Origin of the sequence: Actinoplanes philippinensis (assembly GCF_900113015.1) — a bacterium.
GTDB lineage: Bacteria > Actinomycetota > Actinomycetes > Mycobacteriales > Micromonosporaceae > Actinoplanes > Actinoplanes philippinensis.
The window spans coordinates 1-90,164 of record NZ_FONV01000024.1 but is presented as its reverse complement, the minus strand read 5'-3'; the positions used below and the strand labels follow the sequence as shown (position 1 = coordinate 90,164).

The 90,164-nt window shown below is 71.7% G+C and carries 86 protein-coding genes; 44 read left to right on the top strand and 42 right to left on the bottom strand.

All coding sequences use genetic code 11. The features are described 5' to 3' along the window. Positions 1-1,363: 1,363 nt before the first annotated feature. On the bottom strand, positions 1,364-2,125 hold the full coding sequence (locus BM290_RS42465; RefSeq protein ID WP_239144022.1) for an enoyl-CoA hydratase/isomerase family protein: 762 nt from the start codon (positions 2,123-2,125) through the stop codon (positions 1,364-1,366). A 113-nt stretch (positions 2,126-2,238) separates the two neighbouring features. Here BM290_RS42465 and BM290_RS42460 point away from each other — a divergent pair, with 113 nt between their 5' ends. After that, on the top strand, positions 2,239-4,287 hold the full coding sequence (locus BM290_RS42460; protein ID WP_093621656.1) for a GMC family oxidoreductase N-terminal domain-containing protein: 2,049 nt from the start codon (positions 2,239-2,241) through the stop codon (positions 4,285-4,287). Here BM290_RS42460 and BM290_RS49365 read toward each other — a convergent pair. From BM290_RS49365 to BM290_RS42445, 3 genes are read right to left on the bottom strand one after another with little or no spacing between them, the layout of a single operon-like run. Continuing rightward, positions 4,280-4,996, bottom strand: a complete 717-nt coding sequence (locus BM290_RS49365; protein ID WP_203779764.1) for an OmpA family protein — start codon at positions 4,994-4,996, stop codon at positions 4,280-4,282. The genes BM290_RS42460 and BM290_RS49365 overlap by 8 nt on opposite strands. Continuing rightward, positions 4,993-5,742, bottom strand: coding sequence for a helix-hairpin-helix domain-containing protein (locus tag BM290_RS49360; protein WP_203779766.1), 750 nt, complete (start codon positions 5,740-5,742; stop codon positions 4,993-4,995). The genes BM290_RS49365 and BM290_RS49360 overlap by 4 nt, the downstream gene beginning before the upstream one ends. Before the next feature lie 48 nt (positions 5,743-5,790). Further along, positions 5,791-6,486 (bottom strand): GAP family protein, encoded by a 696-nt coding sequence (locus tag BM290_RS42445; protein WP_093621666.1) that lies wholly within the window; start codon positions 6,484-6,486, stop codon positions 5,791-5,793. A 110-nt stretch (positions 6,487-6,596) separates the two neighbouring features. Here BM290_RS42445 and BM290_RS42440 point away from each other — a divergent pair, with 110 nt between their 5' ends. Both BM290_RS42440 and BM290_RS42435 read left to right on the top strand, forming a co-directional pair. Beyond that, positions 6,597-7,736, top strand: coding sequence for a sensor histidine kinase (locus BM290_RS42440; protein WP_093621654.1), 1,140 nt, complete (start codon positions 6,597-6,599; stop codon positions 7,734-7,736). Positions 7,737-7,776: 40 nt separating this feature from the next. Then, entirely contained in the window at positions 7,777-8,418 is a 642-nt protein-coding gene (locus tag BM290_RS42435) for a response regulator (RefSeq protein ID WP_093621653.1), read from the top strand. 230 nt (positions 8,419-8,648) lie between these two features. Here the strand turns inward: BM290_RS42435 and BM290_RS42430 are convergent, their stop codons facing one another. Next, positions 8,649-9,308, bottom strand: coding sequence for a pentapeptide repeat-containing protein (locus tag BM290_RS42430; protein ID WP_093621652.1), 660 nt, complete (start codon positions 9,306-9,308; stop codon positions 8,649-8,651). 23 nt (positions 9,309-9,331) lie between these two features. On the opposite strand from BM290_RS42430, the gene BM290_RS42425 reads away from it, so the two are divergent. Together BM290_RS42425 and purU are read left to right on the top strand one after the other, a co-directional pair. Next, positions 9,332-9,646, top strand: a complete 315-nt coding sequence (locus tag BM290_RS42425; protein ID WP_093621651.1) for a MazG-like family protein — start codon at positions 9,332-9,334, stop codon at positions 9,644-9,646. 778 nt (positions 9,647-10,424) lie between these two features. Further along, on the top strand, positions 10,425-11,330 hold the full coding sequence (purU, locus tag BM290_RS42420) for a formyltetrahydrofolate deformylase (RefSeq protein ID WP_093621650.1): 906 nt from the start codon (positions 10,425-10,427) through the stop codon (positions 11,328-11,330). 41 nt (positions 11,331-11,371) lie between these two features. On the opposite strand, the gene BM290_RS48855 is transcribed toward purU, so the two are convergent. The 4 genes from BM290_RS48855 to BM290_RS50445 all read right to left on the bottom strand — a co-directional run bounded on the left by BM290_RS48855 (position 11,372) and on the right by BM290_RS50445 (position 16,528). Continuing rightward, a complete protein-coding gene (locus BM290_RS48855; RefSeq protein ID WP_177320130.1) occupies positions 11,372-12,319 on the bottom strand; it encodes an Hsp70 family protein in 948 nt (315 codons plus the stop codon). A gap of 85 nt (positions 12,320-12,404) precedes the next feature. Next, positions 12,405-13,484, bottom strand: coding sequence for a MalY/PatB family protein (locus BM290_RS42405; protein WP_093621647.1), 1,080 nt, complete (start codon positions 13,482-13,484; stop codon positions 12,405-12,407). A 9-nt stretch (positions 13,485-13,493) separates the two neighbouring features. Continuing rightward, a complete protein-coding gene (locus tag BM290_RS49355) occupies positions 13,494-15,821 on the bottom strand; it encodes a WD40 repeat domain-containing protein (RefSeq protein ID WP_239144023.1) in 2,328 nt (775 codons plus the stop codon). Next, positions 15,806-16,528 (bottom strand): serine/threonine-protein kinase, encoded by a 723-nt coding sequence (locus BM290_RS50445; RefSeq protein ID WP_239144024.1) that lies wholly within the window; start codon positions 16,526-16,528, stop codon positions 15,806-15,808. Before BM290_RS50445 ends, BM290_RS49355 begins: the two co-directional genes overlap by 16 nt. Before the next feature lie 119 nt (positions 16,529-16,647). Between BM290_RS50445 and BM290_RS42395 the strand changes: the two genes are divergently transcribed. Beyond that, positions 16,648-17,127, top strand: a complete 480-nt coding sequence (locus BM290_RS42395) for an NUDIX domain-containing protein (protein WP_093621646.1) — start codon at positions 16,648-16,650, stop codon at positions 17,125-17,127. Positions 17,128-17,156: 29 nt separating this feature from the next. On the opposite strand, the gene BM290_RS42390 is transcribed toward BM290_RS42395, so the two are convergent. Beyond that, complete coding sequence (locus BM290_RS42390) at positions 17,157-18,335, bottom strand: hypothetical protein (protein WP_143134143.1); 1,179 nt, start codon at positions 18,333-18,335, stop codon at positions 17,157-17,159. A 52-nt stretch (positions 18,336-18,387) separates the two neighbouring features. Beyond that, on the bottom strand, positions 18,388-19,059 hold the full coding sequence (locus tag BM290_RS42385; protein ID WP_093621644.1) for a DNA alkylation repair protein: 672 nt from the start codon (positions 19,057-19,059) through the stop codon (positions 18,388-18,390). Positions 19,060-19,381: 322 nt separating this feature from the next. Here BM290_RS42385 and BM290_RS47825 point away from each other — a divergent pair, with 322 nt between their 5' ends. Next, on the top strand, positions 19,382-19,627 hold the full coding sequence (locus tag BM290_RS47825) for a hypothetical protein (protein ID WP_143134142.1): 246 nt from the start codon (positions 19,382-19,384) through the stop codon (positions 19,625-19,627). Here BM290_RS47825 and BM290_RS42380 read toward each other — a convergent pair. Continuing rightward, complete coding sequence (locus tag BM290_RS42380) at positions 19,603-20,778, bottom strand: MFS transporter (protein ID WP_203779768.1); 1,176 nt, start codon at positions 20,776-20,778, stop codon at positions 19,603-19,605. The two genes, BM290_RS47825 and BM290_RS42380, sit on opposite strands and share 25 nt — an antisense overlap. Positions 20,779-20,860: 82 nt before the next feature. On the opposite strand from BM290_RS42380, the gene BM290_RS42375 reads away from it, so the two are divergent. From BM290_RS42375 to BM290_RS42340, 7 genes are all read left to right on the top strand, one after another. Continuing rightward, positions 20,861-21,763, top strand: a complete 903-nt coding sequence (locus BM290_RS42375; RefSeq protein WP_093621643.1) for a LysR family transcriptional regulator — start codon at positions 20,861-20,863, stop codon at positions 21,761-21,763. A gap of 99 nt (positions 21,764-21,862) precedes the next feature. After that, on the top strand, positions 21,863-22,879 hold the full coding sequence (locus tag BM290_RS42370; RefSeq protein ID WP_093621642.1) for a serine hydrolase: 1,017 nt from the start codon (positions 21,863-21,865) through the stop codon (positions 22,877-22,879). Between the two features lie 285 nt (positions 22,880-23,164). Next, positions 23,165-23,506, top strand: coding sequence for a hypothetical protein (locus tag BM290_RS42365; RefSeq protein ID WP_143134141.1), 342 nt, complete (start codon positions 23,165-23,167; stop codon positions 23,504-23,506). Between the two features lie 335 nt (positions 23,507-23,841). Beyond that, positions 23,842-24,543 (top strand): hypothetical protein, encoded by a 702-nt coding sequence (locus BM290_RS42355; RefSeq protein WP_093621639.1) that lies wholly within the window; start codon positions 23,842-23,844, stop codon positions 24,541-24,543. Positions 24,544-24,563: 20 nt separating this feature from the next. After that, a complete protein-coding gene (locus BM290_RS42350; RefSeq protein ID WP_143134140.1) occupies positions 24,564-25,229 on the top strand; it encodes a hypothetical protein in 666 nt (221 codons plus the stop codon). A 515-nt stretch (positions 25,230-25,744) separates the two neighbouring features. After that, positions 25,745-27,019 carry a radical SAM protein gene (locus BM290_RS42345; RefSeq protein ID WP_239144025.1) on the top strand — a complete coding sequence of 425 codons (1,275 nt, stop codon included), beginning with the start codon at positions 25,745-25,747 and terminating at the stop codon, positions 27,017-27,019. Then, on the top strand, positions 27,016-28,320 hold the full coding sequence (locus BM290_RS42340; RefSeq protein WP_093621636.1) for a M20/M25/M40 family metallo-hydrolase: 1,305 nt from the start codon (positions 27,016-27,018) through the stop codon (positions 28,318-28,320). Before BM290_RS42345 ends, BM290_RS42340 begins: the two co-directional genes overlap by 4 nt. Here BM290_RS42340 and BM290_RS42335 read toward each other — a convergent pair. Further along, positions 28,295-28,903: a helix-turn-helix domain-containing protein gene (locus BM290_RS42335; RefSeq protein WP_093621635.1), complete on the bottom strand. Its 609-nt coding sequence runs from the start codon at positions 28,901-28,903 to the stop codon at positions 28,295-28,297. The genes BM290_RS42340 and BM290_RS42335 overlap by 26 nt on opposite strands. Positions 28,904-28,979: 76 nt before the next feature. Here BM290_RS42335 and BM290_RS42330 point away from each other — a divergent pair, with 76 nt between their 5' ends. The 3 genes from BM290_RS42330 to BM290_RS42320 are packed head-to-tail and all read left to right on the top strand — an operon-like array spanning position 28,980 to position 31,022. Beyond that, positions 28,980-29,924, top strand: coding sequence for an NAD(P)/FAD-dependent oxidoreductase (locus tag BM290_RS42330; protein ID WP_093621634.1), 945 nt, complete (start codon positions 28,980-28,982; stop codon positions 29,922-29,924). Positions 29,925-29,929: 5 nt separating this feature from the next. Next, positions 29,930-30,142 (top strand): putative antibiotic biosynthesis monooxygenase, encoded by a 213-nt coding sequence (locus tag BM290_RS42325; RefSeq protein WP_093621633.1) that lies wholly within the window; start codon positions 29,930-29,932, stop codon positions 30,140-30,142. A gap of 10 nt (positions 30,143-30,152) precedes the next feature. Further along, a complete protein-coding gene (locus BM290_RS42320; RefSeq protein ID WP_093621632.1) occupies positions 30,153-31,022 on the top strand; it encodes a hypothetical protein in 870 nt (289 codons plus the stop codon). Here BM290_RS42320 and BM290_RS42315 read toward each other — a convergent pair. After that, entirely contained in the window at positions 31,010-31,609 is a 600-nt protein-coding gene (locus BM290_RS42315; protein ID WP_239144026.1) for a hypothetical protein, read from the bottom strand. The genes BM290_RS42320 and BM290_RS42315 overlap by 13 nt on opposite strands. 24 nt (positions 31,610-31,633) lie before the next feature. Between BM290_RS42315 and BM290_RS42310 the strand changes: the two genes are divergently transcribed. From BM290_RS42310 to BM290_RS42295, 4 genes are all read left to right on the top strand, one after another. Further along, positions 31,634-32,269, top strand: a complete 636-nt coding sequence (locus tag BM290_RS42310; protein ID WP_093621630.1) for a DUF998 domain-containing protein — start codon at positions 31,634-31,636, stop codon at positions 32,267-32,269. A 59-nt stretch (positions 32,270-32,328) separates the two neighbouring features. Then, complete coding sequence (locus BM290_RS42305) at positions 32,329-33,987, top strand: S8 family serine peptidase (protein WP_093621629.1); 1,659 nt, start codon at positions 32,329-32,331, stop codon at positions 33,985-33,987. 363 nt (positions 33,988-34,350) lie between these two features. Then, positions 34,351-36,108 (top strand): serine/threonine-protein kinase, encoded by a 1,758-nt coding sequence (locus BM290_RS50440; protein WP_093621664.1) that lies wholly within the window; start codon positions 34,351-34,353, stop codon positions 36,106-36,108. A gap of 84 nt (positions 36,109-36,192) precedes the next feature. Then, positions 36,193-37,443 (top strand): alpha/beta hydrolase, encoded by a 1,251-nt coding sequence (locus tag BM290_RS42295; protein ID WP_239144027.1) that lies wholly within the window; start codon positions 36,193-36,195, stop codon positions 37,441-37,443. Here the strand turns inward: BM290_RS42295 and BM290_RS42290 are convergent. After that, positions 37,424-38,092 (bottom strand): HAD family hydrolase, encoded by a 669-nt coding sequence (locus BM290_RS42290; protein WP_093621627.1) that lies wholly within the window; start codon positions 38,090-38,092, stop codon positions 37,424-37,426. The two genes, BM290_RS42295 and BM290_RS42290, sit on opposite strands and share 20 nt — an antisense overlap. Positions 38,093-38,096: 4 nt before the next feature. After that, positions 38,097-38,498, bottom strand: coding sequence for a PH domain-containing protein (locus BM290_RS42285; protein WP_239144028.1), 402 nt, complete (start codon positions 38,496-38,498; stop codon positions 38,097-38,099). A 45-nt stretch (positions 38,499-38,543) separates the two neighbouring features. On the opposite strand from BM290_RS42285, the gene BM290_RS42280 reads away from it, so the two are divergent. Continuing rightward, positions 38,544-38,999: a MarR family winged helix-turn-helix transcriptional regulator gene (locus BM290_RS42280; RefSeq protein ID WP_093621626.1), complete on the top strand. Its 456-nt coding sequence runs from the start codon at positions 38,544-38,546 to the stop codon at positions 38,997-38,999. A 55-nt stretch (positions 39,000-39,054) separates the two neighbouring features. Further along, the gene (locus BM290_RS42275; RefSeq protein WP_093621662.1) at positions 39,055-39,825 is read left to right on the top strand and encodes an ArsR/SmtB family transcription factor; all 771 of its coding nucleotides are present in this window, start codon (positions 39,055-39,057) and stop codon (positions 39,823-39,825) included. Positions 39,826-40,068: 243 nt separating this feature from the next. On the opposite strand, the gene lipB is transcribed toward BM290_RS42275, so the two are convergent. Both lipB and BM290_RS42265 read right to left on the bottom strand, forming a co-directional pair. After that, a complete protein-coding gene (gene lipB, locus BM290_RS42270) occupies positions 40,069-40,719 on the bottom strand; it encodes a lipoyl(octanoyl) transferase LipB (protein WP_203779770.1) in 651 nt (216 codons plus the stop codon). An 18-nt stretch (positions 40,720-40,737) separates the two neighbouring features. Continuing rightward, entirely contained in the window at positions 40,738-41,607 is an 870-nt protein-coding gene (locus BM290_RS42265) for an AraC family transcriptional regulator (RefSeq protein ID WP_093621661.1), read from the bottom strand. Between the two features lie 93 nt (positions 41,608-41,700). Between BM290_RS42265 and BM290_RS42260 the strand changes: the two genes are divergently transcribed. Continuing rightward, complete coding sequence (locus BM290_RS42260; protein ID WP_239144029.1) at positions 41,701-42,327, top strand: class I SAM-dependent methyltransferase; 627 nt, start codon at positions 41,701-41,703, stop codon at positions 42,325-42,327. Between the two features lie 81 nt (positions 42,328-42,408). Further along, positions 42,409-43,569, top strand: a complete 1,161-nt coding sequence (locus BM290_RS42255; RefSeq protein ID WP_093621624.1) for an MFS transporter — start codon at positions 42,409-42,411, stop codon at positions 43,567-43,569. A gap of 328 nt (positions 43,570-43,897) precedes the next feature. On the opposite strand, the gene BM290_RS42250 is transcribed toward BM290_RS42255, so the two are convergent. The 3 genes from BM290_RS42250 to BM290_RS42240 form a co-directional block, all read right to left on the bottom strand. Next, the gene (locus BM290_RS42250) at positions 43,898-44,557 is read right to left on the bottom strand and encodes an HAD family hydrolase (protein WP_203779772.1); all 660 of its coding nucleotides are present in this window, start codon (positions 44,555-44,557) and stop codon (positions 43,898-43,900) included. A gap of 265 nt (positions 44,558-44,822) precedes the next feature. Beyond that, positions 44,823-45,890 carry a YncE family protein gene (locus BM290_RS42245; protein WP_143134139.1) on the bottom strand — a complete coding sequence of 356 codons (1,068 nt, stop codon included), beginning with the start codon at positions 45,888-45,890 and terminating at the stop codon, positions 44,823-44,825. A 95-nt stretch (positions 45,891-45,985) separates the two neighbouring features. Then, entirely contained in the window at positions 45,986-46,882 is an 897-nt protein-coding gene (locus BM290_RS42240; RefSeq protein ID WP_093621622.1) for a hypothetical protein, read from the bottom strand. Between the two features lie 18 nt (positions 46,883-46,900). On the opposite strand from BM290_RS42240, the gene BM290_RS42235 reads away from it, so the two are divergent. The 4 genes from BM290_RS42235 to BM290_RS42220 are packed head-to-tail and all read left to right on the top strand — an operon-like array spanning position 46,901 to position 51,695. Next, positions 46,901-47,869 (top strand): NAD-dependent epimerase/dehydratase family protein, encoded by a 969-nt coding sequence (locus tag BM290_RS42235; RefSeq protein ID WP_143134138.1) that lies wholly within the window; start codon positions 46,901-46,903, stop codon positions 47,867-47,869. After that, positions 47,866-50,019: an ATP-binding protein gene (locus tag BM290_RS42230; RefSeq protein ID WP_093621621.1), complete on the top strand. Its 2,154-nt coding sequence runs from the start codon at positions 47,866-47,868 to the stop codon at positions 50,017-50,019. Before BM290_RS42235 ends, BM290_RS42230 begins: the two co-directional genes overlap by 4 nt. A 57-nt stretch (positions 50,020-50,076) precedes the next feature. Further along, on the top strand, positions 50,077-50,865 hold the full coding sequence (locus BM290_RS42225) for an alpha/beta fold hydrolase (protein WP_093621620.1): 789 nt from the start codon (positions 50,077-50,079) through the stop codon (positions 50,863-50,865). Further along, positions 50,862-51,695, top strand: a complete 834-nt coding sequence (locus BM290_RS42220; protein ID WP_093621619.1) for an alpha/beta fold hydrolase — start codon at positions 50,862-50,864, stop codon at positions 51,693-51,695. The genes BM290_RS42225 and BM290_RS42220 overlap by 4 nt, the downstream gene beginning before the upstream one ends. Before the next feature lie 181 nt (positions 51,696-51,876). On the opposite strand, the gene BM290_RS42215 is transcribed toward BM290_RS42220, so the two are convergent. The 5 genes from BM290_RS42215 to BM290_RS42195 form a co-directional block, all read right to left on the bottom strand. After that, a complete protein-coding gene (locus BM290_RS42215; RefSeq protein ID WP_093621618.1) occupies positions 51,877-52,596 on the bottom strand; it encodes a phosphotransferase in 720 nt (239 codons plus the stop codon). Positions 52,597-52,811: 215 nt separating this feature from the next. Next, the gene (locus BM290_RS42210) at positions 52,812-53,402 is read right to left on the bottom strand and encodes a hypothetical protein (RefSeq protein ID WP_093621617.1); all 591 of its coding nucleotides are present in this window, start codon (positions 53,400-53,402) and stop codon (positions 52,812-52,814) included. Between the two features lie 96 nt (positions 53,403-53,498). Next, on the bottom strand, positions 53,499-54,665 hold the full coding sequence (locus BM290_RS42205) for an RtcB family protein (RefSeq protein ID WP_093621616.1): 1,167 nt from the start codon (positions 54,663-54,665) through the stop codon (positions 53,499-53,501). Then, positions 54,619-55,146, bottom strand: coding sequence for a GNAT family N-acetyltransferase (locus tag BM290_RS42200; protein ID WP_093621615.1), 528 nt, complete (start codon positions 55,144-55,146; stop codon positions 54,619-54,621). The genes BM290_RS42205 and BM290_RS42200 overlap by 47 nt, the downstream gene beginning before the upstream one ends. A 29-nt stretch (positions 55,147-55,175) precedes the next feature. Further along, on the bottom strand, positions 55,176-56,588 hold the full coding sequence (locus BM290_RS42195) for an RICIN domain-containing protein (protein WP_093621614.1): 1,413 nt from the start codon (positions 56,586-56,588) through the stop codon (positions 55,176-55,178). A gap of 122 nt (positions 56,589-56,710) precedes the next feature. Here BM290_RS42195 and BM290_RS42190 point away from each other — a divergent pair, with 122 nt between their 5' ends. After that, on the top strand, positions 56,711-57,712 hold the full coding sequence (locus BM290_RS42190) for a substrate-binding domain-containing protein (protein WP_239144030.1): 1,002 nt from the start codon (positions 56,711-56,713) through the stop codon (positions 57,710-57,712). Here BM290_RS42190 and BM290_RS42185 read toward each other — a convergent pair. From BM290_RS42185 to BM290_RS42175, 3 genes are read right to left on the bottom strand one after another with little or no spacing between them, the layout of a single operon-like run. Then, positions 57,686-58,180 carry a VOC family protein gene (locus BM290_RS42185; protein ID WP_093621612.1) on the bottom strand — a complete coding sequence of 165 codons (495 nt, stop codon included), beginning with the start codon at positions 58,178-58,180 and terminating at the stop codon, positions 57,686-57,688. The genes BM290_RS42190 and BM290_RS42185 overlap by 27 nt on opposite strands. Before the next feature lie 25 nt (positions 58,181-58,205). Then, positions 58,206-59,321 carry a substrate-binding domain-containing protein gene (locus tag BM290_RS42180; protein WP_093621611.1) on the bottom strand — a complete coding sequence of 372 codons (1,116 nt, stop codon included), beginning with the start codon at positions 59,319-59,321 and terminating at the stop codon, positions 58,206-58,208. After that, on the bottom strand, positions 59,318-61,054 hold the full coding sequence (locus BM290_RS42175; protein ID WP_143134137.1) for a heparinase II/III domain-containing protein: 1,737 nt from the start codon (positions 61,052-61,054) through the stop codon (positions 59,318-59,320). Before BM290_RS42175 ends, BM290_RS42180 begins: the two co-directional genes overlap by 4 nt. A gap of 241 nt (positions 61,055-61,295) precedes the next feature. Between BM290_RS42175 and BM290_RS42170 the strand changes: the two genes are divergently transcribed. The 9 genes from BM290_RS42170 (at position 61,296) to BM290_RS42130 (ending at position 70,414) form a co-directional block, all read left to right on the top strand. Then, positions 61,296-63,125: a DUF2264 domain-containing protein gene (locus BM290_RS42170; RefSeq protein ID WP_093621609.1), complete on the top strand. Its 1,830-nt coding sequence runs from the start codon at positions 61,296-61,298 to the stop codon at positions 63,123-63,125. A 15-nt stretch (positions 63,126-63,140) separates the two neighbouring features. Further along, the gene (locus BM290_RS42165; RefSeq protein ID WP_093621608.1) at positions 63,141-64,427 is read left to right on the top strand and encodes an ABC transporter substrate-binding protein; all 1,287 of its coding nucleotides are present in this window, start codon (positions 63,141-63,143) and stop codon (positions 64,425-64,427) included. Positions 64,428-64,483: 56 nt separating this feature from the next. Continuing rightward, the gene (locus tag BM290_RS42160) at positions 64,484-65,374 is read left to right on the top strand and encodes a carbohydrate ABC transporter permease (protein ID WP_093621607.1); all 891 of its coding nucleotides are present in this window, start codon (positions 64,484-64,486) and stop codon (positions 65,372-65,374) included. Next, positions 65,374-66,255: a carbohydrate ABC transporter permease gene (locus tag BM290_RS42155; RefSeq protein ID WP_093621606.1), complete on the top strand. Its 882-nt coding sequence runs from the start codon at positions 65,374-65,376 to the stop codon at positions 66,253-66,255. Before BM290_RS42160 ends, BM290_RS42155 begins: the two co-directional genes overlap by 1 nt. Further along, positions 66,252-66,881: a YesL family protein gene (locus BM290_RS42150; RefSeq protein WP_093621605.1), complete on the top strand. Its 630-nt coding sequence runs from the start codon at positions 66,252-66,254 to the stop codon at positions 66,879-66,881. The genes BM290_RS42155 and BM290_RS42150 overlap by 4 nt, the downstream gene beginning before the upstream one ends. Further along, the gene (locus BM290_RS42145; RefSeq protein WP_093621604.1) at positions 66,878-68,017 is read left to right on the top strand and encodes a glycoside hydrolase family 88 protein; all 1,140 of its coding nucleotides are present in this window, start codon (positions 66,878-66,880) and stop codon (positions 68,015-68,017) included. Before BM290_RS42150 ends, BM290_RS42145 begins: the two co-directional genes overlap by 4 nt. Before the next feature lie 12 nt (positions 68,018-68,029). After that, on the top strand, positions 68,030-68,854 hold the full coding sequence (gene iolB / locus BM290_RS42140; protein WP_093621603.1) for a 5-deoxy-glucuronate isomerase: 825 nt from the start codon (positions 68,030-68,032) through the stop codon (positions 68,852-68,854). Positions 68,855-68,984: 130 nt separating this feature from the next. Beyond that, positions 68,985-69,671 carry an SDR family oxidoreductase gene (locus BM290_RS42135; protein WP_093621657.1) on the top strand — a complete coding sequence of 229 codons (687 nt, stop codon included), beginning with the start codon at positions 68,985-68,987 and terminating at the stop codon, positions 69,669-69,671. A gap of 110 nt (positions 69,672-69,781) precedes the next feature. Further along, positions 69,782-70,414, top strand: coding sequence for an NADPH-dependent F420 reductase (locus BM290_RS42130; protein WP_093621602.1), 633 nt, complete (start codon positions 69,782-69,784; stop codon positions 70,412-70,414). Between the two features lie 101 nt (positions 70,415-70,515). Here the strand turns inward: BM290_RS42130 and BM290_RS42125 are convergent, their stop codons facing one another. The 4 genes from BM290_RS42125 to BM290_RS42110 all read right to left on the bottom strand — a co-directional run bounded on the left by BM290_RS42125 (position 70,516) and on the right by BM290_RS42110 (position 74,710). Further along, the gene (locus BM290_RS42125) at positions 70,516-71,094 is read right to left on the bottom strand and encodes a barstar family protein (protein WP_093621601.1); all 579 of its coding nucleotides are present in this window, start codon (positions 71,092-71,094) and stop codon (positions 70,516-70,518) included. 261 nt (positions 71,095-71,355) lie between these two features. Further along, positions 71,356-73,782 (bottom strand): MMPL family transporter, encoded by a 2,427-nt coding sequence (locus BM290_RS42120; RefSeq protein ID WP_093621600.1) that lies wholly within the window; start codon positions 73,780-73,782, stop codon positions 71,356-71,358. Positions 73,783-73,801: 19 nt separating this feature from the next. Next, positions 73,802-74,401, bottom strand: coding sequence for a TetR/AcrR family transcriptional regulator (locus BM290_RS42115; RefSeq protein ID WP_093621599.1), 600 nt, complete (start codon positions 74,399-74,401; stop codon positions 73,802-73,804). 87 nt (positions 74,402-74,488) lie between these two features. Further along, entirely contained in the window at positions 74,489-74,710 is a 222-nt protein-coding gene (locus BM290_RS42110) for a hypothetical protein (RefSeq protein ID WP_093621598.1), read from the bottom strand. Positions 74,711-74,793: 83 nt separating this feature from the next. Here BM290_RS42110 and BM290_RS42105 point away from each other — a divergent pair, with 83 nt between their 5' ends. Next, positions 74,794-75,543 carry a PhzF family phenazine biosynthesis protein gene (locus tag BM290_RS42105; protein WP_093621597.1) on the top strand — a complete coding sequence of 250 codons (750 nt, stop codon included), beginning with the start codon at positions 74,794-74,796 and terminating at the stop codon, positions 75,541-75,543. Here the strand turns inward: BM290_RS42105 and BM290_RS42100 are convergent. Beyond that, positions 75,530-76,696, bottom strand: a complete 1,167-nt coding sequence (locus tag BM290_RS42100) for a trans-sulfuration enzyme family protein (RefSeq protein ID WP_093621596.1) — start codon at positions 76,694-76,696, stop codon at positions 75,530-75,532. The genes BM290_RS42105 and BM290_RS42100 overlap by 14 nt on opposite strands. Positions 76,697-76,821: 125 nt before the next feature. On the opposite strand from BM290_RS42100, the gene BM290_RS42095 reads away from it, so the two are divergent. After that, entirely contained in the window at positions 76,822-77,145 is a 324-nt protein-coding gene (locus BM290_RS42095; RefSeq protein WP_093621595.1) for a PadR family transcriptional regulator, read from the top strand. After that, entirely contained in the window at positions 77,142-78,026 is an 885-nt protein-coding gene (locus tag BM290_RS42090) for a hypothetical protein (RefSeq protein ID WP_093621594.1), read from the top strand. Before BM290_RS42095 ends, BM290_RS42090 begins: the two co-directional genes overlap by 4 nt. Before the next feature lie 116 nt (positions 78,027-78,142). Here the strand turns inward: BM290_RS42090 and BM290_RS42085 are convergent, their stop codons facing one another. Continuing rightward, positions 78,143-80,332: a serine/threonine-protein kinase gene (locus tag BM290_RS42085; RefSeq protein WP_177320129.1), complete on the bottom strand. Its 2,190-nt coding sequence runs from the start codon at positions 80,330-80,332 to the stop codon at positions 78,143-78,145. Positions 80,333-80,590: 258 nt separating this feature from the next. Here BM290_RS42085 and BM290_RS42080 point away from each other — a divergent pair, with 258 nt between their 5' ends. Both BM290_RS42080 and BM290_RS42075 read left to right on the top strand, forming a co-directional pair. Continuing rightward, the gene (locus tag BM290_RS42080; RefSeq protein WP_177320128.1) at positions 80,591-81,301 is read left to right on the top strand and encodes a substrate-binding periplasmic protein; all 711 of its coding nucleotides are present in this window, start codon (positions 80,591-80,593) and stop codon (positions 81,299-81,301) included. Beyond that, positions 81,298-82,296, top strand: coding sequence for a cation diffusion facilitator family transporter (locus BM290_RS42075; protein ID WP_093621591.1), 999 nt, complete (start codon positions 81,298-81,300; stop codon positions 82,294-82,296). Before BM290_RS42080 ends, BM290_RS42075 begins: the two co-directional genes overlap by 4 nt. A 25-nt stretch (positions 82,297-82,321) precedes the next feature. On the opposite strand, the gene BM290_RS42070 is transcribed toward BM290_RS42075, so the two are convergent. The 7 genes from BM290_RS42070 to BM290_RS42045 all read right to left on the bottom strand — a co-directional run. Continuing rightward, a complete protein-coding gene (locus BM290_RS42070) occupies positions 82,322-85,030 on the bottom strand; it encodes an exo-rhamnogalacturonan lyase family protein (protein WP_093621590.1) in 2,709 nt (902 codons plus the stop codon). A gap of 5 nt (positions 85,031-85,035) precedes the next feature. Continuing rightward, complete coding sequence (locus tag BM290_RS42065) at positions 85,036-85,872, bottom strand: carbohydrate ABC transporter permease (protein WP_093621589.1); 837 nt, start codon at positions 85,870-85,872, stop codon at positions 85,036-85,038. Beyond that, on the bottom strand, positions 85,869-86,765 hold the full coding sequence (locus BM290_RS42060; RefSeq protein WP_093621588.1) for a carbohydrate ABC transporter permease: 897 nt from the start codon (positions 86,763-86,765) through the stop codon (positions 85,869-85,871). Before BM290_RS42060 ends, BM290_RS42065 begins: the two co-directional genes overlap by 4 nt. Further along, positions 86,762-88,036 carry an ABC transporter substrate-binding protein gene (locus tag BM290_RS42055; protein ID WP_177320127.1) on the bottom strand — a complete coding sequence of 425 codons (1,275 nt, stop codon included), beginning with the start codon at positions 88,034-88,036 and terminating at the stop codon, positions 86,762-86,764. Before BM290_RS42055 ends, BM290_RS42060 begins: the two co-directional genes overlap by 4 nt. Before the next feature lie 251 nt (positions 88,037-88,287). Further along, a complete protein-coding gene (locus tag BM290_RS48850) occupies positions 88,288-88,443 on the bottom strand; it encodes a hypothetical protein (RefSeq protein WP_177320126.1) in 156 nt (51 codons plus the stop codon). Next, entirely contained in the window at positions 88,428-89,339 is a 912-nt protein-coding gene (locus tag BM290_RS42050) for a trypsin-like serine peptidase (RefSeq protein WP_093621586.1), read from the bottom strand. Before BM290_RS42050 ends, BM290_RS48850 begins: the two co-directional genes overlap by 16 nt. Positions 89,340-89,609: 270 nt before the next feature. After that, positions 89,610-90,164 (bottom strand): cbb3-type cytochrome c oxidase subunit I (locus tag BM290_RS42045; RefSeq protein ID WP_177320125.1); only part of this gene is annotated, 555 nt, incomplete at its 5' end.

The following is a 90,164-nucleotide window of genomic DNA, read 5'->3' as shown; positions in this document are numbered from 1 at the left end:
TGAGGACTTCACCCGCTCCATCCGCCTCCATATAGGCCGATCACTCGACACCATCCCAGCTCAGAGCCTCCGCCTGCGAGAACGCAATGGCCCTGCCTTCCGGCCTTCCGGCCTTCCTCGCCGTTCCGATCCGTGCATCCTCTGTCGTGCGTCGTCGGACTGCTCAGTGTGCACAATTTCGCTTTCGTCAATATCCAACAGGACAAGGTTAAGGGTCCTTGCCGAGTGGGCGGGAAAGCTTGCCAAGAACTGTCGGGGAAGTCCTGAGGATGAAGTTTGGCATGATCGAGTTCTTACACTTCTGTCGCCGAGTCGGGAAGAATTTTGTGCATGGGACAGGGGTCGTTGTTCAGTAGGTTGGAAGTAGCGTCAATGCGTGATCGGACCCGGTCTCGGAAGTACTCGCCGGAGGCTGAGGAGTTTCGTCGCGAGCATGAGAGGCATCGCGCTTGGGGGCTGCAGCGACGCCATTCCGAGAAGCTTCGACGACTGCGTCAACGAGAGTCCGATCTTGCGACGGCGTCGTCCGGATCAACAACGCAGGTGAAGCCCGCGGCGGCCGCACCCGCTACAAAGGCGGTCGCACCCGCTACAAAGACGGTCGCACCCGCTACAAAGACGGCCGCACCCGCTACAAAGACGGCCGCACCCGCTACGAAGGCGGTCGCTGCAGGGAGTGCGATGCAGCGAGTGGCCACCGAAGATCTGACGTCCGCTGCAATCGCACCGGGCACTGCTCTGATACCGGCATCGTCGCAGGTCAACCGTTCTGTCTCATCGCCAATGGTTCCCGCTCCGGAGTCCTCGGCGGTCGAGGCATCGGCCCCGGGGCGTCGGTGGCCGCAACTGGCGGCCTCACGTGTGCTGTCGTCCGGTGTGGCGCGGCCATCGGCGAATCTTCAGTCCGGGCCTGGGGTTCGACTTGGTGGATCGGCGCCGGGTGTGGCTTTCTTGAATGAGGGTGGTCGCTGCAGGGTGGTGGGCACGGTTTCACTCGATGCTATTGGCATGGTTCGTGTTTTCCGTGGTCACCGGGCGATGGTTGCCGTCAGTTCATCAATTGCTTTTTCGGCTCGGGGTCACCCTTCCTTTTCTGCTGTTCTACGCGAGCGGCTTCGGATTATATTCGAGGTCGTCGGTGCGCGGGTTGGTCGGCGATGCTGTCTTCTCGTGGTGGGGGCTTTCGGTTACTTTTTATTCCGGGCGTGCGGGGGTTTGGGTGAGCCGGTTTCTGTCGGTCGGAGAGGCTTTCGAGGTCGGAATCTGCGCTTTTGGCTGTCGCGTGGCCGCCGGAATCCTTCGACATCACGGTGCCTGGTTCGGCCGGCTGGCTCGGTCGTTCCTGGTGGGGGTGGATGTGTGGTCACCGGCCGCGGAAGACTGGGGGGCGGCGTTCGAGGCTGGCGGCTATGCCCTCGGCGCTGTCTGCTGTTGACCAGTGGATCTTCTGCTCGGCCAACTCATGGGCCAAGGCCTCTCGGACCCGGGATGCCAAGCCCGCCCTTAGCGTGGCCCGGATCGAGCGGACCGCGAGCGGGGCCGATGCCGCTATCTCGGCGGCCAGGGCGAAAGCCGTCTCCCGTAGCGCCTCCGGAGTGGCCAGGCGATCGGCGAGGCGCAGGCGCAGGGCCTCCTCGCCGCCTACTCGACGGCCGGTCAGCAGCATGTCGGCCGCGGCCTGCCGGCCGATGATCTCCGGGAGCGTGACGCTGATGCCGAAACCCTGGTGGAAGCCGAGGCGGGCGAAGTTCGCCACGAAACGGGTGGACGGCTCGGCCACGCGGAAGTCGGCGGCGCAGGCCAGCCCGAGGCCGCCGCCGACGGCGGTGCCCTGGACGGCGGCGATCATCGGGGTACGCACGTCGAACAGTTCCGCCGCACGCCGGTAGAGGCGTTCCGCCGCTGCCACGTGATCGCGCGCGAAATCGCCGCCGCCGAAGTCTGCGCCAGCGCAGAAGTGGCGGCCCTCGGAAGCGAGCACGATCACCCGGCAGGCCGGGTCGTCGTCGATGCTTTTCGCGGCGTCGACGATCTGACCGATGAGCGTCTCGTCGAAGTGATTGGCCGGCGGGCGCCGCATCTCGAGCAGCGCCACACCATCGGAAACCGAGACCGAGAGATCCACGCCCTCATCGTCGCACGTGCCCGGAACTGCATGATCAGCAGGAAGAGGCCTCCCGCGGAGTGTGAATCTGGATTTACATTGTGGGCACTTCTCCACCGAAGCGGGAGGCCCGAGTGTTCACTTCGGAACAGATCAACGTGCTGCGACTGCTCTGCGACACCGTGGTTCCCTCGATCGACCGGCCCGGCGACGAGGACGGGTTCTGGGCCCGCACCGCGACTGATGTCGGTGTTGACCAGGGAGTCCTCGCTCTCATATCGGGTCTGCCGGCCGAGCGTCAGCAGGCGCTCGGCGGACTTTTCGACGCGCTCGCCGCCAACGGGTTCGGCAGCGCGCCGCAGGCCGCACGGGAGCAGTTGCTGGCGGCGATTCCCGAGACCGGGCCGCTGATCAGCATGATCCTGCTGATGACGTATGGCCTGACCGGCCCGGACGGGCGCAACCCCAACTGGGACCGGCTCGGCTATCCGGGCCCCGCACCTGCCACGGCGCCAGGTGGCCGTACCGTATCGGCTTTGAAAATCACCGCAAACCGGGACGGGACCGCCGGCGGCGAGGAGATCGGATCCGCCGACGGAGTCGCAAACCGTGACGGGATCGCCGACGGCGACGCAAATCGGGACGGGATCGCCGGCGGCGAGGGGAGCGGATCCGCCGGGGGCGCCGGACGCGGGAGTGCGGACCTGGACGCCGACGCCGTGGTGATCGGATCCGGCGCCGGTGGTGGGTTGATCGCCGGGCGGCTCGCTGCCGCCGGACTGCGCGTCGTCGTCCTGGAGGCCGGCCGGTTGCGGACCGAGGCCGACTTCCACCAACTGGAGCTCGCCGCCTACCAGGCGTCCTACTGGCGGGGCGGGCCGGCGCCGACCGGTGACGGCAACGTCACGCTGGTCGCGGGCGCCGGAGTCGGCGGCGGCACCGTGATCAACTGGACGAACTGCCTGAAGACGCGGGATGCGGTACGCCGCCAGTGGGCCGGCGAGCACGGCCTCACCGACGTGGCGACCGGCAGTTTCGACAGGCATCTGGATGCCGTCTGGCGGGAGCTGTCGGTCACCGACCGGTGTTCGGAGTTCAATCGGATCCACGAGGCGATGGCTCGGGGCGCGGAGAAGCTGGGCTGGTCGTTCGCCACGATCTTCCGCAACTGGGACGAGAAACGGCACGACGCGAGGGTCGCCGGGCATCTCGGGTTCGGGGATCCGTCCGGGGCGAAACAGTCGACGCTCAAGGTTTACCTCGAACCGGCGGTCCTCGACCACGGCGCACGGCTGATCGACGGCTGCCATGTCGAGCGGATCCTGGTGGAGGGCGGGCGTGCCGCCGGGGTGGTCGGGCGCCGGGCCACCGGAATCGTCACGGTCCGTGCGCCGATCGTCGTCGTCGCGGCCGGGGCGCTCGAATCGCCCGGAGTGCTGCTGCGCTCGGGGATCGGCGGCCCGGCGGTCGGGCGATACCTGCGGCTGCACCCGTGCACGGTCACGATGGGTGACTACGGCGAGGACATGCGCGGCTGGTGGGGGCCGCCGCAGGCCGGGCTGGTCAACGAGTTCGCCGAGGTCGACGACGGCTACGGGTTCCTGATGGAGAGCGTGCAGTACGCCACCGGGCTCGGTGCGTCGTCGGTGCCGTTCACGACGCCCGCCGAGCACAAGGAGGCGATGGCCGGTTACCGCAACAACGGCTCGTTCATCGGGCTCATCCGCGACCACGGGCACGGCCGGGTCACCCTCGACCCGTCCGGGAACACCGTCGCCTGGTACGACCTCACCGACGACCGTGACACCCGCAACACGCACCGGGCCCTCGAAGCGCAGATCCACCTGCATCGGGCCGCCGGGGCGCGGCGCATCCAGGTGTTCGCGCGCGGGCTCGGGGCGTGGACCGACGGCGACGACCTGGAGGCTTACCTCGAACGGGTCAAACGGGTGCCGCTGCGGGCCGGGGGCATGACGCTCTTCTCCGCGCACCAGATGGGCAGCTGCCGGATGGGCGCCGACCCGGCCACCAGCGTCGCCGACCCGCGCGGGGAACTCCACGACACCCCCGGCGTGTGGATCGGCGACGCGTCCGCGTTCCCGACGCCGTCCGGCACCAACCCGATGATCACGATCATGGCGCTGGCGTCCCGGACGGCCGAGAACATCATCGCCGTCAGATGACGGACAACTCCACCCGGCGGTTGGCGGCCCGGTGCCCGGCGGTGTCGTTCGGCGCCGCCGGGCGCGCCTCGCCGTAGCCGACCGCGGTCATCCGGTCGGCGGCCACCCCGAGATCGCGCAGCGCGGCCCGGACCGCCTCCGCCCGCTCGCGGCTGAGCTGTAGGTTCGTCGCCTTCGAACCCCGCGCGTCGGTATGGCCGCCGATCCGGATCCGGGCTCCGGGATGATCCGCGAGCAGGGCCGCGGCCTTGCGGAGGGCGGCGCGCGAATCGGTGGTCAGTCCGGCGCCGCCGAATTCGAACCGCAGAGGGGGTACGACCGAAAGTTGTTCCCGGAGCACCATGAGGTCGACTGTCGCCCTGACAACCTCGGCCAGGACGACCATGTTCGCCGGCGCGCCGGTGGCCGTCACCGGCGGCGGCACAGCGGCCGGGACCACACGGGCGGTCACGGCGCGCACCCCGGTCACGGCCTCGACGACACGCCGGGCGCGGTCGGCGTCGGCCTCGGACGTGACGATCACACCGTCCCGCCCGGTGAACGTCACCTGCGTACCGGTCTGGCCCGCGGCGCTCAAGGCGGCGGTGGCGCGCCGGGTCAGGTCGTTCTCGATGCGGTTCCGGTTGGGGCCGAGCTGGGCGGTGATGACCGCGGCGAGTCCCAGGAGGACGGCGAGGGCCGCGATCCAGCGGCTGACGGGGCGGCTCATCGGGCGCCGGCCTTCTCACCGGTGGTGCTCGTGTCGGCGGCGCTCTCGTCGGCGGTGGTCCGGTCGGCGGCGCTCTCGTCGGCGGTGGTCCGGTCAGCGGCGGTCTTGCCGGCGGCGCTCCGGTCGGCGGTCGCGGCCCGGTCGGCCGGTCGCGGCCGGGGCCTCGGTCGCGGTTTGCCGGCCGGTTGCGCGGCGCCGGATTGCGCAGTGCCGGATGACACGGCGCCGGATCGAGCGTTGTCCGAGGCCGGCGGGGTGGTGTCGCGGCCCGCGATCAGCCGTGCCGTGAGTTCCGCGAACGCCCCCTCGTCGCCGTCGGCGAGGAGTCGCGCCTGCCGGCTCCAGGTCGCCAGACTCGGCGCGAAACTGAGCCCGGCGGCCCGGATCGCGTCCCGCTTGGCGTTGTCACCGGACGTGGCGAGCTGCTCGAAGGTCCGGATCCCGGCGGCTCGCAGCGCATTCGCCATGGCCGGCCCGATCCCCTCGATGCGTTCCAATTCCTCGTCCATTACCGGCATCTGTTCCGCAGTTTTGGCGGGACGCACGGAAAGGCGGCCGGCAATGACACCGAGAACGAATGCGAGCACGATGAAGACGAGGGACTGACTGATGAACCAGGCCATGATGACCTCCGGAAACGCGTAGGAAACCGCACCTGTACGCCCGCATGCGAAGGCGGTGCGGCAACGGTTTCCCGCGTCCGGGAGCCGTGACGACGCGATCATGCTATCGGCCATGATCACCATTTACAAAATGGACGGTCGACGTCTTTGCGTGATTACCCGGCTACGATTTCAGGAGCCGATGAGCATCAGTTTCGCGGCGGCGTCCCGGGCCAGGAGGAAACCGACGATCCCGACGATCCAGGCGATCGTCTCGCTGCTGGACATCCACCTGCCGACCCGGTCGAGCAGCGGATCGAGACGCTTGCCGGCGACCCGCCGCCCGGCCAGCAGCACCAGCGCCGGCGTGACCATCACGAGGCAGTACCCGGCGAGCGTCACGGTCACCGTGGCGACCGGCAGCGCGGCCGTGGTGATCAGCCCGATCGCGGCGATGTACGGCAGCATCGACCCCACCTCCACCGCCGCCGCGGTCAGCGCCAGCCCGGCCAGTGGCAGCGCGCCACCCTCGTCGTTGAGGGCACGCTCCCGCCAGCGGTGCATCCGTCCCGCCCCGGCCGGCTTCTCGCCCCGCCCCAGCACGAAACTCCAGAAGAACAGCGCCACCCCGAGCACCAGCTGCGTCCACTGCACCGGGCGGGTCGCCAGCAGCGCCGTGATCTGCGGGAGCAGCGCGCCGGCGCTGAGCGTGACGATCAGGCCGAGCGCGAAGTAGAAGGCGGCGACCGTACCCAGAAAGATCAGAATGCGGCCCCAGCGCACCGGCCCGGGGTGCAGCAGCAGCCAGATCGGGATGAGCAGGGTTCCGAAGCTCGTCGAGTCGATCAGCGCCAGGACGGCCAGCGAGGCCGCGAGAGTGGCATCCATGACCGTCACGATGACCGGGCCGGCGGCCGGGCGCGTCCGCCGAAGGATGCGCGACGGCATACGACTTTGGAGGGACGCCGCCGCGATCACCGGCATGATTCGATGGCGGCGTGGACGTGCGCGAGCTGTGGCGGAAGGTCTACGTGCCGGCCGTCGGCACGTTCGCCGCCGGTGTGCTGCTCGACGTCGTCGGCCTGACCGACGTCTGGTCGATCCCGCACGCCGACGCGCCGGAGAGCTGGCACCTGGCGCCGCTCGCCGCCGGATGCCTGGCCATGCTCGGCAGCCGCCGCCGTCCGATGGCCGCCCTCGCCGCGGGGACCGGCGCGTTCGCCGTCGACCTGGTGCTCGGCGGCAGCATCGCGTTCATCCTGGTCATGTTCGACCTGCTGTTCTCGGTCGGCCGATTCGCGTCGCCGCGGGCCCGGGCCGCCGTCACCACCGCGGTGTTCGTCCTGGTCGGCACGGCCAGCGTGGTCGGCGGGCTGGCCGCGGGGCAGGTGCGCATCGGCGTCTTCATCTGCCTGCAGCTGACCTCGGTGCTGTTCGTGCCGCTGTGGTGGGCCGCCAACATCCGCCAGCAGCAGCAGATCGGCGCCCTCGACGCGGAACGCATCGCCCGCGAGGCGGTCGTCGCCGAACGAGCCGCGATGGCCCGCGACCTGCACGACGTGATCGCCGCACACCTGGCCACCACGGCCATGCACTCGGGCGCCGCCCTGGCCGCGCCCCCGGAGACCGGCCGCGACCGCGCCGCCCTGCAGGCGGTCCGCACCAGCAGCCTCGAAGCCCTGGAGGAGATGCGCTCGATGATCCTGCTGTTGCGCGCCGACGCCGCCCCGGCCGACCGGTCCCCGGTGCTGCCCGGCGGCCTGGACCGGCTGCCCGACCTGGTGTCCGCCGCGACCGCCGCCGGCCTGCACGTCGAGGTGAGCGCCGGCGGCGTCCCGGCGGTCCCGGTGGTGGTCGCCCACACGGTGTACGGCATCGTCCGCGAAGCCCTCACGAACGCCGGCAAGCACGCCCCCGGCTCCGACGTGACCCTCGACGTGCGGCAGGCCGGCGCCCGGATCACCGTGACCGTGACCAACACCCTGACCACGACCGATCTCGACCACCCGGCGCTGAGCGCGGGCACCGGCCTGTGGTCCATCCGCGAACGCGCCGCCCTGCTCGGCGGCGACCTCACCGCCACTCGCGACGGCAACCGCTGGCGCGTGCACGCCTCGCTGCCACTGCCGACCGCATGACCGCCCGCCCCGCCGTTCGCCGCAGTCGCCGGTGCGTCCCGTGATCCGGGTGCTGGTCGCTGACGATCACGCCGCCATCCGGGCCGGGATGCGGCTGATGCTGGAACAGGCCGACGACATCGAGGTGGTCGGGGAGGCCGCCGACGGCGCGGTGGCGGTCCGTCAGACGGCCGCGCTGCGACCCGACGTGGTGCTGATGGACATCCGGATGCCCGGCACCGACGGCATCCGGGCCACCCGTGAGATCACCACCTCCGGCCTGGCCGACGTGCTGATCCTGACCACCTTCGACCTGGACGACTACCTGTTCGGCGCGCTGCGGGCGGGCGCGGCCGGGTTCCTGCTCAAGTCGGTCGAGCCGGCCACCCTGGTCGAGGCGGTCCGCCGGGTCGCCGCCGGCGACGGCTTCCTGGCCCCCGAGGTGACCCGCCGCCTGCTGACCGCCTTCGTCACCGCGGCGCCACGCCCCGCACAGCCGCCACCTTCCCTGAACGAGCTGACCGGCCGCGAACGCGACGTGCTGGCCGCCCTGGGCCGCGGCCTCTCCAACGCCGACCTGGCCGCCGACCTGTCCATCACCGAGGCGACCGCGAAGACCCACGTCTCCCGGGTCCTGGCGAAGCTGGGCTGCACCTCACGCGTCCAGGCCGCGATCCTGGCCCGCGAGGCCGGCCTGGCCTAGATGTGCTGTCCAGCGCCGGTCCGCAGCGGCGATCGTGACTCCCCGATGCCGCTGTCACCGTGCTGTCACCGTCGGTCCGGCACGATGTCGGCATGAGTGTTGCCGCGTGGTTCCCCGTCCTGGCCGGACACGGAGTGGGCTGGTCCTGTCGCCCCTCGTCTCGGCTCTCCCGCCGGCTTGGGCCGGGCGGTCCACGCGCGTACGCGCCGGCCCGCCGTCCCCGGCCCGGGCTAGCTTCCGACGACGATCCCCAGCGCGCCGGCCAGCACATAGGACAACCCGATCAGGTCGTCAGGGTGGACGATCGCCCCGGACCAACTGGTGATGCCGCCGATGCCGGCCAGCTCACAGCGCTCGAAGCGGGCGCCCTGCATGGTGGCCCCGCTGAACTGAGCCCCGGTCAGGTCACAATCCGTGAACCGGGCACCCCGCAGATCCGCGTTGGCGAAGTCGGCGCCGGTGAGGTTGCACCCGTTGAGCGCCACCGCGTCGAAGCGGGCCATCCGCCAGTTGGTCAGATCGAGTTTGCTGTCCGTGACGGTGGTGTCCCGGAGCAGGCCACCGTTCCAGGCGAGGCCGGTCATCCGGCAGCCGGAGAGCGCGACCCGTTCCATCGTCGCGTTCTCGGCGCGCAGGTTGGACCAGTCCGACCGCTCCACCACGCAGTCGGTGAGCCGCACCTTCGGCAGGGTCGCCCCCGCCAGCCGCGCTGACCGGAAACGGACCTGCCCGAACTCGACCGACTGCGCGAAAACCCCCGACAGATCGGCGTCCGCAAACATGACCTTCTCGTGCAGATCCTCCGACTCCAGGTCGAAGAGAACCTCCGGAAGCGCGTCGGGCACGATGGGCGCCCGAGGCGAGGCGGTGGAAGCCCCGAACCGTGACATCAGGCCACTCTATGAGGACACCAATGGACGACATGATCTGGGATGCCGCTCGCCGCTGGCAGCGCTTCCTCGACGAGCAGAACGGCAACGACCCCCTGGAGATCGCCTGCCGCATCATGAAGATCACCGAGGAGGCGGGCGAGGCGACCCAGGCCTGGATCGGCGTCCTCGGCCAGAACCCACGCAAGGGCGTGACCCACACCACCGACGATGTGGTGGGCGAGCTGGCCGACGTCGTCTTCACGGCCCTCGTCGCCATCGCCAGCCTCGGCGCCGACCCGCAGAAGGCGATCCACGACGTGGTGACCAAGGCAAACGGTTACATTCCCACCTCATAGGTACGGTCCGGTCAGCCCCCGGAAACCACGCCGTCACCGGGCTACGCCGCGACGACCCAGCCGCTCCCGGCCGCAGCGCGCCCGCCGGGGCGAGGCCTCAGGTCACCGCAACCCCGAGCGGCGCACAACGGTTCCCCTTGAGCTCCCGCCGTCCACACCGGCAGGAGATAGCTGCCGAGCGTGCCGCACTGAGCGTGGGGAAGGCGCTGGGCGACGACTCGAAGGTGGAGAGCCGGTGGTGACCGCCAGGTGATTTGCGGTGGACGTGCTGGGTGACGGCCAGCGCGGTGGGCGGTGGTTGGCGTGCTGGGAGGTGGCGGCGCACTGAGTGGCGGCAATCGGGCCGGCGATTGACCTGCGCGGTGGGCGAGGGCCTTGCGGGCGTGCGGGCGCGGCGGGCGAGGGCCTTGCGGGCGTGCGGGCGCGGCGGGCGAGGGCCTTGCGGGCGCGGCGGGCGTGCGGGCGCGGTGGGGGAGGGTGTTGCGGGCGCGGTGGGCGAGGGCGAGGGCCTTGCGGGCGGGGCGGTGGGTGAGCCGGGCGGCGGCGAGGTGGTGGGTGGCTGGACGGAAGCATGAGCCCGGCGGCCGCGCTGTCGGCCGGGACGGGGCGCCTGCGTCGCAGGGGTAGCAGGGGGGCGACGTGGTTCGGCGTGGGGCGGGGCCGGCCGTACCGTCGCATGGGTTTGATCTTGGCGTGCCGGGTGACCTCTCGCTGGCCGGAGGGGTTAGGTTTCTAGACTTCGGTGGCTCGTGTAGTCGTTTCGGAAGGACGCCCCGTCGTGACCCTGACCCAGCACGCCCCCGCCTCGCCCGAGACGCAGTCGCGCCCCGGTGACCAGGCAGTGCTCATCGTGCACGGCCGGGACCGGACCGGGATCGTGGCGGCCCTGAGCGCGGTGCTCGGGCGGCATGGGGCCAACATCGTGTCGCTCGATCAGTATTCGGACAATCCGCAGGGCGGGGCGTTCTTTCAGCGGACCGTCTTCGGTCGTCCCGGGCTGAAGGCGGCGCTTCCGGCGATCGAGGAGGATCTGCGGCGGGAGCTGGCCGACGGGTTCGACCTGGAGTACACGGTGCGTGACCTGTCTGTGCCGAAACGGGTGGCGATCTTCGCGTCCAAGGCCGACCACTGCCTGCTCGACCTGCTGTGGCGTCACCGGCGCGGCGAGCTGCCGATCAACATCAGCATGGTCATCTCGAACCACGCGCACACCGCCGACGAGGTGCGTTCGTTCGGGATCCCGTTCTTCCACGTGCCGTCGCAGGGGCCGGACAAGTCGGCCGCCGAGGCGCAGCACCTGCAGCTGCTGACCGGCAACGTGGACTTCATCGTGCTGGCCCGCTACATGCAGATCCTGTCGGCGGACTTCATCGAGAAGGTCGGCGTGCCGATCATCAACATCCATCACAGCTTCCTGCCGGCGTTCATCGGCGCCGACCCGTATGCGAAGGCGCAGCAGCGGGGAGTGAAGCTGGTCGGGGCGACCGCACACTACGTGACCGAGGATCTGGACGAGGGGCCGATCATCGAGCAGGACGTGGTCCGGGTGAATCACGCGCACACCGTGGCCGAGCTGCGCCGTCGTGGGGCGGACGTGGAGCGGGCGGTGCTGTCCCGCGCGGTGCTGTGGCACGCCGAGGACCGCGTGATCCGCCACGGCAACCACACGATCGTCTTCCAGTAGGGAGCCGGGTCCCGGCCGCGGGCTGACGAGCGGCCGGCCGATCATCGGCGCCACCACTGGCGCCGGGGTGGCGTCCGGGTGCGGGTGAGGCCGCGCAGCAGCGCGTGCGGGTCGCGGACGGTGATCGCCGGGGCCAGGCCGGCGTCCGACAGGGCCGTGCTGACCTGGGCGTCCTCGCCGACCTGGACCACCGCGGCGACCCGGTCGACGCCGGCGTCGGCGAGCAGCAGCTTGACCGTGTCCGGCAGGCGGTCCAGGTGGACGGCCTTCGCCGCGGCCAGGTCGTCGCGGGTCAGGACGACCGCCTGGTGCGGTTCGGGCAGCAGCATCGCGGCCCGCTGCTGCAGGCCGAGGGTGGCGCGGGCGCGTTCGATCTCGCGGGTCAGCCGCCAGTCGTCGGGGTCGGCCTCGGTGCCGCCGCGGGCCGCCGCCACCCGCAGCAGGGCCTCGTCGATCGCCGGCGCGCCGGGCGCCCGGACCGCGGAGGCGGCCAGCTGCCGGCCGCCCTCGACGAGGGTGAGCTCAGGCCAGGCCGCGCCGGCCACACACACCAGCACGATCCCCGGCCCGGCCTGGGCGGCGGCCGCGGCGGCGGTGGAGACGGCGCGGGGGCGGGGGAGCCCGGCGGTGTCGGCGGCCTGTTCGAGCCGTTCGCGGGCGGGGCGGTCCCACTCCTGGGCGGTGACCACGGTGAGCGCGGCGGGCCGGCCGGTGCGCTCGGCGACGTGCGACAGGACCGCGGCGACGGCGGCCGGTGGGCCGCCGTGCCGCAGCAGGGTCATCGGGTCCGGTCGATACGACTCGGGGTGTGCCAGACCGGTGGCGAGGGCCGGGGCGCCGGCGGTGTAGACCCCGGATCCCTGGAAGACGCCGCTGGGTGCGCGGGCCCGGCCGTCGAAGAGAACGGGCCGGTCGAAGCCCTCGGACTCGAACACCGCGGTGACCCACCATGCGGCGATGTCGACGACCACAAGATCCGTCGCTGGCATGTCCGGCAGTGTCTCAAATGGACGAATCTTCCGGCACTCCTTGTCCGGAATTTTCCACGCATAGTGATAGATCGTCAACGCTAGGTTATTCTGGCCGGATCGCTCGCAGACGGCGCAGAATCTCCTCCAGCACGCTGCGTGACGTCGCGAAGTTGAGCCGTGCGTAACCGTCGCCGCCGGGGCCGAACCGTGGGCCGGGGCTCAGCATCACATCGGCCGGCGGATCGACCCGCAGCCACGCCAGATAGGTCGCCTCCGGCGGATGGTCGCCGGGGAAGGCGTCGGCGACCATCCGGCGATTGCGCTCCAGCAGCGCCCGGACCTCGGCCAGCCACGGATCCCCGTGCTGCCAGGCGGCCACCGTGCCGACCACACCGAGGTTGCCGGCCTGGCCCAGGAGCAGCGGCGGCAGCGTGCCGAGCGCCTTGCGGACCGCCGGGACCGCCACGTCGGCGATCGCGCACCGCAGGCCCGCCAGGTTGAACGCCTTGCTCGCCGAGTTCAGCGTGACCGTCCGGCCCGGCGCGATCGTGGCAAACGGGATGTGCCGGTGCGGCTCGTAGATCAGCTCGGAGTGCACCTCGTCGGCGATCACCAGCACGTCGTGGCGCTCGGCGAGCTCGGCGATCCCGGTCAGCTCGGCCCGGGTGAGGACCCGGCCGGTCGGGTTGTGCGGGTTGACCAGGATCAGCGCCTTGCAGCCGGCCAGCGGCGCCGGATCGAACACCCAGCCGTCGCCGTCGTCGATCATCGGGATCGGGACGAGCCGGCGGCCCATCGTCGCGATCGTCTCCAGGAAAGGCGGATAGGCGGGCGTGTGCAGCGCCACCGCGTCACCGGGCGCGGTCGTGACGTGCAGGATCGCCTGCAGCGCCTGGATGATCTCGGTGAAGACGCGGATGCCGCCGGGATCGGGGCGGTGGCCGTGCAGCCGGGCGGTGCGCTCCACGTACGCGTCGATCAGCGGGTTGGCCCGCGGGTACTCCTGCCAGGCCGGATAGCCCAGGTCGAGGGCCGCGGACTCGCGCATGGCGGCGAGCACCGGCTCGGCGACCGGGAAGTCCATGTCGGCGACCCAGGCCGGGATCGCGCCGGCGGCGGTGGCCGTGGACCACTTGAACCCGGGACGTGCGGACAGGGTCGAGATATCGATGTCGTCCAGCATCCACCGACCCTAAGCGCAGGCCGCCCGGTATCCCAGGCCGGTGACGTGCGCCGCCCACTCCCCGGCGGTGAGCCCGCCCTGCCGCCGGCAGGCCTCGGCGCGCGGGTCGTGCAGCGTCATCCGCAGGGCGCTGACGTCCCAGATCGTCGTCCCGGCCGGGTCGCCGACCGCCAGCAACGGGCCACGGGGGCTGAACGCCGCCGACGTCGGCTCGCCCGGCAGCACCGCCACCAGGAGCGGGTCGGCGCCGGGCGGCAGGCTCCACAGCTCGGTCCCGGACCGGCCGGTGATCGCGAGCAGCGAGCCGTCGGCGGACAGCGTCACCGCTCCCACCCCGGCGATCCGGTTGCCCGGCCGCGGCGCGGACCGCACGGTCCCGGCCGCCCAGACCACCACGTTACGGTCCACCGTGACGACGGTGCCGCCGCGGGCCTCGAGCGCCTGCACGCCGCCCTGCGCGGCCTGCGCGGCGGCACGTCGCGGGGCGGCGCGGACCGACAGGTCCCACACGGTCAGCGCCGACTCCGCGCCACCGTTGTCGTCGGCTACCACCAGGTTGCCGGTGACCTGGTCGAACACGATCGACGCCACGTAGGCGGCGGGGATCTCGGCGACCGCCTCCGGCTCGGCGCCGGGCGCGACCCGGTAGATCAGCACCCGTTCGCCGTCTCGGAGCACCGCCGCCAGGCCGCGCTCGGGATCGGCGTCGACCACGCCCTCCAGCAGACGGCGTGGCTCGGGTCCGGACAGGTCGTGGACGGCGCCGTTCGCGTAGAGCAGGGTCGTGCCGAGCCGGATCCGCGACGCCCCGGACGACCGGAACGCCGGCCGCGCCCGCACCGGGCGGCCGGGGTCACGCAGATCCCAGAACTCGACCTGCCCGTCGCTCAGCGCGGTCACCACGAGAACGTCGGCGGGGGAGAGGCCGACCAGCCGGATCGGATCCCGGGCGGCGTCGAGGCGGGACCGCCGCACCGGGGCGAACGGGGCCACCCGCCACAGCGCCGCCGAGCGGGCCGCGCCCTGCCAGCCCGCGGTCAGCACGCGGGCGCCGTCCGGCGTGAAGTCGACCGAGGAGATCCAGCCGCCGTCGCGGCGCAGCGTCCGCAACGGCTGGGGACGGGCCGGGTCGGCGACACTCCACAGGCCGACGGTCCGCTGTTGGCTGCCGGCGGCCAGCACCGTCCCGGTACTGTCGAACGCCACCGTGGTGACCGTCCCGCCGTCCGCCGCGAACGTCGACGACAGTCGTGGCCGGGCCGGATCGGTGAGGTCGTACAGGCGTACCCCGTCGCTGATCGTCGCCGCCGCCAGCCGCCGCCCGTCCGGGCTGAACGCCAGGTTGATCACCGCGTCGGCGTCGGTGATCACCGAGATCCGCCGCGGTGTGCCGGCGGCCGCCCACACCGTGAGCAGCTCACCCTCGGCCACCCCGGCCAGCAGCCGCCCATCCGGGCTGAGCCGGGCCCCGCCACGTGTCGCGGTCCCCGCCGGGGCGCTCCACACCGACCGGGGGCGCGCCCGATCGCGCACGTCCCACAGCTCCAGCCGGTCCGAGACGGTGAGCAGCCGATCCCCCGAACCGCTGAACTGCACCCCGTCCCATGCCTGCCCGGTCAGCTCGGCCACCGGATGCGCCGCCGCCACATCCCACAGCTGCAGCCGCGCCCCGGCCGTCGCGATCGTGCGCCCGTCCGGGCTGAACGACAGGTCCGTCGTCTCCTGCCCGGCCGTGGCCAGCGCGCCCACCCGCCGGAACCGGCTGCCGTCGACCGTCCACAATCCCACGTCACCGGCGCCGGCGGCCGCCACCATCCGCCCGTCCGGCCGGAACTCGGCGGTGTAGACGGCCTCGTCCGGGCTCAGCTCACCCTCGTAGCCGGTGGCCAGGGCGGCGTCGATCGCGGCTCGGCCCCGGTCCGACGGGCTGATCGTGTCGGCGCTGACCGCCAGCCGCAACGCCAGCCCCGGATCGGTGTCCAGCACCCTCGCCGACCGGTCCAGCAGGTCCCGTTGCACCAGCGCCCGGTCCTGGCGCTCCACCCGCTCCGACGACCGGGCCAGCGCCACCCCGGACGCCACCAGCAGGCCGGCCAGCACCAGCGCCGCGGCCCGGCCCAGCCAGCGGCGGGTGCGGCGGTTCCCGGCCCGGGCGGCCAGCGCCACCCGGCGCAACTCCGGCGTCACCGCCGGACGGCCCGCCGACAACAGCGCGTCCAACAGGGCGTTCGCCGACGGCCGCCGGTCCGGGTCCTTCTCCAGGGCGGCCCCGGCCAGCCGCCGCAGCGGCTCCGGAACACCCTCCAGATCGGGTGGCTGCGTCAGGATCCGGCCCACCGTCGCCGGGGAGAATCACCACCGAAGGGGGTACGGCCAGTGGCGGCGAACCCGACCAGCACCCCCCAGGCGAACACGTCCGCGGGCGGTCCCACCCGGCCCCGGGCGGCCGTGTCCAGACACTCCGGCGCCAGGTAGCCGATCGTGCCGATCACCTGGTGCGGGCCGGTCAGCTCGGCGCTCAGGTCCACGCCCCGGGCGATCCCGAAGTCGATCACCTTGGGCAGGCCGACGGCGAGCAGCACGTTCGCCGGTTTCAGGTCGCGGTGCACGACGCCCGCCCCGTGGATCGCGACCAGCGCGGTGGCCACGCCGACCGCTACGGCGTACGCCTCCGAGGGGCTCAGCGGCCCGTTCTCCCGGACCACCTCGGCCAGGCTCGGGCCGTCGACGAACTCGACCACGAGGTACGGCGGATCGTGCTCCAGGTCGTCGTGGAGGACGGCCGCGGTGCAGAACGGCGGCACCTGCCTGGCCCGTTTCACCTCACTGCGGAACCGGGCCAGGAATTTCGGGTCGGCGGCCTGCTCCGGGCGGACCACCTTGACCGCGACCTGCTGATCGTCCGGCGCCCGGCCCAGATAGACGGTGCCCATCCCGCCCGAGCCGAGCCGGCCGACGAGCACATGCTCCCCGAGCCGCTGCGGATCGCCGGCCCGCAACGCGGTCACCGGCACGGTCGGCTCCCGGCCCCGCCGCCGCGCCACCCGCATCCCATGCTGAAGAGTCTCGACAGGACGAACGGGTCCCGTCAACGCCGTCCGGATGTCACCCGCGCGAGTGCCGGGGCGCGGTTTCTGTCGTACCCCCGTGATGGAATCCGGGCATGCCGACGCACCGTATCCCTGCCGCCCGGCCGGTCCGGGCGACCCCCACGCATCCGGTCGACGTGCTGCTCCTGCTCACCGACGGCGACCGCGTCCTGCTGGCCCTGCGCTCCGGCACCGGCTATGCCGACGGCCAGTGGAACCTGCCGTCCGGCAAGCTGGAGCACGGTGAGGACGCGCTGACCGCGCTGCGCCGTGAGACCACCGAGGAGATCGGGTTGCGCCTCGCCGCCGACGAGCCACGCCTGATCACCACCGTTCACCACCGCACCCCGTCCGGCCACGCCCGTGTCGGCCTGACCTTCGCGGTGCGGCATGATCCGGCCAGGCACGGGGCGCCGGTCAACGCCGAGCCGCACAAGTGCGCCGGGATCGAGTGGTTCCGGTGGGATGCGCTGCCACCGGCCACCTATCCGTATTCCGCGGCCTGCGTGGCGGCCTGGCGCTCCCGCGCCGCGCTGATATTGAGCGGCTGGTGATCCGTCGTCATCGGCGCGGCGGTGGTGGGTCAGGCCGGCTGAGCGGCACCGGGGCGGGGGAAACCCATCGTCGGGTGCGGGTGGCCGCCCAGCGCGAAGGAGATGTCGTCGACCACCGCCCAGTGGCCGGGGGACCCGTCGGCCGAGGCCCGGCGGGCCAGACCGCCGACCACCCGGCTCCAGTCGTCGCCGGTGAGCCGGACCGGGACCAGGTCGTCCGCCTTCGATGCGCCGGCCATCGCCGTTGCGATCGACGCACGGATCGCCATGCCTTTGCCGGCCTCGGTCTCGACCGGCCCGAGGGCCTCCAGGACCGTGCGCCAGACGGCGGCGGAGCGGGTCACCGTGTAGTCGCGGGTGTCGTCCAGGCCCAGATGATCCGAGGTCTTCTCGGCGATGGTGAACCCACACCAGGGCGACCAGTCGCCGCCGGCCACACTCTGTGGGGTGCCCTTGACCCGCCACTCGTAGGTCTCGCCCTGCACCAGCCGCTGGACCATCCGGAGGTCGAGTTCGGCCGCCTGTCCTGCGCTGACGGGTGAATGCGCCCGCTCCAGAGCCAGCGACTCGTCCGGGTAGCGGCGCCGGAGCTGGAACGTGGGCTCCACGCTCCGCAGCCCGGGAATCCGGACGAACGTGGCGGCCAGTTTCGGGTAAGCCGATTCCACGAGGAGTGGTGTCATACCGTCCGGGCAGGCGGCGCCGTTGACGGCCAGGGTGTCCGGGAGCGCCGCCCCGAAGAACCGCGAGTCGGTCAGGTCCGCCGCCGGCTCGTGGATCGGTGACCGGGTGCCGGCTGTCTCGTAGCCGCAGGTCACCGGCACGCTCGGGTCGGTCTGTGTGGCGATGGTGAACTGGCAGGTGACCAGCGGCATCGGCGTCGTCTCCGCCGGACCGGCGGTCACCGCGGCCGCCGTCGCGGTGGCTTCGCTGCGGGCGGTACGAGCCGCCACGACGACGGTGAGCGCCACGACCGCCATCGCCACGACCGCCACCACGGCCCCGGCGACGACCCGGATCCGCGCGCTGGCGCGACCCGGCGCCGGCGGCGGATCGCCAGGGAGAGGTTCGATCGGGGACGGTGGCGGCGCGACGGTTCGCAGGCGCCGGTCGGCATACACCGCGACGGCTCCGGCGACGGCGGCGCCCGCCACCGCGAGCAGAGCGACCCGCCGGACACTTCGGGGCGGGCGGTGCGGCGTCGTCATGGCCGGGATCATCGGCGGGCCGGCGCCGCATCCGAGGATTGCCTGTGGAAGGTCAGGCGGGCTGCTGGCGGCGCACCATCTCGGTGATCCAGACCGGGGCGTACGGGGAGGTGCAGTTCGGCGGTGTCGGGTAGTCCTTCAGAACCTCGAGGCGCTCGCCGATGTCGAGAGCCCGGGCGCGCCGGCCGGGGTGGGAGATGCCGATCTGGGCCAGGCAGTGGTTCATCGCCCACTGCAAACGATCGGGAGCGTCCCGCATCCGCGCCTCGATGACGTCGAGCAGCCCGTCCAGGTCCAGCCCGTCGGGTCTCCTCGCGACGCGATCGACGGTCAGAGCCCAGCCGGCGCTCGCCACGACCGGGTCCGGGTCGGCGATCCAGGCCACCCGCAGCGCATCGGCGTGCGGGCTCTTCTTGACCACGTAGCCGACCAGCCAGTCGTGCACCTTCGGGGTCCGTGCGTCGCGGAGCATGGTGTCCAGGTCGACGCGCTCGAACGCCCTCGGACGGCAGATCAGCAGCGCCACCAGGCGGGCGGCGGAGTCGCCGGTCGCCCACAGATCGCGCGCCAGGTCCTGCTGGGTCCTGAGCCGTTTCGCGACGGCCCGCAGCGCTCCCAGGTTGACCCCGTGGTCGTCGCCGTGACGCTCGTTGACGGCGCGCGCCTTCGGGTCCTCCAGCGCGGCCAGCTCCGCCAGCACCTCGGCCACCGTCGTGTCGGTCACGCCCCACCCCGCCCGTCGAACTTCCCGTCACCGAACGCTATCCCACCCTCGCGCCGGCCGGCGGTCAGCGCTGTACCGAGGCCGCTGACGCGGCGCTGGGGTCCGGCCGGCGGTCAGTGCTGTTGGGGGGCCTGACGCGGCGCTGGTGTCCGGCCGGCGGTCAGTGCTGTTCGGGGGGCCCGACGCGGCGCTGGGGTCTGGCCGGGGGATGCCGGCCAGCGGTGACGGCTGTTTCGGGGGCGGTGTTGCGGCGGTGGAGGCCGGCCGGGGTGGCGGGGATCAGGCGCGGGCGGGAAGGTGGGGCGACGGGAGAGGAGCAGTCGTGGCTGATGTGGTCAGGATTCCGGGCGCCTTCCTGGCGGCTCTGATCGAATCCGGTCGTGGTCGGCGGGTGACGGCCCGCTGCCAGACGTGCGACAGGTATGCGGAGCAGCTGGCGGTTCCGGAGATGCCGCCGGGGAGCCCGCTCGCGGGGCTGCCGATGATGGACCTGTTCACCCAGGGCTCCACCGCGGTCTGCCTGCATTGCCGGACGTTGAACTGTCAGTCCGAGCCGTTCGACGACTGACGGGACAGGACGGCGACGGCCGCCAACATGATCAGCAGGGCGGCTGCGAACCAGGTCATCACCGTGATCACCGGGGTGGTCAGGGCGGCTACGCCGATGGCCAGGGCGGAGACCGCCAGGGCCACGTAGGCGATCAGGAAGATGCCGGCGAGCGCCGCGCCCCGCTCCGCTCCGGTGGCGAGCGCGGCGACCGTACCGATGCCGGCTTTGAAAAGGACGCCGGCCCCGGCGGCCGCGAGCAGGCCGCCGAGCAGGAAGACCGGCAGGCTTGCCTGATGCATTCCGGTCACGAGGGTGATCGTGCCGATGGCCTGGGCGGACAGGCCGAGCATGGTGCGGCGCCGCGCGTCGAGGCCGGTGGTGAGGGTCTGCGCCGCCGCGGAACCGCCGAAGACGGCGAAGACGATCAGCCCGGCGAGCGCCCGCGACGGGTGGTTCAGGGTGCCGGCCACGAAACCGGGCGCCACCGAGGTGAAAAAGCCGAACACGGAGAAGGCAGCGAACGCGCCGGTCGCGGCAGCGAGATAGGCGGGGCCGCGCCCGGTGGTCACCCGCTGCGGCCGGTACCGGTAGGCGCGGTTCGGGCGCACGGTCTCCGGCGCCAGCGCGACTGCCGCGATTGCCGCGACGAGAAGAAAAACGAAGACGAGGTACGGCGTACGCAGTGGCGCATCCACGAAAGAGGCGAGCAGACCGGCGACAAGCGTGCCGAGGCCCAGGCCCCCGATGTTCGCCGCCGTCGACACGATCTCGAAGCGGGCGGGGGAGGCGTCGTTGAGTTCGAGCAGGTGCGCGGTGGCCGTAGCGGTGATCATGCCGACGCCGAGCCCGGTGATGAGCCGCGCCGCCAGCAACACGGGCAGTGACGTGCCGGAGAGGAACAGCACCGCCGCCACGAGTTCCAGACCGAGCGCCGGGATCAGGATCCGCCGCCGTCCGACGTGGTCGGAGACGTGCCCGGCGAGCAGCAGGCTGGCGACGACACCGACCGCGTACGCCGCGAACACGACGGTGACGGTGAACGTCGAGTAACCGTAGAGCGGGTAGAGCGGCGCCGGGACCGTCGAGAACGCCATCGCGACGGTGAACGCGAACGCGACCGGCCAGAAACCTGTGCTCCGGGTGGCGACCCGGGCCTCCAGAAGTGCCATGCGCCGACTGTCCGCCACACCGATCATCACCGCCAACGAAAGTTGGAGCTCGTACCGATCGCGATCGTTGATACTTCGATGTGTGGAACTCCGCCAGCTCGAATACTTCGTGGCCGTCGCCGAGGAGCAGCACTTCACCCGTGCGGCCGCCCGTCTGCACGTGGTCCAGTCCGCCGTCTCGGCCGCGATCAAGACGCTGGAACGCGAGCTCGGCGCCCCGCTGCTCGATCGCAACGCCAAACGGGTCCGGCTCACCGACGCCGGTCTCGCCCTGCTGCCCCGCGCCCGGGTCGCCCTGGACGCGGCCCGCGACGCCCGGGACGCGGTCGCCGAGGTGCGCGGCGGTCTGCGCGGCACCCTGCGGATCGGCACGCTCACCTCGATCCGGGTCATCGACCTGCCGGCCCTGCTCGGCGAGTACCACCGGCGTCATCCGGGCGTGCTGCTGCAGACCGCGGTGTCGCCGATGGGCTCCCGCGGACTGGTCGCGATGCTCGCCGAACACCGGCTCGACCTGGCGTTCGTATCGGTGCCCGGACCGCGCCCGGCCGGGTTGCACCTGGTCGAGCTGACCAGCTCGGTGATGGATCTGGCCGTGCCGCTCGACCATCCGCTCGCCGGGCGGACCACGGTGCCGATCGAGGAGCTGGCCGGGCTCGGTTTCATCGACCTGCCGGCCGGCTACGGCAACCGGGACGTCGCCGATCGGGCGTTTGCGGCGGCCAGCGTCCGGCGGCACGTGAGCATCGAGATAACCGACATCGGGACGAGCGCGGATTACGTACGCAATGGGCTCGGGGTTGCGCTTCTTCCCCGGTTCTTGCTCGGTTCCGGAGCGGGACTTGCAGTGGTCGAGGTCACCGGTGCGGACCTTCGCTGGCCGTTGTCGCTCGCGGTCCCGGCCGACCGCCCGCCGGGCGCCGCGGCCCGGGCCCTCATCTCCCTCACCGCTGACTTCCTGCCGGACGGAAACCCGGGTCGGTGAACGTGAAGCAGGAGGGCGGGGACCGGCGGGCGGCACGGGCGGGTTGACCTCGGGCTTCATGCCGGATGAGGGGTGTCCGGTCCATTAGAGTGGGCCGCCATGAGGTCGAAACGGGTCTGGATCATCGCGGCGGCGGCGGTCGTGGCCATCGGTGGAGGTGGGCTGGTGGTTGCTGCAGACCTGAGCGCCGACGAACCGGCACACGGCACTCCCGTTCCGGCCGCCGCCGTGATCCTTCCGGCGCTGCCCGCCATTCCGGCCGCGGCGGCCTCGCCAACGTCATCGGCCGCTGCTTTTCAGGAGTCATCGGCCGCTGCTCTGCAGGCGTCTTCGGGGGCGGTCTCGCCGGCGTCGCCGGTGGCCGGAGGGCAGCCGTCGCCGACGGCGGCCGCGGTGGACCGCGCCACGCGGGTGAAAAGACTCGACGCCGCTTTGAAAGCAACCAAGGGAGACTTCGCCGTCGCGGTGCTCGATCGCAAGACCGGTCAGCGGTACGTCTATCGGGGCTCCGTCAGATACGACACCGCCAGCATCGTGAAGGTGCAGATCCTGGCCTGCATGCTGCTGAAGGCCCAGGACGCCGGCCGCGCGCCCACCGCCGCCGAGATGAAGCTGGCCCGGCCGATGATCCGGCTCAGCGACAACAACGCGACCACCTCCCTCTACCAGAAGATCGGTGGCAAGAGCGCCGTCACCGGATGCAACAAGCGGCTCGGACTGACGCAAACCGTGGTCAACAGCCGCTGGGGCCTGACCCGGACCACCGCCGCCGACCAGGTCGTTCTGCTGTCCGAACTGGTCGACACCAGGGGCCCGCTGTCGGCGAGTTCACGAAAAACGGCGTTCACCCTGATGAACACGGTGGACAAGGCCCAGGACTGGGGCGTGCCGGTGCTCGCGAAGAAGGACGAGATCTTCACGGTCAAGAACGGATGGGACACGCGTACGGCCGACGGCGGACTGTGGGCGGTCAACACGATCGGCCGGATCACCGCGAAGAACGGCTCGGTCGACGTGTCCGTGGCGGTGCTGACCCGGCGCAACAAGAACATGACCGCCGGCGTCACCCTGGTGGAGAAGGTGGCCAAGCTGACCCGGCAACATCTGGCCTACTGATCCCCGCGCGCCCGGGGCCGGATCCAGCCCCGGCTGTTGCACTGCTCGGGGCCGCAGAAGATCCGGTTCCCGGTCTTGATCGGGACCGAGCCGGCGCCTCGGCAGGCCGGGCAGTCGACGGTGTCCGGTGGCCGGACCGGCGTGAGAACCTGCAGTTCCGGATACCGGGCCGCGGCGCGAACGTGGGCGATTCCTCCAGGAGCCGAAGCCGGACGGGTGAGGCCGGGTCCACCGCATGCTGTCAAGGGGTTGCCGCTGGTGACCGTCCTGGGTAAGGCTGATCGGGTGGGAGAACCGGGTGCCCGGGCCGCGCTCGGGTTCGTTCGTGCCGTTGCCGTGCTCGCCTCCGATGCCGAGGTTCAGGTGGCCTGGCTGAGCCGGGCGGGCGCGGTCGTCGAGGAGCTGGTGCTGGAGTTCGACCAGGGACATCGGCTGCTGCCGGCCTTCGTGGACAGTGGGTGGATCGATGCCGCGGCGGTTCCCGCGCTGGCCGAGCTGGACCGGCAGCTCGACGAGATGGGCGGCGACCATCAGCGGGCGCTGTGGACCGCCGAGGCGCTGGCCACCCGCCCAGAGTGGGACCGGGTCCGCTTCCTGGCCCGAGCCGCCCTGATCCTGCTGCCATGATCCCGAGACCACGCGACCGCCCCGGATCCGATCACGACAAAGGCCGCTCAGGGCCGGATCACGGCAAGGGCCGCTCAGGGCCGGATCACGGCAAGGGCCGCTCAGGGCCGGATCACGGCAAGGGCCGCTCAGGGCCGGATCACGGCAAGGGCCGCCCTGGGCCGGAACACGGCAAGGGCCGCCTGGGATCTGGTCACGGTGAAGACCGCTCGGGTTCTGATCAGGGTGAGGGCAGCCCGAGGCCCGATCACGGTGGGGATCGTCCGGGTCTCGATCATGGCCGGGATCGTCGCTATCGTGTGCGGCACCCGCTGGCTCGATCATGGGACGTGCCGATGTCGTTGCGCCGCTGGACCCGGCTGCTGGGGCGTTGGGCTCTCACCGGCCTGGCGGCGCTGAGCTGGCTGGGTGGCCTGGCCGGCCTGGCCCTGATCCTCACCACCGGCGCCGGGGCGCTCAGCGACACGACACCGGGCCGGATGTGGGCGGTGTGGCTGCTGCTGGTCGCCGCCTGTTTCCTGGCCCTGCTGGCCGACCGGACCCGGCCGGACGGTGTGCTGGCCCGCCACGCGACCGCCGCCGGGTGGGCGAGGACCGATCCGGCGGGGGTGGACTGGCCGTGGGCCGAGCCGCGGCCGGGCGGAGTGATCCGGGTGCGGCGGGCCTGGTCGCTGACCGCGGGCGGCTTCCCGGTCACGGTCGGCGTCGTCCGATGGGCCGGCCGGGGCTTCGGCGGCGCCACCGACGACGCGGACGGCCGTGGGGTGGTCGTGGTGGTGCGCCTGCCGACGGCCGTTCCGGCGATGGCCTATCACGTCCCGTTCGAACGGATCGGCGACTCGCCGCTGCTCGACGGGGCCGACCTGCGCAAGGCGTTCCTGACCCGGCGGATCCCACCGTGGACGGTCCGCCGGCGGATGCTGTTCACGGTCGAGCCGGCGAACGAGGGCGTCACTCCCGCCGTGGTCGACGCGGCCGTCCACCGTGCTCTGCGGGTGGCCGGGCTGATCGGCCTCACCGACGGCGTCGCGGCCTGAACGATCACCAGGGGTTGCCGATGCGTCCTGTGGGTGTCCTCGTCGGCTGGATCGTCCTGATACTGCTCGCCAACACGGCGATCGTGTACGTCCTCGACGTCGCGTTGCGCGGGCAGACCGCCGGTGGTCTCCTGCTGGCCGTCGCCGTCCCGTTCCTGATCATGCTGATCAACCGGTCCACGGCCGCCGAGGCGGTGTCGCGTCACGCCGCGCTCTGCGGCTGGGTGGCCGCCGACCCGGCGGGCCGCGAGTGGCCGTGGACCGACCTGCGTCTGCGCGGCACGATCCGGGTGCTCCGGGCGTGGTCGTTCGTGTCGGAGGGTTTCCCGATCACGGCCGGCGAGCTGAAGTGGACTGGCAACGCCCTGGCCGGCGCCGTCGAGGGGGAGACTGGCGAGGGCGTCTTCGTCATCGTCCACCTGCCGGCGCCGCTGCCGTCGATGGCGATGCGCAACCGGTTCGACCGGCTCGGCGACTCGCCGCTTCTGGACCGGCCGGAGCTGCGCCGGGCGCTGCTCACCGGGGAGATCCCACCGTGGACGGCCCGGGGGCGGACGCTGTTCACGATCGAGCGGCGCCGGACGTGGCTGCGTCCACCCGCGATCGAGGGCGCCGTGCACCGCGCCCTGCGCGTCGTCGAGCTGCTCGCACCGGCCGGCGACGACCTGGATCAGGCCGACAGGTAGAGGCCGTGACCGGCGTCGAGGGACGGCTCGGACCAGCCGAAGAACTCCTCCAGCCGGGCGTCGCGGACCGGACAGCCGGGCATCGCGGACCGGACCGTCCAGGTCCACGGGCAATGCGGCCTGACGGATCCGCAGCGCGCCGGGGCCGCAGCGGTTGGCGGCGCGCACCGCGTCCCGCGCCGTGGCCGGTTGCGCCGCGTCGGCTCCGGCGTGCAGCGGGACATCGCCGGCGAGATCGGCCGGTGGCGGCTCGGCGGGCGCGATCGCGGTGCGGGCCGCACACACCCGTGAGGCGCCTTGCGGTCCGGTGTGGGGCTCACGTCGCGACGGTGATCACGGGAGGGGTGGGTGCGGTTGCCGGGGGCGGACGGCGTACGCCGAGGTAAGGGGGTTGACCTGGGGTTTGGTGATTTGTGACACGGGAGCCTGGCTCCGGATGTAAGGAGCCGGGCGTGCTACGGTCCGGATGGGAGGACGCCACGATGCAAACGCGTACGGATCTCATCGAAGATCTGATGGGACGGTTCCCACACATCCCGCGCGAGGCGGTGATCAAGGAAGACCTGCTGCGAGGCGGGCTGGCGTTCGACGATTCGGCGCTCACCGACAATGAGAACGGTGATGTGAAGCCGAAGTCGTATTTCATCTTCTCGTTCGATCACCGCACGCTGCCGGAGCTGGGTGAGGCGGCGCTGCGGCGGCCGCCGGAGGAGATCGTGCTCACCGGCGGGCCGTATGGCCTGCGGCGCACGGTGGTGTCGGTGCGGGTGAATCCGTCCTCGCCGTATCGGGTGAAGCCGTCCGACGACGGCCGGTTGATGCTGTTCCTCGACGGCAAGCCGATCGCCGATGTCGGGCTGCCGCCGATGCCGGATTACTACCGCCACACGCTGGAGGGCGGCAAGCAGATCATGGAGGTGGCGCCCACCATTCAGTGGGGCTATCTCATCTATCTGACCGTTTTCCGGGTGTGCCAGTATTTCGGCGCCAAGGAGGAATGTCAGTACTGCGACATCAACCACAACTGGCGTCAGCACAAGGCGGCCGGGCGGCCCTACACCGGAGTCAAGCCGGTCGACGAGGTGCTCGAGGCGCTGGCGATCATCGACAAATACGACACGGCCCGGACGTCGCAGGCGTACACCCTGACCGGCGGCAGCGTGACCAGCAAGGTCGACGGGCTGGCCGAGGCCGACTTCTACGGGCGTTACGCCCAGGCCATCGAGGAGCGGTTCCCGGGCCGGTGGATCGGCAAGGTCGTCGCCCAGGCGCTGCCGAAAGAGGACGTCCAGCGGTTCTACGACTACGGCATCCGCATCTATCACCCCAACTTCGAGGTGTGGGACAAGCGGCTGTTCGAGCTCTACTGCCCGGGTAAGGAACGGTATGTGGGCCGGGCGGAATGGCACCGGCGCATTCTCGACTCGGCTGAGATCTTCGGCCCGCGCAACGTGATCCCCAATTTCGTCGCGGGTGTGGAGATGGCCGAGCCGTTCGGTTTCCGTACCGTCGACGAGGCGATCGAGTCGACCACCGAGGGCCTGCAATATTTCATGTCCCGGGGCATTCTGCCGCGCTTCACCACCTGGTGCCCGGAGCCGACGACACCGCTCGGCAGGACGAATCCGGAGGGCGCTCCCCTGGAGTACCACATCCGGCTCCTCGAGGCGTATCGCGCGACCATGGAGGCCAACGGACTGAGCAGTCCGCCCGGTTACGGCCCGCCCGGCGCCGGTAACGCGGTCTTCTCGGTGAGCTCGTTCATGGACACGCTGCCGGCCGCTGAATGATCGAGGCGTTCCGCGACCTCCTCCGCATTCCGACCGTCTCCACCAGGGATGCCGCAGCCTGGGATCATGCCGCCTTCGACGCCTTTCACGAGGCGCTGGAGCGGCATTTCCCGATGCTGCACGAACTGCCGCTGACCCGGGTCGGCCGCCATGGCCTGCTGTTCCACTGGGCGGGCCGGCACGCCGACCGGCCGGTGGTGCTGATGGCCCACATCGACGTCGTGCCGGCCGAGGGCGAGTGGGCTCATCCGCCGTTCGGCGCGGTCGTCGAGGACGGGGTGATCTGGGGCCGCGGCACCCTCGACTGCAAGGGCAGCCTGACCGCGATCTGCCAGGCCGTCGAGGGCCTGCTCGCCGCCGGCCACACACCCGCGCAGGACGTGTGGCTCTCGTTCGGCTGTGACGAGGAGGTCGCCGGTGACGCGGCCCAGCTCGCCGTCGCGGAGCTGCGGCAACGGGGCGTGACCCCGTGGTTCGTGCTCGACGAGGGCGGCGCTGTCGCCTACGACGCGTTCCCCGGCGTGGACCGGCCGATGGCGGTCGTCGGCGTCACCGAGAAGGGCGTCACCTCGCTGGAGCTGCGCGTCGAGGGCCGCGGCGGGCACTCGTCCACCCCGGCGCCGCTGGGCCCGACCGCGCGGCTCGCCCGGGCGATCACCCGCCTGGACCGTTCCCCGATGCGGGCCTGCGCGCCGGACGCCACCATGGAGCTCTTCCGGCGGGCGGCCCCCCACGCCAGGCCCCCGATCCGGTATGCGTTGAGCACCGCCGTCCGCAGCCGGTCCCTGCTGACCCGTCTGCTGCTGGCGGCCGGCCCGGAGACGGCGGCGATGGCGCGGACCACCTTCGCGGTGACGACGCTGAGCGGCTCCCCGGCGATGAACGTGGTCGCCGCGTCGGCCACCGCCGGTGTCAGCGTCCGCATCCTGATCGGGGACACCACGGAGAGCGTGATCCGGCACATCCGCCGGGTCATCAAGGATCCGCAGGTGCAGATCACCGTCCTGGACCGGGCCGAGCCGTCCCCGTCGTCACCGGTGGACGACGCGTTCGACCTGCTGGCCGCGGTCACCCTGACGCATTTCCCGGAGGCGGTCACCTCGCCGTATGTGATGATGGCCGCGACCGACGCCCGCTTCTTCACGGCGATCAGCGAGCGGGTCTACCGGTTCACCCCGTTCGAGATGACCAAGAAGCAGCGGGAGTCGATCCACACCACCGACGAGCACATCACCGTCGACGCCTACCGCAAGGGCGTCGCCTGGTACGGCAGCCTCATCGAGCGTCTTCCCGGCGGCTAGGGTCCTCCCGCCGGGTGGAGCGGGCCCGGACGTGCATGCGCTCACCCTGCCGGCCCAGGATGCTGATGATCTCGACGGCATGGTGACCGGTGCTGCCGAACCAGTGCGGCAGCCGGGTGTCGAACTCGGCCGCCTCACCCGCGCCGATCTCGAAGTCCTGATCGCCGAGGACCAGCCGGAGCCGCCCGGACAGCACGTAGAGCCACTCGTAGCCCTCGTGCGTCCGCGGCTCCGGCTCGGTCTGGTCGGCCGGGATGATCACCTTCCAGGCCTGCAGCGACCCGGCGTGCGGCGTCAGCGGCAGCACGATCCGCCCGTTGACCCGCCGCGGCGTGGGCCGGACCCGGGGGTCGGCGATCTGCGGCGCCCCGATCAGCTCGTCGATCGGCACCCGGTGTGCCTGTGCGATCGGCAGCAGCAGCTCCAGGCTCGGTTTGCGCTGGCCGCTCTCCAGCCGGGACAGGGTGCTCTTGGAGATGCCGGTCGTCTCGGCGAGCGCGGTCAGGGTGATGTTGCGCTGGGTGCGCAGCCGCCGGAGCCGGGGGCCCACTTCGGCGAGCGCGGCGCTGATCGCGTGATCCACCCGGCCATTGCACAGGGCTTTCCCGGAAACGGCAACATTGATTGCCGGTTTCGTGGTCCGGGCCGACGCTGGGGCCATGAACGGATACGACGTAGCAGTGGTGGGCGGGGGCGCTGCCGGATTGAGCGCCGCCCTCGTCCTGACCCGGGCCCGGCGCCGGGTCGTGGTGATCGACGCGGGCTCGCCCCGCAACGCCCCGGCCGCACACCTGCAGGGGTTCCTGTCCCGGGACGGCATGCCGCCGGCCGATCTGCTCGCCGCGGGGCGGGCCGAGGTCAAGGGATACGGCGGGCACCTGATCGCCGGGACGGTCCGCGCCGTCGACCCGGACGGGCCTGCCGGGTTCCGGGTCCGCACCGGCGACGGCGGTGTGCTCGCCGCGCGCCGGGTCGTCGTCGCCACCGGTCTGCGCGACGAGATCCCCGGCATTCCCGGTCTCGCCGGCCGCTGGGGCCGGGACGTGCTGCACTGCCCGTACTGCCACGGGTACGAGGTCCGCGACCGGCCGCTCGGGGTGCTCGGCGGAAGCCCGGAGACGGTCGCCCACGCGCTGCTGATCAGGCAGTGGTCGGACGACGTGACCTTCTTCTCGCACGGGTATGAATCGACGCCGGACGAACGGCAGCGTCTGGCTGCCCGTGGCATCCGCGTCGTCGACGGCCTGGTGACCCGGATCATCACCGCGGGCGATCGGATGGCCGGTATCGAGCTCGACCGGGCGAGCGTGGTCGCCCCGCACGCCCTCTTCGTCCGGCCCCGGCTCGTCCCCGCCGACGGCCTGCTCACCGCGCTGGGCGCGGTCGTCGCCGACCAGCGCACCGGCCGTACCAGCGTGCCCGGGGTGTGGGCGGCTGGGAACGCCGTCGACCCCCGCGCTCAGGTGATCACCGCGGCCGGCCAGGGCTCCGCCGCCGCCATCGACCTCAACGCCGACCTCGTGGACGCCGACGTCCGCGATGCTCTTCCCTTCTCGGCCGCCCAGGAGCGCCGGGTCGCCGCAATCCTCGCCTCTCGGGAGTAATCGCCATGTCGCATCAATCGAACCGGCACCGGACGGCCGTCATGATCTGGATCGCGGTCGCCCCGACCCTGATCGTCCTGCAGTTGCTGCTCGGCGATCTGCTGCGGAACGTGCCGATGGTCGTTCGCACGCTCATCACCGCCACCATCGCGGTCCCGATCGTCGTCTACGGTCTGCTGCCGCTGCTGCAACGCCTGGCGGGGCGCCGCTCCGGGTAACCTTCCGGGCGTGAGGAGTCGTAGGTTCGCGCTGGTCCGGGCGGATCTGGAGGACGCGGTCTGCCCGTTGCCCGAGGATCTGGCCGCCACGGTCGCCGGGCGGGAGTCGGTCACCGTCGTCCTGGAGCACCGGATGCTGGGCGTCACCCCGGCACGGGAGTCGTTCGAGTCGGCGGCCGTGCACGATCCCGGGCCGCGCCTGACCGGGATCGCCTGGCCGGCCGACGTGCGCCCGGGCGTGTTCGTCACGGTGGCCTGGCGGCCCTCGGAGGAGTGTGTGTCGGTCCGGACCACCGCTCTGGACGAGCCGCTGCGGGTCGACGGCGTCGACTACTTCCACGACTACGACCCGACGGTGATCACCCGCGAGTTCGATCCGGGGCTCTCCAACCGGGGCCGGGTGCTGAAGGCGGTGCGCCGGCTGGGCCGCGTCTTCGACGACGGCTCGGCGGTCTTCCCGGAGGCGGAGCTGCCCGCCCACTGCGGTCTGGGCCGCGGCAAGAAGGGCATGTTCCTGCTCCGCAACGCCGTCGACCAGCTGCTGCGCGAGGGGTACGTCACCCGGGTCACCGGCAGCACCGGCCCCGACGGGCAGCTCGACTATCCGGCCGTCGACGGCGCGGAGACGCTCGACCTGCTGTTCTACGCCCCGCTGGTGGAGGAGGCCCCGCTACCGGGCGAGGACGGCGGGGACGGGCACGGCGACGGCGGCGAGCGCCGGGACCACTGGGTCAACGGGTTCGTCCGCCGCCTGCCACCGGGCGCCCACGCGTCGAAGAAGCAGCAGACCCTGCACCAGAAGGCGATCGAGAAGGAGCAGATCGACGGCTTCACCCTGGAGCCCGGTTACACCTTCGTGAAACGCCATCACCGGGGATAGCCGATCTCCTCGATGTCGTCGGCCAGATAACCGACTGTCACGGCCGGGTTGAGCCGCCGCACCAGGGCATCGGTGAGCGGCCGCAGGGCGAAGACCTCGGCGACCGCCGCCACGTCGACGTCCTCCTCGTAGTAGTCCTCGGCGAACTCCTGGTACGCCTCGGCCGTCCCCTCGACGAGCAGCTCGAACAGCCACGCCGTCTCGTCGAGCCCGCGCCCGTGCCACCGCTCGTCGCCGGTCAGCCGCCACAGGCAGACGTTCGACCCGTGGCTGAACGCCGGCTCGGCCACCTGGGCCGCGAAGACCTCCGGCACGTCGTCGAACAGCCCCGGAACCGGCCGCGCCTCGTGGTCGAGCCCCCGGACGTAGACGCCGGCGGGGGAGAACACGATCGCGTACTCGTCACCGGATCCGTTACGCATCGACGCCATGTGCTCGCCGCGCTCGGCGCTCCACCGGCAGTCGTACGAGTAGTAGCGGCTCTCCCAGCCGGGGCTGATGATCGCCTCGCACATGGCGAGCGCCTGCGACCGCGCCCGCAGCTCCTCGATGCCGGGCAGGGACCGGGCCACGTCAAGAACACTCACAGGAAGATCCTGCACCCTTGGCGGATGAGAGCCCTCGCCGCCCTCGGCGTCGCCGCCGTCCTCACCTCGCTCGGCCTCTACGCGTCGCTGCACGTGCTGCCACCCTCGGCCGACCTGGACTGGACGCGCCGCACCATCAGCCAGTACGCGCTGATGCCCGACGGCTGGGTGTTCGACGTCGCGACCCTGCTGCTGGCGGCCGGCTCGGCGGCGATCCTGGCCGCCCTGCACCGGGCCGGCCGGCTCGGCCGTGGCGCGCTGACCGTGCTCGCCCTGTGGGTGGTCGGCCTGGTCGGGGTGGTCTGGTTCGAGAAACACAACTGGCAGGCCGGCCCGTCGATGAGCGGCGACGTGCACCGGGTGTTCAGCGTGGTCGCGTTCCTGAGCCTGCCGATCGGGGCGCTGCTGGCGGCCGGGCGGGCGCCCGGCACGGCCCGGTGGGTCGCGGCCGGCGGTGTGGTGTCGCTGCTCTGCTTCACCCCGATCCTGGGGGCGGTGCTGGCCCAGCCGTGGACCGGGGTGCGCTGGTGGCACGCGATCCCGCTGGGCACGGTGGAGCGGCTGCTCGGCCTGGCCGAGGTGGTCACGGTGCTGCTGCTGGCCGTGTGGGCGCTGCGGACCGACCGGATCCGTGGGCGGGTGCCGGTAATGTCCGACTGATACCGAGCGGCAACCGTTCCGCACGGGCGCTGCACTCGGGCGTCCGTACTTTTCGACTCGTGCGGTATCGAACCCTGACTGTCGCCGCGGCCCTCACCGCGGCCTCCCTGACCGGCGCGAACCCCGCCGCGGCCGCCGACGACGGCGTGACCGTGACGATCGGCCTGCGGCCCGGCGTGTCCGCGGCCGCCACGGTCGCCGCCCTCGACGCGGACCCGGCGGTCCGTGTCCTCGACAGTGACGCGACCACCCAGCTCAACGCGGTCACGGTGACCGTCACCGGCGACGCCGCCCGGGCGTTGTCCGGTGATCCGGGAGTGTCCTACGTGGAGCGGACACCGGTCGCGCGCGCCGACCGTACCCCGAATGATCCGATGCATCCGCAGCAGTGGGGCAACCGGGTGATCAACAGCCCCGCCGCCTGGGACGTCACGACCGGGTCGGCCGACGTGACGGTGGCGGTCGTCGACACCGGGGTCACCCCGGGCGGCGAGCTGGCCGGCCGGGTGCTGCCCGGCTACGACTTCGTCAACGACGACGCCGACCCGGCCGACGACAACGGGCACGGCACGATGTCCGCCTCGGTCATCGCCGCGGCCGGCGACGACGGCACCGGACTGGCCGGTCTCTGCTGGTCCTGCCGGATCCTGCCGGTGAAGGTGCTGGACGCCGGCGGCGTGGGCGGGCACGACGACATCGCGCGCGGCATCGTCTACGCCACCGACCACGGCGCCGACGTGATCAACCTGTCGCTGGGCGGCCCGGCCAGCTCCCAGATCCTCGCCGACGCCGTCACCTACGCGGCCGATCACGGCGTGCTCGTGGTCGCGTCGGCCGGCAACGACGGCGTCGCCACCCCGTCCTACCCGGCCGCCTATCCGGCCGCCGTCGCGGTCGCCGGCTCCACCGAGGCCGACGCGCGTCAGGACTGGTCGAACTACGGCGCCGACTGGGCCGACGTGGCCGCGCCCGGCGTCAACGTGGCGCAGGGCCGCGACGGCGGAATCTACTGGTTCGCCGGGACGTCGTCGGCCGCGCCGATGGTCTCCGGCGTCGCTGCGCTCGGCCTGGCCGCCCGTCCCGCGGCGACCGCCGGGCAACTGCGGGCCGCGATCGAGACCACCGCCACACCGGTCGGGAACTGGGTCGCCACCGGCCGCATCGACGCCGCGAAGACGGTGAACGCCCTGCTCGACGCGCCACCCCCGACGGTCGGCTGGGCGTCCCCCGCCGCATCGGCGACACCGCGCCGCGGTAAAGTCAACGTTGCCGCGGCGGCCACCGGCGCCACCCGCGTCGAGCTGCTGCGAGCCGGCCGCGTGGTCGGCGTCGACACGACCGCGCCCTGGTCGTTCACCTTCGACAGCGCCGGGCTGAACGGATCACACACCCTCACCCTGCGCGCCACCGGCCCGGCCGGCGACATCCGCACGGCAAACCGGACATTCGTCTTCGACAACATCGCGCCGACGATCACCAAGGTGCGGGCCAGCCGCTCCGGACGCACCCTGACGATCACCCCGTCGGTCCGCGACAGCGGCGGGATCAAGCAGGTCAAGGCCGTGATCACGGTCGGCGCCAAGAAGGTCGCCCTGACCGCCACGAAGTCACCGTGGACGCTGAAATGGAAACCCGGCGCCCGTCGCGGCACCAACCCGGTCACCGTCACCGTCACCGACCGCGCCGGAAACACCAAAACCCACAAAACCCGGATCTAGGGGTACGGCCCACGCGCCCCCACCCCACGCAAGAGGCATCCTCCCGTGAGGGCCGGTCCAGCCACCCCAGGCGGCCGGCCCTCAGCGCTGTCCCGTGCCTGTCATGACAGGCCTGGCGCCCAGCCGGTGGTTGCGGCGGCCGGTTTCCGGGGCTGGCCGGCAGCTCGGGGACGGGCCGGCAGCGGGCGTGCCGGTGAGGGACGCCTCCGCCCGTGAGGCGCCTTGGCGGCCGGGAGGGGGTGGGGCGTCGCGGGGCAGGCACGGGACCGGTCGGCTTCGGCGGGGCGGGGCACGGCGTACCACATCGAAGGTCTTGCCCTTCGGGGGCTGCGAATGGTCAACATTGGCGGCAGACTGGCGGGGATGAACGATCCCGGCGCGTACCAGAGGGCACACGAAGGACTGCTCCTGGGCGGGAGGTATCGGCTCGTCGCGCCGATCGGCGCCGGTGGGATGGCCGTCGTGTGGCAGGGATACGACGAGGTGCTCGGCCGGGCGGTGGCGGTCAAGCTGCTGGCGCCGTCGCAGATCGTGGACGTGCGGGCGCGGGAACGGATCCGGCGGGAGGCGCGGGCCGCGGCGGCGCTGTCGCATCCGAACATCGCGCAGGTTCACGACTACGGGGAGACCGGGCTCGCCGGGCGGGTGCTGCCGTATGTGGTGATGGAGCTGGTGCCGGGCGGGACCCTGTCGGCGCGGCTGTCGGCGGGGGCGCTGGCGCCGCGGTTCGCGATGCGGACCGGGGCCGAGATCGCGGCGGCGCTGGCCGCGGCCCACGCCGAAGGACTCGTGCACCGCGACATCAAACCCGGCAACGTGATGCTCGCCCCGACCGGCGCGAAGGTGGTCGACTTCGGGATCGCGGCCGCTGTCGCACCGGACGGCTCCGGGGCGTCCGACGATCCGGACGAGGTGCTCGGGACCCCCGCCTACCTCGCACCGGAACGCCTCGTCGGGGACGCGGTGGTTCCGGCCTCCGATGTGTACGCGCTCGGCGTCGTGCTCTACCGGATGCTGTCCGGCCGCTCGCCGTGGAGCAGCGAGGACACGCGGCAGATGGTGCGGGCGCATCTCTACGTCCCGCCCGCGCCGCTGCCGCCGGTGGTGGACGTGCCGGAGTACGTGGTCCGGCTCTGTGATCGCTGCCTCGCCAAGAATCCGGCACACCGGCCCAGCGCCGAGGAGGCCGCTGCGGTGCTCGCCCACGGGGCTGGGCTCCGGGTGGTCGTCGACGAGCCGCTGCCCGTCGGCGAGGTCACGGTCGTGATCCGTCCGGCACCGGCTCCTGCCCCGGGTGCGCCCGCGCCGTCTCCACCGGCTGCCGTGCCGTCTTCGCCGGTCGGCCCGCCGTCTGGTTCCGTGTCGTCCTCGCCGGTCGGCCCGCCGTCTGGTTCCGTGTCGTCCTCGCCGGTCGGCCCGCCGTCTGCGTCCGTGTCGTCTTCACCGGCCGGCCGGTCGCTCGCTTCGGTGGCGTCTGTGGCTTCTTCTGCCTCGGGGGCTCAGTCGCCGGCTTCGCCCGCGGCGTACGGGCCGCCGGCCGGAACGGCGGCGTCGTCCAGGCGGCGGGTCGTCGCGGTGACCGCGGCCGGGGTCGTTCTCGCCGCCGCCGGGGCCGCCGCCTGGATCCTCGCCGACCGCCCGGCGGACGTGGTCTCGGGCGCGAACGGGGGTGCCGGCGCCTCCGCCCCGGTCCCGTCGGTGACGCCGGCCGCGGCCCCGGACGCCACGACCGGCGCCGGGCCGGTGGCCACCGCGCCGGGGGCGAAACCGGACCGGTCGCGTCCGGCGTCCGCCCCGTCGCGTCAGCAGTTACCGTCGCCGGGCGCCGCGACCCCCACGGTGACGACCACCCGCCCCACGCCGTCACCCACTCCGACGGCCACGCCCGCACCGGTGCGGCGGACCCTCTCGTCGGAGGGCGGCACGGTGGTCGCGACCTGCCCCGACGCGGTGACCGCGGAGCTGTTGTCGTGGACGGCCACGCGGCCGTACAAGGTGCAGTCGGCGGATCCGGGCCCGGCGGCCGCTCCGGCGGTGACGTTCAAGCACGGGACCGACCTGATCACCATGACGGTGACGTGTGACGGCGGGATTCCGGCCGCGGATATTGCCCAGGCCTGACCCCGGCCGTAATACTTGCACGAACCGTGCAGAATTCACGGCTGTCTATCGGGAGGGTCGATGGGGATTACTCGCCGAAGTCTGATGACGGTCCCGGCCGGCGTCGCGCTCGCCACCGCGGCGGGCGCTCCGGCGCTGGCCGGCGGCGGCCCGCCGCCACGGCCGCTGATCTTCGTCCACGGCAGCGCCGGATCCGCCATGCAATTCCGGGTGCAGGCGAAACGTCTGGCGAGCAACGGCTACCCGGCCGCGTTCGTCGAGGCCCACGAGTACGACTCGCCGAACATCGCCACGATCGTGCAGCAGGTCTGGGCGGCCCTCGACGAGCGGATCACGCGGCTGCTGGCGCTCTCCGGATCCGATCAGGTCGACCTGGCCGCGCACTCGCTCGGCACGTTCGTGACCCAGGGCTATCTCAACAGCTCCCCGGAGCGGGCCGCCCGGGTCGCGCACTACGTCAACCTGGACGGGCGGCCGGCCGCCGCACTGCCGGGGGGTGTGCCGACGCTGGCGATCTGGGGCGAGGGCGACCCGGCCCGGACCGTGGCCGGCGCGTCCAACGTGTACCTGCCGGACCAGTCGCACACCCAGACCGTGTCGTCGGCCGAGTCGTTCCGGGAGATCCACCGGTTCCTTCGCGGGCGCTCACCCCGTACCACCGAGGTTCTGCCGCAGAGGATCGCCCACGTCTCGGGCCGCGCCGTGCTGTTCCCCAGCAACGCCGGCGTGATCGGGGCGTCGCTGGAGGTCCATCGCGTCGATGAGCGGACCGGCCGCCGGAAGGGGCGTCCGATCAGGGCGGTGGTCGGCGCCGACGGACGGTTCGGCCCGATCCCGCTGTCACCCCGGGAGAGGTACGAGTTCGCGCTGCTCCGCCCCGGTGAGTCGACCCACCACTTCTACTTCGAGCCGTTCCGCCGCTCGGACTCGTTCGTCCGGCTGCTCACCAGCCGCCCCGGGGAAGGCCTCGGCGGGCTCGTCGACACCAGCGACCGGCACACGGCCCTGACGTTCCAGCGGCAGAAGGAGTGGTGGGGCGGTGAGGGCGACAGTCTGTGGATCAACGGGCGGGACATCCTGAACCCGGCGACCGCCCCGCACAGCCGTCGGGTGATCGGTGTCTTCGCGTTCGACGACGGCAGCGACGGGGTGAGCGACCTGACCGCGCCGCTGCCCGAGTTCATCGCGCAGACCTTCATCTCCGGCGTCGACCTGTTCATCGCGGCACGGGGGACCGTGTCGATCGTGGCGCGCGAGCGTGGCGGTGGTCTCACCCGGCTGCCGGTGCCGGCCTGGCGGTCCAGTGCCCACCGGGTCAGCGTCGAGTTCGGCTGAGATCTTCGACCACCGCCACCACCTCGGGAAACACGGCGACCGACGCGGTCACGTGACGGCTGTCGAAGTCGTCGAGGCGGCGCACCCCGCTCTGCAGGCACGCGATGAACGCGATGCCCGCCCCGCCGGCCGCGACCGCGTCACCGGGCGAGTCGCCGACGTAGACACACTGCGCCGGCGACAGCCCGGTGTGCGCGAGCAACTCGTCGAAGGCCCGCGGATCGGGCTTGCCGTGCCGGGTGTTGCCGCGGTGCCAGACGCCGCTGATCCGGTCGGCGAGCACGTGGTCCGGCGCCAGCATGTGCCGGACCTCGTGGCCCTCCCGCGAGGTCAGCAGCATCACCCGGCGTCCGGAAAGGATCAGCTCATCGAGGGCCGCCAGATTTTCCGGCGGGATCACGTCGAGCCGGCCCTGCTCCAGATAGCGGTCCATGGTCGTCGCGAACAGCGGCGCGAACGCGGCCATGTCGATGCCGGGCGAGCGCCGCGGCATGGCCTCCAGCAGCGGCTCGCCCCACGACGCCAGGTGCCGGCTCCGCGTCATCGGCGGCCGGCCCATCGCGGCGAGCACCTCGTTCTCCAACGCGAACGAGGCTGCCTCGGTCATGCAGAGGGTGTCGTCGACATCGATCACGACTGCCTCGATCATGCGATCAGAGGATGAAAGCCGAGATCATCTGGCCCAGCGCACGGATGTCCGAGCTGGCCTTGAACTCCAGGCGAACCTTGCCGAGGCCGCTGAAATACAGCTCCAGCTCCGCGTCCCGGTCGAAGTTGCCGGCGGTCTCGATCGAAAAAGCCTGGATCTTGCTGTACGGCAGCGAGGTGAAGTCGACCTTCTTACCGGTCATCCCCTGCACGTTCGCCGCGATCAGCCGCTTGTTCGTGAACGCCACGAAGTCACGGGTCGTCTTGAACGCGTAGATCAGCTGCTCGCCCTGAATCAGCAGCGGCGCCACCTGCGAATACACCGCACCGGGGTCGACGGGCGTGAGCTTGAAAACCGAGGGGCTGGAGAAATCGATCACGCCACCACGGTAGCCCGCCACCGCCACCGCCGGGTTGATCTCAAGCGCGGTTGAAGTTCTAGCGTGCGGCGCATGAGGATCGAACAGCTCTCCGACGACGAACTGGCGGGGCAGCCGGCCGCGTACTGGACCGGGGTCGCCCACCAGGCGCTGATCACGTTCACCCGGGCGCGGCAGGCGGCGGCCGGCTTCACCCAGCCCCAGTTCTGGCTGCTGCGCAACCTGTCCGCGAATGATCTGTGGCCGGACGGGTCGGGGCGTACTGTGCCCGAGCTGGAGGCGGCGATGAGCGGCTATCTGCGTCCCGAGGACGACCTGACCGCCTCCGCGGCGGAGTTGGAGCAACGCGGCTGGCTCCGTCGTGACGGCGACCACCTGTCGATCACCGCGGCCGGCGAGTCAGCCCGCCTGGAGATGAAGAGGGCAGCGCCGGCCATCCGCGCCCGGATCCACGACGGGATCCCGGACGCCGACTACGTGACGGCGCTGCGGGTGCTGGGTCGCATGATCGCCAACGTGGGCGGGTGACGGACCGGCGGGTCCGGGTTGAAACATGCAGTCGTGGGGCTGCATAATGCAGGTCATGGACATGGTCTTCCGGGCGCTCGCCGATCCGACCCGCCGCCGGCTGCTCGACAGCCTGCGCGAGGAGAACGGTCAGACGCTGGGCCGGCTGTGCGGGAGCCTGTCCATCACCCGGCAGTCGGTCACCCAGCACCTGGCCGTGCTGGAGGAGGCCAATCTGATCAGCACGGTCCGGCGCGGCCGGGAGAAGCTGCACTACCTCAATCCGGTCCCGATCCACGAGTTGCAGATGCGCTGGCTGGCCCCGTTCGAGGAGCCGCGACTGCGGATCCTCTACGACGTCCGGCGCCATGCGGAGGAGCACAGGGTGAAACCCGATTTCGTGTATGTGACGTACATCCACGCCACCCCCGAGCGCGTCTGGGAGGCGCTGACCTCGGCCGACCTGACCGGCGAGTTCTGGGGGCACAGCAACGTGTCCGACTGGCGGCCGGGCTCGCCATGGGAGCATCGGCGGACCGACGGGTCCGGCATCGCCGACGGGGGAGGGGTGGTCCTCGAGGCCGAGCCGCCCACCCGGCTCGTCATGACGTTCGGGGAGGCGGGCTCGGGCGCCGGGCCGGACGCGTCGACGGTCACCTTCCTGATCGAGCCACACCAGGAGATCGTCCGGCTGACCGTCACCCATGTGAAGCTGGCGACCGATGACGACGTGGAGGCCGTCTCACACGGGTGGCCGGCGGTCATGGCCAATCTGAAGTCCCTGCTGGAGACGGGCCATGTCCTGCCACAGGCGCCATGGGAGATGCACGCCACGCTCCGGGGGTAGCCCGGCTTTTCCGCGGTTGCCGGCCGGCGGGCGGCTGACCTCGCTTGCCTCACGTGCGGGCCGCCGGCCGCGGTTGGTTTGTGCCCCGGCCGCACGCCTGTGGTTGGTTCCTGTGCCGGCCCGGGCGCGGTTGCCATTTACGCCGGCCGCGGTTGCCCCCTGTGCGGCTGCCGGCCGCGGTTGCCCCCCTGTGCGGTCTGCGGCCGCGTCTGCTTCATGTGCGGGCTGCCGGCCGCCGTGGCTTTATGTGCGGGCCGTTGCGCCCGCGGTCAGGGCGGCCGTGATCGCGTCGCGGATCTCGGCCTCGGCCGGCATGCGCAGGCCCTGCTCGCCGGCGAGACGGCGCAGCGAGGTCATCGCCACGTCGTCGAGGCTGCACGCCACGAAACTGTCGAAAACCGAGAGGTCAGGATCGATGTTGAGGGCGAACCCGTGAGTGGTCACCCCGCCACGGATGCGCATGCCGATCGAGACGAGTTTGCGGCCGTCCGGCGTCCACACGCCGACCAGGCTGGGCGAGCCCGGGGGAGTGTCCCGGCGCTCGGTGGCGAAACCCAGCCCGGCCAGCGCGTCGATCAGCCCGTTCTCCAGCCAGCGGACCACGTCGACCGGCCCCCACTCACGCAGGTCCATCACCAGGTATCCGACGAGCTGTCCCGGCCCGTGATAGGTGGCGTTGCCGCCCCGGTCGACCTCCACGACCGGGATCGCCGACAGGTCCCCGGGCAGGTCACCCGGCGGGGTCCGGCGGCCGTAGGTGATGACCGGTGGATGGCTGAGCAGGAAGAGCCGATCCGGTGCGGCGCCCGCCCGGCGCTCCTCCGCCCACTCCGCCATCCACCCCACGGCCGTGCCGTAATCCACCTCGTCCAGATCAACACGCAGGAGTCGCATGGACTCCATCAAACACCCTCAGGCGGGTTCGACCGGCAGCCACAGTTCGGTGGTGGCGGTGCTGAAATCGCCGGCCCGGTCCAGGATCGTCACGATCGACGGCCCCGGCCGCAGGCGCCACGGGTTGGACGGGAACCATGCGGTCGCCGTCGCCGCCCACGTCGCCTGGAGGGTGTCCGGGAAGGGGCCGCTGGCGTGGAAGACCGCCCACTTCCCGGCCGGCACCTCGATCGCGTCGAGGTCGTCCGGCACCGGCGTCTGCCCGGTGACGGCGACCCCGTGCAGGTAGGTGAGTTCGCTGCCCTCCGGGGCGTCGGGCTCGACACCGTCGGTGACCTGCAGCAGCCCGGCCGGCTCGGTGTCGCCGAGATCCTTGAGCCGCTGGTGCTCCTCGGCCGGCAGCGCGGCGATGTGCCGGTGGATGTGCGGGTTGACGCCTTCGTGGATCAGCGGAACCCTCGCGGCGTGGCCGACGAGCCGGAAGGCGGGCCGGTCGGCGATGCGGGTGTCCATGGGGGTGCTCCCTTCGACGGTCAGGCGGAACCTGAGTTGTGGCTGGGTCCGAAGGGGACCTCCGTCCCGGCGTACCTCACCGGGCCCGGCGCCGTGGACCGCCCGGAACGCACGGCCGAACGCCTCGGTCGAGCCGTACCCGTAGCGCACCGCGATGTCGAGCAGATCGCCCGCGCCGCGGACCACGTCACCGGCGGCCACCGTCATCCGGCGCCGCCGGACATACTCCGACAGGGGCATGCCGGCCAGCGACGAGAACATCCGCCGCAGGTGGTACTCGGTGGTTCCGAGACTCCGCGCCGTAGCGCCGAGGTCCAGTTCCGCGCCGAGGTCCTCCTCGACCAGGCCGACGAGGCGGTTGAGTGCCGAGATCATGAGGTCTCCCTTCGGCTTCCACTCTCGTTCCCGGGGCCCGGCCGGCGCCCGATCGTCCTGGCCCGATCCGATCATGTTTGGCAGAGTGACACGGTGGAACTGCTCGATGATCGCGCCCTGCACGCCTCGTCGGTCGTCGCCAACAACGCGATGAACCGGGAACGCCAGCTGCACGGGGTCAACAGCTACGCGAAGGTGCTCGGCTTCGACCCGTTGACCAGGGCCGGGACGGCGTGGCTGGACCTGTGCTGCGGCAGCGGCCGGGCGCTGATCCAGGCCGCCGGGCACACCGAGGACGTCACGCTCGTGGGGGTGGATCTGGTCGACGCGTTCCGGCCCGCGCCACCCGGAGTGACCCTGATCGCGGCGCCGCTCGAGACGTGGTCGCCGAGCCGGGCGTTCGACCTGATCACGTGCGTGCACGGGCTGCCCTACGTGGGGGACAAGCTGGGTGTGCTCCGCCGGGTCCTGACGTGGCTGACGCCTGCCGGGACCTTCGTCGCCGACCTCGACCTCGCCTCGATCCAGCCCGGCGGCCGGCGGCTGGCCGCGTTGCTGCGCGCCGCCGGCGTCGACTACGACAGCCGCCGCAAACGCCTCACGTGCACCGGCCCGCGGGCGCTGGACCTGCCCTACCGGTATCGGGGCGCCGACGACCGGGCCGGGCCGAACTACACCGGTCAGCCGGCCGTCACGTCGTACTACGAAAAAACCGTTTGACCGCACCGATAATCTGATCCTCCGTGCTCGCGATGGGTTTCGAGGGGGGCTTACGCCCACCTCGACCCACCGGAGCCGACGTTGAGATTCCTGCTCGTCACCGTCTTCCTCGACATGCTCGGGCTCGGCCTGATCGTGCCGATCATGCCCGCCCTGATGACCGTGGTCACCGCCGATCCGGCCACCGCGGTCCTCTGGTCCGGGGTGCTCGGCTCCACCTACGGCGTGCTGCAGTTCGCGGTGTCGCCGCTGCTCGGCCGGATCTCCGACCGGTACGGCCGCCGCCCCGTCCTGCTCGTGTCGCTGATCTGCCTCGGCGTCGACTGGCTGGCCCACGCCTCGGCGTCCGGCCCGTGGGCGCTCCTGGCCTTCCACGCTCTCGCCGGGGCCTGCGCGGGCACGAACACCGTGGTCAACGCGTATGTCGCGGACGTCACCGAACCGTCGGGGCGGGCCCGGGCGTACGGCTTGATCGGCGCCGCCTTCGGTCTCGGCTTCGTCGCCGGGCCGGTCCTCGGTGGGCTGCTCGGCGCGGTCGGCGTACGCCTGCCGTTCCTTGTCGCGGCCCTGCTCTGTTTCGCCAACGCCGCCTACGGCTGGTTCGTCCTGCCCGAGTCCCGCCCCGGCGACGGCGTCACCCCGCTCACCGTGCGCGCCGCGAACCCGTTCGGCGCCCTCACCACGGTCCTGCGCCGCCCGGTTCTGGGCCGCCTCACCCGAGCCCGGCTGTGCGCCGACATCGCCCGCATGATCCACCAGTCGGTGTGGTCGTTCTTCCTCACCGTCCAGTTCGCCTGGAGCACCGCCCACATCGGCGTCGTCATGGCCACCGCCGCTCTGGCCGGCGCGATCTTCCAGGCACGGGCGGTCAGCGGAATCGTCCGCCGTCTCGGCGACCGCCGCGCCGCGATCGCCGGCAGCCTGATCGGCGCCGTGTCGCTGACCGGCATCGCCTTCACCACGGCGCCGTGGATGCTCTACACGTGGCAGGCGGTCGGAGTGGCCGGCTCGTTCGGCGGCGTCGCCACCCAGTCCTGGATCTCCCGGACCATCGGCGCCGACGAACAGGGCACGGTCCAGGGCGCCCTCACGGGCGTCAGCGCCATCGCCGAGGCCTGCGTCCCGGTCACCGCGGGCGTCGTCTTCGGTTCCCTCATCGGGTACGGCCACCCGCCCCTGATCTTCGCCGCGGCGGCCCTCTTCGCGGCCGCCGCGACAACCTTGCTGACGATGACGAAGTAGCGACCCGCACGCCGTGGCCCGGCCGTCCCCGCTCCTCGCGTGGCCCGGCCGTCCCTGTTCCTCGCGTGGCCCGGCCGTCCCTGTTCCTCGCGTGGCCCGGCCGTCCCCGTTCCTCGCGTGGCCCTGCCGGGGCACGGTGACGTCGGGGGTCAGCCCTCTGCCGTCGCGCTGTGCACCGCCAGGACGATGTGGCGGTGCGGAAGTTCATGGTGGAGGGAATGGCCGAGTCGTCGGCACCGCCGCGGTGGTGCCGAGGCTTCGTCCGCTGTCACCGTGGTCGCCGCGTGTGTCCAAGGAGGGTCAGGATCCAGAAGGCGGTCCGATGGTCTCAGGGCTGCCGGGCTGTGGGTGGCAGCCACGCGGCCATCAGCGGCAGCACCGCCCGTAGGTCGTCGCCGTCGGCTCGCACGTGTGCTGCCGCGCTCGCTTCCGGTGTCGCGTTGACGGCGACGGCCAGCCCGACCTCGGCGAAGAGCGGCAGATCCGATCGGCTGTCCCCGATGGCCACGCACCGGGACAGCGGCACCCCCAGCTCTCCGGCGACGGCCACCGCGAAGTCCCGTTTGCCCAGCTCGTCGAAGTGTTCGGCGACCCGCCCGGTGTACCGGCCGTCGCTGACCTCCAGCCGCGGTCCGCAGGCACGGTCGAACCCGAACCGCCGGCACAGGAACGCCCCGACCACATCCCACGCCAGCGTCGCCAGAACCGGGACGAGATCGTTGCGGCGGCACCACCCGACGGTCTCCGCTATCCCGCCCACCAGCGGCATCGACCCGAGAAGCCCGATCACCTCGGCCGGCTCATGCCCGGCCCAGCCCTCGGCGTCGAGAACGGACACCTCCCGATTGCTCAGGGCGCCCGCCGCATAGGCCGCCTCGGCCTCCCGGACCACCGGCGCGTGCCCCAGCGATCCGGCCAGATACTGCCCACTGCTCGTCCCGGGCACCAACGTCCCGTCCACGTCGAAGAACACCACCCCGCGAACCACGGCCGCACGCTACCGCGCCGCCGACCCGCGGGCTGCCTCGCCTCGTGTCGAGCGGCCCGACTACGACTCGCCCGGGATGGCTGCGCCTGCCGCCTGCTGCGCCTGCCGCCCGCTGCGCCTGCCGCCCGCCGCGATGGGCCGGATGACCCCTCGGCCCCGTGGCGGAAGGAGCCCCGTGGCGGAAGGATCCCTGTGGCGGGAGGATCCCTGTGGCGGGAGGAGCCCCGGGGCGGGACGAGCCCGTCCCCGGGGCGGGTGCTGTCGGTCAGGCGGACGGGACGGGCAGGACGTGCAGCTGGGCCGGTGTGGTGTGCAGGTAGCCGTCGTTGCTGACCGCGTACAGGCGGCGGCCGTTCGAGGACCAGCTCAGGGCGCCGGGGACCAGGGTGTGGTCGGTGCCGCCCAGTTCGAAGCGGGTGATCAGGGTGCCGTCGGGGTTGAAGACGTAGACGTCCGGGTCGTACCAGGCGAAGATTCCGCCCGCCACCCGCGTGCCGTCGCGGGAGATGTCGACAGCGCTCGGGTACGCGCCCGTGTCGTACAGCGTCGCGGTCCTGCTCATGTCGGCGACCGGGAACGATCGCACCTGGTAGGGCGCGCCGTTGGCGGAGAACGCGGTGACGCCGGTCGGGTCGAGGGCCAGGTCCTGGCCGTTGCCTCCGGAGTTCTCCGAGGTGGTGGCGCTGATCCGGGTGAGGGCGCCGCCGGCGCCGATCGCGTAGGCGATGTGGCCCGACGGGCTCTGGCCCTCGTCGCCGGCCAGCAGGACCTTGGTGTTGCGCAGCGCCGACGCGAGCAGCGGCGGCGTGTAGAAGCTGGTGTCGGCGAGGCCCTTGGTGATCACGGCCGGCTGGCGGCCGAGGTCGATGCGGCCGATGTTGCCCTCCCAGCCGCCGCAGCCGTATCCGAACCAGACATACCTGCCGGTGAAGGCCAGCGACGACGGGCAGGTGCCGTCGCCGATGTCGTACGTGGCCGAGCGCAGCAGTGAGCCGGTGTCGAACGCGGCGATCTCGCCGGCCGTGCGCAAGGTCACGTAGAGCGTCTTGCGGTCGTTGCTGAGCTGCAGTTTGGTCGGCCCCTCCAGCCCGTCGATGGTGCCGGTGATCGTGCCGGCCGCGTCGGTCACGGCGATCTGGCTCGACTCGCGCCCGCCGCTGACGAAGACGCGGTCGCCGGTGCTGACGACGTCGAACGGGTCGCTGAACGGCAGGGTGGTGACGGTCGGCGCCGCCGCTGCCAGGGCCACGCCGGGCAGGGCCGCGGCGCCGGTCAGCCCGGCGAGGAGAGTGGTGGTGAGCAGGATGAACTTCTTCGAGTGGCGCACTGGCATTCCCCCATGGATGGTGTGCCGCACACCGCGCGAGGACCGCCCCCGTGCGGTGATCGAATCGTATCTATGGGGTCGTGGATCCGCGACTCGAGCGGTCAGCCGATGTGGCGCAGCAGCGGTTGCCAGGCCGCCATCTCCGGGGTCGGTGGCGGTGGCGGCGCGACGTCCTCGGCCGCGCAGCGCAGCAGAGCCATCGTCATCCGGGACCGGCGGACGACGTCGGGCGTACGGGCCCGCCAGTCCCGGGGGAGTTCCGCCGCCTCGCCGGCTGTCATCGGCAGCGCCGCCAGGCAGACCCGGCCGACCTCGCCGACCGGGATCGTGCCCGGCCGGTCCAGGACGAACCGGGACCAGCGCCACGCCCACTCGTCGGCCGGCCAGATAGCGGCGGCATGCTCCAGCACGCTGAGGCCGTAGGCGGTCCAGACGGCACGGCGCTCCGGCTCGTCACGGTGCAGGCTGCCGAGGGCGGCGACGACGTGTGCCCAGTCGGCGGGTGGGATCCCGGGCCAGCCGGCGGACGGGCCGGCGGCCACGGCGCGCACCCGGCGGCGCAGGTGCTGCGGCGCGGGGCCGGGCCGGGTGAGGGGCGGCGCGGCCGGGATGCTGATCTTCATGAGCCGCCCGCTGGCGGTGTCGACGCAGGCCTCGCTGTCCGAGGCGAGGACCCGGATGTACTCCGAGCCGGGCACCGTCAGATCGCCGGGCACCAGGTCGAACCCGTCCAGCCCGCGCAGCAGTCGTCGCCACCTGGGCGGCTTGCGGATCCGATGTGCCTGCACCACGACGAACTGGCACTGCCACGGCTGCGCGGCCGACCAGCGGGTGAAATACGCCTCGTACAGGCCGAAGTCACGGACCATGCCGTGGTCGCCGACGACGGTCTGGAGGAACGGCGCGTGTGCGGGGTCGTGATTGGGCGAGATGCCGTGGACCCGGCCGGTGGCCAGAGCTTCCAGACAGAGGTCGACCGCCTCCGCGCGTGAGGTCACTCGGGCAGACTATCGACCATGCGACACGCTCTGGTAATCGGCGGCACCGGCCTGATCGGCGGCGCCGTCGCCCGTCACCTGATCGAGGCGGGCTGGCGGGTCACCGCGACCGGCCGCCGGCCTCGTCCGGTCCCGCCGGGCGCGACCCTGCTCCTGGCCGACCACGACCATCTTCCCTCCGGCGCGTACGACCTGGTGGTCGACTGCGCCTGCTACACCGCCGAGCACGCCCGCCGGGTGCTCCCGCTGATGCGTGACGCCGGCTCCGCGGTGATGATCTCCAGCAAGGCGGTCTACGTGGACGCCCGTGGCAACCACGTCAACTCGCCGGAGCCGCCCCGTTTCGACGGCCCGGTCACCGAGGAGCAGCCGACCCTGCCGCCCGGCGACATGGATTACGACTCGCCCGAGGGGTACGGCCCGAACAAGGTCGCCGCCGAGCAGCTGCTCCTGGACAGCGGCGCCCCGGTGACCGTGCTGCGAGCGTCGAAGGTGCACGGCCCCGGCGCGGACCCGGCGCGCACCTGGTGGTTCCTCAAACGTGCCCTCGACCGCCGGCCGTACGTGCTGCTCGCCGGAGGCGGCCGGGGCGCCGACCACACGTCCGCCGCGGTGAACATCGCCGCCCTGGTCGCGTGCGTCGCCGACAACCCTGGCCGGCGGATCCTGAACGCCGCCGACCCGGACGCCCCGGACGGCCGCGCCATCTCCCGGGTGATCGCCGGTCTGGCCGGCCACACCTGGGACGAGATCACGGTGGCCGACGACGACGAGACGGGATGGCATCCGTGGCACCGGATCCCGCCGATCGTGCTGGACACGACCGCCGCCGAACGACTCGGGTACCGGCCGGTCGGCGACTTCGCGTCGACGGTCACCGGGGAGGTCGGCTGGCTGCTGCGGAACCGGCCGGACGATCCCGGGGGCTGGTTCGACTATCCGGCGGAGGACGCGCGGGTCCGGGCGGGATCTAAATTGGACGTGTGACGGGGTTCGGGGGACGGCTGCGATCGTTGCGGCGTGGGGCCGGGCTGACCATGGAGCAGCTGGCCGAGGCGTCCGGGGTGAGTGTCCGGGCGATCAGCGACATGGAGCGCGGGCACAGCCGGGCGCCACAACCCCGTACCCTCGCGGCTCTCGCCTCCGCTCTCGGACTGACCGGCGAGGAGCACGATCTGCTCGCCGGTTCGGCGCGGGCGCAGCGGATGAGGACGGTGCGTCCGCGCCTGTGCGAGCCGCCGCGGGCCGTCGACGACTTCATCGGCCGCGACGTGGAGATCGGGCGGATCACCCGGCGGGCCGACAAGGTGATCGTGGTGCACGGGCAGCCGGGCGTCGGCAAGACGGCGCTGGCGGTGCACGTCGCGGCCCGGCTGACCGACGGCTACGAGCAGCGGCTGTATCTGGATCTTCGCGGCGTCGACCCGGAACCGCTCGAACCCGGCGAGGCGGCCCGCCAGCTGCTGCGCGCGCTCGACGTCGGCCCCCGCCGGATCGCCGACGACCCCGACGAGCGCTGCAGCCAGATCCGCGCCGAGCTCGGCGACCGCCGCTGCCTGCTGATCCTCGACAACGCCGCCGACGAGGCCCAGCTGCGCCCGCTGCTGCCCGGCCCCGGCGGCAGCACCGTCCTGATCACCAGCCGCCGCATGCTCGGCGGCCTGGAGGGTGTGCTGCGCATCGGGCTCGACCCGTTCACCCCGGACGAGTCGGCCGGCCTGCTGCGCGCGATCGCCGGCCAGGCCGAGGACCCGGCCGCGGCCGGACAGGTCGACGAGGTGGCCCGGCTGTGCGGGCATCTGCCACTGGCTCTGCGCATCGCCGGCACGCGGCTCGCCACCCGTACCACCTGGACCGTCGGCAACCTCCTGGACCGGCTCGCCGACGCCGACCGCCGCCTCGCCGTGCTCAGCACCGGCGACACCGGCGTGGCGGCCGCCTTCGCCCTGTCGCACGCCCAGCTCTCCGGCGAGGGCCGGGCCCTGTTCCGGCGGCTCACCCACGTGCCCGGCCTGGACTTCGCCGCCGGACTCGTCGCCGTCCTCACCGGCGCCGACCCGCACGACGCCGGGGACCGGCTCGACGAGCTGGTCGAGCTGGGGCTGCTGCAGGCCGAGGGCGCCGACCGCTACCGCTTCCACGACCTGATCCGCCTGTTCGCCGCCGAGCGCCTGCGCGTCGAGGAGCCGGCCGGGGCACGCGCCGCCACCCGGCAGCGGATGATCCGGTGGCTGCTGGGGACCGCGATCACGGCCGGCCGGTCGTTCGGGGCCGGCGACGACGTCACGGACGCCGACGAGGCCGCCGCCTGGCTGCAGGCCGAGAGCGGCAACTGGCTCGGCGCGATGCGCGACTGCGGCGACGACCAGCTGATCGTGGACGTGGCCGAGGCGCTGCACTGGTTCGCCGACACGATGGTCGCGTGGCCCGGGTGGTACGAGGTGTACCGGCTGTCCCGCGACGCCGCCGCCCGCCTGCCCGACCCGCGGCAGCGGATCGTGCAGCTCAACCACTTCGCGTGGGCGGCTGCCCGCTGCGCGCACCGCTACGACGAGGGCGCCGCGGCGGCCCGGACGGCGTACCGCCTCGCCGTGGACCTCGGCGACCTGGGCGAGCAGAGCTGGGCGCTGCAGTACGAGGGCGACGCCCGGCTGCTGGCCGGCGACCACGAGCGGGCGCTCGCGGCGTACCGGCAGGCTGAGCCCCTCGCCGAGACGGCCGGTGATCACGACAGCTACCTGCAGCTCAACCTCGGGATCGGGATGGCGCTCGGCGAGCTCGGCCGGCACGAGGAGGCGCTGGAACGGCTGCGGCGCACCCCGTACGAGATCGAGAACCGGCCGGTCAACCCGCGGTCCGCCCTCGCCGCGCGGATGACTGGCGGGATTCACACCGCCCGGGCGCTGATCGGGCTGGGCCGGTACCGGGAGGCCCTGGAGGAGGGCGAGGCGGCCATGGCGTTCGCGCTGGAGTTCGGCGAACCCGGCAAGATCGGCCAGGTCCACCTGGTGGCCGGTCTCGCCCACGCCGGGCTCGGCGCCGTCGACCCGGCCCGCGCCGACCTCGGTCACGCCGTCGCCCTCCTGCACCACGGGCCGATGCGGCAGATGGCGGTGGAGCGGCTGGCTGCGCTCTGAGGTTCTGCCGGTCGTTCCGCATGGTCCCCGGCGACCCCGGACGGTTGGCTCAAGGGCATGAGTTCCGTTTCCCGCCGTACCGTTCTGGCCGGCACCGCGGCTGCCGTGGCCGTCGCCGCCTCCGGTACCCCGGCCGCCGCGGGCGGTCAGAAGGTCAAGCCCACCATCGTTCTCGTGCACGGCGCCTTCGCCGACGCCGCCGGCTGGTCCGGTGTCGTCAGACGGCTGATCCGCGCCGGCTATCCGGTCCTCGCCCCGGCGAACCCGCTGCGCGGCGTCGTCTCCGACAGCGCCTACCTGGCCAGTGTGCTGGCCACCGTCGCCGGCCCGATCGTCCTGGTCGGGCACTCGTACGGCGGTTTCGTCATCACCAACGCCGCCACCGGCAACCCGGACGTCAAGGCGCTGGTCTACGTGGCCGCGTTCGCGCCGGACGCCGGTGAGGACCTCGCCCATCTGCAGAACCACTTCCCCGGCACCGAACTCACCCTGGACGCCCTCGACTTCCGCCCCCACCTGGACGGTGGCATCGACGGCTACGTCAAGCGCGAGGTCTTCCACCGGGTGTTCGCCGGTGACCTGTCCCCGGCCGAGGCCGACGTGCTGTGGGCCACCCAGCGGCCCGGCGACACCAGCACCCTGCAGACCGCGTCCGGGGCGCCGGCGTGGCGGACGATCCCGTCGTACTTCCTGATCGCCCGGGACGACCGGCTGATCCCGGCGGCCGTGCAGCGGTTCATGGCCGAGCGCGCCGGAGCCCGTACCGTCGAGGTCCGCTCCTCGCACGTCGCCCTGATCTCCCAGCCCGAGGCTGTTGCCGACCTGATCGTGAGGGCCGCCCGATGAGCTTCGTGACCACCGCCGACGGTACGGACATCTTCTACAAGGACTGGGGCGCCGGACGGCCGGTCGTGCTCAGTCACGGCTGGCCGCTGAACTCCGACAGCTGGGAGGCGCAGCAGCTGTTCCTCGCGAACAACGGCTACCGGGTGATCGCCCACGACCGTCGCGGGCACGGCCGGTCGGGCCAGACCTGGCACGGCAACGAGATGGACACGTACGCCGACGATCTCGCTGCTCTTCTGGAGTTCCTCGATCTCCGGGAGGTCACCCTCGTCGGCTTCTCCACCGGCGGTGGGGAGATCACCCGCTACATCGGGCGGCACGGCACCGCCCGGGTCGCGCAGGCCGTCCTGGTCTCGGCGGTCCCGCCGCTGATGGTCCGGCGCGACGACAATCCGGGCGGCGTGCCGGTCGAGGTATTCGACGGGCTCCGGGCCGGGTCGGCCGCCGACCGCTCGCAGCTGTACCGCGACCTCGCCGACGGCCCGTTCTTCGGCAACAACCGCCCCGGCGCGGACGTGTCCGAGGGCATCCGGCGGGCGTTCTGGCTGCAGTCGATGGCCGCCGGGCACCGCAACGCCTACGAGAGCATCGCCGCGTTCTCGGCCACCGACTTCCGCGGCGACCTGGCCGCCTTCGACGTGCCGACGCTGGTGATCCACGGCGACGACGACCAGGTGGTGCCGTTCGAGGTGGGCGGGAAGTCGTCGGCGGAGCTGGTCAAGGACGCGCGGCTGCTCGTCTACCCGGGCGCCCCGCACGGCATCACCGACACCCACAAACAGCAGCTCAGTGACGATCTGCTGACTTTCCTGCGGGAGTACGACATCTGATCCCGTCATCCTCCGGGGCGAGGTGAGCCGGGTGCCGGGGCATCCGGCTCACCTCGTGCTGCTGGTCGCGGAACGCCTCGGCCAGCTTGTCCCCGTGGATCTTCCGGGGCGGCTCCGGTACGTGTGTCTCTGCCATCCGTCCATGGTCGGCCCACCCGGCCGCCGGTGTGACCACTTTCGGTCAGCCGGGCTCCAGCGCCGCCCGGTGCCGTGCCGTCCAGCCGTGTGCGGCCCGGACCTGCTCGACGGTGCCCGCGTCCCGCAGCGCGATCATCGCCGGGTCGCCCTCCTCGGCGGCGGCGAGGATGCCCCGCCAGGTCGCGTCCTGCCACCACAGGATCGTGTCGACCAGCACGGCCCGATCCGGCGCGGACAGGCCGTAGGCGCCGGCGATCACCCGGACCTGCCGCCCGGCCTCCACCGCGTCGGGAGCGCCGGGGCCCAGCCCGGCGAACTGCCAGCACAGATGCGCGACGTCCTGCACCCGCCGGCCCGGCGACGCGTCGTCCCAGTCGATGAACGCGACCGGCGCCGCACCCCGATAGACGGTGTTCTTCGGTGACAGATCGTGGTGGCAGACCACCTCCTGATCGGCGGCCAGCGCGGTCCCGGCCGTCAGATCGTGGAACTCCCGCACCAGCCGCCCGGCCGCGGCCAGGCTCTCGTCACCGCGCACGAACGCCGGAGCCGTGCCCCACGGCACCGTCCCGTCCAGGAACTCGAGCACGTCACGGCCGCTGTCGTCGCAGCCCAGATACCGTGGGGCGCCACTCCAGCCGGCCCCTTCGAAAAGCCTCAGCAACGCGTGTACGAACTCCGGGTCCCGTGGTGGCGTCTTGCGCACCGTCGCACCCACCCGTACCGCCCCGGCCACGAACCCACCCTGCAGCGACTCCTCCACACCGCCGAACGTACCGCCGGCGCGGCGAACGCCCTCCGCCGGCTGAGTCCGCGGGGCCGGGACCGGCCGAACCGTAGATCCACCGCTTCATGCAGCTGTCGTGACGTGGACGCCCATCCCATCGACGCCGTCAATGAACCGCTGGTCACGGTATCGGCGTCGATGCCTTCTGCGCGACCCCCGAGCGCCGTACGCGTACCCCTGCGAAAAGGGAATCAACCGGAAGTGATCGGCTTTGTCAGGTAGACGCATGTCAATGCGGCCTGGGCCGGTTTCCCGGTGATCATCTCGCGGATCTCGGGGTCGTCGGTTTTCGGCATCCGGCAGGATTTGCGGGCCTGGGTGATGACCCGCAGCGCCTCGGCGATCTCGGCCTCGCGTTGCGGGCAGCGGTATTCGACGTCCACGTGGACGTCGGCGAGGGTGCCGTCGTCGGTGTTGACGGCGACCCAGCCGGCGAACTCCTCGCGGTCCCAGCCGCAGACCTGTTCGGCGACCTCTTCGATCTCGGCGAAACCGGTGTCGGACAGCTGGTGGCCGATCTGGCTCTCCAGGGCCTGCCGGTAGCCGACGGCGTCGTAGAGGGCCTCGCCGACCGGCTCGTTGACGACCGGGCCGGCGGGCGCGGTGTATCCGGCGGGCGCGGTCACCGGGGTGGCGGGCCGCTGCAGAAGGCCGGTCTGGGCGACCGTGGCGCCGAGCGTGCCGGCCAGCGCGAGCGCGGCGACGGCCAGGCGGGTACGGCGAGACGTCCGGCGTCGGTGCAGCGCGCGGCGGGTGTGTACGCCCCGGTACCGCTCCTCCATCCGATGATCCCCTCCGTCTTCGCCGGTCAGCCGTTCCACAGGTCCTTTCGGCTGTTCGGGCGTGGTCCCAAGGGGTTCGGGGCAGATCTCACACGGTCAGTCGCCCTTCACGTTGACCAGCTGGCGCAACGTGTGGCGGATCTCGACCAGATCGTCGGCGTCGCGCATGACCACGTCGATCGGCTTGTACGCCTGCGGGATCTCGTCGAGGAACGCGTCGGTGTCGCGGAACTCGATGCCTTTCATGGCGGTCCGCAACTGGTCGCGGGTGAAGGTCTTGCGAGCCCGGGTACGCGAGTACGCGCGGCCCGCCCCGTGCGGCGACGAGTGGAGCGCGGCCGGGTTGCCCTTGCCGACCACCACGTACGACGCGTCGCCCATCGAGCCGGGGATGAGGCCGGCCACGCCTTTCGCCGCGTTGATCGCGCCCTTGCGGGACAACCACACCGTCTCGCCGTAGTGGGTCTCCCGCTCGGTGTAGTTGTGGTGGCACTGGACGCGTTCGCGCTGCTCGACCGGCCCGCCGAGGAACGCGGCGAAGCAGCCGGCCACCCGGTCCATCATCTCGTCCCGGTTGGCCAGCGCGAAGTCCTGCGCCCACCGCAGCTCACGCAGGTAGGCGTCGAACTCGGCGGTGCCCTCCTCCAGGTAGGCGAGGTCCCGGTCGGGCAGGGTGACGCCCCGCCCGGCGATCAGGGTCTGCGCCACCCGGATGTGATGGCTCGCGATCTTGTTGCCGACGCCGCGGGAGCCGGAGTGCAGGAACAGCCAGACGGCGCCCTTCTCGTCGTGGCAGACCTCGATGAAGTGGTTGCCGCTGCCGAGCGTCCCGAGTTGCAGGGCCCAGTTCTTCGCATACTGCCCGGGGTCGAACCCGGCGGTCTCCGCCTCGGCGGTGAGCCGCTCGACCCGCTGCCGGGCCGAGTCGGTGAGGCGGGTGTTGTAGGCGCCCGCGGAGAGGGGCACCGCCTGCTCGATCGCGGTGCGCAGCCCGGTCAGGCCGCCGCGCAGGTCGTCGCGATGATATTGGGTACGGACGGCGGCCATCCCGCACCCGATGTCGACGCCGACAGCGGCCGGGATGATCGCGCCGCGGGTCGGGATGACCGAGCCGACCGTGGCGCCCTTGCCCAGGTGGGCGTCGGGCATGAGGGCGATGTGCGGATGGATGAACGGCAGCTGCGACGCCTTCTCGGCCTGCCGTCGTGTCTCGTCCTCAAGAATGCTGGCCCAGCTGATCAGCCGCTCGTTGATCCTCTGCATCGTCGTCCCCCGTGAGATCGCGGACATGCTGGATGCCGCCCCGCGCCGACGGGCCGACGGCGACGAAACCGGTGGCGCGCAGCACCGCCAGGGAGGCCGCGTTGTCCCGGCCGGCGCCCGCGGTCAGCCGGGTCAGGCCGTAGTCGTCGCGGGCCCGGGCGATCACCCCGCGGACCCCGAGCTTGGCCAGCCCGCGGCCGGTGGCCCGCTCGGCGACCCGGTAGCCCAGCTCGGCGCTGCCGTCCGCGACGCCGACCAGGTTGAACCGGCCCACGACGGCGCCGGCCCGGTCGACCAGGACGTGGAAGTGGCAGGTCCCGGTGTCCTGCTCGGTGAGCAGCGCCGCGTGCCGTTCGCTGAAGTGCGCGAAGTAGTCGTCACCACGATCCGGGATCGTCCGCGCGAAGAACTCCCGGTTCGCCGTCTCGAACTCCAGCAGCGCCGTCGCGTGGTCGTCCCGGAGCCGCTGGAGTTCGTACATCCCGCCATCGTAGTGATCGCGACCCGGCCCTAGGAAACCGTTTTCGACCATTGCTGGTTGGTGCCGGAACCGCAGGTGTACTGCTGGATGTCGGCGCCGTCGGCGGTGTTGGACGAGACGACGTCGAGGCATTTGCCGCTGTGCCGGGCCCTGAGCTGGAAATAGCCGCCGACTGCGACCCACTGCCATTGCTGGTTGGTGCCGGTTCCGCAGGTGTACTGGATGACGTTGCCGCCGTCGGCGGTCGACGAGGAGGCCACGTCGAGGCATTTGCCGCTGTGCTGGGCGACGATCTGGAAATAGCCGCCGCCGGCGTCACGGAGCTCGAATCTCTGGTTGCCGCCGCTGTTCCAGGTGTACTGCTTGACCTCGGCGTTGTTGGCCTGCGACGCGCTGACCACGTCCATCACCTTGCCGCTGTTGCGGTTGGTGATCCGGTGGTAGGTGGCCGCGTTGCCGGTGACCGTGCCGGCGGCGGCGTCGACGGTGATCGTCGGGTACCAGGTCAGCGACATCGACGTGGCGCTGGGGAAGCTGATCGGCAGCCAGACGTAACGGGAGTCGTTGACCGGGCCGGACCAGGCGCCGGCCCAGCGGTCGCCCAGGTAGAGGAAGCTCGTGCCGGACGTGCCGGTGATCGGCAGGACGTAGGCGGGCTGCGAGCCGAAGGTGGTCGAGTCACCCACGTCGGTCCAGCCCGACCAGGGGCCGCTGATGCTGCTCGCGGTGGCGTACTTCGCCTGGTTGGGGTTCCAGCCGGAGGTGCCCGACGTGATCAGGAAGTAGACGCCGTTGCGTTTGAACATGGCCGGCGCCTCCCGGGTCGCGTTGTCCCAGAAGTTCCCGACGACCGTGGAGACCTGCAGGTAGTCGGCGGTGAGCCGGTAGATCATCAGGTCCCGGTTCTCGTCGGCTGCGGAGATCATGTACGCGGCGCCGCCGTCCTCGTAGAGCGTGATGTCCCGGGACATGTAGCTGCCGAGCGGCCGGAAACTGCCGTGGTACGTGTACGTGCCGTCGATCGTGGCCGACGACGCCACCGCCGCGCGAGCCTCGCCGTAGTCCGAGCCGTTCTCCTTGTGCATCCACATGACATAGCGCCCGGTCGACGCGTTCCAGATCACCTTCGGCCGCTCGATCTTGGCGCTGCCCAGCTCGGACGCCGACGACGAGGTGAGCACGTTGTTGCGGAACTCCCACGTGCGCAGGTCGGCCGACCGGTAGACGGAGACCGCCTTGAACGTGTCGTCGGCGTTGCGGTTCTCGCCGAACCAGTACCAGTAGGAGCCGACCTTGAGCATCCCGCCGCCGTGGGCGTGCACCCCGGCGCCGGACGTGTCGGTGAACTGCACCCCGTTGGTGATCGTGACCGGTGCGGCCTGCGCCGGTGCCGGCAGCACCACGATCAGCAGGAAGGCCGCGACGGCGGCGAGAAGTCTCATCCGGAAGCCCCGATCGATGCGTAAGAATGTACGTAACGTCTTCGTAAACGGTCGGAAACGGTGATGCCATGGTGCGATCCCGCTCGGTCGCAAACGCAACCAATCGAACAGCCCTGTTCCAGGTGCAGAGGCACGAGCGGCTGCTCACCGAGTTGCGGCGCTGCGGCGCGGTCCGGGTCAGCGACCTGGCCCGCGACCTCGGCGTGAGCGAGCTGACCATCCGCCGGGACATCGCCGCCCTGGCCGCCCGCAACCTGTGCCACCGGGTGCACGGCGGCGCCACGCTGCCGTCCCGGCCGCAACCCGCGCCGGTCCGCCGGACCGCGTTCACGATCGGCATGGTCGTCCCGTCGCTCGACTTCTACTGGCCGCCGATCGTCGCGGGCGCCCGGGCCGCCGGCGCCGCCCTCGGCGTCAACGTCCAGTTGCGCGGCTCCAGCTACGACCCGGAGGAGGACCGGCGGCAGATCGGCCGGCTCGTCGAGGCCGGCCAGGTGCAGGGCCTGCTGCTCGCGCCCAGCCTGGACGGCGGCGACGCGGCCACCACCCTCGACTGGATCAGCCGCCTGCCGGTCCCGGCGATCCTCGTCGAGCGCCAGCCGCACCGCTGGACGAGCGCCCCGAGGCAGATCGAGTGGGTGCGCAGCGATCACGCGCTGGGCCTGGAGATCGCCGTCCACCACCTGTACGAGCAGGGCCACCGCCGGATCGGCCTGCTGCTCTCCGGCGGCAGCCCCACCTCGACGTACCTGCTGCAGGGCTGGCGCCGGGCCTGCGCCGACCTGGGCCTGCCCGGCGACGCGGTGAACGTGCCGGTGAAGGGCCTGTCAGCGGTGATCGTGCACAGTGACCCGCAGGCCATCGTCGTCGCCCAGAATGCCGCCGACCAGGGCCTTCGCGTCCCCGACGACCTGGCGATCGTCTCCTACGACGACGAGGTGGCCCACCTGGCCGAGCCGGCGCTCACCGCGATCCGCCCGCCGAAGAACCACGTCGGCCGCCTGGCCGTCGAGCTGATGGTCTCCCGCCTGCTAGACGGCGACCGCCGCCCGGCCCAGGGCGTCCTGGTCGCCCCGGAGCTGGTGGTCCGCCAGTCGTCACTGTCCCGTCGCGTCCGGGCGTGAGCCCAGCGATCGCAGCGTCCGGTCGAGGGTGGCGAAGACCGGATCGGAGCCGCCCTCCCAGGCCGGCTCCGGGTCGGCCTGGCCGGGCGCGGGAGAATACAGCCACCACAGGTTCTGCCAGGGGTCGAGCATGCGGGCCAGGGTGGTCTCGCCGTAGAACGGGGTCGGCTCGGTCACGGTCACCGCTCCGCGCCCGGCGGCCCGGCCGAGGACCTCGGCGATGTCGGACACCCACACCTGCAGCAGGCCGGGGCGCGACGGCCACCCGTCCCGCCGGTCGGCGATCATCAGGTTCACCGTGCCGACCCGCAGCTCGGCATGGATCAGGGTGCCGTCCGGCATCGGGGTACGGGCTTCGGCCGTCTCGGGTACGCCGAGAACCTCGGACACGAACGTGACGAGACCCGCGGCGTCGTCGACGACGACGAACGGGTTGAGGGCTGCGCCGCCCGGTGGGGTGAGGACCATACACGCAGCCTGACAACGATTGCGGTCAGCGTGTGTCCGCTGGGGAGAGCGGTGGCGCCGCCGAGTCGCGGATGCGCAGCGACGGGCTTATCACGATGCGGTGGGTGGGACGCTGCGGGTCGGCGAGACGGTCGGCGGCCAGGCGGACGGCGGCGCGGCCGATCGAGCCGCGGGGCGGCCGGACCGCGGTGAGCGCCGGGCTGAACAGTCCCGCCACCTCGTCGTCGTAGGCGATCACCGACAGGTCGCCGGGGACCGACAGCTGACGTTCCTCGCAGCGCTGCACCAGGGCGATCGCCTCGGCGTCGGCGTGCACCAGCAGGGCCGTGGTGCCGGTCTCCAGGACCCGGTCGAGAGTCTTGTCCAGGGTCTTGTCGAGGGCGTTCTTGCTGTCCGGCGTACGGGCGTCCGGCACCTGCTCGTCCACGGTGCCGGTCGCGTCGAGGCCCAGCTCGGTGACCGCCTCGTGCCAGCCGCGGTGGATGTGCGGGCTGGTCGGGCTGAGGGCGGCCAGCACCACGCCGACCTTGCGGTGCCCCAGCCCGGCGAGGTGACGCACGGCCATGCCGGCGCCCTGCGCGTGGTCGGAGACGACCGACTCCAGGTGCGCGTGGTGCGGGCCGGCGGTGGCGGTGCGTTCCAGCAGGACGACCGGGATACCGAGCCCGGCCAGCCACTCGATGGTCTGCTGGGCGGTCGGCGCGTCCATCCGCGGGGCCACGATCAGCGCGTCGACGCCCTGGTCGACGAGCCGGTTGAGCTGCGGCCGGTCGTCCTCGGTCTCGTAGGACGAGCCACGCAGCACGATGCGCAGGTCGAGCTCGCGGGCGGCCTCCTCGGCGCCGCGGGCCACGTGCGGGTAGTAGTAGTCGAGCGACGGCACGAGCATGCCGATGCTGCCGCTGAACACGTCCTCGGTGTCGCGCTGCTCCTCGCCGGTGGGCAGCGCGACACCGCCGTGCACCCGGCGGACCAGGCCCTCCGAGGCGAGCTGGGCGATGTCGCGGCGGATCGTGACCGTGGAGGCGCCGAGCGCGTCGGTGAGGTCGGAGACCCGCAGCACGCCGTCGCGCTGCAACTGCTCCAGCAGCCGCGCCCGGCGGGCCACCTGCAACGGCCCCCGCTTGTCGGTGTTGCTCACCGTCTCTCCTTCACGATCAGTTCGAGGGAGCCGACCGGCCCCAGGGTGGTGACGTCGATGTCGAGGCGGGTCAGCCGGTCGCCCCACACCTCGGTGAGCTGCGGGTCGTCGAGCCGGCGGCTGGTGACCTCGCAGGGCCGGTCGCCCCAGGTCACGCTGACGCCGTCGATGTCGGCGCCGCCGCCGGTGAGGGTGACCTCGCCGGCCGCGATCAGATGGACGACGGTCCGCCCGGTGCCGGGCAGCAGCTCCCACGCGTCCCGGATGGTGATCGTGCCGGTGTCACGGTCGAGCCGGGCGGTCCGGGTCCAGTGGCGGACGTCGTCGCGGGGGTAGGCACCGGCCAGGTCGGCGGTGAACGAGCCGGCGTCGAGGTCCACGACCACGTCACGGGCCGTGAACGAGGCGCCGGCGGCCTGTTCCGTACCCCGGATCGACGGGGTGTTGTGCCAGGTCGATCGCATGGTCCAGATCTCGTACCGCCGGGGCCCGAAGGTCTGCGCGGTATAGGTGGGCCGCCCCGGGTCGATCAGCACCGGCACCCCGTCGCGGGCCACGATGAAACTGCCGACGTCGTTGTGATTGTGGTTCTCCCCGTTGTGGCCGCCCTTGATCGCCAGGGTCAGGCCGGCGGCGCTGCCCGCGGCGGGCCGGGCCAGCAGCACCTGGGTCGACGGGAACCAGACGTCACGCGGCAGCGGGGACGGGCCCGGGACGGCGGCGATCCACTCCTGGTCGAGGACGGCCTGCAGCAGGTAGCCGAGCCCGTGGCTCTCGTGGGCGACCGCCTCGCCGGGCCGCCGGTGGGTGGCCGCATGGGCGCGGGCGTCGCGGGCGCCGGCCACACCGGCCAGCCGGTGCAGCACGTGCCACGGCTGGTGCGGCGACGGGCGGGCCGGCCCGTCGGCGTGGTTGAGATACCACGGTCCGCCCAGGTGGACGCGGTGCGGGAAGTCGATCAGCGCCGGGTCGAGGTCACGGCCGAGGCGTTCCAGGGTCTCCAGGTACGGCAGCGCGCCGTGCCACCAGTAGTGGTACCCCTCGTCGATGGCCCCGTCGGGGGGCACCGCCGCGGCGTACCGCGAGAGGCCCTCGGTCACCAGCTCGGTGAGCCGGTCGGCGGAGGACGGGGCCAGCAGCCTGGTGGCGATCAGGATGTTGCTGTGGATCCACGGGTTCCAGTTGTGCACGTGGCCGTCGAGGCCGAGCCAGGTCCAGTCGCGCCGCTCGATGAACGGGGTGAACACCCGCCGGTCGACCTCGTGCCGGATGCGGGCGCGTAACCCCGGGTAACGCTCGTCGAGCTGCGCGCCGAGCACGTGATCGGTCCACGCGAGATCGGCGGCGACCTCACCGGCGCCCAGATCGACGTAGGGGTCGGTGACGGTCGGCAGCACCGAGCCGTGCCGGGCGAACGTGTCGTCGTGGGCCGGCCAGCACCAGGTGCTCTGCTCGCAGAACAGGGTCACGCCGTCGGCGGCCTCGTCGAGCCAGACCGGGTCGCCGGTGGCGGCGGCCAGCACGACGGCCCGGGCCAGCCGCTGGTGCCGGACCCAGATCGCCTGCTCGTAGGTGTCCCGGTCGCCGTCGCGGAAGTAGCGGGCGAAGTCGCGGGCCAGGGGAGTGGGCCAGGGGGCGCCGAGGGTGGCGCGGGCGCGCTCGGACAGCTCGCGGAGGGTCGGCTCGTCGGCCGATCTCCACACCGTGCGGTCGGTCGCCGGCGGCACGAACATGGTCACCTCCCCGTGATCGATCGCGATCGTATCAGATCACTTTAACCGTCCCGTGACGTTCGGACCGTGCTCAAGCGTCCGATCGGGTGGCTGTTAGTCGTCCTAAACGGCCAGCTCACGGCGTTCCGCGATCACATTTGGCGGGCTGTGAGCGAAGAACTCATTGACATGGTCGATTGTGAGCGTTTTACTTCCCGGAAACCGATCACAGGTACCCGCCCGATCGACTCCGGAGCGTGACGTGCCACCGTCGAACCCTGCCCTCGAATCCCGCGCCGACTGGACCGGGTTCGCCGACCGTCTGCTCGCCGCCGCGTCCCGGCACACCTCGCCGTCACACGCGCTGATCACGCTGCCCGGCGCCGAGGGCGGTTACGGCCGTGCGGTCGACGGCCTGGAGGGCTTCGCGCGCACCTTCCTGCTGGCCGGCTTCCGCCTGGCCGGCGAGCGCGGCAAGGGCCTCGATCACCTGGTCGAGCGATACGCCGCCGGCCTCGCGGCGGGCACCGACCCGGCAAACCCCGATCGATGGGTACGGCTGACCGAACACGCCCAGGCCAAGGTGGAGGCGGCGTCGATCGCGCTGATCCTCGACATGACCCGCGACTGGATCTGGGACCGGCTGGACCCGGCCGTCCAGGAGCGGATCGTCGACTACCTGGCCCCGGCCGTCGGCGACGACACCTACCCGCGGATCAACTGGGTGTGGTTCCGCCTGGTCGTGCAGACGTTCCTGCGCTCGGTCGGCGGCCCGTACTCCGAGACCGAGATGGCGGAGGACCTGGCCACCCACGACACGTTCCGCCGCGCCGACGGTTGGCTGTCCGACGGCTCGTCCCGCGCCTACGACCACTACACCGGCTGGGCCCTGCACCTCTACCCGGTGCTGTGGTCGCGGATGACCGGCGCCCCCGGCCTGCGGCCCGTCGACCGGGACCTGCTGGACCGCTTCCTCACCGACGCGCTCGCCCTGACCGGCGGCGACGGCTCCCCGCTGCTGCAGGGCCGCAGCCTGATCTACCGGTTCGCCGCGGCCGCCCCGTTCTGGGCCGGCATCCTCGCCGACGTCCCCTCGCACGCGCCCGGCCGGCTGCGGCACGCCGCCGGGAAGATCGTCGGGCACTTCGCGCCGCACGGCGACATCCTCACGCTCGGCTGGCACGGACCGTGGCCCCGGCTCGCCCAGTCCTACTCCGGTCCCGGGTCGCCCTACTGGGCGAGCAAGGGACTGCTCGGCGTGGCCCTCCCGGAGGATCATCCGGTGTGGGCGGCGCCGGCCGAGCCGCTGCCGGTGGAGACCGGTGACGTGCTCCGCGCCGTCCGCGCGCCGGGCTGGCTGATCGCCGGCACCCGCGCCGACGGCATCGTCCGCGTCATCAACCACGGCACCGATCACGGCGACGAGGGCGTGCCCGGCGGCGACTCGCCGCTCTACGCCCGGATCGGCTACTCGACGGCCACCGCGCCGGTGCTGGACGAGAGCGGCTGGACCGACCCGGAGGACCAGTCGGTGGTCCTCGTGGACCGGGCCGGGCGGCACTCGCACCGCACCGGCATGCGCACTCTGGCCGTACGCGTCGAGGGGTCTCTGGGTTGTGCCGGGTCCGTCACCGAAGCACATTGGCTGGAACCGGACCCGCCGGGCCGCGACCACGGCTCCGGCCGCACCGGAAAACTCCGCCCGGCCGGGCGGATCACCACGTTCTCGCTGGTCCACGGGCCCTGGGAGGTCCGGCTCGTCCGGGTCGCGCAGGTCTCGCCGGACGCCTTCCGCCTGCGGATCGGCGGCTGGCCCGCGACCAGGGGGCTCGTCTCGCGTCTCACGCCGATCATCGGCGACGGGGCGGCCGGCGAGACCGAACACGACGACGCGTCACCGCTCGGCGGCCCGGTCCGGGTGCCGTGGCTCGAATTCGGGGTCCCGGAGAGCTGGATCGCCGTGCTCGTCGAGCTGTCCACCGACCCGGCGGAAACGACGTGCCGCGCCGAGATCCGTCAGGGGCGCGTCCGGGTCGTCTGGCCCGACGCCGTTCTCACACACACCAGCATCAATACCGACGACTCGTTCTGACATAGAGGAGTAGAGATGAAGCGCTCCCTCGCCGCTGTCACGGCGCTCCTGCTCGGTCTCACCGGCTGCAGCAGCGGCGGCGACGCCGAGGAGTCCGGCCCGGTCACGCTCACCCTGGCCGGGTGGAGCCTGGCGACCACGCCGGAGTTCAAGACCCTCGCCGACGGTTTCAAGAGCTCGCACCCGGACATCACGGTCGAGCTGAAGGAATACGACGCCGCCAACTACGACACCCAGATGATCGCCGACCTGGCCGCCGGCAAGGCCCCGGACGTCTACGTGCAGAAGAACCTGAAGAACTTCTTCACCTACCAGGACGGCAAGCAGCTGGTCGACGTGTCCGACGTGGCCGCCAAACTCGGGCCCGAGGTCGGCGGGGTCAGCGCCTACCAGGTCGACGGCAAGACGTGGGCCATCCCGTACCGGGCCGACTCGTGGGTGCTGTATTACAACAAGGCGCTCTTCGACAAGGCCGGCGTCAAGCACCCGGACGGCAGCTGGACCTGGGCGGAGTACGCGACGGCCGCCAAGGAGCTGACCACCAAACTGAAGGCGGCCGGCGACAAGGCGCTCGGGGCGTACCAGCACACCTGGCAGTCCACCGACCAGGGTTTCGCGCTGGCCCAGACCGCCGGGGCGAGCCTGGAGAGCGGCGACTACAGCTTCCTCAAGCCGTATTACCAGACCAGCCTCGACCTGCAGGCCGCCGGCGCGCAGGTCAGCCTCGGCGACGCGACCACCAACAGCCTCACCTACCAGGCACAGTTCGGCAAGCAGTCGGCGGCCATGATGGTGATGGGCACCTGGTACATCGCGACGCTGCTCAACCAGCAGGCCAAGGGCGACGCCGACACCTTCGAGTGGGGCATCGCGCCGGCCCCCCAGCTGACCAAGGCCACCACCGGCACGTCGGCCACCCCGGTGACGTTCGCCGACCCGACCGGTCTCGGCATCAACCCGAAGATCAGTGCGAAGAAGATCGCCGCGGCCAAGGAGTTCCTGGCCTACGCGGCCGGCGCGGACGCCGCCAAGGCGCTCGCCGGCATCGGTGTCACCCCGGCCGACAACAGCTCGGTCGCCGACACGATCTTCTCGCTCAAGGGCGCGCCCGGCGACGACCTGTCGAAGTTCACCTTCGCCACCCACGACACCAAGCCGGAGAACCCGGTCTCCAAGTACACCGCGCCGCTGCAGAACATCCTCAAGGACCTGCACACCGAGGTGCTGTCCGGGACCTCGCCGATCGACGCGGCCATCACCAAGGCACAGGACCGGGCCAAGAACGAGGTCCTGAGCAAGTGAGTCTCCGCGGGCCCGGTCCGGTGTGGCCGGGCCCGCGGGCACCTCGAGGAGAACTCATGACGACGATGCCCGTACGACGCCGGCGGTGGCGCAACACCGCGGTCGGGCTGAGCTTCCTGCTGCCGAACTTCATCGGCTTCCTGATCCTCACTCTGATCCCGGTGGGGCTGCTCTTCTACTACGCGTTCACCGAGTGGAACGTGTTCGGCGGCGCCACCTGGACCGGCCTGGACAACTTCCGGCAGATGGCCCGGGACACCACCTTCTGGACGGCGCTGCGCAACACCCTCTACTACGCGGCCTTCCACATCCCGCTCACCCTCGGCGTCTCGCTCGGGCTGGCGCTGCTGCTCAACCGCAAACTGCGGGGGGTGGCGTTCTTCCGTACGGTCGCGTTCTTCCCGTACATCACCTCGATCGTCGCCGTCGCCCAGATCTGGAACATGCTGTTCAGCCCGGGTTACGGCCCGGTCAACGAGCTGCTGCGCTGGGTCGGTGTGGACAACCCGCCCGGCTGGACCACCTCGGCCGACTGGTCCATGCCGGCCGTCATCCTGGTCGGGACGTGGCGTGACATGGGCTACTACATGCTGCTCTTCCTGGCCGGCCTGCAGACCATCCCGGGCCAGCTCTACGAGGCGGCCCGGGTCGACGGGGCGTCGGCATGGCAGCGGTTCCGGGCGGTCACCCTCCCCGGCCTGCGGCCCACCACCTTCTTCATCACCGTCCTGCTCACCATCGGCAGCTTCAAGGTCTTCGACCTGATCCTGGTGATGACCAACGGCGGTCCGGGGCAGTCGACGCTGGTGCTCGCCCAGTACATCTTCCGCAAGGGCTTCGAGGAGAACCAGTTCGGGTACGCGTCGGCGGTCTCGATCGTGCTCTTCGCGATCTGCCTCGTGGTGACGGTCGTCCAGTTCGTCGTCAACAAGCGCAGGAGCTCGTGATGACCACCGTCCTGGTTCCGGAGACCGCCACCCCGGCGGAGGTCCCCTCGGTCACCCGCCGTTCTTCCCGGCCTTGGCGCATTCTGGGGTACGCCGCACTCGGCGCCGCCGGAGTCGTCGTGCTGCTGCCGTTCTACTGGATGGTGCTGTCGTCGCTGAAGACCAACAACGAGGTCTTCACCATCCCGGTCCGGTGGATCACCACCGACCCGGTGTGGAGCAACTACGCCGACATCTGGTCGAAGTCGAACATGGGCGCCTGGCTCGGCAACACCGTCTTCCTGTCGGCCGTCGTCACCCTGCTCCAGGTCGCCACCGGCAGCTTCGCGGCGTACGGCTTCGCCAAGGTGCACTTCCCGGGACGCGACGTGCTGTTCCTCGCCTACATCGGCACCCTGGCCGTGCCGTGGCAGTCCTACATGGTCCCGCAGTTCGTGATGATGACGAAGCTGCAGCTCACCGACTCGCTCTGGTCGATCGTGGCGTTGCAGGCGTTCGGCGCGCTCGGCGTGTTCATGATGAAACAGTTCTACGAGACAGTGCCGGACGAGCTGCTCGACGCGGCCCGCATCGACGGGATGAGCGAGTACGGCATCTACCGCCGGATCATGCTGCCGCTGTCGGTGCCGGCCCTGGCCAGCCTCACCCTGATCACCGCGGTCACCACGTGGAACGACTACATGGGTCCGCTGATCTACCTGCGCAGCCCTGACCTGTGGACGATCCAGATCGGCCTCAAGTCGTTCATCAGCCAGTACAACGCCGAGTACGCGCTCATCATGACCGGATCGGTGCTGTCGGTGCTGCCGATCGTGGTGGTCTTCCTGCTCGGCCAGCGCTACTTCGTCGAGGGCATCGCGACCACGGGGCTCAAGGGATGAACGCCGGCCGGATCTTCGAGGCGGTGTACGTCGCGCTGCTGACGAACCTGCTGCTCGCCCTCGCCTGCGCGCCGCTCGTCCTGGTCGTGCTCACCACCGACCCGGGACGGACGTGGCCACTGCTCGTGCTGTTCGCGCCACTGGGCGGGCCGGCGCTCGTTGCGGTCTTCGCGGTGCTCCGGTCGTACGACGACGGTGTCCTGAAGGTCTTCTGGAACGCCTGGCGCGTCTCGGCGCGCCGCGCGCTGACCACCGGCACCCTCGCCACCGTCGCGCTGCTCGTCCTCGGTGTCGACGCGGTCTGGCTCGCCGGGCGCACCGCCGGCGCCGTGCTGCTGCCGGTGATCGCCGTCGTCATGACGCTGATCGTGATCACCACCGTGCTGACGCTGGCAGCGCTGGCCGAACGCCCGGACGCGCGGCTGCGCGACCTCGCCCGCGCCGGCGCCTACCTGGGGCTGCGCCGCTGGTACCTGAGCCTGTTCTCGCTGGTCGTGCTGGTGCTCTTCGAGGTGCTGCTGGCGGCCCGGCCGGCGATCGCGATCGGGGTGGCGGCCAGCCCGCTGCTCCACATCGTGTGGGCGAACAGCCGCTTCACCCTGACCACTACCGGAAGGACGACATGACGGCGATCGCCGACCAGACCGGAACCGCGGTGACCGCCGCCCTGCGCACCCTCGACGCCAACATCGCCGAGTTCGGTGAGCGCTACCCCGACGACACCACCGTCGACGACCGTTATCGGCCGCGGCCCGCGAACATCGGCTGGACCACCAGTTTCTGGCCCGGGATGCTGTGGCTCGCCTACGACCTGACCGGCGACGAGAACTACCGGACGGCGGCGTCCGCGCACGTCCGGTCGTTCGTCGACCGCGTCGATCAGGGCATCGACCTGGACACCCACGACCTGGGTTTCCTCTACACGCTGTCCTGCGTGACCGCGTGGCGGCGGACCCGGGACCCGGAGGCCAAGCGGGCCGCGCTGTCCGCCGCCGACCACCTGATGCGGCGGGTGCTGCCGTCCGCCGGGATCATCCAGGCCTGGGGTGACCTCGCCGACCCCCGGCAGCAGGGCCGCACCATCGTGGACAGCCTGATGAACACGCCGCTGCTCTTCTGGGCCAGCCGTACCAGCGGCGACCCCCGCTACGCGGCGGCGGCCCGGCGGCACACCGCCCAGCTGCGTGATCACATCCTGCGGCCGGACGACACGACATACCACACGTTCTACTGGGATCCGGTCACCGGTGAGCCGCTGCGCGGGGAGACCGAGCAGGGCAGCGCCGACGAGTCCTGCTGGGCGCGCGGCCAGGCGTGGGGCATCTACGGGTTCACCCTCAACCACCAGTACACCGGCGATCCGACACTGCTGCGCGCCGCGATCCGGTGCGCCGACTACTTCCTCGCCCACCTGCCGCCGGACGGGGTGGCGTACTGGGACCTGATCTTCACCTCGGACGCCTCCGGCGAGGAACGCGACAGCTCGGCCGCCGCCATCGCCGTCAACGGGCTGCTCGAACTCGCGGCGCTCGTGCCGTCGACGCTGGCCGACCACTATCGGGCGTCGGCCGGGCGGATCCTGCGCTCGCTCATCGACGGCTACTCCACACTCGACCGGCCCGACTCGAACGCGCTGCTGCTGCACGGCGTCTACGACAAACCCAAAGCCGTCGGCGTCGACGAGGGCACCCTGTGGGGGGACTACTTCTACCTGGAAGCCCTCGCCCGCGTCACCCGGCCCGGCTGGACCCACCCCTGGTAAGGAGCACCACTGATGGACTACAAGTACCACTGCTACATCCCGGCCGCGCCCGGACTCAACACGCTGCCGTTCAACCCCTGCTCGCTGCTCGACCTGCAACTGCTGACCCTGTCGCCCGGCGAGACCTGGACCGGAACCTCCGGCGACCGGGAGATCCTCGCCGTCATCCTCGGCGGCGCCGCGAACTTCACCGTCGGAGGGTCGAAGTTCGCGGCGGTCGGCGGACGGGCGGACGTGTTCAGCGGCAAGCCGCACTCGGTCTACATCCCCGCCGGATCCGACATCACGATCGAAGCGGTCGGCGCCGTCGAGATCGCCCTGCCCAGCGCGCCCAGCGACCTGGTCACCGAGCCGTACGTCATCGAGCCGTCCGAGGTGGCGTCCGGGCGCTGGGGCGGCGCCAACTTCGGCCGCAACTACCACCAGATCCTGACCGAGATCGCCCAGCCGTCGCTGCCCGCCCGGCGGCTCATCGTGGGCGAGACGTACACACCGTCCGGGAACTGGAGCACCTACCCGCCGCACCGGCACTCCAACGACAATCTGCCCGCCGAGGCCGCCCACGAGGAGATGTACTACTTCCGCGTCGCGCCCGAGGGCGGCTTCGGGATCTGCCGCCTCTACACCGACGAGGGCTACGAGGAGAACTTCACCGTCCGCGATCACGGCGTCCACATGATGCCCGAGGGGTACCACACGGTGGTCAGCGCTCCCGGGTACACCACCTACTACCTGTGGTTCCTGGCCGGGACGCAGCGTACGCAGGGCGCCCACGAGGACACCACGCTCAGCTGGGTCGGCAGGACCGTGCCCACCCTGCGCGACCTGGGCCTCTGACCGTGATCCCGGTGCACTCCGTACGGCCCGGTCCGCCGGCCGTTGCTCCTTCCCGCCTTCCACCGGTCCGCGTCGCTCGTTCTGCGGGCCGTTCCGATCGTGGCGGCCTCGCGCGTCCGTGGGGGTTCCGGTGATCCTGGACAGCTTCCGCCTCGACGGGCGGGTGGCCCTGGTCACCGGCGGCAACCGTGGTCTCGGCCGGGCGTGCGCCGACGCCCTGGCCGAGGCCGGCGCCTCGGTGATCGCCGCCGGCAGCCGGGAACTGGACCTCGCCACCGCCGACCTCCACGCATACGTGTCCGAACTCGATCAGATCGACATCCTGGTCAACAACGCCGGGATCATCCGCCGCGCCCCGGCCGCCGAGGTCACCGCCGGCGACTGGAACGACGTCCTCACCGTCAACCTCGACGCCGCCTTCCGGCTCAGCCAGGCCGCCGGCCGCCGGATGATCGCCCAGGGCCACGGGAAGATCATCAACATCGCGTCGATGCTCTCCTTCCAGGGCGGCATCCGGGTGCCGGCCTACACCGCCAGCAAGCACGCCATCCTCGGCCTGACCAGGGCGCTCGCCAACGAGTGGGCGGGACTCGGGGTCAACGTCAACGCCATCGCCCCCGGATACATGGAGACCGACAACACCGCCGAACTCCGCGCCGACCCCACCCGGGCCCCGGCCATCACCGACCGCATCCCGGCCGGCCGCTGGGGAACCCCGGACGACCTCAAGGGCGCGGTCGTCTTCCTGGCCTCCGACGCGGCCCGCTACATCCACGGCACGGTTCTCCCGGTGGACGGGGGCTGGCTCGCACGCTGACCGTCTCCCCGGTGGCCCGTCTCCCGCGGCGTGCCACCGGGGCGGGTGGGGAATGATCCGAGACCTCGCACAGTTGCGTGACACGTCAACTACTTCGGGAGGGTTCGGCCATGACGACCATCGGCATTCTCGGCGCGGGGAAACTCGGCACCGTGCTGGCGCGGCTCGCGGTCGCGGCCGGATATCGCGTGCTCATCGCCGGGTCCGGTGATCCGGCGAAGATCCGGCTCATCGTCACGGTGCTCGCTCCCGGCGCGACGGCCGTCACCGCCGCCGAGGCCGTCGAGCAGGCCGATGTCGTCGTGCTGGCGCTGCCGCTCGGCAAGTACCGGACGATTCCGGCGGAGGCGTTGCGCGGCAAGCTTGTCATCGATGCCATGAACTACTGGTGGGAGGTCGACGGGATCCGTGACGACCTGCGGTCGGACACCAGCTCGCTGGTTCGTGACTCCCTGCCCGGGGCTCGTGTCGTCAAGGCGTTCAACCACATGGGCTATCACGTGCTCGAGGAGGAGGCCCGACCGGCCGGTGCGCCGGGGCGCAAGGCCAACGCCATCGCCGGTGACGATCCGGCCGACCTGGCCGAGGTCGCCGCTGTCGTCGACCGGCTCGGCTTCGACCCGGTCGTGGCCGGCGCGCTGGCCGAGGGGGTCCGGATGGAGCCGGGCACCGATCTGTTCGGCTCCAACAGCGACGCCGCCGAGGTCCGCGCCCTGCTCGACCGCTTCCCGGATCGCGTTTGACGCACCCCGCCGGCCACCGGATCCGAGCACCTGCCGGCTGCGCGGCTCCACCATGCGGGCGGAGCCGGACGAACGGCCGGAAGAGAAGCCGGATGACGGCGTCAGCGGGATCGGCGCCACCACGGGCGTCGGGGAGGTTCGGGGGGTACGTCGAAGAGGCCGGCGGTGGAGGAGGGGCGCTCGGCGCGATTCCACAGGACCGGGGTCCCGGCCACCGGTGGGAGGGAGAAATCCGGGGCGGTGGACTGGATCAGGCAGATGAGCTGTTCGTCGTCGGCCTGGGCGGCCCGTGAGCGGGCGGCGAAGACGTCGAGCATCGCGTGAGCCAGGTCGGGCAGTCGTTCGGCGAAGCGATCGAAGGAGGTTATCGCCAGGACCAGGCCGGTGGCGTCCGCCGGGAAGCCGTAGGCGTGAGCGGCCACTTCGCCGAGGCAGTCGTTGAAGGCGTCGAGGTTGTTGCCGTAGTGCGCCGGGAAGTCCAGGGCGCGGGCCAGGCCGGTGTGCATGTCCTGGGCCGTGTGCCACGTGCTCGCCTCCAGCGGGACCACGTGGTAACCGTCCATGCGCAGGGCGGTCGTCGTCTGCACCATCCCCGTCATGCGATGAAAGAGGATCACCGGGGAATCGGACAGCAGCTTGGCGCCCTCGACACGACGTGGATCCTGGTCACCGGTCGGCATAGGTGCCGATCGTAGTCGGCCCGGTCGGTGGTGACTCGCTCTCCGATGGTGCGGCGCGTTCGTCGGCTGGGTTCGTGCCGTGGGGCCGGGGGTGACGGTGAGCGGCGATCGGGTCGGGAGGGTGGCGGGCGGAGCGCGGCCCGGAGGTGGCGAGCCGATGACGGGGCCGGGCGAGAAGCAGCCCGGCCGCCGCGAACGGTGCGCGGCGGCCGGGCCGGGAAGCGGTCCGGCCACCGAGAGGGCGGTGGCCGGGCCGGAGGGTCAGCGGAGGACGGGTTCGGCCGGCTCCGAGTGGGACGGGTGGTGGACGACGTGGTGGGCGCGTTCGAGTGCGGCGCCCTCGACGTCGACGTTGGGGAGGATGCGGTCCAGCCAGCGGGGGATCCACCAGGCCGAGCGGCCCAGCAGGTGCATGACCGCCGGGATGAGCAGCATCCGGACCAGGAAGGCGTCGACCAGGACGCCGAAGGCCAGGCCGAAACCGAGGGAGCGGATCATCGCGGTGTTGGAGAAGATGAAGCCGCCGAACACCGAGATCATGATGATCGCCGCCGCGGTGACGACCGTGCGGCCGGCGTGGACGCCCTGCTGGACGGCCAGGCGGGCGGGGGCGCCGTGGGCGTACGCCTCGCGCATGCCGGACACCAGGAACAGCTGGTAGTCCATGGCCAGGCCGAACAGGATGCCGATCAGGATCGTCGGCAGGAAGCTCAGCACCGGGCCCGGGTCGTGGATGCCGAAGACGGCGCTCAGCCAGCCCCACTGGAAGATCGCGGTGATGCCGCCGAACGTGGCGAACAGGCTGAGGATGAACCCGAGCGTCGCGGTCACCGGCACCAGGATGGACCGGAAGACGAAGATCATGATGATCAGCGAGATGCCGATGACGAGCCCCAGGTAGAGCGGGAGCACGTTGTCGAGCTTCTCCGAGATGTCGATGTTGCCGCTCGCGGAACCGGCCACGCCGAGAGTGACGTCGCCGTTCAGCGGGTCGAGGCCGCGCAGGTCGTGGACGAGCTGCTCGGTCTCGGCGCTGGTCGGGCCGGACGACGGGATGATCTGGAAGCCCAGGGTGCGGCCGTCGGCGGAGGCGCCGATCGGGGCGACCGCCTCGACGTTGTTCTGGGAGAGCAGCACGTTGCCGATGCGGAGCTGCTCGGCCTGCTGGGCGTCGCCGGTGACCGGGGCGGGCAGGTCCGCCACGACGACCAGGGAGCCGTTGACGCCGGCGCCGAAACGTTCCTCGATCAGCTTGTACGCCTGGTACTGGGTGGACGACTGGTCCTCGGACGAGCCGTCCGGCAGGCCCAGCCGCATCGACATCGCCGGGATCGCGACCGCCACCAGGGCGACCAGCAGGGCCAGCACGGTGATCACGGCCCGCGGGGTGCCCATCGGCTTCACCGACGCGTTCGACACGGCGTGGGCCTTGCGGTTGAGGACCCGCTTGCCGATCAGCGACAGCAGGGCGGGCGTCAGGGTGACCGCGAGGAGCACGGCCACCGCGACACAGATCGCCGCAACGGTGCCCATCAGGCCCAGGAACGGGATGCCGGTCACGTTGAGGGCCAGCAGGGCGACCAGCACCGTGGACCCGGCGAACACCACCGCGTTGCCGGACGTGCCGTTGGCCAGGCCGATCGACTCGTGGAAGTCGATCCCGTCGAGTAGTTGCCGCCGATGCCGGTTGAGGATGAACAGGCTGTAGTCGATGCCGACGGCCAGGCCCAGCATGACACCCAGGACCGGGGTGATCGACAGCATCTCCACCACGCCGGAGAGCGCCAGCGACGCGGTCACGCCGATGCCGACGCCGGTCAGGGCGCTGAGGATGGGCAGGGCGGCGCCGATCAGCGTACGCAGCATGGCCAGCAGCGTGATCGCGGCGATGACCAGGCCGACGATCTCGCCGACGCCGATGATCTCGGGCAGGCCCTGGGTGATCTCGTTGGAGTACTCGGCCTCGACGCCACCGGGCAGGCCCGCGTTGACGTGGTCGACGACGCGCTCCTTGGTCTCCGGGGTGACGTCGAGCTGCGGCACGGTGAACCGGACCTGCGCGACAGCGGTGGAGCCGTCCACCGACACCTGCCGGATCGGCGACGACATGGCGAGCAGCCGCTGGCCGACGGACAGCTTCTCCGCCTGCGCCTCCAGCTCCTTGCGCTTCTCGATGATCAGCGCCTGCTGCTCGTCGATCTTCGCCTTGGTGGCCGCGTCCGCGCCGTCGCCGAGCAGCGCCTTGGCGCCGTCGATCTGCTGCTGGCCCTCGGCGAGCTTGGCGCGGCCGTCCTCGATCTGCTTCACGCCGTCGGCGACCTGGGCCCGCCGGTCGCTGATCTGCTGGGAGATCGCGAACGGGTCGGTGGTCGAGGCGACGCCCTCGAGCTTGCCGGTGGAGGCGAGCAGCGCGGAGATCGCCGTCTTCTGCGAGTCGGTCAGCGGGGTGTCGTCGGGGGTGTGGAAGACGATCTTGCCGTTGCCGCCGGCCGCGATGGGGAGCCGCTCGCCGAGGCGGTCGCTCACCTTCGCGGTCTCGGTGCCGGGAATGTCGACTACCGGGGACAGCTCGCCCCGCGCGACGAAGTAGCCGGTGACGGCGACGCCAAGGACCACCAGCCAGGCGGCCAGGACGACGCCGGCACGCCGGGCGCAGAAGCGGCCCAGGCGGTAGAGGAGCTCGGCCAATGTGGTTCGTTCCTTCTGGCTAGTAGCCCTTGCGGACTGTTTCGATCATGCGTTCGAGCAGGCTGTGCCACAGCTCGCGGGACCGCTCGTCGAGCTGCGTGGCGGTCACCGCGATCCAGTGGGTGGCGACCGCGACGGTGCCGTTCATCAGTGAGCTGACCAGGATCGCGGCGTCCAGGGGGTCGGCTTCGGGATATTTCCGGGCCAGCTCCAGGGCCATCTCCTCGCAGGTGCGGGCGACGGTGGCGTGGAAGATCTGGGCGGCCTGCGGGTTGCCCGGGGCGAAACCGCCCAGGGCACGCCAGAGGTACGCCACGATGCCCGGCACGTCGGTGACCCGCAGGGCCCCGGCGACGTCGGTGAACATCGACTCCCGCTCGCCGGAGGTGACGGTGGTGCGAAACCCGTCGATCACCACGTGCAGCATCTCGGTGCACACGGTGGTGACGACGTCGTCGATCGACGCGAAATGGTTGAAGACGGTGCGCCGGGAGACGTCGGCACGCTCGGCGAGCTGGTCGACGCTGAACCGGCCGCCCTCGGCGATCAGAGCGCCGGCCGCGTCGAGGATGGCGCGCCGATGACGGGCCTTGAGGGCCGACCGTCGATCGATGGTCACCCTCCTACACTAAGTGCATCGTTGCACTACGTGCAAAGCGGCCCCCCGTCGACGTTCCGACGGGGGGCCGCTTCTTTCCGAGGAGGATCAGAGTCTCTGCGTCTCGGTCGTGTCGGCGTGCAGCTCAGCGGTGGTCTTCGTGACGAACTTGCCGGTGCTCGCGCTGCGGTTGACCTCGCGGTCACCCCGATCGGAGTCACCACCCACCTTCTCGGTGGTCGTGGTGCGCGGGTTCCGCTCCGCGGTGCTCTCCTTGACGAACCGCCCGCTGCGAGCGCTGCGGTTGACCTCGTGCTCGTTGCCGGCCATCGGGGGGCCTCCTCGTCCGGTGTGACTGCCGTTGCACCCTTCTCTCTGCCCGGTTCCGCGGCCGGGAAACTACCGTTGCTGATGTGATCACCGTGGTCGACGCGTGTGTCCGCGACGGCGCGGGCGGCAGCCCCACCCTCGTCGCCGACGACGAGGACGGCGATCGCTGCGCGATCGTCCGATCGAGCGGCGCGTCGCACGGCGCTTTCCTCGATCTCCCGGTCGTTCGTTTTTTCACGGGTACGGCCGAACTGCGCAACTGCGGACACGGGACTCTCGCCGCCCACGCGGTCCTGCTGTCCCGCAGCGGCCGGCCCCGGCAGCGGCTCACCCAGCACACCGGCGGCCGCGCCTACGAGGTGACCGCCGCGCGCCGGCCCGGCGGCGGGATCGCCGTGTGGTTCGACCAGGGGCCGGTCACGATCGAGCCGCCACCCGCCGGCCTCGGCCAGATCCTCGGCGCCCTCGGCATCGGCGATCCGGGCGGGATCGTGGTCGCGTCGCCCGGCGCCCCGCGGCTGCTGATCCCGGTCGCCGACCCGGCGGCCCTGGCCCCCGACTTCCCCCGGCTCGCCCGGGCCTGCCGTGACCTGGGGCTGCTGGGCTGTCTCGTCTACCGCCTGGACGGCCCGGTCGCGTGGGCCCGGCTGTTCGCGCCGGCGATCGGGGTCGACGAGGACGTGGCCAACGCCAACAGCTCCGGATGTCTCGCCGCCCACCTCGGCAGGCGGGTCGAGGTGTGGCAGGGCGACGCGCTGGGGCGGCCGTCGGCGGTGTGGGCGGACACCGACGGCCGTACGACCCGCGTGGGCGGGGTCGTCAGACTGCGCTGAGAGCCTGGTCCAGGTCGGTGATCAGGTCGTCGGGATGCTCGATGCCGACGGCTATCCGGATGGTGCCGGGGCCGATCGACGCGGCCCGCAACGCGTCGGCGTCCAGCTGGCGGTGCGAGCTCGACGCCGGGTGCAGGATCAGGGTCTGCGTGCCGCCCAGCGACGGCGCGAGCTTGATCACCCGTACCCCCTTCTGGAATCGCAGACCCGCCTCGTGACCGCCGGCCAGGTCGAAGCAGAACGGCGCGGCGAAGCCGCCGACGAACGCCGAGGCGATCGCGTGACTCGGATGATCCGGGGAGCCGGTCCACAGCACCCGCTCGACCGCCGGATGCCCGGCCAGGAACCCGGCCACCCGCGCCACGTTGCCTTTGTGCCGGTCGATGCGCAGCGGCAGGGTCTGCAGGCCACGCAGGGTCAGCCAGGCCGCGAACGGATCCGGCACGGCGCCGAACTCGACCGCCTCGGCCCACACCTCCCGGTGGAGCGCGTCGTCGGCGAAGACCGCGATCCCGCCGGTCACGTCGCTGTGCCCGCCCAGGAACTTCGTCACCGAGTGCAGCACCACGTCGGCGCCGTGCTCGATCGGGCGGCACAGCAGCGGCGTCGCGAACGTGTTGTCGACGACCGTCGTGACCCCGGCCCGCCGGGCGATCGGCGCGAGCGCGGGCAGGTCGCTGACGTGGCCGGTCGGGTTCGCCACGGTCTCCAGATAGAGGATCCGGGTGCGTTCGGTGAGCGCGTCGCGTACCTCCTCGGGATCGTGCCCGGACACGAAGGTCACCGTGAGGTTCATGCGGTCGGCGAGTTTGCGCAGCGCGGCATGCGTGCCGCCGTAGAGGGTGTGCTGCGCGATCACGTGATCGCCGGCCCGGAGCAGGCTGTGCAGCAGCAGCGAGACGGCGCCCATGCCGGAGCCGGTGGCGATCGCGGCCGTGCCGCCCTCCAGCTCGGCGACGGTCTCCTCGAGGGCGCGGACCGTCGGGTTGGCGAAACGGGAGTAGACGAACGGGCCGTCCGGCCGGTTGAGGCCGTCGGCCAGCGGATCCGGGTCGTCGAAGGCGAACGACGACGTCTGGTAGAGCGGCACGCTCAGCGGCGTGCTGTCCGGAACCGGGACACGGAGGTGAACGACGCGGGTGTCGGCATGCATACCCCGATCCTGTCCCCGGGGCGGTGCGGGGGACAGGGCCAATGCCGCCGTCGCGGCCCGCCTGCCCGAGTCCCCCGATGACTCCGCTCTCGTCATATGTAGTTGGACTACGTATAGTCGAGTGCATGCGGGAGACGACCTACTTCATCCTCGCGGCCCTGCAAGACGGGCCGCTCCACGGGTATGCGATCATCCAACGGGCGTCGGCCCTGTCCAGCGGGCGGATCCAGCTGGCCACCGGCACCCTCTACACCGCACTCGAGCGCCTCGCCACCGCCGGCCACATCCGCGTCGTCGACGAGCAGATCGTCAACGGCCGGGCCCGCCGGTCCTACGAGCTGACCCCCGAGGGCGGCGCCGCCCTCCAGGAGCACGCCGAGCAGCTGGCCGCCGCCGCCCGCGTCGTCACCGAGCGCCGCGTGACCCGGGCGGCGGTGAGCCCCGCATGACCACCGATCACACCACCGCGGTGGAGCGCCGCTACGCCCGGCTCGTCAACCTCTACCCGGCGCACTACCCGCGTGACGAGATCCTCGACACCGTCCTGCAGAGCACCGCCCGGTTCACCGCGCGCGAGGCGTTCTCCCTGCTCACCGGTGCCTTCCGGGCCCGGACGGGCGCCGACGTGCACCGCGGTCCCGCCGAGTTCCTGCAGTCCGCGACCCGCCTCGCCGCGCTGGCGCTGCTCGTCCAGGCGGCCGCCGGCGACGTGCTGCGGGCGCTGCCCCTCGACCTCACGGCGATCCTCCAGAGCGCCGACGGCATCGTCCAATATGCGACGGCCGGCCTGCTCGCGCTGATCCTGCACGTCACCGCGATCGTCACGCTGACCCGCGGGGCGTACCGGGTGGCCGCGGCCGCCGCCGTCCTCGGCCTGGTCGCGTCGATCCTCTCCGCGTCCCGCTTCGGCGGTCCCTGGATGCAGGCCGGCTTCGGGGCCGCCCCACTCGCGGCGCTGCTCGCCGGCGTCCTGGCATGCACCCGCCGGCGCGAGCGCTCCGCACCACTGTGGTGGCTCCTCGCCGTCCCGCCCGCCGTCATCCTGCTCCCGACCGGCTCCGGCACGGTTCTCAGCCCCGCGCTGTTCATCGAGAGCCAGGCCTTCCTGGCGCTGACGGCCGTCGCCGTCGCCTGGTCCCTGCTGGACGCGCGGGTGCCCGTCGCGGTCGCCGCCCTCGGCATCTGCAACCTGATCACGATCATGCAGGTCGTGCTGCTCAACGGCATCGTCGGGGACGCCCCGGTCGCCGCCCAGGTCGCGGTGTCCGCGGCGCCGACCCTGGTCCTGCTGATCGCCGCGACGGTCAGCAGGCGACGCTCACCGATCTGAACCACGAGGGGGTACGGGACTGGTCGCGCCACAACCGCAGCACGGCGAGTCCCGTACCTGCCGCGCGACGCCCGGGCCCATCCGGCCCCAAGGCGTCTCACGGGTGTGTCCCGGGGTCACGCCCTGGTCAGCGACGCGGTCGCGATGTTGAGGGGCTCACCCAGGTCCTGCCACACCATCTCCATCCGCCCCTCGCCGCCGATACGAAGGGTCACCTCGGCCGCGTCGACACAGGTCCCCCGAGGATTCGACCCGGTCTTCTGCCGCAGGTGGATCTCCCCCTCGGTGGGCCACGGCTCGATGACCGTCAGGGTGCCGTCGCAGCTCAGCGACGTGTCGAACCCGCCGGTCCGCGACGACGCGGTGAACGTGATCGTCACCCGCCACGACTCGACCACCCCGATCGGCTGCTTCGCCGTGCCCGACCACGCACCGAGAAACGCCGCCGGAATCGCATCCCGTGGCCCGGACGGCGACGGCGACGGCGACGGCGACATCGCATCGCCGTCCACGATCGGCGCTGAGGACCGGTCCCACTCACGCCACGCCGTCCGGACGATCGCCCACGCGGCGATGACAGTGCTGACGACCAGCACCACCGTCCAGAACCCCTGCCACGGAAACGGCCGCCCACCTCTCTCCGCAGCGGGGTCGAGCCATCCCGCCGGATTCCCGGTGTGCCCAGCCGCCGGGCGCACCGGCGGCGGGTGTCCCGGGGCGACCACACCCTCGCCGCCCGGCCGTTGAGCGGGCGGCCGTCGACCCCCTCCGGCAGGGGGTCCGTCGGTCCGCGGCACTGTCGACGCCGGTTCGTCGCGCGGCGGCGTTGCGACGGCCGGCCCGGCGATCGGTGGCTCGGCCGACCGCGGATCGCTGTCCGGCATGGTGCCCGCCGGACGGGCGCGCGACGATGCGGGAACCACAGCGGCCGGGTCGGAGACCGCCGGTGCTGGTGTCACCGGAGCCGGTGACAGCTCATGACGGCCATCCGCATCGCCCGTCGCCGTGGGCTCCCCGGTCAGGAGCCGTTCGCCTTCTGGGACGGTGGCGCTGAGTGGTCGTTCGCGTTCCGAGATGGTGGCCGTCTGCGGGTGTTCCTCGTCCGGGGCGGCGGCGGTGGGCCGCGGTTGTTCCCGGTCCGGGACGGTGACGGTTTGCGGGTGTCTGCCATCCGGGACGGTGACGGTTTGCGGGTGTCTGCCATCCGGGACGGTGACGGTTTGCGGGTGTCTGCCATCCGGGACGGTGGCGGTCTGCGGGTTTCTGCTGTCCGGGACGGTGGCGGTTTTCGGGGGTCTGCTGTCCGGGACGGTGGCGGGCTCGGGCCGTTCGCCGTCGGGGACCGTGGCCGGGTGTGGTCGGCTGTCGTCCGGGGTGGTCGGTGGCTGGTCGCCGTCCGGGACGGCGGTGGGCTGCAGTTGTCCGCCGTCTCGGCGAGTGGCTTCGGTGCGGCGGACGGCGCCGGTTCGCGAGGGCTCGTCGTGGGCTCGGACGACGGCGGTCAGCAGAGTGTGCGCCTGGTCGGCGGTGAGCCGGCCGGCCGGATCCTTGGCGAGCAGACCCGCGATGACCGGCCACAGGGCGCTCGCCTCGGCGGGTGGTTCGGGACTGCGGTGCAGGATGGCGGCGAGCGTTCCGGGAAGGTCCTCACCCGGGAACGGCGATCGACCGGTCACCGCGATGTAGAGAGTGACGCCGAGAGACCACAGATCGGTCGCCGCGGTCGCCGGCTGCCCGTTGAACCGTTCCGGCGCGAGGAACGCCGGCGAACCGACCATCTGCCCGGTCGAGGTGATCGAGGTGGCGTCGTCGATCGCGGCGATGCCGAAGTCGGTCAGCACGACCCGGTCGGTGCCGAGCAGGATGTTGGCGGGTTTGACGTCCCGGTGCAGCACGCCCTGCCGATGGGCGGCACGGAGCGCGTCGACGACCTGCAGTCCGATGTCGGCGGCCCGTTGCTCGGTCAGGGTCCCCTGCACACGGACCGCCGCCGCGAGTGAGGGGCCGTCGACGAGTTCCATGACGATCCACGGCCGCCCGCCCTCGGTGACGACATCGTGGATCGTCACGATGCCCCGATGCCGGAGGCGGGCAGCGGCCCGCGCCTCCCGGAACGCACGCCGGACCATCGGATCCCCCGGATCGGCGGGTCCGCCGCCGTCCTCGGGGAGATGGATCTCTTTGAGTGCGACATCCCGCCCGAGCAGGGTGTCGTGGGCCTCCCAGACGGCGCCCATCCCGCCGCGGCCCAGCCATCCCGACAGCCGGTACCGGCCACCCACCACGCGCGCCGAACCCCCGAACATGCCGCGAAATCTACCGCCGGCGATCAACCGCCGTAACCGTCCCACCGGCCGATCCCGTTTCCTCCCGGCCAAGAGCAGAGGGTGGGGAAGGTGCCGCGCGAGGCGTAGGCGAGGGGGTGGTGCGAGCGGCCGGCGGGAAGGAATGGGGGCACGGCGAAATGCCCGATGCGGACGCCGAGGGCGGACGGGTGAAGTCCGGGGCATGAGGTGGTGAGGGGTGGGTAGCCAGCGGACGCCGGAATGGGGTGGAGGTCGAGGATGCGGCGGTTCGGGGTGCTGGTGGTGGGGCTTCTCCTGGCGGTGACGACGGCGGGCTGTGGATGGCCGAAGGACGCCGGCGGCACGCTCGCCGACGTGCGGGGCGGGGTGCTGCGGGTCGGGGTCACCGAGAATCCGCCGTGGGTACGGCTGGAGGGCGAGCCGTCCGGGGCCGAGGTCGAGCTGGTGCGGCGGCTCGCCGGTCGTCTGGGCGCGACCGTCGAGTGGCATCCCGGGTCCGAGTCGTCGCTGATGGCCGCGCTCCGCGATCGGGTCCTGGACGTGGTCGTGGGTGGGCTGGACGCGAACGTGCCCTGGATCGAGCAGGCGGCGCTGACCCGGCCGTACGTCACCACGCGCACCCTGGTGGCCGTGCCCGAGGGCGGCGGCGCCGTGCCGGAGGACCTGGCCGGGGTACGGGTGGCGGTGCAGGCGGGCACCGCTGAGGTCGCCGCGCTGGCCGCCGAGAAGGCGGAGGTGGTGACCGTGCCGGAGGTGACCGGCGCCGAGGGCATGCCCGTGGTGGTCGGCGACTGGCGGCTGGGCGAGCTGCACCTGACCGGGACCGGGGTCGAACTGGCCGCCCACGAGCACGTGTGGGCTCTGCCTCCGGGGGAGAACGGCTGGCAGGTCGAGGTGGAACGGTTCCTCGCCGAGCAGGGTGACGACGCCGTCGAGGAGCTGCTGGTGGCCGCGGAGCGTGCCCGGTGAGGGTGTACGGCCGGTTCGAGCTGCCCCCGGACAAGGCGGAGCTGCACCGGCGGGCCGTACGCCTGGAATGGTGGACGATCGTCTTCTTCCTGGTGGCGATTTTGCTGCTCGCGGTCACGCTGGGCCAGTCGCAGGCGATGAAGGCGGCCTGGATCGAGGACATGCTGGGCCTGGTGCCGCCGGCCGCGTTCCTGGTGGCGGCCCGGTTCCGCAACAGGCGGCCGACGGAGCGTTTCCCGTACGCCTACCACCGCAGTGTCAGTGTCGCGTTCCTGGCGGGCTCGGTGGCGCTGCTGTCGCTCGGCGGCTATGTCGTCTACGACTCGGTGATGCGCCTGATCGCGAAGGAGCGCCCGCCGATCGGGCTGGTGGAGCTGTTCGGGCAGCGGTTCTGGCTGGGCTGGCTGATGATCGTCGTGCTGCTGGCCACGATGGTCCCGGCGATCCTGCTGGGCCGGGTGAAGCAGCGGATCGCCCGTGAGCTGCACGACAAGGTGTTGTTCGCGGACGCCGAGATGAACCGGGCGGACTGGCTGACGGCCGGCGCCGCGGTGCTGGGCATCCTGGGGATCGGTGCGGGCCTGTGGTGGGCGGACGCGGTCGCGGCGCTGATCATCGGCGCCGACATCGTCCGCGACGGGGTACGCACGACACGCGCGGCCGTGGCCGACCTGATGGACGAGGCGCCGTCGCTGGTGGACGGCAGCGGCCCGCACCCGTTGCCGCGTGAGCTGCTGGCCGCCGTGCTGGACCACGACTGGGTGGCGGACGCGTGGCTGCGGCTGCGCGAGGAAGGTCACGTGTTCGTGGGTGAGCTGCTGGTGGTTCCGGTGGCGGACACGGACCGGCTGACCGAGCGGGTGGAGGAGCTGGAGCGGTTCGCCCGCGCCTTCAACTGGCGGGTGCACGACCTGGTGGTGGCGCCGGTGACCGCGATCGAGACCGCGGATGGCGCTCGGCCGCCGACCCCGGACGTCATGACTCGCCGGCCGTGACGTCCGGAGCGGGCACGAAGGTGGGTCAGCGGAGCAGGGCCAGGTTCTGGATGGCGGCCAGGCCGTAGAGGGCGGTCGTGTTGGTGTCCACCCAGGAGGCCTCGTCGACCGGGTTGAGGACTTCCGGGCCGGTCAGCGGGACGGTTCGCCACGGTGAGGCGTCGGTGTAGCCGTCGGTTCCGGTGAACTCCGTCCACGCGCGGGCCGCCAGTGCGGCGTCGCCCAGGCGGGACGCGGCGTAGGCGGTCAGGCGGGAGTGGCCCTGTTTGAGGATCAGGTTGCCGAAGTCGGCGCCGGTCTCGGCGGCCTGTTCGGCGCGGGTCGCGTTGAACAGGCGGCAGTACTGCAGCCACGCCGCCTCGAACGCCGGCATGTCGATCAGGGCGATCAGCTCGGCGCAGATCTCCACCTGGCCGAACATGGCGCTCAGGTGCGACACGCTGACGGTCTTCGCGGCGACCGCGAACTCGCCGGTGTCGAGGTCGTAGAGGCCGCTGCCGGTGACGAAGCCGTTCGGCATCCGGCCGATGGTCCGCATGGTGGCGAGCAGCTTCTTCTCGGCGATCGCGGCTTTCGGGCCGCGGCGTTCCCATTCGGTCAGCCAGGCCGCGGCGAGCCCGCTCCAGTCGGTGCCGAGCCCGATCGACAGGGCGTGCGGGTCGGGCGTGTACGGCTCGGTGCGGATCTTGCGGAGCGGGTCGAGGGCCAGGAACGTACGGTCGGAGTCGACGAGCTCGTGCATCAGGTCGCCGACCCGCTCGTCGGCGGTGAGGAAGTAGAAGATGCGCCGGTAGACGGCGGTGCTGATGCGCTGCTGCTTGGCGCTGTCGGCCCAGTGCTGCACGCCGTGGCGGGTGCCGAGCCCGGCCCATCTGCCCAGGTGGTAGACGTCGACCTCGCCGGTGTGCCGGGTCATCGCCTCGGCGAAGCGGAAGATGTCGGCCCGCCCGGACCGCAGGTAGGCGAACCACAGCCACAGGTCCGGCGACAGTTCGGAGTTGTCCCACGCGTAGCCGCCGACGTCGTAACGCCACACGTGCCGGTCCACGTCGGGCGTGTGCATCACGTCGCCGTAGTTCCAGAAGCCGTACCAGTGCCGGGATTCGACCTGGTCACGGTAGTAGTCGAAGAGGAAGTCGAGCCGGTCCTCGATCTTGGCGCGGTCCGGCGTGGACCGGTCGACGGGGGCGAACAACCCCCCGAACGCTCCGGCGGCGGCGAGGTGGGCGGGCGGCGCGACGATCTGCGGTGGATTCTTGATCGTACGGGCCAGAGCAGCCGTCTCCACGGAAGAGGGAGTCGCCCCGAGCGCGAAGAAGCTGAGCTCCGTGGTCCGCGCGATGCCGTACGGCGTACCGAATCCGGGCTCGTAGTCCTCGTAGGTGATGTTGAGTCCTTCGAGCTGCTCGGGATAGGTGTCCTGGCCGAGCCCGTCGTGGTAGAAGCGGGTGTCCATCGGCCCCGCCTCGGGCGACCACATCCAGATGGTGGCCCGGGCCTCGGCGGTGTCCGCGCCCCGGATGTCGAGCTGGGCGGGATACCGCTGCCAGAAGTCGCGCATCCCGAGGCCGAGCCCGCCGCTGACCCCGCCGACGTAGGCGAACCCGCCGGCCCGCCGCCCCGAGTCCACATCGATCCACCCGTGCCCGGCCTTGGTGCGCTTGCGGATCGTGTACCCCTGGGAGCTGAGCTGCGCGAGCGTGTAGTCACCCCAGGTCGGGATGAGCGGCAGCCGGGTGGTGACCCGCTGGTCCCAGGTGGCCGGGTCGGGCAGCTTCTGGCCGGCGAGCTGCGCGGTGCGTACCGCCGCTCCGGGGTCCCGCCGCAGGCCGGTGATGCCTTTGACCGCCTCGCGCAGCAGCCCGTCGCCGTCGCCGGAGATCCGGATGTGCCGGTCGTAGGTCTCGTCGCGCATCGGCACCCCGACCCGCACGCCGAGCCCGGCCACGAACTCCCTCTGCCCGTCGGAGTCGAACAGGAACGTGTGCACCATCCGCACGTGCTGCGCGCCCGCGTACAGGTAGAGCCGCACGATGAAGGGCAGCCACGACCGCCCGCGCCGCCGATGGTCGCCCTCGATCCGGACGACCGCCCGGACCGGCCCGCGCTGCTCGACGGTGACCCGCCGGATGTTGCCGACCAGGCGCTCCCGTGACGTACGGCGCTCGTCCTCGTCGTCGGCCGTGGTCTGCCGCAGGCTCACCAGCTCCAGGTTCTGCGCCACGCGAACGCCGCCCCGGGTGATCGATTTGATCAGCGACGACCCGCGGCGGCCGATCACCACGTCGATCACGCCGGTGCCGACGGTGATCGTGTCGTGTTTCTCGGCGACGGTGACGGCAGTGGCGATCGGCGCGCCGGCCGACCGGGAGAGCGTGTACGACGCGGACAGCGGCGCGTTCGCGGGCAGCGCGTGCGCGCTCCACTTGAGCGACCCGTCCGGCCAGTAGCCGATCGGCCAGCTCTGCACCGGCACGGCGGCGCCCTCGGCGCTGGTCAGCGCGAACGGCGAGTCGGCCGGGACAGCGCCCTGCGGCCACGGCACACCCCAGGTGCTGCCGACGTTGGCGCCGGGCGTGTCCTCGAGCCATGTCAGCGCCACGGTGTCCGGCGCCGGATAGGACGCCTTCCTCAACGGCGCCGGCGCGGCCACGGCGGGGGAGCCGGGGACCGCGGCCAGCAGGGGAGTGGCGGCGACGCCGCGGACGAAATTGCGGCGGGAGAACTCCTGCATGGGGATCAACCTTTGAGTCCGGAGGTGGCGAAACCTTCGACCAGCAGCCGCTGGAACGCGGCGAAGAACAGCAGGATCGGCACGATGGCCAGCGCCGACAGCGCCAGCATCGGCCCGAACGCGTTGTAGTCGGTGGTGTCGATGAACAGGCGCAGCGCGAGGGGGAGCGTCAGGCGTTCCGGCGACGACAGGTAGATGAGCTGGGTGAAGAAGTCGTTCCAGGTCCAGATGAACGTGAAGATCGCGGTGGTGACCAGGGCCGGCCGGACCAGCGGCAGCACGATCGAGGCGAAGATCCGGATCGAGCCGCACCCGTCGAGCCGGGCCGCCTCGTCCAGCTCCCGCGGGATGGTCCGCATGAACTGGACCATCAGGAAGATGAAGAACGCGTCGGTGGCCAGCAGTTTCGGCAGGATCAGCGGCCAGAACGTGTCGACCATCCCGAGCTTGGTGAACAGCGAGTACTGCGGGATGGTGATGATGTGCACCGGCAGCATGATGGTGGCCAGCGTGAAGGCGAACAGCGGCCCGCGCATCCGGAACCGCAGCCGCGCGAAGGCGTAGGCGGCCAGCGAGCAGCTCGCGATGTTCGCCAGCGCGCACGCCCCGGCCACGATCGTCGAGTTGACGAAGAACGTCCACGCCGGCACCCCGGCCAGGTCGTCACCGAGCGCGACGTAGTTGTCCAGGAGGTATTCGCGGGGCAGCAGCGCGAGGCTCTGCACGATCTCCGAACCCGACTTGAACGACGCCAGGAACAGCCAGGCGATCGGGTAGAGCAGCGGGATCAGCAGCAGGATCACGACGGCGTGCCGGCCGGTCACCCGCAGCCGCCCGGTCACGACTCGTCCCCGGAGTAGAAGACCCAGCCCTTGGCGGTACGGAACAGGAGCGCCGTGATCACGGCGATGACCACGAGCAGGAACCACGACATGGCGGAGGCGTAGCCCATCTTGAACTCGACGAAGCCCTTCTCGTACAGATAAAGGGTGTAGAAGAGGGTGGAATCGCTCGGGCCACCGGTGCCGTTGCTGACCACGTAGGCGCCGGTGAAGACCTGGAAGGCCCGGATCGTGTCGAGCACCAGGTTGAAGAAGATGACCGGCGACAGCATCGGGACGGTGATCCTCAGAAACGACCTCCACGGCCCGGCCCCGTCGACCGCCGCCGCGTCGTAGTACTCCTGCGGGATCTGCTGCAGCCCGGCCAGGAAGATCACCATCGGCGCGCCGAACTGCCACACCGCGAGCAGCACCAGCGCCAGCAGCGCCCGGTCCGGGTCGCCGATCCAGTCGTGGAAGATGACCCGCCAGACCAGGGCCACGCTGACGCTCGCGCCGAGCAGCGACGGCGCGTAGAACGCCGACCGGTAGAAGCCCTGCGCCCGGCTCCTGCGGTGGATCAGCAGGGCGACACCGAGGGCGGCCGCCAGTTGTACGGGCACCGAGATCAGCACGAACTTGGAGGTGGCCCGGACCGCGTTCCAGAAGTGCGGGTCGACCGTGAGCATCCGTACGTAGTTGTCCAGCCCCACCCAGCGTGGGGCGGTGAACAGGTCGTACTCGGTGAACGACAGGTACAGCAGCCACAGCATCGGGCCGAGGGTGAGCAGCAGCGCCCCGGCGACCCACGGGGTGAGGAAGAGATAGGCGATCGACGGGCGTTCGCCGTACCTCCTTCTTTTCGCAGGTGGCGCCGCAGCCGCAGAACGTGGCCGATCGAGCACGGTGGTCATGCGCCGAGGGCCTGCTGGATCTCGCTCATCAGGCGCGGCGCGGCCGCCTCCGGGGTGGCCTTGCCGTGCATCACGTCGTCGTAGATCCGCTGGAACTGGGTCTTCACCACGCCGGCGCCCTTGGGCGGCGGGGGCGGGGCGGGCAGCAGCTGCGGCGATACCTTGGCCTCGTAGTCGGCGACCATCTTCCACTCGTCGGTCAGCTTCGCCGCCAGGGTCTCCCGGATCTTGAGGTTGGGCGGGAGCCCACGGGCCATGCCGAGGATGGCGCCGGCCTCCGGGTCGTTGATGAAGAAGTCGGCGAACCTGAGCGCGACGTCCTTGTTCTTCGTGCGCTGAGCGACGCTGAGCATCATCGGCGGCTGGGTGAACTGGCCGATCCCGGTGCCCGCGGTGGGGAACGGGGTGAGCGCGAACGGGCTGCCGTACGTCTCCCAGGAGGTCATGCCGACCGTGCTGTCCGGGCAGAACTCGGCCGTCGACTCCTTGCGCGGGAACGGGGTGAGCGTGGTGTTCGCGGTGATCTCCGGCGGGGTGATCGCCTTCGCCTCCCGGAACCGCACGCCCAGCTTCCACCACGCGATCACCTCGGCCTCGGTGTAGCCGAGCTTGCCGTCCGCGGTGTAGAGGTCTCTGCCCTGCTGGCGCAGCCAGTCGCCGAACCAGTCCTCGATGCCGAACGGGTCGCTCAGGCCGCTCACCTTCGGCCCCAGCTTCGCGGACACGGCGGCCGCCGACTCGCGCAGGTCGTCCCAGGTCCAGCCGTCGGCGGGCAGCTTCGCCCCGGCCTCCTCCCACCGCTTGGCGTCGTACTGCAGCACGTGGGTGGTCTGGCCCATCGGCAGGCCGTACGTCTTGTCGCCGATGTTGCCGGCCGGGAACAGCTTCTTCTCCAGGTCGGCGGTCTGCACCTGGGTGCCGAGGTGCGGGGTGAGGTCGAGCAGGGTGTTGCGTTCGGCGTACTCACGCAGGTAGCGGTCGCCCATCTGGAGCACGTCGGGGGCGTTGCCGCCGCTCATCTCGGTGGCGAGCTTCTGGAAGTACGGGTCGTAGGCGGCGTAGGTGGTCTTCACCTCGACGCCCGGGTTCTTGCCGACGAACAGGTCGACGACCTGCTGGGTGAGTTTGGCCCGCTCCTCGCTGCCCCACCAGGCGAACCGCAGCGTGGTCTTGCCGCCGCTGCCCGAGTCGCTGCTGCACGCGGTCGTGGTGAGCCCGGCGCCGGCCAGGGCGAGGCCGGTGCGCAGGAGGGTGCGCCTGCTGACCGTCATGGGAATCCTCCCCGTGTAACGTTTCATCTGCATGCGAGAAAAGGCCCCCGAGCTGCGAGGGTTAAGATCGAATTATCGAACTGCTTCGATTGAATGACGGCAGCTTTGCATGCAGATCAATGGCACGTCAACGCCCTCTAGGCATAGATAGGAACCTTTATAATGACGCGTGAGGGCGGGCCGCCCGCAACTTAGCGGAAACCTTGACAGGTTCCAAGTGATCGCTAACATCCGGATGGCCCGTCCGACCCTCATCGGGCCACGGCGCTCACCGAGGCGCCGGTCGGACCGCGGTGCTGCACCGTCCGGCGGAGAGTGCCGTCCCCACCGGCCCGGACGGCTGCCGGTGGTCCGTCGTCGAGGACCCGGCCGCCCCGTTCCGGGTACGAGGTCAGGGGCTGGGCCATCCGCCGTCCTGCGCGACCCACTCGGTGACCAGCGCGAGCACGTCCGGCGTGATCCGCGGCGCGGAGTTCGCGGTGATGCCGAGCGTGGCCGGGGTGCCGCCGGTGCCGTACGCGTGCACGCCCACCGCCAGAGGCCGGGTGGTGTCGTCGTTCTCGTAGATCCACACCGGCGCGCCGCTCTGCCCGCCGAACGTGTCCACCTCGTAGAACAGCCGGCGCTCACTGACCTGCACGATCCGGTTGTTGCCGTGGAACTGCGCGGTCCCGTTGCCCCGGTCGCCCGGGTAGCCGGAGATGTTGACCTGGAAACCCTCCAGTTGCTCGGCCGGGCGCACCCCGATCGGGAACCAGCCGACCGTCTCGCCGATCGGCTCGGCCAGGTGGATGCAGCCGATGTCGTAGTCCGCGTCCTCGTTGCTCTGCCAGCGGTCCACCGAGGAGAAGCTGGTGCTGGTGACCCGGCCGAACGGCTCCGACTCGGCGGCCGGTCCGGACCCGTTGCGGCCCGGGATGACGTCGATCGTGGCCGCCCAGCCGCCGAAGAACGAGGTGCTGAAGACACAGTGGCCGGCGGTCAGCACGGTCCGCGGGCCGACCAGCCAGCCGGTGCCGATCGCGCCGGACCCGCTCGGCCCGCGCATCTGTAGCGAGCAGATCATCCGCCACGGGGACAGGTCGGTGTCGACGATCCGGACCCGCTCGTCCCGGCCGATGATCGACTCGAACGGCGGCAGGAGCGGGCCGCTGCGCCCCTTCACGCTCAGGAACCGCACCGATCGGGACAGCTCGCCGGAGGCCGTGCCGGCGGACCCGGGAGTGGCCGACGGGCGTACCGGCGTGGCGCCGAGGTTTTCGAACGGTGACCGTGGGTTGGTCACGGAGTTGATTTCTGGCATCTCTCGCACGTCTCCTGCCCGGCTCACTGCTGGAGGATCTGAGGAATCGGCCGGCGAATCGCGACCGTGGCGAGGTATTCACCGATGCCGTGATGGTTCCAGCTGTCCTTGACGACCGAAAGATCGGGCACCGGCTCGCCGGAGTGAATTCCGGCCGGACGGTGTGATCGAGCCCCACCGGATCACGGAAATCGTCCGGCGCCGGAACCTGCGACGGGCGGACCACGAGATCCTGGAAAGGCCGGGCGATCGCCCGGCCTTCCGTGAGGATTATTTCCGCTTCTTCTTCCGATCCCGATCCGACGCGATGTCCTCGGGGTAGGTGGCGCCGCCGTCGGACTCCGTGGTCAGCGGCCGCGCGCCACCCTCGGGCGGGCCGGCCAGCGACTGCTCGCCGGCGGCCAGATGCGGGAACTTCTGATCGAAAGCCGGGCGCTCGGAGCGGATCCGCGGCATCCGGTCGAAGTTGCGCAGCGGCGGCGGGCTGGAGGTCGCCCACTCCAGCGAGTTGCCGTGGCCCCACGGGTCGTCGGTGGTGACGACGCGGCCCATCTTGTAGGACTTCCACACGTTGTAGACGAACGGCAGGGTGGCGATGCCCAGGATGAACGCGCCGATCGTGGAGAACGTGTTCAGGAACGTGAAGCCGTCGCTCTCCAGGTAATCGACGTACCGCCGGGGCATGCCCTTGGTGCCGAGCCAGTGCTGCACCAGGAACGTGCCGTGGAAACCGATCATCGTGAGCCAGAAGTGGATCTTCGCGAGGCGCTCGTCGAGCATCCGGCCGAACATCTTCGGGAACCAGAAGTAGATGCCGGCGAACAC

Bases quoted from the DNA above. Each gene is read 5' to 3' on its own strand.
- BM290_RS49365 (WP_203779764.1), bottom strand. From the start codon at position 4,996: ATGAGCCGCCCCGTCAGCCGCTGGATCGCGGCCCTCGCCGTCCTCCTG.
- BM290_RS49360 (WP_203779766.1), bottom strand. From the start codon at position 5,742: ATGGTGATCATGGCCGATAGCATGATCGCGTCGTCACGGCTCCCGGAC.
- BM290_RS42445 (WP_093621666.1), bottom strand. From the start codon at position 6,486: ATGGATGCCACTCTCGCGGCCTCGCTGGCCGTCCTGGCGCTGATCGAC.
- BM290_RS42430 (WP_093621652.1), bottom strand. From the start codon at position 9,308: ATGTCACGGTTCGGGGCTTCCACCGCCTCGCCTCGGGCGCCCATCGTG.
- BM290_RS42425 (WP_093621651.1), top strand. From the start codon at position 9,332: ATGGACGACATGATCTGGGATGCCGCTCGCCGCTGGCAGCGCTTCCTC.
- BM290_RS48855 (WP_177320130.1), bottom strand. From the start codon at position 12,319: ATGCCAGCGACGGATCTTGTGGTCGTCGACATCGCCGCATGGTGGGTC.
- BM290_RS42405 (WP_093621647.1), bottom strand. From the start codon at position 13,484: ATGCTGGACGACATCGATATCTCGACCCTGTCCGCACGTCCCGGGTTC.
- BM290_RS42395 (WP_093621646.1), top strand. From the start codon at position 16,648: ATGCCGACGCACCGTATCCCTGCCGCCCGGCCGGTCCGGGCGACCCCC.
- BM290_RS42390 (WP_143134143.1), bottom strand. From the start codon at position 18,335: ATGACGACGCCGCACCGCCCGCCCCGAAGTGTCCGGCGGGTCGCTCTG.
- BM290_RS42380 (WP_203779768.1), bottom strand. From the start codon at position 20,778: ATGGCACTTCTGGAGGCCCGGGTCGCCACCCGGAGCACAGGTTTCTGG.
- BM290_RS42370 (WP_093621642.1), top strand. From the start codon at position 21,863: ATGAGGTCGAAACGGGTCTGGATCATCGCGGCGGCGGCGGTCGTGGCC.
- BM290_RS42355 (WP_093621639.1), top strand. From the start codon at position 23,842: ATGTCGTTGCGCCGCTGGACCCGGCTGCTGGGGCGTTGGGCTCTCACC.
- BM290_RS42350 (WP_143134140.1), top strand. From the start codon at position 24,564: ATGCGTCCTGTGGGTGTCCTCGTCGGCTGGATCGTCCTGATACTGCTC.
- BM290_RS42345 (WP_239144025.1), top strand. From the start codon at position 25,745: ATGGGACGGTTCCCACACATCCCGCGCGAGGCGGTGATCAAGGAAGAC.
- BM290_RS42340 (WP_093621636.1), top strand. From the start codon at position 27,016: ATGATCGAGGCGTTCCGCGACCTCCTCCGCATTCCGACCGTCTCCACC.
- BM290_RS42330 (WP_093621634.1), top strand. From the start codon at position 28,980: ATGAACGGATACGACGTAGCAGTGGTGGGCGGGGGCGCTGCCGGATTG.
- BM290_RS42325 (WP_093621633.1), top strand. From the start codon at position 29,930: ATGTCGCATCAATCGAACCGGCACCGGACGGCCGTCATGATCTGGATC.
- BM290_RS42310 (WP_093621630.1), top strand. From the start codon at position 31,634: ATGAGAGCCCTCGCCGCCCTCGGCGTCGCCGCCGTCCTCACCTCGCTC.
- BM290_RS50440 (WP_093621664.1), top strand. From the start codon at position 34,351: ATGAACGATCCCGGCGCGTACCAGAGGGCACACGAAGGACTGCTCCTG.
- BM290_RS42295 (WP_239144027.1), top strand. From the start codon at position 36,193: ATGACGGTCCCGGCCGGCGTCGCGCTCGCCACCGCGGCGGGCGCTCCG.
- BM290_RS42290 (WP_093621627.1), bottom strand. From the start codon at position 38,092: ATGATCGAGGCAGTCGTGATCGATGTCGACGACACCCTCTGCATGACC.
- BM290_RS42280 (WP_093621626.1), top strand. From the start codon at position 38,544: ATGAGGATCGAACAGCTCTCCGACGACGAACTGGCGGGGCAGCCGGCC.
- BM290_RS42275 (WP_093621662.1), top strand. From the start codon at position 39,055: ATGGACATGGTCTTCCGGGCGCTCGCCGATCCGACCCGCCGCCGGCTG.
- lipB (WP_203779770.1), bottom strand. From the start codon at position 40,719: ATGCGACTCCTGCGTGTTGATCTGGACGAGGTGGATTACGGCACGGCC.
- BM290_RS42265 (WP_093621661.1), bottom strand. From the start codon at position 41,607: ATGATCTCGGCACTCAACCGCCTCGTCGGCCTGGTCGAGGAGGACCTC.
- BM290_RS42245 (WP_143134139.1), bottom strand. From the start codon at position 45,890: ATGCCAGTGCGCCACTCGAAGAAGTTCATCCTGCTCACCACCACTCTC.
- BM290_RS42235 (WP_143134138.1), top strand. From the start codon at position 46,901: ATGCGACACGCTCTGGTAATCGGCGGCACCGGCCTGATCGGCGGCGCC.
- BM290_RS42225 (WP_093621620.1), top strand. From the start codon at position 50,077: ATGAGTTCCGTTTCCCGCCGTACCGTTCTGGCCGGCACCGCGGCTGCC.
- BM290_RS42220 (WP_093621619.1), top strand. From the start codon at position 50,862: ATGAGCTTCGTGACCACCGCCGACGGTACGGACATCTTCTACAAGGAC.
- BM290_RS42210 (WP_093621617.1), bottom strand. From the start codon at position 53,402: ATGGAGGAGCGGTACCGGGGCGTACACACCCGCCGCGCGCTGCACCGA.
- BM290_RS42205 (WP_093621616.1), bottom strand. From the start codon at position 54,665: ATGCAGAGGATCAACGAGCGGCTGATCAGCTGGGCCAGCATTCTTGAG.
- BM290_RS42200 (WP_093621615.1), bottom strand. From the start codon at position 55,146: ATGTACGAACTCCAGCGGCTCCGGGACGACCACGCGACGGCGCTGCTG.
- BM290_RS42195 (WP_093621614.1), bottom strand. From the start codon at position 56,588: ATGAGACTTCTCGCCGCCGTCGCGGCCTTCCTGCTGATCGTGGTGCTG.
- BM290_RS42185 (WP_093621612.1), bottom strand. From the start codon at position 58,180: ATGGTCCTCACCCCACCGGGCGGCGCAGCCCTCAACCCGTTCGTCGTC.
- BM290_RS42175 (WP_143134137.1), bottom strand. From the start codon at position 61,054: ATGTTCGTGCCGCCGGCGACCGACCGCACGGTGTGGAGATCGGCCGAC.
- BM290_RS42165 (WP_093621608.1), top strand. From the start codon at position 63,141: ATGAAGCGCTCCCTCGCCGCTGTCACGGCGCTCCTGCTCGGTCTCACC.
- BM290_RS42160 (WP_093621607.1), top strand. From the start codon at position 64,484: ATGACGACGATGCCCGTACGACGCCGGCGGTGGCGCAACACCGCGGTC.
- BM290_RS42155 (WP_093621606.1), top strand. From the start codon at position 65,374: ATGACCACCGTCCTGGTTCCGGAGACCGCCACCCCGGCGGAGGTCCCC.
- BM290_RS42150 (WP_093621605.1), top strand. From the start codon at position 66,252: ATGAACGCCGGCCGGATCTTCGAGGCGGTGTACGTCGCGCTGCTGACG.
- BM290_RS42145 (WP_093621604.1), top strand. From the start codon at position 66,878: ATGACGGCGATCGCCGACCAGACCGGAACCGCGGTGACCGCCGCCCTG.
- iolB (WP_093621603.1), top strand. From the start codon at position 68,030: ATGGACTACAAGTACCACTGCTACATCCCGGCCGCGCCCGGACTCAAC.
- BM290_RS42130 (WP_093621602.1), top strand. From the start codon at position 69,782: ATGACGACCATCGGCATTCTCGGCGCGGGGAAACTCGGCACCGTGCTG.
- BM290_RS42125 (WP_093621601.1), bottom strand. From the start codon at position 71,094: ATGCCGACCGGTGACCAGGATCCACGTCGTGTCGAGGGCGCCAAGCTG.
- BM290_RS42110 (WP_093621598.1), bottom strand. From the start codon at position 74,710: ATGGCCGGCAACGAGCACGAGGTCAACCGCAGCGCTCGCAGCGGGCGG.
- BM290_RS42100 (WP_093621596.1), bottom strand. From the start codon at position 76,696: ATGCATGCCGACACCCGCGTCGTTCACCTCCGTGTCCCGGTTCCGGAC.
- BM290_RS42095 (WP_093621595.1), top strand. From the start codon at position 76,822: ATGCGGGAGACGACCTACTTCATCCTCGCGGCCCTGCAAGACGGGCCG.
- BM290_RS42090 (WP_093621594.1), top strand. From the start codon at position 77,142: ATGACCACCGATCACACCACCGCGGTGGAGCGCCGCTACGCCCGGCTC.
- BM290_RS42085 (WP_177320129.1), bottom strand. From the start codon at position 80,332: ATGTTCGGGGGTTCGGCGCGCGTGGTGGGTGGCCGGTACCGGCTGTCG.
- BM290_RS42080 (WP_177320128.1), top strand. From the start codon at position 80,591: ATGCGGCGGTTCGGGGTGCTGGTGGTGGGGCTTCTCCTGGCGGTGACG.
- BM290_RS42070 (WP_093621590.1), bottom strand. From the start codon at position 85,030: ATGCAGGAGTTCTCCCGCCGCAATTTCGTCCGCGGCGTCGCCGCCACT.
- BM290_RS42060 (WP_093621588.1), bottom strand. From the start codon at position 86,765: ATGACCACCGTGCTCGATCGGCCACGTTCTGCGGCTGCGGCGCCACCT.
- BM290_RS42055 (WP_177320127.1), bottom strand. From the start codon at position 88,036: ATGACGGTCAGCAGGCGCACCCTCCTGCGCACCGGCCTCGCCCTGGCC.
- BM290_RS48850 (WP_177320126.1), bottom strand. From the start codon at position 88,443: ATGGCCCAGCCCCTGACCTCGTACCCGGAACGGGGCGGCCGGGTCCTC.
- BM290_RS42050 (WP_093621586.1), bottom strand. From the start codon at position 89,339: ATGCCAGAAATCAACTCCGTGACCAACCCACGGTCACCGTTCGAAAAC.